General features: G+C 67.9%; 101 protein-coding genes and 3 tRNA genes (1 of these 104 running past the window's edge). 44 read left to right on the forward strand and 60 right to left on the reverse strand.

Annotated features, from left to right (window positions below; genetic code table 11):
• Positions 1-256 precede the first annotated feature (256 nt).
• The 4 genes from G1H10_RS20840 to G1H10_RS20855 form a co-directional block, all read right to left on the reverse strand.
• The gene (locus G1H10_RS20840) at positions 257-1,021 is read right to left on the reverse strand and encodes an LLM class flavin-dependent oxidoreductase (protein WP_163741370.1); all 765 of its coding nucleotides are present in this window, start codon (positions 1,019-1,021) and stop codon (positions 257-259) included.
• Positions 1,022-1,111: 90 nt separating this feature from the next.
• Positions 1,112-2,203 (reverse strand): ABC transporter substrate-binding protein, encoded by a 1,092-nt coding sequence (locus G1H10_RS20845; protein WP_163741372.1) that lies wholly within the window; start codon positions 2,201-2,203, stop codon positions 1,112-1,114.
• A 6-nt stretch (positions 2,204-2,209) separates the two neighbouring features.
• Complete coding sequence (locus G1H10_RS20850; protein WP_163741373.1) at positions 2,210-3,028, reverse strand: ABC transporter ATP-binding protein; 819 nt, start codon at positions 3,026-3,028, stop codon at positions 2,210-2,212.
• Positions 3,025-4,131, reverse strand: a complete 1,107-nt coding sequence (locus tag G1H10_RS20855) for a FecCD family ABC transporter permease (RefSeq protein ID WP_216853501.1) — start codon at positions 4,129-4,131, stop codon at positions 3,025-3,027. The genes G1H10_RS20850 and G1H10_RS20855 overlap by 4 nt, the downstream gene beginning before the upstream one ends.
• Before the next feature lie 219 nt (positions 4,132-4,350).
• Here G1H10_RS20855 and G1H10_RS20860 point away from each other — a divergent pair, with 219 nt between their 5' ends.
• Positions 4,351-4,698 (forward strand): ArsR/SmtB family transcription factor, encoded by a 348-nt coding sequence (locus G1H10_RS20860; protein WP_163741375.1) that lies wholly within the window; start codon positions 4,351-4,353, stop codon positions 4,696-4,698.
• Positions 4,691-5,164 (forward strand): SRPBCC family protein, encoded by a 474-nt coding sequence (locus tag G1H10_RS20865; RefSeq protein WP_163741377.1) that lies wholly within the window; start codon positions 4,691-4,693, stop codon positions 5,162-5,164. The genes G1H10_RS20860 and G1H10_RS20865 overlap by 8 nt, the downstream gene beginning before the upstream one ends.
• Positions 5,165-5,253: 89 nt before the next feature.
• On the opposite strand, the gene G1H10_RS20870 is transcribed toward G1H10_RS20865, so the two are convergent.
• Positions 5,254-5,886 carry a dihydrofolate reductase family protein gene (locus G1H10_RS20870; protein WP_163741383.1) on the reverse strand — a complete coding sequence of 211 codons (633 nt, stop codon included), beginning with the start codon at positions 5,884-5,886 and terminating at the stop codon, positions 5,254-5,256.
• 70 nt (positions 5,887-5,956) lie between these two features.
• Positions 5,957-7,567 (reverse strand): DHA2 family efflux MFS transporter permease subunit, encoded by a 1,611-nt coding sequence (locus G1H10_RS20875; RefSeq protein ID WP_216853502.1) that lies wholly within the window; start codon positions 7,565-7,567, stop codon positions 5,957-5,959.
• Positions 7,568-7,612: 45 nt separating this feature from the next.
• Here G1H10_RS20875 and imuA' point away from each other — a divergent pair, with 45 nt between their 5' ends.
• A complete protein-coding gene (imuA', locus tag G1H10_RS20880; RefSeq protein ID WP_216853503.1) occupies positions 7,613-8,362 on the forward strand; it encodes a DnaE2-dependent mutagenesis accessory factor ImuA' in 750 nt (249 codons plus the stop codon).
• Positions 8,362-9,888, forward strand: coding sequence for a DNA polymerase Y family protein (locus G1H10_RS20885; protein WP_163741385.1), 1,527 nt, complete (start codon positions 8,362-8,364; stop codon positions 9,886-9,888). The genes imuA' and G1H10_RS20885 overlap by 1 nt, the downstream gene beginning before the upstream one ends.
• Here the strand turns inward: G1H10_RS20885 and G1H10_RS20890 are convergent.
• Positions 9,879-11,165 (reverse strand): RNA polymerase sigma factor, encoded by a 1,287-nt coding sequence (locus tag G1H10_RS20890; protein ID WP_216853504.1) that lies wholly within the window; start codon positions 11,163-11,165, stop codon positions 9,879-9,881. The two genes, G1H10_RS20885 and G1H10_RS20890, sit on opposite strands and share 10 nt — an antisense overlap.
• Positions 11,165-11,527 carry a YciI family protein gene (locus G1H10_RS20895; protein ID WP_163741388.1) on the reverse strand — a complete coding sequence of 121 codons (363 nt, stop codon included), beginning with the start codon at positions 11,525-11,527 and terminating at the stop codon, positions 11,165-11,167. Before G1H10_RS20895 ends, G1H10_RS20890 begins: the two co-directional genes overlap by 1 nt.
• A 187-nt stretch (positions 11,528-11,714) precedes the next feature.
• On the opposite strand from G1H10_RS20895, the gene G1H10_RS20900 reads away from it, so the two are divergent.
• Together G1H10_RS20900 and G1H10_RS34660 are read left to right on the forward strand one after the other, a co-directional pair.
• Entirely contained in the window at positions 11,715-13,268 is a 1,554-nt protein-coding gene (locus G1H10_RS20900; protein WP_163741390.1) for an MFS transporter, read from the forward strand.
• A 114-nt stretch (positions 13,269-13,382) separates the two neighbouring features.
• Positions 13,383-13,979: a GNAT family N-acetyltransferase gene (locus G1H10_RS34660; RefSeq protein WP_163741391.1), complete on the forward strand. Its 597-nt coding sequence runs from the start codon at positions 13,383-13,385 to the stop codon at positions 13,977-13,979.
• Here G1H10_RS34660 and G1H10_RS20910 read toward each other — a convergent pair.
• A complete protein-coding gene (locus G1H10_RS20910; protein WP_163741393.1) occupies positions 13,972-15,273 on the reverse strand; it encodes an MFS transporter in 1,302 nt (433 codons plus the stop codon). The genes G1H10_RS34660 and G1H10_RS20910 overlap by 8 nt on opposite strands.
• Complete coding sequence (locus G1H10_RS20915) at positions 15,270-16,433, reverse strand: MalY/PatB family protein (protein ID WP_163741395.1); 1,164 nt, start codon at positions 16,431-16,433, stop codon at positions 15,270-15,272. The genes G1H10_RS20910 and G1H10_RS20915 overlap by 4 nt, the downstream gene beginning before the upstream one ends.
• A 425-nt stretch (positions 16,434-16,858) precedes the next feature.
• On the opposite strand from G1H10_RS20915, the gene G1H10_RS20920 reads away from it, so the two are divergent.
• Positions 16,859-17,200 carry a DUF2200 domain-containing protein gene (locus tag G1H10_RS20920; RefSeq protein ID WP_163741397.1) on the forward strand — a complete coding sequence of 114 codons (342 nt, stop codon included), beginning with the start codon at positions 16,859-16,861 and terminating at the stop codon, positions 17,198-17,200.
• Between the two features lie 182 nt (positions 17,201-17,382).
• On the opposite strand, the gene G1H10_RS20925 is transcribed toward G1H10_RS20920, so the two are convergent.
• The 4 genes from G1H10_RS20925 to G1H10_RS20940 form a co-directional block, all read right to left on the reverse strand.
• Positions 17,383-17,763 (reverse strand): hypothetical protein, encoded by a 381-nt coding sequence (locus G1H10_RS20925; protein ID WP_163741399.1) that lies wholly within the window; start codon positions 17,761-17,763, stop codon positions 17,383-17,385.
• Positions 17,763-18,152 (reverse strand): VOC family protein, encoded by a 390-nt coding sequence (locus tag G1H10_RS20930; protein WP_163741401.1) that lies wholly within the window; start codon positions 18,150-18,152, stop codon positions 17,763-17,765. The genes G1H10_RS20925 and G1H10_RS20930 overlap by 1 nt, the downstream gene beginning before the upstream one ends.
• A 75-nt stretch (positions 18,153-18,227) precedes the next feature.
• Positions 18,228-18,962 (reverse strand): helix-turn-helix transcriptional regulator, encoded by a 735-nt coding sequence (locus G1H10_RS20935; protein ID WP_163741403.1) that lies wholly within the window; start codon positions 18,960-18,962, stop codon positions 18,228-18,230.
• A gap of 102 nt (positions 18,963-19,064) precedes the next feature.
• Complete coding sequence (locus G1H10_RS20940) at positions 19,065-21,266, reverse strand: endo-beta-N-acetylglucosaminidase (protein WP_163741405.1); 2,202 nt, start codon at positions 21,264-21,266, stop codon at positions 19,065-19,067.
• Between the two features lie 159 nt (positions 21,267-21,425).
• Here G1H10_RS20940 and G1H10_RS20945 point away from each other — a divergent pair, with 159 nt between their 5' ends.
• The 7 genes from G1H10_RS20945 to G1H10_RS20975 all read left to right on the forward strand — a co-directional run bounded on the left by G1H10_RS20945 (position 21,426) and on the right by G1H10_RS20975 (position 32,974).
• Positions 21,426-22,475: a LacI family DNA-binding transcriptional regulator gene (locus tag G1H10_RS20945; RefSeq protein WP_216853505.1), complete on the forward strand. Its 1,050-nt coding sequence runs from the start codon at positions 21,426-21,428 to the stop codon at positions 22,473-22,475.
• Positions 22,476-22,750: 275 nt separating this feature from the next.
• The gene (locus G1H10_RS20950; RefSeq protein ID WP_163741407.1) at positions 22,751-25,954 is read left to right on the forward strand and encodes an alpha-mannosidase; all 3,204 of its coding nucleotides are present in this window, start codon (positions 22,751-22,753) and stop codon (positions 25,952-25,954) included.
• A 4-nt stretch (positions 25,955-25,958) separates the two neighbouring features.
• Positions 25,959-27,287, forward strand: a complete 1,329-nt coding sequence (locus G1H10_RS20955) for an ABC transporter substrate-binding protein (protein WP_216853506.1) — start codon at positions 25,959-25,961, stop codon at positions 27,285-27,287.
• 83 nt (positions 27,288-27,370) lie between these two features.
• Entirely contained in the window at positions 27,371-28,297 is a 927-nt protein-coding gene (locus G1H10_RS34665) for a carbohydrate ABC transporter permease (RefSeq protein ID WP_163741589.1), read from the forward strand.
• Complete coding sequence (locus G1H10_RS20965; RefSeq protein WP_163741409.1) at positions 28,294-29,178, forward strand: carbohydrate ABC transporter permease; 885 nt, start codon at positions 28,294-28,296, stop codon at positions 29,176-29,178. Before G1H10_RS34665 ends, G1H10_RS20965 begins: the two co-directional genes overlap by 4 nt.
• A gap of 5 nt (positions 29,179-29,183) precedes the next feature.
• Positions 29,184-30,539 (forward strand): glycoside hydrolase 5 family protein, encoded by a 1,356-nt coding sequence (locus tag G1H10_RS20970; protein WP_163741591.1) that lies wholly within the window; start codon positions 29,184-29,186, stop codon positions 30,537-30,539.
• Between the two features lie 11 nt (positions 30,540-30,550).
• Positions 30,551-32,974, forward strand: a complete 2,424-nt coding sequence (locus G1H10_RS20975; RefSeq protein ID WP_163741411.1) for a glycoside hydrolase family 3 protein — start codon at positions 30,551-30,553, stop codon at positions 32,972-32,974.
• A gap of 120 nt (positions 32,975-33,094) precedes the next feature.
• Here G1H10_RS20975 and G1H10_RS20980 read toward each other — a convergent pair whose 3' ends face one another.
• Together G1H10_RS20980 and G1H10_RS20985 are read right to left on the reverse strand one after the other, a co-directional pair.
• Positions 33,095-33,415 carry an XRE family transcriptional regulator gene (locus G1H10_RS20980; protein WP_216853508.1) on the reverse strand — a complete coding sequence of 107 codons (321 nt, stop codon included), beginning with the start codon at positions 33,413-33,415 and terminating at the stop codon, positions 33,095-33,097.
• Positions 33,412-33,774: a type II toxin-antitoxin system RelE/ParE family toxin gene (locus G1H10_RS20985; protein ID WP_163741413.1), complete on the reverse strand. Its 363-nt coding sequence runs from the start codon at positions 33,772-33,774 to the stop codon at positions 33,412-33,414. The genes G1H10_RS20980 and G1H10_RS20985 overlap by 4 nt, the downstream gene beginning before the upstream one ends.
• Before the next feature lie 201 nt (positions 33,775-33,975).
• On the opposite strand from G1H10_RS20985, the gene G1H10_RS20990 reads away from it, so the two are divergent.
• The 3 genes from G1H10_RS20990 (at position 33,976) to G1H10_RS20995 (ending at position 36,553) form a co-directional block, all read left to right on the forward strand.
• Positions 33,976-34,671 carry a protein kinase family protein gene (locus G1H10_RS20990; protein ID WP_246219765.1) on the forward strand — a complete coding sequence of 232 codons (696 nt, stop codon included), beginning with the start codon at positions 33,976-33,978 and terminating at the stop codon, positions 34,669-34,671.
• 716 nt (positions 34,672-35,387) lie between these two features.
• Positions 35,388-35,513 (forward strand): hypothetical protein, encoded by a 126-nt coding sequence (locus G1H10_RS34050; protein WP_281354332.1) that lies wholly within the window; start codon positions 35,388-35,390, stop codon positions 35,511-35,513.
• Between the two features lie 158 nt (positions 35,514-35,671).
• Positions 35,672-36,553: a diacylglycerol/lipid kinase family protein gene (locus G1H10_RS20995; RefSeq protein ID WP_163741417.1), complete on the forward strand. Its 882-nt coding sequence runs from the start codon at positions 35,672-35,674 to the stop codon at positions 36,551-36,553.
• Positions 36,554-36,589: 36 nt separating this feature from the next.
• Here the strand turns inward: G1H10_RS20995 and G1H10_RS21000 are convergent, their stop codons facing one another.
• Positions 36,590-37,606: a DNA topoisomerase IB gene (locus G1H10_RS21000; RefSeq protein WP_163741419.1), complete on the reverse strand. Its 1,017-nt coding sequence runs from the start codon at positions 37,604-37,606 to the stop codon at positions 36,590-36,592.
• A 74-nt stretch (positions 37,607-37,680) separates the two neighbouring features.
• Between G1H10_RS21000 and G1H10_RS21005 the strand changes: the two genes are divergently transcribed.
• Together G1H10_RS21005 and G1H10_RS21010 are read left to right on the forward strand one after the other, a co-directional pair.
• Positions 37,681-39,876: a prolyl oligopeptidase family serine peptidase gene (locus G1H10_RS21005; protein ID WP_163741421.1), complete on the forward strand. Its 2,196-nt coding sequence runs from the start codon at positions 37,681-37,683 to the stop codon at positions 39,874-39,876.
• 50 nt (positions 39,877-39,926) lie between these two features.
• Positions 39,927-41,063 (forward strand): mechanosensitive ion channel family protein, encoded by a 1,137-nt coding sequence (locus G1H10_RS21010; protein ID WP_163741423.1) that lies wholly within the window; start codon positions 39,927-39,929, stop codon positions 41,061-41,063.
• 625 nt (positions 41,064-41,688) lie between these two features.
• Here the strand turns inward: G1H10_RS21010 and G1H10_RS21015 are convergent.
• A complete protein-coding gene (locus G1H10_RS21015; protein WP_163741425.1) occupies positions 41,689-41,949 on the reverse strand; it encodes a hypothetical protein in 261 nt (86 codons plus the stop codon).
• Between the two features lie 159 nt (positions 41,950-42,108).
• On the opposite strand from G1H10_RS21015, the gene G1H10_RS21020 reads away from it, so the two are divergent.
• Positions 42,109-42,537, forward strand: coding sequence for a hypothetical protein (locus tag G1H10_RS21020; protein ID WP_163741427.1), 429 nt, complete (start codon positions 42,109-42,111; stop codon positions 42,535-42,537).
• 70 nt (positions 42,538-42,607) lie between these two features.
• On the opposite strand, the gene G1H10_RS21025 is transcribed toward G1H10_RS21020, so the two are convergent.
• Positions 42,608-43,033, reverse strand: coding sequence for an OsmC family protein (locus G1H10_RS21025; RefSeq protein ID WP_163741429.1), 426 nt, complete (start codon positions 43,031-43,033; stop codon positions 42,608-42,610).
• 184 nt (positions 43,034-43,217) lie between these two features.
• On the opposite strand from G1H10_RS21025, the gene G1H10_RS21030 reads away from it, so the two are divergent.
• The 5 genes from G1H10_RS21030 (at position 43,218) to G1H10_RS21050 (ending at position 47,692) form a co-directional block, all read left to right on the forward strand.
• Positions 43,218-43,616: a globin gene (locus G1H10_RS21030; RefSeq protein ID WP_163741431.1), complete on the forward strand. Its 399-nt coding sequence runs from the start codon at positions 43,218-43,220 to the stop codon at positions 43,614-43,616.
• A gap of 223 nt (positions 43,617-43,839) precedes the next feature.
• A complete protein-coding gene (locus G1H10_RS34670; protein ID WP_163741433.1) occupies positions 43,840-45,489 on the forward strand; it encodes a glycoside hydrolase family 13 protein in 1,650 nt (549 codons plus the stop codon).
• A 132-nt stretch (positions 45,490-45,621) separates the two neighbouring features.
• Positions 45,622-46,164 (forward strand): RNA polymerase sigma factor, encoded by a 543-nt coding sequence (locus G1H10_RS21040; protein WP_216853509.1) that lies wholly within the window; start codon positions 45,622-45,624, stop codon positions 46,162-46,164.
• Positions 46,154-46,966: a hypothetical protein gene (locus G1H10_RS21045; protein ID WP_163741435.1), complete on the forward strand. Its 813-nt coding sequence runs from the start codon at positions 46,154-46,156 to the stop codon at positions 46,964-46,966. Before G1H10_RS21040 ends, G1H10_RS21045 begins: the two co-directional genes overlap by 11 nt.
• Before the next feature lie 57 nt (positions 46,967-47,023).
• The gene (locus tag G1H10_RS21050) at positions 47,024-47,692 is read left to right on the forward strand and encodes a hypothetical protein (RefSeq protein WP_163741437.1); all 669 of its coding nucleotides are present in this window, start codon (positions 47,024-47,026) and stop codon (positions 47,690-47,692) included.
• 21 nt (positions 47,693-47,713) lie between these two features.
• On the opposite strand, the gene G1H10_RS21055 is transcribed toward G1H10_RS21050, so the two are convergent.
• The 4 genes from G1H10_RS21055 to G1H10_RS21070 all read right to left on the reverse strand — a co-directional run bounded on the left by G1H10_RS21055 (position 47,714) and on the right by G1H10_RS21070 (position 50,728).
• On the reverse strand, positions 47,714-48,286 hold the full coding sequence (locus G1H10_RS21055) for a TetR/AcrR family transcriptional regulator (protein WP_163741439.1): 573 nt from the start codon (positions 48,284-48,286) through the stop codon (positions 47,714-47,716).
• Entirely contained in the window at positions 48,279-49,103 is an 825-nt protein-coding gene (locus G1H10_RS21060; RefSeq protein WP_163741441.1) for an alpha/beta fold hydrolase, read from the reverse strand. The genes G1H10_RS21055 and G1H10_RS21060 overlap by 8 nt, the downstream gene beginning before the upstream one ends.
• 75 nt (positions 49,104-49,178) lie before the next feature.
• Positions 49,179-49,817 (reverse strand): DUF8185 domain-containing protein, encoded by a 639-nt coding sequence (locus G1H10_RS21065; protein WP_163741443.1) that lies wholly within the window; start codon positions 49,815-49,817, stop codon positions 49,179-49,181.
• Positions 49,814-50,728, reverse strand: coding sequence for an acyl-CoA thioesterase (locus tag G1H10_RS21070; protein ID WP_163741445.1), 915 nt, complete (start codon positions 50,726-50,728; stop codon positions 49,814-49,816). Before G1H10_RS21070 ends, G1H10_RS21065 begins: the two co-directional genes overlap by 4 nt.
• 166 nt (positions 50,729-50,894) lie before the next feature.
• On the opposite strand from G1H10_RS21070, the gene G1H10_RS21075 reads away from it, so the two are divergent.
• Positions 50,895-51,773, forward strand: a complete 879-nt coding sequence (locus G1H10_RS21075) for an RpnC/YadD family protein (protein WP_163741446.1) — start codon at positions 50,895-50,897, stop codon at positions 51,771-51,773.
• Between the two features lie 62 nt (positions 51,774-51,835).
• Here the strand turns inward: G1H10_RS21075 and ettA are convergent, their stop codons facing one another.
• The 4 genes from ettA to G1H10_RS21095 all read right to left on the reverse strand — a co-directional run bounded on the left by ettA (position 51,836) and on the right by G1H10_RS21095 (position 56,966).
• Complete coding sequence (gene ettA, locus G1H10_RS21080; protein ID WP_163741449.1) at positions 51,836-53,512, reverse strand: energy-dependent translational throttle protein EttA; 1,677 nt, start codon at positions 53,510-53,512, stop codon at positions 51,836-51,838.
• A 150-nt stretch (positions 53,513-53,662) separates the two neighbouring features.
• Positions 53,663-54,367 carry a single-stranded DNA-binding protein gene (locus G1H10_RS21085; protein ID WP_163741451.1) on the reverse strand — a complete coding sequence of 235 codons (705 nt, stop codon included), beginning with the start codon at positions 54,365-54,367 and terminating at the stop codon, positions 53,663-53,665.
• Between the two features lie 143 nt (positions 54,368-54,510).
• Positions 54,511-56,013, reverse strand: a complete 1,503-nt coding sequence (locus tag G1H10_RS21090; RefSeq protein WP_163741453.1) for a GTP-binding protein — start codon at positions 56,011-56,013, stop codon at positions 54,511-54,513.
• On the reverse strand, positions 56,010-56,966 hold the full coding sequence (locus G1H10_RS21095; protein WP_163741454.1) for a GTPase domain-containing protein: 957 nt from the start codon (positions 56,964-56,966) through the stop codon (positions 56,010-56,012). Before G1H10_RS21095 ends, G1H10_RS21090 begins: the two co-directional genes overlap by 4 nt.
• 56 nt (positions 56,967-57,022) lie before the next feature.
• On the opposite strand from G1H10_RS21095, the gene G1H10_RS21100 reads away from it, so the two are divergent.
• From G1H10_RS21100 to G1H10_RS21110, 3 genes are all read left to right on the forward strand, one after another.
• The gene (locus G1H10_RS21100) at positions 57,023-57,577 is read left to right on the forward strand and encodes a YbhB/YbcL family Raf kinase inhibitor-like protein (protein WP_163741456.1); all 555 of its coding nucleotides are present in this window, start codon (positions 57,023-57,025) and stop codon (positions 57,575-57,577) included.
• Positions 57,578-57,661: 84 nt separating this feature from the next.
• Positions 57,662-58,210, forward strand: coding sequence for a YbaK/EbsC family protein (locus tag G1H10_RS21105; RefSeq protein ID WP_163741458.1), 549 nt, complete (start codon positions 57,662-57,664; stop codon positions 58,208-58,210).
• Between the two features lie 51 nt (positions 58,211-58,261).
• Positions 58,262-58,334: transfer RNA gene (locus G1H10_RS21110), tRNA-Arg, on the forward strand.
• 38 nt (positions 58,335-58,372) lie between these two features.
• Here G1H10_RS21110 and G1H10_RS21115 read toward each other — a convergent pair.
• The 4 genes from G1H10_RS21115 to G1H10_RS21130 form a co-directional block, all read right to left on the reverse strand.
• Positions 58,373-59,215, reverse strand: a complete 843-nt coding sequence (locus G1H10_RS21115) for an alpha/beta fold hydrolase (protein WP_163741460.1) — start codon at positions 59,213-59,215, stop codon at positions 58,373-58,375.
• 368 nt (positions 59,216-59,583) lie between these two features.
• Positions 59,584-60,894 (reverse strand): ABC transporter substrate-binding protein, encoded by a 1,311-nt coding sequence (locus G1H10_RS21120; protein ID WP_163741461.1) that lies wholly within the window; start codon positions 60,892-60,894, stop codon positions 59,584-59,586.
• 42 nt (positions 60,895-60,936) lie between these two features.
• Positions 60,937-61,857: a carbohydrate ABC transporter permease gene (locus tag G1H10_RS21125; protein WP_163741463.1), complete on the reverse strand. Its 921-nt coding sequence runs from the start codon at positions 61,855-61,857 to the stop codon at positions 60,937-60,939.
• Positions 61,850-62,785: a carbohydrate ABC transporter permease gene (locus G1H10_RS21130; protein ID WP_163741465.1), complete on the reverse strand. Its 936-nt coding sequence runs from the start codon at positions 62,783-62,785 to the stop codon at positions 61,850-61,852. Before G1H10_RS21130 ends, G1H10_RS21125 begins: the two co-directional genes overlap by 8 nt.
• 260 nt (positions 62,786-63,045) lie before the next feature.
• On the opposite strand from G1H10_RS21130, the gene G1H10_RS21135 reads away from it, so the two are divergent.
• Positions 63,046-64,080, forward strand: a complete 1,035-nt coding sequence (locus G1H10_RS21135; protein ID WP_163741467.1) for a LacI family DNA-binding transcriptional regulator — start codon at positions 63,046-63,048, stop codon at positions 64,078-64,080.
• A gap of 67 nt (positions 64,081-64,147) precedes the next feature.
• Here the strand turns inward: G1H10_RS21135 and G1H10_RS34675 are convergent, their stop codons facing one another.
• Positions 64,148-65,311: a DUF5005 domain-containing protein gene (locus G1H10_RS34675; protein ID WP_163741469.1), complete on the reverse strand. Its 1,164-nt coding sequence runs from the start codon at positions 65,309-65,311 to the stop codon at positions 64,148-64,150.
• A 712-nt stretch (positions 65,312-66,023) separates the two neighbouring features.
• Here G1H10_RS34675 and orn point away from each other — a divergent pair.
• Both orn and G1H10_RS21150 read left to right on the forward strand, forming a co-directional pair.
• On the forward strand, positions 66,024-66,635 hold the full coding sequence (orn, locus tag G1H10_RS21145) for an oligoribonuclease (protein ID WP_312856617.1): 612 nt from the start codon (positions 66,024-66,026) through the stop codon (positions 66,633-66,635).
• A gap of 60 nt (positions 66,636-66,695) precedes the next feature.
• Positions 66,696-66,771 (forward strand) — tRNA-His (locus G1H10_RS21150).
• A gap of 76 nt (positions 66,772-66,847) precedes the next feature.
• On the opposite strand, the gene G1H10_RS21155 is transcribed toward G1H10_RS21150, so the two are convergent.
• From G1H10_RS21155 to G1H10_RS21165, 3 genes are all read right to left on the reverse strand, one after another.
• Positions 66,848-67,534, reverse strand: a complete 687-nt coding sequence (locus tag G1H10_RS21155) for a DUF1028 domain-containing protein (protein WP_163741470.1) — start codon at positions 67,532-67,534, stop codon at positions 66,848-66,850.
• Positions 67,535-67,621: 87 nt separating this feature from the next.
• The gene (locus G1H10_RS21160; protein WP_163741472.1) at positions 67,622-68,566 is read right to left on the reverse strand and encodes a ring-cleaving dioxygenase; all 945 of its coding nucleotides are present in this window, start codon (positions 68,564-68,566) and stop codon (positions 67,622-67,624) included.
• A 13-nt stretch (positions 68,567-68,579) separates the two neighbouring features.
• Positions 68,580-69,131 (reverse strand): YceI family protein, encoded by a 552-nt coding sequence (locus G1H10_RS21165; protein WP_163741474.1) that lies wholly within the window; start codon positions 69,129-69,131, stop codon positions 68,580-68,582.
• Positions 69,132-69,248: 117 nt separating this feature from the next.
• Here G1H10_RS21165 and G1H10_RS21170 point away from each other — a divergent pair, with 117 nt between their 5' ends.
• Positions 69,249-69,716: a MarR family winged helix-turn-helix transcriptional regulator gene (locus G1H10_RS21170; protein ID WP_216853512.1), complete on the forward strand. Its 468-nt coding sequence runs from the start codon at positions 69,249-69,251 to the stop codon at positions 69,714-69,716.
• A gap of 93 nt (positions 69,717-69,809) precedes the next feature.
• On the opposite strand, the gene G1H10_RS21175 is transcribed toward G1H10_RS21170, so the two are convergent.
• From G1H10_RS21175 to G1H10_RS21190, 4 genes are all read right to left on the reverse strand, one after another.
• Entirely contained in the window at positions 69,810-70,640 is an 831-nt protein-coding gene (locus G1H10_RS21175; protein WP_163741475.1) for a HoxN/HupN/NixA family nickel/cobalt transporter, read from the reverse strand.
• On the reverse strand, positions 70,637-71,371 hold the full coding sequence (locus G1H10_RS21180; RefSeq protein ID WP_163741477.1) for a hypothetical protein: 735 nt from the start codon (positions 71,369-71,371) through the stop codon (positions 70,637-70,639). The genes G1H10_RS21175 and G1H10_RS21180 overlap by 4 nt, the downstream gene beginning before the upstream one ends.
• A gap of 74 nt (positions 71,372-71,445) precedes the next feature.
• Complete coding sequence (locus G1H10_RS21185; RefSeq protein ID WP_163741479.1) at positions 71,446-74,961, reverse strand: lamin tail domain-containing metallophosphoesterase family protein; 3,516 nt, start codon at positions 74,959-74,961, stop codon at positions 71,446-71,448.
• Between the two features lie 156 nt (positions 74,962-75,117).
• Entirely contained in the window at positions 75,118-75,432 is a 315-nt protein-coding gene (locus tag G1H10_RS21190; RefSeq protein WP_163741481.1) for a DUF3467 domain-containing protein, read from the reverse strand.
• A 110-nt stretch (positions 75,433-75,542) separates the two neighbouring features.
• Between G1H10_RS21190 and G1H10_RS21195 the strand changes: the two genes are divergently transcribed.
• A tRNA-Lys gene (locus G1H10_RS21195) sits at positions 75,543-75,618 on the forward strand.
• Between the two features lie 82 nt (positions 75,619-75,700).
• Here the strand turns inward: G1H10_RS21195 and G1H10_RS21200 are convergent.
• Positions 75,701-76,792, reverse strand: coding sequence for a DNA polymerase III subunit beta family protein (locus tag G1H10_RS21200; RefSeq protein ID WP_163741483.1), 1,092 nt, complete (start codon positions 76,790-76,792; stop codon positions 75,701-75,703).
• A gap of 298 nt (positions 76,793-77,090) precedes the next feature.
• On the opposite strand from G1H10_RS21200, the gene G1H10_RS21205 reads away from it, so the two are divergent.
• Both G1H10_RS21205 and G1H10_RS21210 read left to right on the forward strand, forming a co-directional pair.
• On the forward strand, positions 77,091-77,501 hold the full coding sequence (locus G1H10_RS21205; RefSeq protein ID WP_163741599.1) for a type II toxin-antitoxin system RelE/ParE family toxin: 411 nt from the start codon (positions 77,091-77,093) through the stop codon (positions 77,499-77,501).
• A complete protein-coding gene (locus tag G1H10_RS21210) occupies positions 77,498-77,830 on the forward strand; it encodes a helix-turn-helix domain-containing protein (RefSeq protein WP_216853513.1) in 333 nt (110 codons plus the stop codon). The genes G1H10_RS21205 and G1H10_RS21210 overlap by 4 nt, the downstream gene beginning before the upstream one ends.
• 79 nt (positions 77,831-77,909) lie before the next feature.
• Here G1H10_RS21210 and G1H10_RS21215 read toward each other — a convergent pair whose 3' ends face one another.
• The 3 genes from G1H10_RS21215 to G1H10_RS21225 all read right to left on the reverse strand — a co-directional run bounded on the left by G1H10_RS21215 (position 77,910) and on the right by G1H10_RS21225 (position 82,134).
• Positions 77,910-78,827 (reverse strand): NADP-dependent oxidoreductase, encoded by a 918-nt coding sequence (locus tag G1H10_RS21215; protein ID WP_163741485.1) that lies wholly within the window; start codon positions 78,825-78,827, stop codon positions 77,910-77,912.
• A gap of 163 nt (positions 78,828-78,990) precedes the next feature.
• A complete protein-coding gene (locus tag G1H10_RS21220) occupies positions 78,991-79,854 on the reverse strand; it encodes an oxygenase MpaB family protein (RefSeq protein WP_163741486.1) in 864 nt (287 codons plus the stop codon).
• 114 nt (positions 79,855-79,968) lie between these two features.
• On the reverse strand, positions 79,969-82,134 hold the full coding sequence (locus G1H10_RS21225; protein ID WP_216853514.1) for an MMPL family transporter: 2,166 nt from the start codon (positions 82,132-82,134) through the stop codon (positions 79,969-79,971).
• 369 nt (positions 82,135-82,503) lie between these two features.
• On the opposite strand from G1H10_RS21225, the gene G1H10_RS21230 reads away from it, so the two are divergent.
• Together G1H10_RS21230 and G1H10_RS21235 are read left to right on the forward strand one after the other, a co-directional pair.
• Positions 82,504-83,019 (forward strand): SigE family RNA polymerase sigma factor, encoded by a 516-nt coding sequence (locus G1H10_RS21230; protein WP_216853515.1) that lies wholly within the window; start codon positions 82,504-82,506, stop codon positions 83,017-83,019.
• Entirely contained in the window at positions 83,016-84,527 is a 1,512-nt protein-coding gene (locus G1H10_RS21235; RefSeq protein ID WP_163741491.1) for a hypothetical protein, read from the forward strand. Before G1H10_RS21230 ends, G1H10_RS21235 begins: the two co-directional genes overlap by 4 nt.
• Positions 84,528-84,696: 169 nt before the next feature.
• Here the strand turns inward: G1H10_RS21235 and G1H10_RS21240 are convergent, their stop codons facing one another.
• The gene (locus G1H10_RS21240; RefSeq protein ID WP_163741492.1) at positions 84,697-85,725 is read right to left on the reverse strand and encodes a zinc-binding alcohol dehydrogenase family protein; all 1,029 of its coding nucleotides are present in this window, start codon (positions 85,723-85,725) and stop codon (positions 84,697-84,699) included.
• 373 nt (positions 85,726-86,098) lie between these two features.
• Here G1H10_RS21240 and G1H10_RS21245 point away from each other — a divergent pair, with 373 nt between their 5' ends.
• Positions 86,099-87,268 (forward strand): glycoside hydrolase family 3 protein, encoded by a 1,170-nt coding sequence (locus tag G1H10_RS21245; protein ID WP_163741494.1) that lies wholly within the window; start codon positions 86,099-86,101, stop codon positions 87,266-87,268.
• A 121-nt stretch (positions 87,269-87,389) separates the two neighbouring features.
• Here the strand turns inward: G1H10_RS21245 and G1H10_RS21250 are convergent, their stop codons facing one another.
• Complete coding sequence (locus G1H10_RS21250; protein ID WP_163741496.1) at positions 87,390-87,797, reverse strand: hypothetical protein; 408 nt, start codon at positions 87,795-87,797, stop codon at positions 87,390-87,392.
• Positions 87,798-88,119: 322 nt separating this feature from the next.
• Between G1H10_RS21250 and G1H10_RS21255 the strand changes: the two genes are divergently transcribed.
• On the forward strand, positions 88,120-88,728 hold the full coding sequence (locus tag G1H10_RS21255; protein ID WP_163741605.1) for an MBL fold metallo-hydrolase: 609 nt from the start codon (positions 88,120-88,122) through the stop codon (positions 88,726-88,728).
• A 12-nt stretch (positions 88,729-88,740) separates the two neighbouring features.
• Here the strand turns inward: G1H10_RS21255 and G1H10_RS34060 are convergent, their stop codons facing one another.
• From G1H10_RS34060 to G1H10_RS21270, 3 genes are all read right to left on the reverse strand, one after another.
• Positions 88,741-91,692: a helix-turn-helix transcriptional regulator gene (locus G1H10_RS34060; protein WP_163741498.1), complete on the reverse strand. Its 2,952-nt coding sequence runs from the start codon at positions 91,690-91,692 to the stop codon at positions 88,741-88,743.
• Between the two features lie 131 nt (positions 91,693-91,823).
• Complete coding sequence (locus tag G1H10_RS34680; protein WP_163741607.1) at positions 91,824-93,335, reverse strand: alpha-N-arabinofuranosidase; 1,512 nt, start codon at positions 93,333-93,335, stop codon at positions 91,824-91,826.
• A gap of 165 nt (positions 93,336-93,500) precedes the next feature.
• Positions 93,501-94,010 carry an alpha/beta fold hydrolase gene (locus G1H10_RS21270; protein ID WP_163741500.1) on the reverse strand — a complete coding sequence of 170 codons (510 nt, stop codon included), beginning with the start codon at positions 94,008-94,010 and terminating at the stop codon, positions 93,501-93,503.
• A gap of 152 nt (positions 94,011-94,162) precedes the next feature.
• Between G1H10_RS21270 and G1H10_RS21275 the strand changes: the two genes are divergently transcribed.
• Both G1H10_RS21275 and G1H10_RS21280 read left to right on the forward strand, forming a co-directional pair.
• On the forward strand, positions 94,163-94,687 hold the full coding sequence (locus G1H10_RS21275) for a maltokinase N-terminal cap-like domain-containing protein (protein ID WP_163741502.1): 525 nt from the start codon (positions 94,163-94,165) through the stop codon (positions 94,685-94,687).
• Positions 94,688-94,986: 299 nt separating this feature from the next.
• Positions 94,987-95,301 (forward strand): hypothetical protein, encoded by a 315-nt coding sequence (locus G1H10_RS21280; protein WP_163741504.1) that lies wholly within the window; start codon positions 94,987-94,989, stop codon positions 95,299-95,301.
• A gap of 388 nt (positions 95,302-95,689) precedes the next feature.
• Here G1H10_RS21280 and G1H10_RS21285 read toward each other — a convergent pair whose 3' ends face one another.
• The 5 genes from G1H10_RS21285 to G1H10_RS21305 form a co-directional block, all read right to left on the reverse strand.
• Complete coding sequence (locus G1H10_RS21285; RefSeq protein WP_163741506.1) at positions 95,690-97,384, reverse strand: RICIN domain-containing protein; 1,695 nt, start codon at positions 97,382-97,384, stop codon at positions 95,690-95,692.
• A 130-nt stretch (positions 97,385-97,514) separates the two neighbouring features.
• On the reverse strand, positions 97,515-99,074 hold the full coding sequence (locus tag G1H10_RS21290; protein ID WP_163741508.1) for a DUF3502 domain-containing protein: 1,560 nt from the start codon (positions 99,072-99,074) through the stop codon (positions 97,515-97,517).
• An 85-nt stretch (positions 99,075-99,159) separates the two neighbouring features.
• Positions 99,160-100,200, reverse strand: coding sequence for a carbohydrate ABC transporter permease (locus tag G1H10_RS21295; RefSeq protein WP_163741509.1), 1,041 nt, complete (start codon positions 100,198-100,200; stop codon positions 99,160-99,162).
• Between the two features lie 59 nt (positions 100,201-100,259).
• Positions 100,260-101,246 (reverse strand): ABC transporter permease subunit, encoded by a 987-nt coding sequence (locus tag G1H10_RS21300; RefSeq protein ID WP_216853517.1) that lies wholly within the window; start codon positions 101,244-101,246, stop codon positions 100,260-100,262.
• A gap of 279 nt (positions 101,247-101,525) precedes the next feature.
• Positions 101,526-106,307, reverse strand: a complete 4,782-nt coding sequence (locus tag G1H10_RS21305) for a Tat pathway signal protein (RefSeq protein WP_163741511.1) — start codon at positions 106,305-106,307, stop codon at positions 101,526-101,528.
• 305 nt (positions 106,308-106,612) lie between these two features.
• Here G1H10_RS21305 and G1H10_RS21310 point away from each other — a divergent pair, with 305 nt between their 5' ends.
• Both G1H10_RS21310 and G1H10_RS21315 read left to right on the forward strand, forming a co-directional pair.
• On the forward strand, positions 106,613-107,623 hold the full coding sequence (locus G1H10_RS21310) for a hydroxyacid dehydrogenase (RefSeq protein WP_163741513.1): 1,011 nt from the start codon (positions 106,613-106,615) through the stop codon (positions 107,621-107,623).
• A gap of 49 nt (positions 107,624-107,672) precedes the next feature.
• A complete protein-coding gene (locus G1H10_RS21315; RefSeq protein ID WP_163741514.1) occupies positions 107,673-108,734 on the forward strand; it encodes a LacI family DNA-binding transcriptional regulator in 1,062 nt (353 codons plus the stop codon).
• Between the two features lie 69 nt (positions 108,735-108,803).
• On the opposite strand, the gene G1H10_RS21320 is transcribed toward G1H10_RS21315, so the two are convergent.
• The 7 genes from G1H10_RS21320 to G1H10_RS34070 form a co-directional block, all read right to left on the reverse strand.
• Positions 108,804-110,099, reverse strand: coding sequence for a type II toxin-antitoxin system HipA family toxin (locus G1H10_RS21320; RefSeq protein ID WP_163741516.1), 1,296 nt, complete (start codon positions 110,097-110,099; stop codon positions 108,804-108,806).
• On the reverse strand, positions 110,092-110,376 hold the full coding sequence (locus G1H10_RS21325) for a helix-turn-helix domain-containing protein (protein WP_163741518.1): 285 nt from the start codon (positions 110,374-110,376) through the stop codon (positions 110,092-110,094). The genes G1H10_RS21320 and G1H10_RS21325 overlap by 8 nt, the downstream gene beginning before the upstream one ends.
• A gap of 201 nt (positions 110,377-110,577) precedes the next feature.
• The gene (locus G1H10_RS21330; protein WP_163741520.1) at positions 110,578-111,693 is read right to left on the reverse strand and encodes a saccharopine dehydrogenase NADP-binding domain-containing protein; all 1,116 of its coding nucleotides are present in this window, start codon (positions 111,691-111,693) and stop codon (positions 110,578-110,580) included.
• On the reverse strand, positions 111,690-112,403 hold the full coding sequence (locus G1H10_RS21335; RefSeq protein WP_163741522.1) for a class I SAM-dependent methyltransferase: 714 nt from the start codon (positions 112,401-112,403) through the stop codon (positions 111,690-111,692). The genes G1H10_RS21330 and G1H10_RS21335 overlap by 4 nt, the downstream gene beginning before the upstream one ends.
• A gap of 40 nt (positions 112,404-112,443) precedes the next feature.
• Positions 112,444-113,214 carry a thioesterase II family protein gene (locus tag G1H10_RS21340; protein WP_163741524.1) on the reverse strand — a complete coding sequence of 257 codons (771 nt, stop codon included), beginning with the start codon at positions 113,212-113,214 and terminating at the stop codon, positions 112,444-112,446.
• Positions 113,211-114,446 (reverse strand): Gfo/Idh/MocA family oxidoreductase, encoded by a 1,236-nt coding sequence (locus G1H10_RS21345; protein WP_216853519.1) that lies wholly within the window; start codon positions 114,444-114,446, stop codon positions 113,211-113,213. The genes G1H10_RS21340 and G1H10_RS21345 overlap by 4 nt, the downstream gene beginning before the upstream one ends.
• Before the next feature lie 5 nt (positions 114,447-114,451).
• Positions 114,452-115,343, reverse strand: the end of a protein-coding gene (locus G1H10_RS34070) for a non-ribosomal peptide synthetase (protein WP_163741526.1). It continues 4,715 nt past the right edge of the window; 892 of the gene's 5,607 nt are visible here — the last part of the coding sequence; the start codon falls outside the window, past its right edge; it ends in the stop codon at positions 114,452-114,454.

Raw genomic sequence — 115,343 nt, forward strand, 5'->3', positions numbered from 1 at the left:
GAACCGGCCCCGCCCACCAGCAGCCGCCCCACCAGGCATCTCACCCGGCGAGGCAGAGCTACAAGCAGCCGAATCGAACATGTGTCCATGCTATTCGAACACCCGTACCCCCGCAACCAAGATCCACCCCGCCACCCAGACGATCGCGTTCACCCACAGGGAACACCCGCCGAACACCACCCAGACCGCCACCGAAGGGCGCGCCCACGGACGCGTACCCGGAGGCCCACGACGCAACGCCACAGCCAGGCATGCCTCACGCCGACTTCGGCGGACCCTCCTCGATGCGCATCCGCCGCTGATCACGCGTCTCCGTCTCACCCTCCGGGAAATCGAGGGCCCACGTCACTCCGGCCGCCTCCAGCTCCCCCGGCCCCGCCGCATCGGTCAGGACGCCGACCACGTCGAACCCATCCGGCCGATCCAGCTCGGCCACCATCTCCGCCAGCTCCTCCGGCGTCGGGACGCGCGGTCCAGCGGACGGGAACACACCCTCCATCCGGCGAGCCCGGGCCATCGTCCGTGCTCGCCGTATCGTCGCCGCCACCCAGATGGGCGGGCGGGGACGCTGGACCGCCGGCGGATCGAGCTGCGCGTGGACGCTATAGAACTCGCCGTCGTGGTCGACCCGCTCACCGCGCATGAAGGCGTCCAGCAGAGGCAGCGCCTCGTCCAGCCGCGCCCCATGTTCGCGCTGATCGACGCTCTCCCCGAAGGCGCCGTACTCGGCCTCGGCTGGAGCACCGAGCCCCACACCCAGCACCGCGCGACCACCGCTGAGGTGATCCAAGGTGACCACTTCTTTCGCCAGCTTCCACGGTCGCCGCCGCGGCACCGGCGTCACGAGCGTGCCGAGTAGCGTCCGCTCGGTACGCGCCGCAACCGCGCCCAGCACCACCCACGGGTCAAGCATCCGCGGCATCGCGTTGACGTGATCCCACAGGAAGAATCCATCCCAGCCGGCCCGCTCCGCGACGACCGCCAACTCCACCAGCGCACCGGGGTCACCGACGTTGGGCACACTGATTCCATAACGCATGCGCCCATATCTACCGTGCGGCACTGACACCGGCCGGTGGATGTCACCCGCGCTCGTACCGACGGCGCACCGTCATTGGGCCGATGCCTCAGCGAAGGCGTCCGAACGCAGCCACTCGGCCACCTCGCGGATCCCATCGACGACGTCGACCCCGCCGGCCGCCAGCACGGACCGGCTCGGAAGCATCAACACCCGCCCTCCGGCGACGGCGGGCAGCCCGGCCACGGCGTCGTTGCCGAGCAGAGAGCCGAACGACTCCTCGCCCTTGCCCATCACGTCGACCAGCAGAATCGCGTCCGGCGCCAGGCTGACGATCTGCTCCGGGTCGGCCGGCATGGTTCCGCGGATTCCCGCTTCTTCCACCGCCGGTATGCCGCCCGCCCGCCGCACCACATCGGCGGTCATCGACTCCGGCCCGGCGATGAACGGGTTCTCGGCCTGGTTGGTCAGCACGAGAACCGTCGGCGCGTCCGCGGATTCCCCGGCCTGCTCGACCTCGGCGGCGATCTCGGCCAGCTCCTGCTCCATCTCGGTGATCAGCTCATCCGCGCGTTGCTCGGCGTCCGTGCCCAGGGCCCGCGCAATGGTGCGATAGTTCTCCTGCACCTGTGTCACGCTGCCCCAGTTGTTCTCGATGGCGACCAGCGGCACGTCGGTCTGCTGCAGGAGCTCCTCCGCGTCTTCCTCACCGTCGTGCCGGGCGGTCAGTACGACCAGATCCGGCTCCCAGGCGAGCACCTGCTCGGGGTCGAGACCGCTGCTCGGCGGAACCATGTTCGGCACCTGCGCCATCTCGTCCGGGTGATTGCCGAGCGTCTCGTTGGTGGTACTGGCCGGGACGGCGACCAGCCGGTCGACACCGGCAAGCGCGCGTACCGCCTCGGCGGCGTCGCTGGACAGTGCGACGACGCTGCTCGGGCCGTCGCCGTCCGCGGCGGCGTCGTCCCCGGGTCCGTCCGCGGCGTCGTCTCCGGGTTCGTCCGCGGCGTCGCCCGCCGACTCGTTCGTGGATTCGTCCGCGGCAGCCGACCCCGCGTCGCTGCCGCCGTCGTCGCTGCCGCCGCACGCCACCAGGGCGAGCGCGAGGACGGACGCGGCCGCGGCACGCACGAGCGTGGATGACCCGCCGACCATCGGACGCCGCTGGAGGAGGGACCGAGACATGATGCCTCACTTTCTGTGCTGTGGAACGGCGAGATCGTCGACGTCGAGCGCGGTGATGCGCAGCGAGCCGGTCGTGACGTCGTCGTCGACGATCGCCCGGACGCCGTAGATCTCGGCGAGTGTCTGTTCGGTCAGGACCTGTGCCGGAGGGCCGGTCGTCACCAGGCGGCCGGCGTCCATCAGTGCCAATCGGTCACAGAACCGCGCCGCCTGCTCGAGGTCATGCAGCACCGCGACGACCGCGAGCCCGCGCGCAGCCTGGCGGCGCAGCACCTGCAGGACGTGCAGCTGATGCCGCAGATCCAACGCCGCCACCGGCTCGTCGAGCACGAGCACGGCAGTCCGTTGCGCCAGCGCCTTGGCCAGCTGGACCAGCTGACGTTCCCCACCGGAGAGCGTGGTCACCAGCTGCTCGGCCAGCCGGTCCGCGCCGGCCTCGGCCAACGCGTCGTCAGTGATGCGATGGTCGACCGGGCGCAGCGGTTCGAACCGCCCGACGTGTGCGTGCCGGCCCATCAGGACGACGTCACGGGCCGTGAAGTCGAAGTCCATGGCGGTGTCCTGGGGCACGTACGCCAGCCGGCGGGCGCGTTCGGCGGGACGGAATCGGGTGATCGGGGCACCGCCGACGGTCACCGACCCGCGGGATGGCACCGCGACGCCGGCGAGCACCCGGACGAGCGTCGTCTTTCCGGCGCCGTTGGGACCGATCAGACCCAGCACCTCGCCGCCGGGGACGCTCAGGCTCACGTCGTCGACGATGGTCAGCCCATCGATGTCGACCCCGACACGATCCGCGCACAGGCCGGTCTGAGTCTCGTTCACGCCCGGACCACCCGCCGTCTGCGCAGGACGAGAAGCAGGAAGATCGGCGCGCCGAGGAATGCGGTCACGGTCCCGGTCTGCAGCGTGACCGGCGAGAACAGCATCCGAGCCAGCAGATCGGCCAGCACCAGGAAGGCGCCGCCCACCAGCGCGGCGCCAGGCAGCAGCACTCGGTGGTCCGGGCCGAGCAGGAGCCGGATCAGGTGCGGGATCACCAGCCCGACGAATCCGATGATGCCGGCGACGGCGACGGCCGCTCCGGTGAGCACCGCGGCGAGGACCAGCAGGATGCGCCTGATCCGCACCACGTCCACCCCGCTGGCCTGGGCATGCGCTTCACCGAGCAGCATGACGTTCAAGTCGCGAGTGAAGGCGAGCACGGCGGCGACGGCGACGACGGCCGGCGCCGCCACCATCTGCACGTGCGTCCAGGTCCGGGCGACGAGATCACCGTTGAGCCAGAAGACGACGCCGCGCAGCGCCTCGTCGTCGGGCGCGTTCGTGACCATCGCACTGACGACGGCGCCGAACAGGGCGTTGAGGGCGATACCGATGAGCAACAACGTCGCAATGGAACGGTCACGGCGGGCGGCGGCGACCGCATAGACGAGGACGAGGGCGCTGAGCGCACCGACGAAGGCGCCGACGGGCAGCACCCACGAACCGGCCGCCGTGGCACCGGAGACGATGGCAGCGACGGCGGCCACCGCCGCGCCGCTGGATACCCCGAGGACGCCCGGTTCGGCGAGCGGATTGCGGAACAGTGCCTGCATGACGGCGCCGGCCACGCCGAGTGCGGCACCGACGAACAGCGCGACCAGCACCCGGGGCAGGCGGATCGAGTCGATGATCGCCGCGTGCTCGCCGCTGTCGTCGCCGAGCACCGCGCGGACCGTGTCGGCGAACGGGATCCGCACCGGCCCCAGCGAGACCGCGATCACCACGGCCATGACCAGGAGGACGGCGAACACGGCGAACGCGAGGACGACCCGGATGCGCCGACGCCGCCGGTCGCGGCCGGATCCGGGTGGAGCAGGCCCATGATACGGATCGGATGGGCTCCCACCGAGGCGATCACCGTCGGTGACGGCCGGAGAGCTCATCGATCCTCGCATTCAAACGACACTCATTATCATTTTATCTGACGTTAGACGACACCATGGCGACGGCACAAATCCGGCCCGTCGCACGGAGGCAGCCACCGGCGAGATCCTCGACCGGCCCGCGACGCCGATACGACCTCGGACCTGCACCCCCTTGACACTCCGCCGCATCCCATCCATAATCAACCTATTGGTTGATCAACCGAAAGGTTGAATACGATGGAAGACGATCAGCTGAGCGCCACCTTCGCTGCGCTGGCCGACCCGACTCGCCGGGCCATCCTGGCGCGCCTGGCGGACGGTGAGGCGACGGTCAATCAGCTGGCCGAGCCGTTCGAGATGAGCCTCCAGGCGATCTCCAAACACCTCAAGGTGCTCGAGCGGGCCCGGCTGATCACCCGGGGCCGCGATGCGCAGTGGCGGCCATGCCGGCTGCAGACGGCACCACTAGAGACAGCGTCGGAGTGGATCGAGCGTTACCGGCACGTCGCGCGAGACCGGCTCGACCGCCTCGACAAAGAAATCCAGAAACTCAAGCAACAGCAGGAAGGGCAGAACCATGAGTGAGACCGAGATCATCGTCGAGCCGAACCGGCAGGACATCATCCACAAGCACACCTTCGACGCCCCGCGGGACCTTGTCTTCCGCGCCATCACCGAACCCGAGCTCGTCCCCCAGTGGTGGGGACCCCGGGACCTTTCCACCGAGGTGGATGTGATGGACGCGCGGACCGGCGGCCGCTGGCGGTTCATCAACCGCGACGCGGATGGGAACGTGTACGCGTTCAGCGGGGTATTCCACGAGGTCACCGCCTCCGAGCGAGTCGTTCAGACCTTCGAGTTCGAGGGCATGCCGGGTCACGTCGCGCTGGAGACGCTCACCCTGGAGGAGGCCGATGGCAAGACCACATACGTGGCACGCACGCTGTTCCAGTCGGTCGAAGACCGCGACGGAGCGGTGCAGTCCGGCATGACGGAAGGCGCCCAGGACACCATGGACCGGCTCAGCGAGGTCATCGAGAAACTCCGCTGAGACCGCAGCTTCCATGATCATCGAGGCTGAGCGGGACTATCACCCCTGACATCCTCGATGATCATGGAAGGCGTGCGGGGAGGGAAGAGTCAGGTCGCCACCTCGTCCTCAAGGGCGAACGAGCCGGTGACCACCTCTCCGGCAGGGTGGTACGTCGCGATCACGGCTCCCGCCTTGGTCGTCCTGGCGCCGGTGAGCGTGAACGCCGAGCGGGTGCAGCCGTCCGGGAAGAGCTTCTTGCCGGCGCCCAGCACCACCGGGAACGTCAGCACGTGGTGCTCGTCGATGAGGTCATGCTCGCGCAGCGTCTGGATGAGTTCACCGCTGCCCCACACCTGGATCTCCCGCGCGTGCTGCTGCTTCAACGCGGCAACCCGGTCGGCGACGTTCTCGGCGATGAGCGTCGTGTTGTTCCAGTCGGCCGACTTCAGCGTCGTCGAGGCGACGTACTTCGGCAGGCTGTTCAGGGCGCGGGCCACCGGATCGTTCTCGTCGGTGACGCGCGGCCAATGCGCGGCGAAGATGTCGTAGGTCTTCCGCCCCAGGAGGAAGGCGTCGGCCCGGGACATCACCTCGTTCACGAACGCGCCCATATCCTCGTCGACGTGCGGAACCTGCCAGCCGCCGACGTCGAATCCACTGCTGGGATCCTCCTCAGGTGTGCCCGGCGCCTGCAGCACACCGTCCATCGAGACGAACGTCGTCGCCACCACTGTGCCCATCGTTCACTCCTGTCCTGTGATGCGACGCGAGCCCGAGCCGCTCTGGATGGCCCGGCGCTGACCCGCGCCTTCACCCATGCGTCGAACGACGGGCGTCGGATTCGACAGCCGGCGGTGCATTTCTCGCCTTCCGTTTCCGTGGGAAGAAGTAGGCGGGTATCAGAATCAGCGTCAGCAGCCCGAACGAGACCCAGAACGCCTGCCCGAACGCATTCGCCAGCAGTGGCGCGGCCGCCTCCCGCGCGTCGGCCGGTATCGAGCCCATCTGGTCGATCCCACCGTCGGCTCCGGACAGTCCGGCCTCCTCGAACTCCGCCGCGCTCGCCCGGGTGAACACCATCACGAGCAACGCCGACCCGAGCGAGCCGCCCACCTGCTGGATGGCGGAAACGGTGGTCGCACCACGGGAGACGGCCGCCTTGCTCAGCCTCGAGTAGGAGGTGGCGATCGTCGGCATCATCACCGCGCCGAAGCCGAGGCCGCGGACGAACAGCGCCAGCGCCAGCCATACGTACGACGTCTCCGCGCCGACCGCACCGTACGGCGCGGTGCCCAGCAGCGCCAGCACGACGCCCACCGGCACCACGTAACCGGCGCCGGCCCGGTCGGTGATCCGGCCGGCCAGCGGCATCGCCACCATCGCCCCGAGACCCTGTGGAGCCAGCAGCAGACCAGCACCGAAGGCGCCTTCACCGCGGACGTTCTGGTAATACAGCGGCAACAGCAGCATGGCGCCGAACATCCCGACGGCTATCAGTAAGATCGCCACCGATCCGCTGGCGAAGGTCCGGTTGGCGAAGAGCCGGACGTCGACGATCGACGACGGCCCGATCTTCAGGCTGTACATGACGTAGCCGGCGACGAGCGCGGCACCGGCGATCAACCACCCGATGACCCCCCACTCGGCGAAGCCGGCCCGTGCGCTCGCCTCGGAGAGACCGTAGAGCAGGCAGACCAGGCCGCCGGAGAGCAGTACCAAGCCGCGGTAGTCGAGACGCCCCGGCTCGGCAAGCGCTCCGCCCGCAGGCAGCTTGCGTACGGCGAGCCAGACCGCCAAGGCGCCGACAGGCACGTTGATCAGGAAGATCCAGTGCCAGCTGACATGCTGGACGATGAATCCGCCGAGGACGGGGCCGAGGACCGGGCCGAGCAGCATCGGCACGCCGATCAGGCTCATCGCCCGGCCCATCCGTTCCGGTCCGGCCGCCCGGGCGATGATGGTCTGCCCGCCGGGGATCAGCATGCCGCCGCCCAGGCCTTGCAGCAGCCGGAAGGCGATCAAGCTCTGGATCGACCACGCCGATGCGCACAGCACCGAGCCGGTTGTGAAGAGGGTGATGGCGGTGATCCACACGGTCTTGGCGCCGAACCGATCGATCGCCCACCCGGTCACCGGGATGACGACGCCGACGGCGAGCAGGTATCCGGTCACCACCCACTGGGTGGTGACCAGCGGCGTATCCAGTTCTCGCCGCAAGGTGTCCAGGGCGACATTGACGATGGTGGTGTCGAGCAAGACCATGATCGTCCCGGAGATGACCACGAGCCCGGTGACGATCACGCCGCGGTCCAGCTTGTCCGACGGTGTCGAGGGGTCGTCCATCCTGCCCACTCGTACCCACATCCCGATGATCATCAACTGTTCATGCCGGTCTTGGTGCAGCCGACGGTTGACGCTCATGGGGACAGGTTGACGGCGATCGAACATAGGTTCGATAATCGAGGCATGGTGGCAGCACGACGCCAGCGGGCGGCAGCGGCATTGGCCAGCGTAGTCGACGCACAAATCGAGCCGGTCCGGGAGGACCCCGGTCTACCGGTCCTGCCCGCGTTGCATGGGCTGCTTCCTGGACTGCGGCGGGGGCAGGTGGTGGAGGTCGACGGCACCGGCGCGCTCGCCTTGGCGCTGCTCGCGGCTCCGTCCCAGGACGGGTCGTGGTGCGGCGTCGTGCGGATGCCCGAGCTCGGTGTCGCCGCGGCCGCCGAGCTGGGCTGCAACATCGATCGGCTGCTGCTGGTCGACGAGCCGGGCGAGCGGTGGGTCGACGTCACGGCCGCCTTACTGGAGTCCGCCGACGTCGTGCTGCTCCAGCCGCCTGCCCGGCCACCCACCGGCGTCGTCCGACGGCTGGTGGCGCTGGCCCGCAAGTCCGGCTCGGCGTTGGTGGTGGCCGGCGGCTGGGAAGGCTCGTCGCTGCGGCTGAAGGTGGAGTCGTCGTCGTGGTCCGGCATCGACCAGGGGCATGGACGGCTGCGTAGCCGCCGCGTCAAGGTGGTCGCCAGCGGGCGGATGGTCGGCGGACGGCCCCGGACGGCCTGGCTGTGGCTGCCCGGCCCGGACGGGTCGGTGAGCAACGCGGACCTCGCCTCGGTCGCCAGCATGGAGGAGCGGCTCGCCGCCCGGGCCGCGGCCGTCGGCGGCGACGACACAGAACCGACCGGCGACGACGCCACCAGCCCGGCGGAGGTGGCGTGATGACACCGCCCCGCGTACTGGTGCTCTGGTGCCCGGACTGGCCGCTGACCGCCGCCGGAACCGACCCGGCCGTCCCAGCCGTGGTGCTGACGTCCGGCCGAGTGTCGGCCTGTACCGCCGCTGCCCGCGCCACAGGGGTCCGGCGCGGGCAGCGGCTCCGCGATGCGCAGCGGTACTGCCCGGACGTCGAGGTCCTGGACGAGGATCCGGAAGGTGAGGCACGAGCGTTCGAACAGGTCGTGAGTGTCATCGAAGAGACCTGCCCCCGGGTCGAGGTGGTCCGCCCCGGGCTGGCGGCCATCCCGGCTCGCGGACCGAGCAGGTACTACGGCGGTGAAGAAGTCGTGGGCGGCATGATCCGTGATGCCGTGCTCGGCCGGGACTTCGTCTGTGCGGTCGGGGTGGCCGACGGTACGTTCGCGGCCAATCTCGCGGCCCGGGCCGCCTTCGACGACGACGGGCTCCGCCTCATCCCGTCCTCCTCCACCGCCGGGTTCCTGGCCCCGCACCCGGTGTCCGTGCTGGAGATGCCGGAGCTGACCGGTGTCCTGTTCCGGCTCGGCATCCGCACCCTCGGGGACCTGGCGACGCTGCCGCCACGGGACGTGCTGGCCCGATTCGGCGCCGAAGGGGGCGTGGCGCACCGGCTGGCCACCGGACAGGAGGCGCGTCCGCCGGCGCCCCGGGCCACGGACGAGGACCTGTCCGCCCACATCGACTTCGACCAGCCGGTGGAGCAGACCGAGCCGGCCGTCTTCGCCGCGAAGGCGTTGGCCGACCAGATGCACGCCAAGCTCGGCGAACGTGGGCTGGCATGCGTACGGGTCGAGGTGGAGGCCGGCACCGCCGACGGCGAGACCCGATCCCGGCTCTGGCGGCACGACGGTCTGCTGTCCAGCCTTGCCGTAGCCGAGCGCGTCCGCTGGCAACTCGACGCCTGGCGGACCGCCGGGCAGCTGAACGGGCACCTGACCCACCTGCGGCTGGCACCGGATCAGGTGGTCATCGACACCGGACGCCAGCTGTCGCTGTGGGGCCAGGCCGAGAACGACGAGCAGGTGGCCCGGGCCGCCACTCGCATCCAGGTCATGCTCGGACATGCGGCGGTGACCCGTCCCCAGCTGGCCGGCGGGCGCGGGCCGGGTGAGCGGGTGGTCCGGGTGCCGTGGGGCGATTCGGTCGCCCCGACGCTGCCGGCGGATCGCCCCTGGCCGGGGCGGCTCCCGCAGCCGTCGCCGGCGGTGGTCCATCCCGAGCCACCACCCGCCCGGGTGCTCGACGCCGCCGGCACGCCGGTCGCGGTCAGCGGCCGATCCACCGTGTCCGCGCCGCCGGCCCGGCTGACGGTCGGCAAGAAGGAGCACACCATCACCGGGTGGACCGGACCGTGGCCGGTGCGTGAGTACTGGTGGGAGCGGAGCCGGCACCGTCGCTGTGCCCGCTTCCAGGTCACCACCGAGGACGGGCGGGCCTGGCTGCTCGCCATCGAAGACGGCCGGTGGTCCGTGGAAGCGGTCTATGACTGAACGTCGAGCCCGGCATCCGGCGAGGCGTGCGCCAGCCAGGAGACGCGCGCCTGTAGGTAACGCCGCTCCGGCAGGCTCGTGGTGAGCTTCGCCGCCAGCTGGTAGTGCTCCCGTGCCGCCGCCACATCGCCGGCCAGCTCCAGCAGGTGAGCGCGGACCGCGCTGAGCCGGTGGTGCCCGGCCAGCCGGCCGTCGGAGTCGAGCCCGTCGAGCATCTCCAGCCCGGCTTCCGGCCCCTCCACCATCGCCCTGGCCACCGCATGGTTGAGCGTCACCATGGGGTTGTCCGGTGTCGTCCGCTCCAGCAGCCGATACAGTTCGAGGATCTGCGGCCAGTCGGTGTCCTCAGCGCGCGACACCTCGGCATGGACGGCGGCGACAGCGGCCTGGATCTGGTACGGGCCGATCATCGACCGCGGCAACGCCTCCGTCACCAGGGCGACGCCTTCCTGAATCTGATCAGCCTTCCAGAGATCGCGGTTCTGTTCCGCCAGCGGCACCAGCGAGCCGTCCGGCGCGGTGCGGGCCGGACTCCGCGCATCGATCAGCAGCATCAATGCCAGCAGACCGGTCACCTCGCCGTCGTCCGGCAGCAGACGATGCATCTGACGAGTCAGCCGGATCGCCTCGCCGGTCAGCTCGGCACGCTGCAGCGACGCGCCGCTGCTGGCGGTGTATCCCTCATTGAAGATCAGGTACAGCACATGCAGCACCGCCCGAAGCCGCTCGGCGCGTTCGCGTCCGGACAGCGACCCGAAGGTGGCGCCGGCGTCGGCGATGCCGCGTTTGGCCCTGCTGATCCGGCGGGTCATGGTCGCGTCCGGGACGAGGAACGCCCGGGCGATCTGCGCCGTGGTCAGCCCGCCCACCGCGCGCAGGGTCAGCGCCACCTGGGATTCCGGGGTCAACGCCGGATGACAGCACAGGAAGAGCAGCTCCAGCGTGTCATCGGCGGCTGGGGCCTGCTCGTCGTCCGCCGCCGGTGCAGACAGGTTCGCTGACGGTTCCATGGCCGCCGCGGTGGCCTCCCGGCGTCGTCGTGCCGCGTCCCGTCGTAGCTCATCGGTCAATCGTCGGCCGGCGACCGTGACCAGCCAGCCGCGCGGGTTCCGCGGCGTGCCTGCGGCCGGCCACTGCGTGGCGGCGCTCAGCATCGCTTCCTGCAGCGCGTCCTCGGCGGCGTCGAAGTCACCCCACCGGCGCACCAGGGTGCCGAGGACCTGCGGCGCCAGCTCGCGCAGCAGCTCCTCGATCGCCCTTCTCGCCGGGTCGCTCACTACATCTCCGTGCCGCCGAGGTCCATGATCGGCCGGACCTCGACACCGTCCAACCGGGCATGCGGGTTGCGCGCGGCGATCTCCAGCGCGCGTTCCATGCTGTCGCATTCGATGATGTCGTACCCGGCGAGGTGCTCTTTCGCCTCGAGATACGGCCCATCGGTGACCATCGCGGCGCCGTCGCTCACCCGGACCACCCTCGACTGGACTTGGTCCGCCAGCGCGTTGCCGCCCAGGTACTCGCCGGATTCGGCGAGCTCATCGTCCAGCGCGAAGTGCTCCCGCGCGATCCGCTCCCGTTCCTCCTGGGACAGAGCGTTCCAGGTCCGCGGTGAGCTGTAGATCAGCACCATGTATTTCATGTCGTTCCCTTCTCGCATGACGCCCCGGCAGGTGTTCGGCGTCGTCGACAGGTAGTCGAAGCCGCGCGGGCGAACCGGACACGGCCCTCGTGGGAACGGCCATCGACGGACATGTCCGCTTCTGGTTTCCGGCTTCGACCACTGGACGAGAACTCTCCACCAGCCAGCCTCGTCGAAGGGTACGACCGTGAGCGCGAACGTGAACACCATTCCACCAGTGCCGCACCGATGGCGAGTGATGTTCCTGCTCGCCGCCGCCTTCTTCATGACCATTCTGGATTCGACCATCGTGGTGACCGCGCTGCCGAGCATCGGCGCCGACCTTGCGCTGAACGCAACCGGATTGCAGTGGATCGTCACCGGTTACGTCATCGCCTACGGCGGCCTGTTGCTGTTCTGCGGCCGGGCGGCGGATCTGCTCGGGCGCACCCAGCTGTTCATCGCCGGGAACGCGTTATGGGTGCTGTCGTCGATGCTGTGCGGCCTGGCACCCTCCGGTGAGGTGCTCATCGCCGGTCGTGTGCTGCAAGGGCTCGCCGCAGCCGTGATCGCGCCCGCCGCGCTGTCGATCGTCATGATCACCTTCCCGCAGGGTCCGGAACGCAACAAGGCACTCGGCATCTGGGGCGGCTTGGGAGGCGTGGGCGCGACCGCCGGCCTGCTACTCGGCGGTGTGCTCACCGACGGCCTCGGCTGGCCGTGGATCTTCTTCGTCAACGTGCCGGTGGCCGTCGCCGTGCTCGTCCTGTCGCCCAGGCTGCTCCCGCGCGGTCCGCTGGCCGCCCGCAGCAGGCGACGTTTCGACGCGGTCGGCGCTTTCGGCCTCACCGCCGCGCTGGCGCTCGTCGTCTACGCGGTCACGACCGTGCCCGAGCGGGGCTGGTTCGATGCCCGTGTCGCCGGCCCGTTCCTCGCCGCGGCCATCCTCGGTGCGCTGTTCGTCGCCGTGGAGAACCGCTCGCCCGCCCCACTGGTGCCGTTCCGAATCTTGCGGTCGAGAGTGCTCGTCGGCGGCAATCTTCTGATCTTCACCGCCGGGATGGCGGTGGACGGCATGCTGATCACCCTCACCGCACACGTGCAGCGCGTCCTCGGCTGGTCGGCCCTGCAGTTCGGACTGCTCGCCGCCGTCATGACCGTGACGTCGGTACTGGGTGTCATGTACGGCCAGCACGCGGTGAGCCGATCCGGGTTCCGCCCGGTGGGCGCGTGCGGCGGTGCCCTCCTCGCCGCCGCATGCCTGCTGCTGACTCTGGTCAGGGCCGACGACGCGCGGCTCGGGGTCATGGTCGCGGCGCTGCTCGTCTTCGGAGCGGGCATGGGCGCGGCGTTCGTCAGTTCGCAGATCGCGGCGCTCACCGGCGTCGCGGAGGAGAACTCGGGGCTGGCCGCAGGGCTGGTGGACACCTCGTTCAACATCGGCACCGGGTTGGGCGTCGCGATCGCCACCAGTGTCGCGCTGGCCCGGTCCGGGGCCGGTGAGGTCGGCGCGTCGGCAGAGGCGTTGGCCGACGGGTACCGCGCGGCGTTCGGCGCCGCGGCCGCGTTCGCTGCCCTCGGTGTGGTCGTGGCGCTGTACATGTTCCGTCGCACATCGCCCGGACCGGACGACGACGCCAGCCACGCCGACCCCGGCTGCGCCGCCGGCCACGACGACACCAGCCGCGCCGCCGGCCACGACGACACCAGCCGCGCCGCCGGCCACGACGACACCAGCCGCGCCGCCAGTTTGGAAGGATGACCTGATCCCCGTCGTAGCGCGGGCGCGTCGGGCCGCATCGCCTCGCGGTTCGAACGCCCGCCGGTGCGTCACGGTTCTCCCGTCGGCCGGTGCATCGCGAATACAGTCGTTGTCGTGGGTGAGATCGCCGTGCGGGAGGCGCGCCCCTCCGATGTCGGGGCGCTGGCCAGCGCGCTCGCCGAGGCGTTCGACCAGGATCCGGTCATGCGCTTCCTCATCCCGGACGACGGCTTCCGCCGTCGGCTCACCGCCCTGTTCGGGTTCGAAGGCGCGTTGTCCTTGCCGGCGACGTGGGTCGCGGTCGACGACGGCGAGATCGCCGGGGCGGCGCTGTGGGAGCTTCCGGGCAGGACCTCACCGCCGCTGCGGTCCGTGCTGCGGCACAGCCCGGACCTCTTCCGGGCGTTCGGGTGGTCATTGCCGTCCGCGATGCGGCACTTCCGGACCATCGAGAACGCCCGCCCGAAGGGCACTCCGCACTGGTACCTGCAGACGATCGGCGCGGCGCGTCCCGGCCACGGCATCGGTGGTCTGCTGCTGCGCGACGGCTTGGCCCGCATCGACGCCGACCGGAGACCCGCATACCTGGAGTCGTCGGCGCCGGAGAACGTCGCCTTCTACGAGCGCTATGGGTTCCGCGTCACCGGCGAGATCCGCCTCGCCGGCGGCCCCGTGCTGATCCCCATGTGGCGGGACGCCCGGGTCACCTGAGGGCCGGCGAGCGGCGGTGCTGCCGCCACCCGATCAGCAGGAGCAGCGCCGGGCCCGCCACGAGCACCGCCGATATGGCGTTCAGCCCGCCATATCCGACCCATCCGAGTACGACCCCGGACAGCCCGCCGGTAGTCGCCGCCGCCAGATTCATCAGCAGGTCGGAGAAACCCTGTACCGCGGGACGTTTGCCGGCAGGGACCGACTCGGCCAGCAGCGTCGACCCGGCCACAAGCCCTGCCGACCAGCCCAGCCCGAGCAGCACCAAGCCGGCGACGATCTGTTCCGTCCTACCGTCGGCTGTGCCGGCGACGGCAGCCGCCGCGATGAGCAGGGCCTGCCCGATCGCGATCACGGGGCGGCGACCGAGTCGGTCTGCCAACCAGCCGAACACCGGCGACAGCGCGTACATGCCGGCGATGTGCAGACTGATGGTCAACCCGATGATCCGCAACTCCGAGCCGTGGTGGGTGAGGTGGACCGGCGTCATGGTCATGACCGCGACCATCACCCCATGCCCGACCACGACGGCCGCCAGCGCCAGCAGCGCGGCCGGGTTACGGCGGATCGTCGTCCATGCCGATGCGCGGGCTTGCTGCAGCGCCGGCTCGACCGTGACCGACACATCCTGCATACGCTGCGCGACCAGCAGCGGGTCAGGACGCAGCAGGAGCGCGATGAGCAGCGTGGCGGCCACGAATCCGATCGCGGAGAAGACGAACGGCCCGGCGATCTCCGGGATGCCGAGCCATCGCCCGACGGCCGCACCAGGGCCGGTCAGGTTCGGTCCGAGCACCGAGCCGACCGTCGTCGACCAGACCACGATCGACAGGTGCCGGGCGCGTGACCCCGCCGGCGAGAGGTCCGTCGCCGCATAACGGGACTGCAGGTTCGTCGCCGTACCCGAGCCGAAGAGGAGCAGTCCGAGCAGGAAGAGCGGGAACGACGAGATGATGGCGGCGAGCAGCGTGATCAGCGCTCCTCCGGTGGCGATCATCCATCCCACGCTGAGACTCAGACGCCGCCCGCGGCGCGCGGCAAGCCGTGCCAACGGGATCGCCACCAGGCCGGCGCCGAGTGTGATCATCGTGCCGGCGAGCCCCGACCACCTGTCTGATCCGGACAGACGCAGCGCCACGACGGATCCGACGGCGAGCGCCGAGCCGATCCCGAGACCACCGACCACCTGCGCGGCCACCAGCAGCCGAAGCGTGCGCCGCTGCAGCGCATCGATCCCTGCGTCCGGCACCGGCGACGGCTGCCCACCAGGGGCGACCTCCGCGTTCCCGGTCATGTCGCGACACCGGCGATACGGGAGACGATCTCCTCGAGGATCGGCCTCGGCGTGGCGAAGTTCAGCCGCGCGAACCCGCGGCCCGGTTCGCCGCAGTCGATCCCGTCGACGAGCGCGACCCCGGCTCGTTCCCGGATGAGAGCGGCGGGGCGATCCCCGAACCCGGCCTTCCGGAAATCCAGCCAGGCCAGGTATGTGCCTTCCGGCACGGTGCCATCGACGTCCGGCAGCTGGTCGGCGAGCAGAGACGCGAGCAGCCGGCGATTCTCGTCGAGGTAGCCGACCACGTCGTCCAGCCATGGCTCGCCGGATGCGTATGCGGCGGCGTTGGCGACCGCGCCGATGGTGCTCGTGCCGTATCCGGCCATCCTCCCGATCTCCCCCCAGACTTCGGCGTCCTCATCATTCGAGACGATGAACTGAGCGCATTTCAGCCCGGGAAGATTCCATGCCTTCGACGCCGATGTCGCAGTAACGGTGTGACCAGCGGCGGTCGGAGAGATCGAGGCGTACGGGACATGCCAGTGGCCGGGATACACCAGCGGCGAGTGGATCTCGTCGGAGAACACGCGCGCGGCGTGCCGATGCACGACCTCGCTGATGGCGATGAGTTCGTCGCGTTCCATCACCCGTCCCAGCGGGTTGTACGGGTTGCACAACACCAGCAGCCCACCGCCGGCGGCGAACGCGCTGTCAAGGGCATCCAGGTCATAGACCCATCGGCCATCCTGTTGCGCCATCGGCACCTCGATGGTGTCCCGCCCCATCAGCGACGGTACGTCCAGGAAGGGCATGTAGGCCGGCGTGGGCAGCACGACGGGGCTGCCGGGGCGAGAGAAATGCTCGATGGCGATCTGCAGACCCTTGATGACGTCGGAGATCAGGTGGACCTGCGCGGCGTCCACCGGCCAGCCGTAGCGGCGCTCCTGCCAGCTTGCGCACGCCTCCGCCACCTCGGCGGCCAATGGCTGCGGAAGATACCCGAAAGACGCATCGTCGACGGCAGTGTGCAGGGCATGCTGGACCGCCGGGGCGGTGCCGAAGTCCATCTCCGCGACGAACGCACCGATCGCATCCGGGTACGTCGACCACTTGACGCTCCCCCGCTCACGGAGGCTCTCGATGGTGATCGCGTCGAATCCCGCGGCGTGGTTCGGCATGCTTTCGGTTCCCTTCCCCGGCTCAGACCATAGTCCGCCCGCGCTGGCGGTCTCCAGAGTCCAGTGTCTCGTCCGGCATCGGCACCACCGGCACGGCCAGGAGCATGGCGAGCACACTGCAGAGGCGTGGTCAACGCACAGACGCCCAGCGCCGCTGGATCGTGTCAGTCACGTGGTAGCGAGTGACTCTGCCTCGCCGTCCGCGAGTGGACATACGTCGATCTCCAGCGAAGCCGTCCCCTCGCCCGGAAGCTGGTTCTCCTGCCCGGGCGGCCCGTGGAGCAGGGCGATAGGGCCACGTCTTGAAGGGCCAAGGCCGAATACGGTCGTCCATCTTGATCTGGTGTTGACGTAGCGGCCCTTCGTCACCACGCAGCGCGATCGTGGGCTGTATGTGCTGGAAGCGAACCACTATGCTCACGAGCATGAGCCGGATCTTCACAACCAGTTTCGCGTCCGTATACCCCCACTACGTGACGAAGGTTGAGAAGAAGGGGCGCACGAAGGCCGAGCTGAATCAGGTGATCGAGTGGCTGACCGGATTCGACGAGTCAATGTTGAATGACCACCTGACCACAGGCACGACCTTCGAGGAATTCTTTGCAGATGCACGACTCAATCCGCATGCGTCATTCATCACTGGCGTGGTGTGCGGGGTGCGCGTCGAAGACATCGATGATCCGTTGATGCAGAAGATTCGCTACCTAGACAAGTTGGTCGATGAACTGGCCCGGGGCAAGGCGCTGGCCAAGATCCTGCGGGCGTAACGATCAGCGGCGGCGCGCCGGGGGGCGGTGGGCGCTCGGCGCGGAGTCCCGCTCTCAGCCTGCGCCTGCCGCGCTCACGGCGGGGCAGTTCGCGATCCTCATCAACCATGGAGATGTCTACAGCGTCGAGGTAGGCAGCGCGCGGCTAGGTGAAGGGGCCGCGAGCCAAGAGACGCTGCTTCTCATGTGCGGAGCGATTCCCGGGCGAAGTCGACCGCTTCAGCGAGCAGGCTGCGCCACAGCTCGCGCTCGACCGTGGGAATCGACACCCACTCGCGAAAGACCTTGCCGGCCGGGGCGAACGAGTCGCCGGTGCCTTGCTCGACGAGCTCGGCGACCCGCTCGCGCCGCAATTTCACCACCAAACATGCGGCCTTGTCGTCGTAGGACGCGACGAACCGTCCCGCGAGCCGCACGCACGGATAGCCCATCATCGTGGCCCTGCCGATGGCCGGGTCGTAGAGCAGGTCGTCCGTGAGCTCGTCGTAGAGCTCGCGGGCCTCGTAGGCACGGCCCCCGCCGGATGGTTCCGACGGAGGCGTGCCCTGCGTGTGTCGCGTCATCAGTCCGCCGGCGGGCTGAAGACGCCGAACTGGTTGCCAGACGGGTCGCGCAGGTAGGCGAACTTCGGGGCGCCGGGTCCGGGGTCGAGGTGCTTGCTGATGACAGAACCGCCGAGCTGTTCGGCGTCGGCACAGGTGGCCTCGACGTCCGCGACGAGGATGTAGAACACGGCGTGGTCGGGCATCTGCCCGCCGGTGCCGAAGATGCCACCCATGGGGCCGTCGGCGCCGGAGGCCTTGATGTTGCGGTAGTCCATGCCGCCGGACGCCGCGGGGCCGTCCACCTCGAACGTCCAGTCGAAGAGGCTGCCGTAGAACTTCTGGGCGCCATCGGGGTCGCTGGTGGCGACCTCGAACCAGGCCAGGGTGCCGGGAGCGGGGTTGGTCATGGTGTCTCCTCCGTAGGTGCGGATCACTCGCCGGGCGGCGGGCTATACCTACCGTCGCGGACGTCAGCGACAGCCCTATGTCGGTGTTTGGAAGAAATCTTCGGGACGCAGTGAAGACGCCGGCAGTTTCGTCTCGTGACCGTCGACGATCGTTTCCGGCACGACCCGCTGCGGGCGCGGCGGGGACGGTATCCACTCCGCGCGGGTGATGCGATCCATGCGGAATACTCGATCGTCCATCCGCAGGTGGCACCAGGCGGCGAGGTAGGAACCGTAGGGCCCGACGATGACGCGCTGCGGCTCGATTTCGCGCTCGGTCTCGACGCCGCCGACGTCGATGTAGCGGATGCGCACCACATGGTTGTCGCGTACGGCGCGCCAGACGGTCTCGGCGATCTCGGCGTCGGGGTCGGGTGCGTACTGCACAAGCAGCCGCACCTTCTCCGCGATGGTGCGTGCGTCCTCGACGGCTCGCTCAGGCATCGCGGCCATGATCTTCTGCAGGGCGCTACGCGCATCACGTTTGAACAGCACGAGCTCGCTACGGCTCAACGCCACGGCGACGGCCGCGGCCTCACCCGGAGTGAAATTCAGCGGCGGCAAGCTGGCCGAGCGATCGAGGGTGTATCCGCCCCCTCGCCCCTGTCTTGTGGCAATCGGAGCGCCGGCCTGCCCCAGTGCGCTCAGGTCGCGTTCGATCGTGCGGATGCTCACCTCGAAGTGCTCCGCCAGTTGCCGCGCCGTGCGGCCCCTTCGCCCTGCCGCCCTCAGTTCCTCGACCAGGGCGTAGAGGCGGTCGATACGGTTCATACTCGGAGCGTAAGCCTAGGCAGTGACATTGCCCTGAACCGTTCTGGCCTGCCGTCGCGAGTTCGTCGCGGCGACAGGCCAGAAGCGTGATGTGACGTCTCGTTACCAGTCGAGCCAGGTGCGGGTCGGCGAGCTGCGGTGGCCGTCGACCGTCACCGCTTCGACCTCGATCGGGCTGCGGTCCACGTCGGGGACGTCGAGCGCGCTGACGCAGAAGGTCTCGCCGTGAGTACGCCCGACCCACGCGCGGTCGGCTCCGTCGCCGTGGAAGACGTCGTAGTATTCGGCGTTCTTCGCAGCCGACCACTGCAGGTAGACGCTGGCCACGTCGCCGTCCCGCGTTACCTTGTCGACCTCGACGCTCGACGGCGCCCCCGGCTTCGACCGGCGCCGACGGTCGGTGACCGACAGCTGACCCAGCCGGACCGCCACCTCGGACACTGCCGTGTCGCCGGCGCGGACCGCGACGCCGACCGCGGCAACAGTGCGGCCCACGTACGAGGCGAGCGGGCGACTGCTACCTAGCCAGTTGCCCTTCAGACGCCGCGGCGAATCGCCCAGCGAGACCCACTCCCATTGCTCGGGAGCGTCCTCGAAGATCAGGCCGACCTCGACGTCGACACCCTCGCCGATGTCGTGCACCAGCTCCAGCGCCGTCGTACGCTCCACCGGCAGTGCGGTCTTGTACAGCCGGACGATCGCCGTCTCTTGCGCCGCTAGCTCCCCCGAGATCAACAGGCTGCTGCCGCCGTCGTAGGCGTTCGAGTAGTCGTAGTCCACGGTGACGGTGTCAAGCGGCTCGTCGTCGGCGTCGCGGACCCACCACTGCCAGGTCGGCAAGATGTCCTGGATGCCGATGTTGAACCAGCCGTCGTCGCTGACCCGGCGACCGTCGATGAAGAAGCCGGTTCCGGTGCCCGCGCAGAAGCTGGTGACGAACGGCACCGCCCCGATCACCGATTTCTCGACGATGTTGTGCGCGGTTCCGTCCCAGCCCTGCGGGTCGAGCGGGTCACCGGGATCCGGATCGCCCATCCGCCCCGTGCGCGAGGGATCCTGCCGCGGACCGGCCCACAGGTGGCGCTCCCGCTGGTAGACAGCTGCCTGCCCCTCGACGGTGCTCTTGTCGGCGTCGACGGTGTACCAGACCATCTCCGCACCCAGGTACGCCCAGCTGGTGCGCGGCTCCTCCCCGTCCGGGAAGATGTGCCGCGGATCGTACGGCTGCGCGAACCGGTCCTTGCCGATCTCCTGCCCGGTGTAGACGACCTCGTACGGGTCGAGCCCCAGGTCCAGCGCGTGCTGTCGGGAGTTGCGCACCCGCTGGTCGTTCCACCAGTAGTTGAGGAAGATGCTGTCGCATATCCGGTTCCCGTCCTCGTCGACGATCCACGGCGAGTTCACCTCGTTGAACTCGTTCTCGTAGGTGATCCGTCCGTCTACGGTGAGCGAGTCGTACCACTGCAGGTGGAAGCCGTCCGGCGCCTGCTCGGCGAAGTAGGTGAAGAACTCCATGAGCAGCTCGGCCTGCTCAGCGGGGATCTGCGCCTCCTGGTTGATGAAGTAGCCGTCGAACCCGAAGTACCCGGCCATCTCGATCATCTTGTCGACCATCGGGAACGACCCGTCGGTGCGCTGCTCGACGACCTCGCTGAAGTCCTCCGGACGCGGCCAGAACCAGCAGCCCAGGCTCAACACACCGTTGCGGTGTGCGGCCTCGGTATAGCCCGGGTTGGGCAGATTGATGATGCCGTACTGCGGTTCGTCGGCGTCGTGCTGGCCCTCCAGCGGCAGCCCGTGCCAAGACGCGTACAGGTCCGGGTACTGCCAGAACCGGAGCGCGTACGCCTCGAAGCCGGGGCCGTACTTGTATCCCTCGGTGGCGTTCCCGGGCTGGACGTAGTCGTTCGCCAGCGACATCAGCTTGGGTCTGGGGTCCAATCCGCGCCGCGCCTGGGTCGGCTCGAACGCGGGGATACGCGTGGCGAGCGGGACACGCGCCCGTAGGTAAGGCGCGTAAGCATCCGTTTCCGGGCTCCAGGACTTGATGTCCGGTGCCGAGTAGCCGTGCATCAGTGGCGGCTCCGGCCCGAAGGCTCCGCTGGACGCCGCCGCGCGCGATCCGGAAGGCGCATTCCCCGCGTATGCCGGCAGCGTGCCCGCAACGCCCCACGGCAGCAGTGAGGCGGCCGCGCCGCCGCCCACCACCTGCAAAAACTTGCGCCTGCCCAGCCGTGCGGCACTGTCTGCAGGCGACGCCGCCCGCTGCCGTCCACCGCGTGCCGCATCCGGTCTGTGTGTCATCCCGCTGCCTCCTTCTCGACTCCGTCGCGAGCCGCCCATGGCCGGATCCGCACGCCGTCGGCGCGACGACCACATCGGCTCGCTCGTGATCCCATAGGCTAAAGCGCTAAAGTCTGCTTCACAAGACCCAGTTCCGCCGGAGCAGCGAGATACCATGCTGTGCACCGGTCGTTCGACGAGTTCGAGGTTCGGATGCCACTCAAGCGCCAACGTCCCACCCTGCGCGATATCGCGGCACGCGTGGGCGTCTCCGAGACGGCGGCGTCGTTCGCCCTGAACGGCAAGCCCGGCGTCTCCGAGGAGACGCGTCGCCGCGTCCTCGCCGTCGCCGAGGAGCTGCAATGGACGCCGAACCACGCCGCACAGATCCTCTCCGGCGCGCGCTCCTCGATGACCATCGGGCTCGCGGTGGCGCGCAGCGTGCAGGACGTCGGCTCGGAGCTGTTCTTCCTGCGCCTCATCTCCGGCATGCATACCGTGCTCAGCCGGCAGCACTACGGCCTGTTGTTCCAGGTCGTGGGGACGGTCGATGAGGAGCTCGAACTCTACCGCCGGTGGGCGTACGAGAAGCGGGTGGACGGGCTGGTGCTGGTCGACCTCAGAATCGACGATCCGCGACCGCGCGCCGTGGCCGAACTCGACGTACCGGCGATCGTCGCCGGCGGACCCGACCCGGCCGGCACCGTGCCATCCGTGTCGATCGACGACACCGCCGCCATGCAGACCGTGATGGAGTACCTGAGCTCACGCGGGCACCGTCGCGTCGCCTACGTCTCCGGCAGCGCGTCGCTGCTGCACGTGCACCGGCGCGCCGAGGCGTTCCTGAACGCCGGCCGGGAGTATCAGCTGGATGCGGCGGATGTGCTGCAGACCGACTTCTCCGCGGAGGCCTCCACCCGCGCGACGCAGCGGCTTCTCGCCACCGACGGACGGCCGTCGGCGGTGATCTACGACAATGAGGTGCTCGCGGTGGCGGGGATGGGCGAGATCCAGGCGGCCGGACTTCGGGTGCCCGCCGATGTCGCGGTGGTGACCTGCGAAGACACGCCAATCTGTAAGGCTGTCCAGCCCGCGCTGACGGCCCTGCACCGCGACACCTGGGGGTTCGGCGCGGACATCGCCGAGCACCTGCTGAACCTCATCGAGGGCAACCTCGACCCCGGCGCCGTCGAGCAGGTCCCGGAGCTCATCGTCCGCGACAGCACGTAGCAGCCACTCGCGCACGCACCCCGGCGACAAGCGTCGGAGAGTCCTTATCGCTATAGCGACAAAACCCTTCCGACGTTTCCCACTCTCGGGAGCGGCCGCGGCTGAAGCTGCCCCATGAAGACGACTTTGGTGGCAGACAGCGCCCCAAACTCGTCTTCATCTACGACGCCGGGCGACGCCGCGGCTCAGCCAACGCACTCCGGGGCTCGGTTGACGCGGTTACTTAAGCGGATTAGTGTCGAGTGACCGAGCGCATGCACGAGTGAAGGACGACGATGCACAACCATCCCGAGATCACCCTCGAACGGCTGGACCGGGTGCTGCGCGACCGCATCCTGCCGCGGGTGCACACGCCACTCGCCGCGGTGAGCGTGCACGCGTGGGAGGTCGACGGCGACGGTGAGCCGGTTCCGGCCGGGCACGTGCTCGGCACCGCCCCGATCCCCGGGCGCCCCGCACCGGACTGGCAACCGTTCCAGGTCGGCTCGCACTGGGCTCCGGCCTGGCGGACCACCTGGTTCCGCATCGAGGGCACGCTCCCGGCGCAGGCGCCCGACGTCGTCGAACTCGTCCTTGACCTGGGCTGGGAGGACCACTCCGTCGGCGGACACTGCGAAGGGCTCGCCTACCGGCCCGACGGCACGGTCATCAAGGGACTGCATCCGCGCGGCGGCTGGCTCAGGCTGCACGGACCCGGGGCGTCACCCGACATCGTCCGCGATGACGGCTCGTTCACCGTCTACGTCGAGGCCGCCGCGAACCCGCTGGTCCTCGGGTTGCCGCCGTTCGTCGTCGTAGACCTCGGGGAGAAGGACGCCGCCAGCTTCGAGCCGTACCGGCTCAAGCGGGCCGAACTGTGCGGCTTCACGGCGCAGACCTGGGAACTCGCGCGCGACCTCGAGGTCGCCGGCGGCCTCGCCCGGGAGCTCGACACCGACGAGCCACGCTACTGGCGGCTGGTGCGCGCCATCGGACAGGCGCTCGACACCCTCGACCCCGCCGACGTCGACGGCACCGCCGCCAACGCACGCCACGCTCTGGCACCGGTGCTGGCCCAGCCGGCCCACGCCACCGCCCATCGCGCCACCGCCGTCGGACACGCCCACATCGACTCCGCCTGGCTGTGGCCGGTCCGCGAGACCGAACGCAAGGTCGCCCGCACCGTTGCCAACGTGCTGCACCTCATGGACGGCGACCCGGACCTGGTGTACGCGATGTCGTCGGCGCAGCAGTACGCCTGGCTGGAGGAGAACCATCCCGATCTGTTCGACCGGCTGCGCGCCCGGGTCAGGGAGGGGCGGTTCGTCCCGGTCGGCGGCATGTGGGTCGAGTCCGATGCGGTGATGCCGGCCGGCGAATCCATCGTCCGTCAGTTCACGCATGGCCAGCGCTATTTCCGTGACCGATTCGGCATCGAGCCGGACGGAGTGTGGCTGCCGGACAGCTTCGGCTATTCCGGCGCGCTGCCCCAGCTCGCCCGCCGGGCCGGATTCCGCTGGTTCCTCACCCAGAAGATCTCCTGGAACGACACCAACCCCTTCCCACATCACTCGTTCTACTGGGAAGGCATCGACGGCTCCCGCATCTTCACCCACTTCCCCCCGGTCGACACCTACGCCGCGGAGGTGACCGCACGCGAGCTCCACCATGCCGTGGCCAACTTCCGGGACAAGGCGGTCTCCTCGCATTCCCTCGTGCCCTTCGGTTACGGCGACGGCGGAGGCGGGCCGACCCGGGAGATGGTCGCGCGGGTCCGCCGCTTCACCGACCTCGAAGGCGCCGCCCGCGTGGACATGCGCCCACCAGCGGAGTTCTTTCGTGAGGCCGAGGCCGAGATCGCCGCCGCCGGCGATCCCGCCGTCTGGCACGGCGAGCTCTACCTCGAGCTGCACCGTGGCACGCTCACCTCACAGATCGCCATGAAGCAGGGCAACCGCCGGGCCGAGGCGATGCTCCGCACCGCCGAGTACCTCGCCACCGCCGCTACGGTCCTGACCGGTGCGCCCTACCCCGCTGACGAGCTCGACGACATCTGGAAGACCGTCCTTCTGCACCAGTTCCATGACATACTCCCCGGCTCGTCGATCTCCTGGGTGCACCGCGAGGCGCGCGAGACGTACCAACGCGTCGACGCCCGCCTCCGCGCCCTGATCGACACCGCCACCAAGGCGCTTAGCGCAGCGGACGGTACCGCCGAGCCGCCCGCACCGGGCCGCCTGGTCCCCACCATCACTCGCTCCTCCAGCTCCTTCACCATCCGACGGCGCGGAGAAGCCCTGAGCGTGGCCGGGCAAGCCGAGACCGACGAGGCCGTCGTCCTCGACAACGGCGTGATCCGTGCCGTCGTCGATACCAGAGGACACGTGACGTCACTGCGCGACGCCGCGTCCGGACGCGAGATCGTGCCGCCCGGTGAGCGCCTCGGACTGTTTCAGCTCTTCCGGGACGAGCCGGTGCGCTGGGACGCCTGGGACATCGACCGGCACGTTCTCGGCCTCGGTACCGACGTCGACGACGTGGACGCGCTCTCCACCGGGACCGACGACGACGGCACCGCCCACGTGACTGTCGAGCGCGGCGTCGGCGCGTCCCGTATCCGGCTGACCTACCGCCTCGAACCGGGCGCACGCCGGCTCGACATGGACTGCGACATCGACTGGCAGCACCGCGAGCACCTGCTCAAGGTCTGCCTGCCGGTCGCTGTGCGCACCACCGACGCCCGGTTCGAGACCCAGTACGGCTACGTCGAGCGCGCGATCCACCGGAACACGCCGTGGGATGAGGCACGGTTCGAGTCCTGCACACACCGCTACGTGCACCTCGAGGAGCCCGGGTTCGGTGTCGGCGTCGTCAATGACTCCACCTACGGCGCGGATGTCTCGCGGCTCCCCTCCAGCAACAGCTCCAGCGCAGGCGGCACCGGCGCAGGCGCAGGCACCATGGTCCGGCTCTCGCTGTTGCGCGGGCCGCGCTTCCCCGATCCGGACACCGACCGTGGCCGGCATCGGCTGCGGTGGTCCGTGGTGTGCGCACCGGATCAGGCCGAGACCGTCGCCGCGGCGTACCACCTCAACGCGCCACAGCTCGCGGCGCTGTCGGAGGTTCCGCCGCTGGTCGCGCTCGAGATGAGCGACGGGGTCGCCGTCGTCGACTGGGTGAAGCTCGCCGACGACGGTTCGGGCGATGTCATCGTCCGCATCTACGAGGCACTCGGCGGCCGCGCCACCGGTGACCTGCGCATCTGCGACGCACTCGGCGGCGAGCAACACGCCACCGTGGTAGAGACCGACCTTCTCGAACGTCCACTGTCCGACCATGACGCCCGCGGCTCCCGGTCCAGCGGCGACGCCCTCGCTGCCGCAAACGACGACCTGCCGCGTGCCCTGCACGGCCGCACGAGCGTCGCACTCGGCCCCTTCCAGGTGGCCACCCTCCGGATCCAGCACACCAGCTCAGGCAATACCGACACGAAGGAGTGAGTTGATGAGGATGAGAGCCTCCACTCGCAGCTATTCCAGCCGCGCGGCGCTGACCGGCGTCGCGGCCACGGCGCTGCTACTCGGCGCCTGCGGCATCGGCGGCGGGGACGACGATGAGTCCACCGACACCACCGACGCCGGTGACAGCGAGGACGCCGAACTCTCCGGCGAGATCACGTTCCAGACCTGGAACCTGCAAGGCGGATACGAGGACTACTTCAACGGCCTCGTCGCCGACTTCGAGGAGCAGCACCCGGACACCACGATCAACTGGATCGACCAGCCGCCCGAGGGCTACCAGGACAAGCTCTCCGCCGACGCCGCCGCGGGCACGCTGCCCGACGTGATCGACATCGGCCCGGAAGCCGCCTACACGCTGGCCAGCGCCGACATGCTGCTGGACCTGTCGCAGGCGGATCCGGAGGCCGAGCAGCAGTACCTGCCCAAGTCGTGGGAGGCGATGACGTTCGCCGGGCTCGGCGGCGGCACCTACGGCTACCCGTGGTACCTGAACACCGGGCCGTCGTTCTTCAACACCGAGCTGTTCGACGAGTGCGGACTCGACTCCAGCAACCTGCCCACCACGTTCGACGAGCTGTTCGACCAGGCCGCCACGATGGCGGAGGAGTGCCCGAACACCCCGATGATCGGGCGGATGCCGGCGATCGAGACGTTCGGCATGTACGGCGTCGAGTTGATGAACGACGACGGCACCGAGTTCACCTTCAACAACCCGGCCGGCGTGGAGCTCGTGCAGAAGTACAAGGACCTGTACGAGGCCGGCGGACTCACCGAGGACAGCCTGAACGAGCAGCAGACCGGTGAACTGGAGGGCTTCAAGTCCGGCCATCTCGGCTGGCTACCGGGCAGCTCCTACACGCTGCAGGACCTGAAGGAGACCGCGCCGGACGTCTACGAGAACGTCGCCATGGGTCCGCTCATCGCCAACGCCGCGCCGAACATGTACATCCAGTCGATCGCGGTGAACGCGCAGTCGGACAACGAGGACCTGGCGATCGAGTTCGCGCGGTTCGTCACCAACGTCGACAACCAATTCGCGTTCTCGCAGCAGGCGGCGATCTTCCCGTCCGCCGACGGAGCGCTCGACGATCCGTTCTTCACCGAGGCGGACGACACCGACGAATCGCGCGTCCGGGTCGAGGCGGCGCAGCAGGTCGAGCAGGCCGAGGTGTACTGGCCGCCGGCGTTCTCCTCGCAGTCGGCCGACTACATGCGCGAGCAGATCGCACTCGCGATTCAGGGCGACAAGTCGCCGCAGGAAGCTCTCGACGAGTCGGTCGCCTACGCGAACGAGAGGCTCGGCTCCGAGTGAGCGCGGCGCACGGCGGTCCGGTGTCCGGGTTCGGTGCGCCAGAGGTGCGCACCGAGCCCGGCCATCGGGCTGTGGGCAGCCCGATGGCCGGCGCACCGAAGGGCTCCCGGAACACCCGGAAGAGCAGCTTGCGGACCCATCAGCGCTGGTACGTGCCGTGGCTGTTCCTCGCCTTCGGACTCACCATCACGATCACGTTCATCCTGTTCCCGTTCTTCAACACCCTCGGGCTGGCCTTCACGGACGCGACGCTGCTGCGCGACGGGCAGTTCACCGGGCTGGAGAACTTCCGCCGGATGTTCGACGACCCACGGTTCACCACGGCACTGCTCAACTCCACGCTGTACGTGATCTGCGTGGTGCCGTTCATGGTGGTGCTGCCGCTGATTCTGGCGGCACTGGTGGCGGGGAAGGGCCGGCTGCTGGGATTCTTCCGGACGTCGTACTACCTGCCGGTGGTCATGTCGGTGGTGATCATCGGCTTGATCTGGACCAACCTGCTGGACAGCCGCGGCCTGGTGAACTCGCTGCTGCAGTGGATCGGGGCGATCGACAGCCCGATCCCGTTCCTGACCGACCGCTGGCTGCTGCTGTTCAGCGCCATGATGGTCACCGTCTGGTCCGGCCTCGGCTACTACATGGTGATCTACCTGGCCGCGTTGGCCAACATCGACCAGTCGCTCTACGACGCCGCCTCGGTCGACGGGGCCGGCACGGTGCGCACGTTCCTCAGCGTCACCATGCCCGGCGTGCGCTCGACCATGATGCTGATCGCGATGTTCTCATCGATCGCGGCGTTCCGTGTGTTCGGCGAGGTGTACGTCCTCACCGGCGGCACCGGCGGCGTCGGCGGACGCAACGTCACGATGACGATGCTGATCCAGAGCGAAGGCACCGGTCTGCAGGCCGAGACGGGTTACGCCGGTGCGATCAGCCTGGCGATGTTCGTGATCATGGGAGCGCTACTCCTCGCCCAGCTCTGGTACCAGCGCCGTGAGGAGGACGCATGAGTAGTGCCGTCATCACGTCGACGCCGCAGGACCAGCCGGCGGTCAAACCCCGGAGGCGCCGCGTCCGCAAGGGCTCGATCGCCCGGTACGCGATCCTGATCCTGATGTTCCTGCTGCTGGCGGGCCCGCTGGTGTGGCAACTCTCGCTGTCGCTCAAGGGCGCCGGCGACGACATCTACGCCACGCCGCCGGAGGTCATCCCGAACGACCCCACCTTCGAGCACTACACCGCGGTCATCGACCGGCTGCCGCTGCTGCGGTACGTGTTCAACTCGTTCCTCGTCGCCGCGATGGTGGTGGGCGGCAATGTCATCGGTGCCACCTTCGCCGGTTATGCGCTCGCCCGGTTGAAGTTCCGTGGCCGGGGCGTGGCGGCCCTGGTGTTCGTCGCAGCCTTGCTGGTGCCGATCGAGACCGTCATCGTCGCCCAATTCCTGCTGGTGCGCTCGATCGGCGTGAACGACTCCCTGATCGGCGTCGCACTTCCGGGCCTCGTCGCCGCGTTGAACGTGCTGCTGATGCGCAACAGCTTCCGTGCCATCCCGCAGGAGCTGGAGGAGGCGGCCGTCATCGACGGCGCGAACGCCTGGCAGCGCTTCGTCCGGGTCTGTCTACCCCAGGTCAAGGGGATGATCAGCGTCGTCGTGATCTTCGCCTTCATGGGAGCGTGGAACGACTTCCTGTGGCCGCTGATCGTCCTGTCCGATCAGAACAACTACACCCTGACGGTCGGATTGAACCACCTGCGCGGGACGTTCATCGATGACCCCCGGTTGATCGCGGCCGGAACGATCATCGCGCTCATCCCGATCGTCATCTTTTTCGTCGCACTCCAGCGCTTCTTCTTCCGGGGCCTGGAATCAGGAGGAATCAAAGGTTGAGCACACTGCGTTTCGGCGTCAACTACACGCCGTCCGTCGGCTGGTTCTACTCGTGGCTGGAGCCGTCCTGGGACGACGTCCGCCGGGATTTCGACGCGATCGCCGCGCTCGGTCTCGATCACGTACGGATCTTCCCGCTGTGGCCGCTGCTCCAGCCGAACCGGTCGACCATCCGGCAGCAGGCGCTGGAGGACGTGCGCACCACGGTGGAGCTGGCCACCGCGGCCGGGCTGGATTCGGCTGTCGACGCCATCCAGGGCCACCTGTCCAGCTTCGATTTCCTGCCGAGCTGGATGACGACGTGGCACCGGCGGAGCATGTTCACCGACCGGGACGCAGTGGACGCCCAGGCGCGGCTGGTGGGAGCGCTGCACGAAGCGCTCGCCGACGTCCCCGGTTATATGGCGCTGACCATCGGCAACGAGCTCAACCAGTTCGCCGACCGGCCGCACCCCACGCCCATGACGGCGACGCCTGACGACGTGACCGCGTGGCTGGATACCCTGCTGGGCACCGTTCCCGGCGGTTCCGCCGGCTCCCGTGGTTCCGCGGGCTCCCGTGGTTCCGCCGGCTCGCCTGGTTCCGCCGGCCCCGGCGTAGCGGTGCTGCACGCCGAGTACGACGCCGCGTGGTACCTGGACGACCACCCCTTCCTGCCGACGCACGCCAGCCGGTCCGGTGACATGACCGCGATCCACTCCTGGATCTTCAACGGCACCGGGCAGACCTACGGCGGGTTGTCGGAGCAGAGCGTCCGGCATGCGGAGTACCTGGCCGAACTGTCCCGGGCGTTCGCCGTCGACGACAGCCGCCCGGTCTGGCTGCAAGAGGTCGGGGCGCCGCTGAACTGCCTGGCGGAGAGCGAGGTGGCCGACTTCTGTGAGCAGACGGTGCGGCACGCCGCCGATGTCCCGGGCATGTGGGGCGTGACCTGGTGGTGCTCGCACGACGTAGCGCGCAGCTTCGCCGACTTCCCGGAGCTCGAGCACACGCTCGGGCTGTTCGACGAGGAAGGCAAACCGAAGCCGATCGCGCAGCGGTTCGCGTCGGTGGCGGCGGAGCTGACGTCGGCGGCGGCTCCGTCGGCTCCCCCACCGCGGACGACGGCCGTCGTCGTTCCGGTGGACGAGAACGACGTGCCGCTGCGGCGCTCCGACGCGGCTCCGGGCGGCGGCATATTCACCCGGTGGATAGAGCTCGCCGCGGCCGGCGAACGCCCCGCGCTGGTGACGTCGGCAGACGCCGATGACGCCGCCCGGCTGGAGGCACGCGGCATCACCTCCGTGGTCCAGCCCGCGGCGGACGGGCGCAGCGTCTACGCCGCGGTGAGCGAGGACCCGTCGCTGGCGATCGGCGCCTAGTGGAGCCGACGATGACCGACACCTCCAGCACCGCCGTCGACGAGCTCATCACCCGCATGACGCTGCGGGAGAAGATCGGCCAGCTCAATCAGCGACTCTTCGGCTGGGAGTGCGTGCGCCGGGTGGACGGCCGCTGGCGGCTGACCGACACGTTCCGCGCCGAGCTGGACCGGTGGGACGGGATGGGAGCGCTCTACGGGATGTTCCGGGCCGATCCGTGGTCCGGCAGGTCGTGGGCCGACGGCATCCATCCCGACGACCGCGCCGAGGTCGCCGCGATGGTGTCCGATGCGGTGCGGGCCGGCAGCTCGCAAGGGATCCCACCCCTGCTGGTGGAGGAGGCCCCGCACGGCCATCAGGCCCTCGGCGGCACGATCCTCCCGGTGCCGCTCAACCTGGCCGCCACGTGGGATCCGGCTCTGGTCGAGGAGGCCGCCCGGGCGGTGGCGGCCGAGCTCGCCGCGAGCGGCGTTCACATCGCGCTGGTGTCGGCGTTGGACGTGCTTCGCGACCCGCGCTGGGGCCGCTCCGAGGAGTGTCTCGGCGAGTCCCCGATGCTCGCTGCGGAGATGGCGGCGGCGCTGGTCCGTGGCATGCAGGGGCCACAACGTTCGGCGCTCGGTCAGGCGGGCGTCGGCGATGGGACCGGTGTCCGCTCCGGCCTCGGATCGGGTGTCCGCACCGGCGTCGGCGTCGTGCTCAAGCATTTCGCCGCGCAAGGTGAGGCGATGGGTGGCCGCAACGGCCAATCCGCCGTGATCGGACCACGCGACCTGCGTGAGATCCACCTGCCGCCGGCCGAGGCCGGAGTGCGCGCCGGCGCGGTCGGCGTGATGGCCGCGTACAACGACATCGACGGCGTGCCGTGTTGCGCCAACCCGGAGCTGCTGCGGGACATCCTCCGCAGGGAGTGGGGGTTCGACGGGATGGTCATGGCCGACGGGCATGCGATCGACCGATTGGAATCCGTGGCCGGTTCGCTGCCGGCGGCGGCTCGGCTGGCACTGCTCAGCGGTGTGGACATATCCCTGTGGGACGAGGCGTTCACCCGGCTGGAGGAGGTGGCCGACGGCGACGAGAAGGTCCGCGACGCCATCGACGCCGCCTGTCGCCGTGTGCTCCACGTCAAGCAGCTCCTCGGTCTCGTGCCCGACGGCGTGTCGACAGCGCAGGGCGACACAGCGGTGACCGATGAGCCGGTGGCACACCGTCACCCCGGCACGACTCAGAGCCCGGCAGACCTACTGGAGGCGGCGCGCGCGCAGGCGCGGGAACTGTCCGCGGAACTCGCCCGGCGCTCGCTGGTGCTGCTCGGTGACGACGCCGATGTGCTGCCGTTGAGCCTGAATCAGGCGCGCCGCGTGCTGGTCATCGGGCCGCACGCCGGCCAGGTCACAGCCCTGCTCGGAGACTACGTCGCACCGCTCGAGCCAGACAGCCGACCAACGAGACAACATTACGGTCACGATAGCGACCACAATGCATGCTCGTGCCGGGCCGCCGACCGGGAAACGCCCAGTGTTCTTCAGGCTCTGCGGAAGCGGCTTGCCCCGGGGGCGCGACTCGACCACGTACCGTCGCTGCAGCCCGACGTCGACCTCGATGCGCTCGCCGCTGCGGCGGACGTCGTCATCGCCGTTCTCGGCGGTACCAGCCACCGGTCCTACGACGACGAGTTCACCGACGTCGGGGCCGTCGACGTGACCGCTGGCGGCGGACCTGCGAGGGCCACGTCAGGAGAAGGCGTCGACCTGGCCGACCTGGGACTTCCGGGCGACCAGGACACGCTGCTCGCACGCGTACGCGGAGCCACGGACGCTCCCGTCGTCGCCGTCGTCGTGGCCGGGCGGGCGCATGTGCTGACATCGGTTCTGGCTCACGGGGACGCCACATTGTGGGCCGGTTACCCCGGTCCGTACGGCGCCGATGCGGTGCTCGATGTGCTGACGGGTGTGCGTGCCGCCACGGGTCGGCTGCCGATGACGTTGCCCGGCCATCCCGGCGTCGTCCCGATCCACCACGACGACCGGCACGAGCCCGCAGGTGTCTACGCCGACGCGACCGATCCAGTGCTGCGCCCCTTCGGATACGGCACGTCAACCGGGCCGATCCACATCCAGGACGCCGAGGTGATTCCCGCGGCCGAAGCGGACGCCGACGTCGACGGTGCTGGCGACCACGCCGGCTGTGACACCCCGTCCGTCCGTCTCCGGGTCACACTGGAGAACACCGGTAGCGACGACGCCGACGACGTGGTCCAGGTGTACGCCCACCGTCCCGACGGCGTCGCGGTGCCGCGGCTACGCGAGCTGGTCGCGTTCACGCACGTCACCGTCCCGGCGTGCGGAACCCAGATCGTCGAAATCGACGTCCCCTCGACCCTCACGTTCGTCGTCCGCGCAGGCACATCCGACGAGATAGAACTGCGCCACTAGGCTCGTGGCTCTTCATTGGCAAGGCACTGCTCCTGGACACGCGCACCACCAAGAGCCGGTCGTAGACCGCCGTGCCCGAGAGATTCTCGACAACCTGTGAGAGCAAGCAGTGAGTGTCCGTCATGCAACCCTGAACCGCTCGTCGCCGAACTTCGCGACGATCTCGATCTCACCGCCAAGTGCCTCTACATAGGAACGCAGCGTACCGATCTCCGACCTATTCAGATCCCCTCGTTCGATCCGGGAAACCCTCGGCTGCGTCAGGCCGACCCGCCTGGCTACCTCAGTCTGGTTCAATCCGTATGCCTCACGGATCTCCGCAAGGCGGTGTGCCCGGGCCTCCGCCAGCATCTCCTCCCGGATCTCCCGAACACGCGCCTTGCGCTCCGGCGTGCTCGGCAGTGCCTCCTTAACGTGCTTCCACGTCCGCGCCATCGTCATTGCTTCCTCTCGATCTCGTAGCCGCCATCTAGCCACTTCTGGTAACGCTGCTCAGCCACAGGAATGTTCTCTCGGTACCACTGCTTCCACTGTCCGGCCTGGTCCCCCGCGATCAGCAGTACGGCTTGCTTCTGCGGATCGAACACGAACAGGATCCGAATGTTGGATGGCCTCAACTCCTTGAGGTTCTTGATCCGAGAGCCGTGGATCGTGTCTACGTAGGGACGTCCGAGCGCCGGGCCTCCTTGCGCGAGTAGATCGATCGCCGCCTCGACATGAGCTGCAGCCTCCTTGTCATGGTGGACAAGGTTCATGAACCACTCGTCCACCTCATCAACGAGGATCATTTCCCAGGCCATCTCTCCGATTATGACGAGTATGGCATATGATGTCAATAACATAATGCCTGGCAGGCGGCCAGCTTCTAGCGCGCACAGGACGCCGGGCCTGGAAGCGCCCCGGGCTAAACTGAGCTGGCGTCTGCCATCGATGGAGCCGAGCTGAGATCTATGACGGCCTCGCGCCTTTCCCCCATGTCCACCCATGACCTCGTTCGCCGAATGGGTCGCCTGTTCGCGATCTTCGACGAACGCAGCCAGGACTCCGGGCACGTTTCGTACGGCGTCGATACCGGCTCGGCACGCTACTTCGTCAAGACTGCCGGCGGCCCCGCGCCCAGTGCCGCCGGAACGAGTCGCGACGAGCGGGTCAGCGTCCTGCGCCGTGCGGCCGAAATCCACCACATCGACCACCCGGCGCTGGTGGCACTTCATGATGTGATCACGACATCCGACGGCATCGCGGTGGTATATGACTGGTTCGACGGAGAGCTCTTGCACTGCCCGCGCGAACGGCGACAGAATCCGGCCGAGGCACACCACCGGTTCAAGACCCTGCCCGCCGAGATCATCGCCAGCGCCGTAGACGAGGTGATCGACCTTCATGTCGCGCTTGAATCGGCCGGGTGGGTCAACGGCGACTTCTACGACGGATGCCTGATGTACGACTTCCGCTCAGGCGACATCCGGGTGATCGATTTCGAGTGTTATCGGCAAGGCCCTTACCTGAACGACAAAGGTCGGCTACCGGGTTCAACGCGGTTCATGGCACCCGAGGAGTTCGAACTCGGAGCAACGATCGACTCGCGGACATCGGTGTTCAACCTGGCCCGAATGGTCGAGATCTTCTACCTCGCCGAACACGAATCGCCCGCCGCGCGCGCTCGTCGCGTCGGCCACCGCCCCCTTGCCGGATGATCGTCCACAACGCGTAGCCGATCTTCAAACGGAGTGGAGAGCAGCCTATTCACCCTCCGGCTCGAAGTACGAGTCCGTTTCAGGCAAGTACGCCCTGTAGGTGCCCCCCGCCTCTGACGCTCCTCTGTTGCCGGTTTGCCGAGCGTGTTGCACACCCTTAGCCGTAAGGATCAACTCTCCGGCCTGAGCATTTCCACTAAGAATCATCTCGTCAAGATGCACCAACAGAAGGTTGATGCCACCGGTGTACCGATCGGAATCTGGCCAGAGCGACGATCGAGTCTCTTCATCCAATCGGACATCTTGATCGAATGTGTCGGGGTTCAGTTGCAAGGACACACTTGGCTCGAGCTTTCGCCCTTCCCAGCTTCGAATCATTACACGACACTCATCCACGACATAGGTCGCGTCGGCACCATGCTCTCGCAGTCGCTCGACGAAGGTATCGAGCAAGGAGTTAACCATGACACAGCATTCTTAGCTCGCCGGACTCATAACCATCATCTCTTGCAAACACCCCAGCATTCCCGGGGATTAAAGACGCGAGACGTGCCGTACAAATGATCACAAACACAATAATGCCACGAAAGATCCCCTTGCGACCCACCACGGATCCCCACATCCCTGCCGCTGAATAAACTACAATCCGACAATTGGATCTAACCGCATGAACACCACACATTCAAGGATTCTAGACAGGTCTGATCGTCAGCAACGTGGTAGCAGCGACCCTGGTCGAGCGCGATACCGCTTTGGGCATCGACGATCTGCTGACGACGCTTGCGGGCATCGGCTTGGCTCTTCTCGTCGAGTTCGGGGTGTTCCGCCGCGACGGCTCGTGAAAGCCGTTGAACTTCTGCCGCCACGTCGACGAACACTCCGTGATCCTGGTCCAGACCCGCGCCCGCCGTGCCGTGCGAGAGACTGGGTGATGCTCATCCAGGCGCCGTGTGCTGCCGCTTGGATGCAGCGGGTGAACTCGATTGCAATCGGAGGAGCTGTGCGTACGTTCACCGCCGTCGTGAACCCTCATGCGGGTACCGCGGGCTGGTCCCGACGGACCGTCGCGGCACGGCTGCATCCGGTGCTTCGGGCGCTGAGCGATGTCGGCGCCAAGGTGACCCTGGAACACAGCAGCAGCCTCCAGCACGCCGTCGACCTCGCCACCGTCGCGGCGGAGCGCGGCGACGTGGTGCTGGCGGTCGGCGGCGACGGGACGGTCGGGGCGCTCGCCGGGGCTATGGTCCGTACCGGCGGGACGCTGGGCATCGTTCCGGTCGGCCGCGGCAATGATTTCGCTCGTCAGCTGAACATACCGGCCGACACGGCGGCGCTGGCCCGGTCCCTCCACGACGCTGAACCGAGGATCGTCGACGTCATCGACGTCGACGGGCGCGTCGTCGTCGGAAGCGTGTACGCGGGGATCGACGCGGTGGCGAACGGCTACTTCAACCGGGCACGAATCCTTGGCGGAGTCGCCTATCACTACGCGGCGGCGCGAGCGCTGGCCGGCTGGCGAGCGGTCTCGTACCGCGTGGCCATCGATGGCACGCCGCATGATCTCCGCGGCTACACGGTGGTCGCAGCGAACTCCGGCTACTTCGGCAACGGACGGCACGCCGCGCCGGACGCACGGGTGGACGACGGACTGCTCGACGTGGTCGCGCTGACGGACGTTCCGAAGCGGACGTTCGTCTCCATCGCCATGCGCGAGCTCTACACCGGTGCACACGTGAACCGGCCCGAGGTGCTGGTCTTCCGCGGCCGCGACGTCCGGGTGGAGGCCGACCGGCCGTTGCCCGTCGGCGGAGACGGCGAGTTGATCGGCACGCTGCCGGTGACGGTGCGGGTGAGGCCCGCGGCGCTGCGCGTGCTGGCGTGAGCCGACCGCCATGACCGTGCCGTGCCCGTTGCGTGGTCACTCGTCACCGGTCAGCAATTCGAGCACGGCACGCTCGATGGACGGGTTCATCGCCAGACCGCCGATCTCATCCGTGTCGACTCCGGCGACGGCCGCCTTGATGGTCTGCCCGCGTTCGAACGCGTCCACCACCGCGGGATCCACATACGACGACCGGCACACCGCCGGCGTATTGCCGAGACACGCTCCGACCTCGCGCATGGCCTGAGTACGTGCCCGCTTGCGCGCCGTCGGGGTGTCAGTGCGCTCCGCCACGGCGAGGGCGGCCGCGGCCAGCACCGTGCCGTGCCAGGTGCGGAAATCCTTGGCGCTGATGTCGTCGCCGAACAGCTCGTGCAGGTAGCCGTTGATGTCCGCCGAGTTCACGTTGTGCCAGCCGCGATCCTGGTAGTAGGCAAGCAGCGTGTCGTCCGGGTCGCGGCGGCGCAGCAGGGCCCGGATCACCGCCACCACCTGTTCGTCCGCCACCGACTGCACACGTTCCTGGCCGGACTTGGCCGGATAGTCGAAGACCAACGTGTGCCCGCGCCGCACCTCTACATGTCTGGCCAGCAGCGTCGCCAACCCGTATGAGCCGTTCTCCTCCGCGTACTGCTCGCCGCCCACCCGGAAGAACCCGAGGTCGAGCAGGCGCGCGGCCGCGCCGAGCACTCTCCTGCGGTTCAGCCCGCGGCTGCGCAGATCCTCGGCGATCTGCTTGCGCGCATCCGGCAGCCGCCACCCGAACTCGAGGATCCGGGCGAACTTCTCTCGATCCTTCCGGGCTCGCCATTGCGGGTGGTACAGATACTGACGCCGTCCGGCGTCGTCGGTCCCCACCGCCTGCAGGTGCCCGTTCGGCCACGGGCAGATCCGCACGTCCCGCCACGCCGGCGGGATGGCCAGCGCGCGGATGCGTCGCAGCGTCTCGTCGTCGATCAGCCGCCGGCCGTCGACGTCTTCATAGCTGAACCCGCGCCCGCGGCGGCGCCGTCGCAACGCCGGCCCGGCCGGATCCCATCGGCGCAGCCGCACCGTCACCTCCGTCGCTCAACCCGTCGTCGCCCTCCCGCCTGCCCGGCGGTGACCGGTATGTACCCGGACATTCCATGATCACCGGGAAGCGGGAACGCGCACCCGTCATTGCGGGCCACCGGGGCCGACCTCGTAAAGTCACTCAGGTGACACATGACAGCTCGACCTCGCCGTACCCGGCCGCGCCGAAGGGCGACGACGCCGACGTCCTGCACGGAGTCACCGTGCCTGACCCGTTCCGTGCGCTGGAAGACCCGGACGCCGACGCCACGCGTGCGTGGGCGGACGCCCAGGACCGGCTGCTGGAGCGGCACCGTGAACGGTGGACATCCCGAGAAGGGTTCCGGCAGCGGCTGACCGAGCTGCTGCGCTCCGGCTCCGTCGGAGCCCCGGTGTGGCGCGGCGAGCGACGCTTCCACAGCCGGCGGCTGCCGGACCAGGAGCATGCCGTACTGCTCACCACCGACCCGGACGGCACCGAACGGACGCTGATCGATCCGGTCGTCGTCGACCCGTCCGGCACCACCACGCTCGACGCCTGGCAGCCGTCGAAGGAGGGTGACCTGCTCGCCTACCAGCTCTCCGAGGGCGGCCGCGAGGAGTCGGTGGTGCGGGTGCTGGACGTGCGCACCGGCGACGTCGTCGACGGACCGATCGACCGGGCCCGCTACTCGCCGATCGCCTGGCTGCCCGGCGGCAAGGCGTACTACTACGTGCGCCGGCTCGCGCCGGATGCCGTGCCGGAAGGCGAGGAGCAGTACCACCGGCGGGTGTACCTGCACCGGCTCGGCACCGATCCGTCCACCGACGTGGAGGTCTTCGGCGCCGGCAAGGACAAGACCAACTACTACGGCGTCTCGGTCAGCCGGGACGGCCGTTGGCTCGTCGTCACCGCCCGGCAGGGCACCGCACCCAGGCACGACGTGTGGCTGGCCGACCTGGAGGCCGCCGACCCAGCGGTGCCCGAACTGCGGCCGGTCATGGTCGGTGTCGACGCGCTGGCCGGACTGCACGTCGCACGCGACGGACGGCTCTACGCGCTCACCAACCTGGACGCACCGCGCGGGCGGCTGACCGTCGCGGATCCCCGAACGCCGGAACCCGAGCACTGGCGCGACCTGGTAGCGGAGGACCCCTCGGCGGTGCTGGAAGACTTCGCGATCCTGGACGGGGCCGAACTCGACCGGCCGTTGCTCCTGGTGACGTGGACCCGGCACGCGATCTCCGAGATCACCGTGCACGAGCTGGAGACGGGCCGCCGGCTGAACAGTCTCCCCCTGCCCGGCCTCGGCAGCGTCGGCGGGCTGGTGGAGCGGCCCGAGGGCGGCCACGAGTCGTGGTTCGTCTACACCGATCACGGCACGCCTGCACGTGTGCTGCACTACGACGCGCGCACGCACGAGGTATCCGTGTGGGAGGACAGTCCCGGCGACGTCGACCTGCCTCAGGTCCGCTCCAAGCAGGTCACCTACCGGTCCAAAGACGGCACCGAGGTCCGGATGATCATCCTGTCGTCCGCCGCCGGTGCCGGCGCCGATTCCGACGGACCGGACCGGCCGCGCCCGGCTGTGCTGTACGGGTACGGCGGGTTCAACATCTCCCTCACGCCGGCTTACAGCGCCAACGCGCTCGCGTGGGTGGAAGCCGGCGGCGTCTGGGCGGTCGCGAACCTGCGCGGCGGATCCGAGGAAGGCGAAGAGTGGCATCGCGCCGGCATGCGCGCGAACAAGCAGAACGTCTTCGACGACTTCCATGCGGCCGCCGAGTACCTCGTCGAGCACGGTTGGACGACGCACCAGCAGCTGGGTATCTCCGGCGGATCCAACGGCGGCCTGCTGGTCGGGGCTGCGCTGACCCAGCATCCGGAGTCGTTCGGGGCCGTCGTCTGCTCGGCTCCGCTCCTGGACATGATCAGGTACGAGCAGTTCGGCCTCGGTGCGACCTGGAACGACGAATACGGCACGGTCGAGGATGCCGAGGAGTTCCGGTGGCTGCTCGGGTATTCGCCGTACCACCATGTCCGGCCGGGTGTCGCCTACCCGGCGGTGCTGTTCACCGTGTTCGACGGCGACACCCGGGTAGACCCGATGCACGCCAGGAAGCTGGCCGCCGCATTGCAGGACGCGACGTCGGCCGGCCCGGAGCACCGGCCGATTCTGATCCGAGCGGAGCGAGAGGTCGGCCACGGTGCACGCGCGGTCTCCCGGACCGTCGACCTTGCCGCCGATCAGCTCGGCTTCCTGGCCGAGCAGCTGCGCGTCATCGAGTGAGGAACGCCGTCCACGGCTTCATCTGAGAAACGCAAGGACGTGACGACACCATGACCTACTTCGCCCAAAACCAGGAGGACGACCCGGAACGGTTCAGCGGCGACTGGTGGACCGATGTCCTGCTGGACAGGCCGATCCAGCTGCTCGTCCTGGTCGCGCTCGCGGTGATTCTCCGCTACATGCTGCACAAGGTGATCGCCAGGGTGGTCAGGCGGACCGTCGATCGGGAGCCGCCGAAGTCCGTGCTGGGCTCGGAGACGGCGGCCCGGATCGTCTTCGGCAGTGCCGGGGCTTACTCGGAGCGACGTGCGTTGCGGGTGGAGACGCTCGGATCGCTGCTGAAGAGCGTGACGACCTTCGTCATCGGCGTGATCGCCGTCGTGATGGCATTGGACATCCTCGGGTACCCGATCGGGCCGTTGCTCGCGTCGGCGGGTATCGCCGGGGTCGCGCTCGGGTTCGGCGCGCAGAACCTGGTCAAGGACTTCCTCGCCGGTATCTCGATGCTGCTCGAGGACCAGTACGGTGTCGGCGACGTGATCGACATGGGTGAGGCGTCCGGCGTTGTCGAGGCGGTCGCGCTACGGGTGACGCGACTGCGTTCGGTGGACGGCACGGTCTGGTATGTCCGCAACGGCGAAGTCATCCGGATCGGGAACTCCAGTCAGGACTGGGCCCGTGCGGTGATCGACGTCGGCGTCTCCTACGACTCGGACACCGCCACCGTCCGTCGGCTCCTGGAGGAGGTTGGGCACGAACTCGCCACCGAGGAGGTGTGGAGCGACCTGATTCTGGACGAGCCCGAGGTGTGGGGTGTGGAGGCGCTCGGTGCCGATAGCATCGTCGTCCGGCTCGTCGTGCAGACCAGGCCGTTGGAGCAGTGGAAGGTCGCTCGGGAACTGCGGGAACGGATCAAGCGACGGTTCGACGCCGAAGGTATCGAGATCCCGTTCCCGCAGCGGACGCTGTGGGTGCGGCAGGGCGAGGCAGTCGAGCCCGAGACGGCCGGCGCCGCCCCGACGACCACCGGCGAGGAGCATGCCGGTGCGGCACCGGCGCCGTCCACCGCCAGGTCGACACCTACGGTCAGGGAGGCGGAGACCGACGAGGAGCAGCCGGTGCCGACCGCGGACACTCCGGAGGAACAGCAGCAGAAGGCGGAGCGTCCGCCCGCTCCAGAGGTCTGATCCGGCCGAACGGGCGCAACCGGACAAGTCGTCTATGTAGCAGCGGTATAGGGACGTCTGCTTAGGATGCTCGGGCCCATGATGACCAGCATGTCAGCCGTTCCACGGCGCTGCGCCGCACCAGCGGTCGCCGAGAATCGTGACGAACACGCTGACTGACGAAGCGACTGTAGGCTAACGTTCCGCCGTGACATCTCACCCAGAAGAACACCCCGAAGAGCCAGGGCTGGCGCCTGACCCGCCCTCGGATACGCAGGACACGCATATTCTCTATCCGCAGCGTATGGAGAATGCGCTGTCGTACGACGAGCCGCAGCAGATGGCGCCTGCGCCGTCGTACGACGAGCCCTCGCAGCCGCCCATGGGCTCGGACGCACCACAGCCGCCGACCGGCCTGGAGCCGCCTTCACCGCCCGCTGGCGAGTCCGCTGGACCGTATCAGCCGGACGGCCGGGCTTCGCATCAGGAGAATTCTCCGCCCCAGCCACCGCACGGACCGCCACCCCGCCAGGGACCCCCACCCCACCAGGGACCCCCACCCCACCAGGCACCACCACCCCACCAGGCACCACCACCCCACCAGGCACCACCACCCCACCAGGCACCACCACCCCACCAGGGACCGCTACCCGGCCAAGCGCCGCAGCAGCCACACGCCCCCGGCCAGCCCTACGGTGCGGAACAACCGCCTTATCCGCCCGGACCGCAAGCGCACCCCAACGCCGGCTCCCACGGTCCGGCTGGGAATCCTCAGTACGGTCCACCGCCGGGTCTTGCGCATCCGCAGGCGCAGCAGCCGTTCCCGCCCGGCCAGCAGCCTCCGCCGGGCCCGCAGCACCCGCCGGGCCAGCAGTTTCCACCCGGCGCCCAGCACCCGCCGGGCCATCAGCTACCACCGGGCCCGCAGTACCCGCCGGGCCAGCAGTTTCCACCGGGCCCGCAGTACCCGCCAGGCCAGCATTTCCCTCCCGGCCAGCAGTACCCGCCCCCGTACGGACCAGCGAACCACGGACGGCAACGGCCAACGTCACCGGCGGCGTTGTATGTGTCGGGCTTACTCTTCGTGGCCTGCTCGGTGCTGTCGTTCATTCTCGCCATCGCCGGCTGGGACGGCCCCAACCAGGCAGAACCCGAAGTCACCATCGCACTGGTCGGTTTCGCGTTCGCAGACCTGGCCGATCCGACGACCAACCTCGACTACACGATCGTCACCACCATGATCGTGGCCGGAACCACGCTGCTGCTTGCCGTGTTGCAGATGGTTCGGCTGCCGTTCGCAAGGTTCGTTCTGGCCATAATCGGCACGCTGCTGAGCATCTACTACGTGTTCGCCCTGATCGACGCGTTGACCAGTGACTTCCCGATGGAGGACTTCATCGCCCTGGTGATCGTCGCGCTGGTGCTCTGGGTGGCGGCGACGGTCGTCGTCGTCCTACCCGCCACCGCGAACGCGATGAACCAGCACAAGCGCTGAACACCCACAACGGCCTGCAGAGTGAGGGTTGTCAGCCACACTCTGCAGGCCGTTGTCGTCAGGCGAGATCTCAGGCGAGGGCGGCGTCGAGCGTGATGGTCGTACCGGTCAGCGCCTGGCTCACCGGGCAGCCTTCCTTCGCGGCCTCCGCGGCGGCGACGAAGTCCTCCTCCGAGATGCCCGGCACCACACCACGGACCGTGATCTTGATGCCGGTGATCCCCTCACCCGGCTGGAACGTCACGTCGGCGCTGGTGTCCAGCGACGTCGCCGGCGTGCCTGCCTTGGCCAGCCCGTTGGAGAACGCCATGGAGAAGCACGCCGAGTGCGCGGCAGCGATCAGCTCCTCCGGAGACGTCTTGCCGCCCGGCTCCTCGGCCCGAGCCGGCCACGAGACGTCGTACGTACCCAGTCCAGAGGACTGGAAGGTCACCTTGCCGGCGCCCTCGAACAGGGTTCCTTCCCAGCGGGTGGAAGCAGTGCGTGTGGTGGCCATGCGTGTCCTTTCGCGAATCTGACGTGTGGTGAACGATTCCCATCCTGCCCTGCTGAAGCGCGCCGGCGACAACAGGGCCACCCACATCCCGAAGCGAACGACACTTCGGTCGTGATCACGACCGAGATGCATGCCCGTTCCGATGCCCCGGCCACATTTCGCCAGACGCGGGCGGATGGGGACAATGGGGAGCGTGACTTCGCGAGTGGACAACTTCTATGACGCCGTGGGCGGGGCGGACACCTTCGCCCGCCTGGTCCGCCGGTTCTACCAGGGCGTGGCCGAAGACCCCGAGTTGCGGGCCCTGTACCCGGAGGAGGATCTCGGCCCGGCGGAAGAGCGTCTGCGGATGTTCCTCGAGCAGTACTGGGGCGGCCCCACCACGTACTCGGACCAGCGCGGTCACCCGCGGTTGCGGATGCGCCACGCCCCGTTCAAGGTCAATCCCGCCGCCCGGGACCGGTGGTTGCACCATATGAAGGTCGCCGTCGACGAACTCGACCTTCCCCCGACCTACCGCGAGACGCTCTGGGACTATCTCGAGCGGGCGGCCTTCTCCTTGGTCAACACGTTCGAGGACTGAACACGCGTCGTCCCCCACCGGACCAGCCGCCACGACTCGGCAAAGCCGGTGTGAAGACGACTTCGGTGGGTTCCAGCGCCTCAAACTCGTCTTCACGGGCGGCGCTGGCCGGCCGATGGTCAGACCGTTCACCCAGCGGGTCCGGGGGCGGTCTTCGCTGTGAGGCAGTCCACATTGCGGTAGGGATCGCATCGGCGCGGTCACCGTCATAGGCTGGCGGCTCGTGACAGAGTCTCGTAGCGATTGGTGGCGGCACGCCACTATCTACCAGGTTTACATCCGTTCCTTCGCCGATGGAAACGGCGACGGCGAGGGCGACATCGGCGGCCTGAAGAGCAAACTGGCCTACCTGCACAACCTCGGGATCGACGCGATCTGGATCAACCCCTGGTATCCGTCGCCGCTCAACGACGGTGGCTACGACGTGGCCGACTATCGTGACATCGATCCGCGGTTCGGCGACCTGACCCAGGCCAAGGAACTGGTGTCGGAGGCACACGACCTCGGGCTCAAGGTGATCCTGGACATCGTTCCGAACCACAGCTCCTGGCAGCACGAATGGTTCAAGGCGGCGCTCGAAGCAGGCCCAGATTCACCGGAGCGGGCGCGCTACATCTTCCGGGACGGCAAGGGTCCCGGCGGCGACCTCCCGCCGAACAACTGGCGCAGCGTGTTCGGCGGCCCGGCCTGGGAGCGGATCACCGAACCCGACGGCACCCCCGGCCAGTGGTACTTCCACATCTTCGACGTGAGCCAGCCGGACCTCGACTGGAGCAACCCGGAGGTCCGCGACGAGTTCCTGGACGTGCTCCGGTTCTGGTTCGACATGGGTGTCGACGGCTTCCGCATCGACGTCGCACACGGGATGGTCAAGGACATGACCAAGCCGGACCTCCCGTACGACGAGTCCAACCTGCTCGCGTCCCCCAAGATCGCCGATCACCCGTTCTTCGACCGAGACGGCGTGCACGAGATCTACCGCGGCTGGCGCGAGGTGGCCGACGCGTACGATCCGCCGCGGCTCTTCGTCGCCGAGGCGTGGGTGGAGCCGCCGGAGCGGCTGGCCCGGTACGTCCGCGACGACGAGTTGCACAGCGCCTTCAACTTCGACTACCTGAAGTCGCCCTGGTCCGCGGCCGAGCTGCGGGAGTCGATCGAGCAGTCGATGTCCGTGCTCGGAGCCGTGGGCGCGCCGGCCACGTGGGTGCTCGAGAACCACGACGTCGAACGGGTCGTCACCCGGTACGGACGCCTCGACTCGACCGGTGGCACGGTGCGCGACCGCCCGGAGGTCCGCGAGTATGACCAGGAGCTCGGCTACCGGCGGGCACGGGCGGCAGCGCTGCTCATGCTCTCGCTGCCCGGCGGGGCGTATATCTACCAGGGCCAGGAGCTGGGTCTTCCCGAGGTGCTCGACCTGCCGGAGGAGGCGCTGCAGGATCCGGTATGGGAACGGTCCGGCCACACGGAGCGCGGCCGGGACGGATGCCGCGTGCCGCTGCCGTGGAGCGCGGGCGGACCGTCGTGTGGTTTCGGCTCCAACGGTTCCTGGCTGCCACAGCCGGACGGCTGGGGCGAGATGTCCGTCGAGAAACAGGACGGCGTCGACGGCTCGATGCTCGAGCTCTACCGGGCGGCGCTGCGGACCCGCCGCGACCATCCGGCGTTCCGCTCACCGACGATGGTCTGGGACGACAGCCTGGGCGCCGACGTCCTGGCCTTCCGGCGAGAGCCGGGCTTCACCTGCGTGGCGAATCTCGGCGCCGAGCCGGTCGCTCTGCCGGCACACGACGAGGTGATCCTCGCCAGCGCACCGCTGAACCACGACGGTACGTTGCCCGTCGACGCGGCGGTGTGGCTGCGCACCGGCTGACGTCGCGGGGCACCCTTGGGAACCGGACCGGTGGCTGCGGTGTAGAAAGACTGACACCTGCCGACGCCGAGACGGAGAAGAGGGAGCGTCACGGAGCGGAACGACCTGAGCGATCAGGCGATCATCGAACGTGTGCGGGGCGGCGACACCGACACCTACGCCGTGTTGGTGCGCCGCTACGCCGCTGACGCCCGCCGCGCCGCCGTCGTCGCGGGCGTCGGCGCGGACGCCGAGGACATCACCCAGGCCGCGTTCGTCAAGGCGTACCAGAACCTGACCCGGTTCCGCGACGGCGCGGCGTTCCGTCCGTGGCTGCTGCGGATCGTCGTCAATGAAGCCAGGAACGCCATCCGTGCCGACCGGCGACGACGCGCCGCCGCCGAACGACTCGCCTGGCTCGGCGGGGTTCCTGCCGACGACGGCGACCCCGCCGACGTGGCCGTGCACGACGACACGCGCTCCGTGTTGCGTGCGGCCTTGCGGGAGCTGCCGGAAACGCAGCGGCAGGTGGTGGTGTGCCGATACATCCTCGACCTGGATGAGCAGGAGTCGGCCACCGTGCTCGGGTGGCCGCGAGGCACCGTGAAATCCCGCCTGCATCGAGCGCTGCGGCAGCTGCGGGCCCGCCTGGACGGGGAGGAGCCCGCGGAACGGGAGGCCGAACATGGACGATGACCGATTCGAGACCGAGCTGCGGGCCCTCGGCGAAGAACTGGCGGTTCCCGAGGTCGACGCGGAGGTCACGGCAACGGCCGTGCTGGAACGGATCGCGGCGACCGAGGCGGCGACTGGCAGAGTCGCCGCAGCCGGAACGGCCCCCACGACCGGGACCGCCCCCGCAGCCGGGCGCGTGCGCCGATTTCCGGCCTGGGCTCAGACCATCGCGGGGAAGATCCGCACGCGGTGGCGGACCGTCATCGCGGCCGTGGTCGCCGTCCTTGTCGCAGGTGCCCTGACCCCGCCGGTCCGGGCGACGGTGGCGGACTGGCTCGGCCTGGGTGGGCTCGACGTGCGGCCCGGGCCAGCGGTCCCATCCGCTCCCCCGCCACCCGCCGTCGACGGTGACCTGGACGTCGATGGCGCGGCTGAGCTGGTCGACTTCGCACCGGCCGTCCCGGACCTCCTCGGAGATCCGGACGCCGTTGAGGTGAGCCCCAGCCGACAGCGGCTGTCGATGAGCTGGTCGCGACCGCACGGGACCATCCGGCTGGATCAGTTCACGGGTTCGCTCGCCGTGAAGTTCGCACCGGATCCAGGCCACCCCGTCGACCTAGGCCCAGCGCGTGGGCTGTGGTTCGCTGATCCGCACGACCTGCATCTGTACGACGCGGAAGGCACCGAGGCACCGATCGTCGATCGAGCATCAGGCCCCAGCCTGGTGTGGCAGGTCGGCGCGACGACGGTACGGCTGGAGGGGATCGCGGACGCCGAACGGGCGGCCGAGATCGCGCGATCGACGCTGGACGCCGGAACCTGAACCGGCCGGGCGGTGTAGTCACAGCACAACGATGCTGTGATTGGAGGAATCGACGACATGCCACATCTCGTCCGTTCCAGCGCGCGGGCGGCCGGCACGCTCGTCCTGGTGCTCGGCGCCGCGATGCTGACGTCCATGCCGGCCGAAGCGGGCGGACCGACCAGCGTGCTGATCTCGTCCCCGTCGACGCAGACCACTGCGTCGCTCTACGCGAACAGCACGCAGTACGAACAGCTACTCGATGCACTCGGCGGAACGACGCCGGATGCTGATCCGCAGGCGTCCGAGATGGCCGACGCGCCGGTCGGCCCGGGCAGCGATCAGATCAACGTCACCTGGCTCGTCCACGACGTCAGCGTCTGGCGGGTGGACCGGATCGTCCTGGTCGACTCGGGCGACATCTGGATTCACACCGAGGAGTCGCTGTCCGAGCGGCTCGACGTCACCGGGACAGACGGCGTGTGGCACCGGTCGACAGATCCGGACGCGTTGCGCGCCCTCCTGGACGAGCTCGGCATCCCCACCTCGACACACGACACCGGGCTCCCGCCCCGGCCGGATCCGTTGACGGATGCGGCCGATGAGCGCAACGACGCCCGCGTCGCATCGTTCACCTCAGAGAACACGTCGCCTTTGGTGTGGGTGCTGCCGAGCGCGGCTGCCGGCGTGGCTCTGGGCGTCGTCATCGACCGTCGGTTACGCGGGCGGCACCTCCGGAGCCCGTGACGGGGCTCGTTCCGCCGCGCACTAAGCCCATGAGCTCAGGGCTCGGTCCAGGCCATCCACCATGGCGTCGAAGCTCCGGTCGATGTCACGGGGCAGTCCGAAGCCGCCGGTGCTCTCGATCGCCGCGAAGCCGTGCAGGGCACTGCGCAACGCGCGGGCGGCGTCCACCAGGTGATCGCCGGTGATGCCGTACCCGGCCAGGACCGCGAAGAGCACCTGCGCGGCGTCATCGGCCGCCGCGCGCCGCTCGGCGGCGAGCTCGTCCGCTGAACCCGCGACGCGCACGGTCGCGGCATAGCGCCCCGGGTGCTCCAGCACGTACGCCCGGTAGGCGGCCGCGACGGCGCGCAGTGCATCGCCCCGGGAGCGTCCGACGGCGGCGCGCTGCATCGCCTCAGCGAGTTCTCCGATGGCCTGCAGGGACAGCTCGGCTTTCAATGCGTCCAGGCCGGCGACGTGCTTATACAGGCTGGGCAAGGCGACGCCGACACGTTTGGCGAGCGCGGCCAGGGTGAGCTGGTCGTAGCCGTGCTCGTCGGCCAGCTGAGCGGCTTGCTCAACGACGATCGGCCTGGTCAGGCCGGCCCTAGGCATCCGCCGCCTCGCCGAGTTTGCTCAGGAACGAGGTGATCGCGGGGTTGACCAGGTCGGGGCGCTGCGCCTGCGGGTAGTGACCGGCGTCCGGGACCATCAGCACGTCGGCGTCGCCGCCGATGGCATCGGCGGTGAACCGGGCCTCGGCCGCCGGGTCCGAGAAGTCGGGGTCGATCTCCCCCATCACCACCAGTGTGGGCGCCTGAACTGAGCCGAGTCGCGGCGTGACCGGCGCGTGTGACGTCTTGCTGGTGGCGAGGAACGCCGACCAGGCGCCCGGCCGGCGCAACGCGGACGTGATCCGCGCGATGTGATCGTCGAGATCGGCCGGGCGCTGGCCGGCGTTGAAGGATCGGTACGCCGCCCCGGTCGCCGGCACTCCCCACGGCCGCCGCAGCAGCACGGCGGTGAGCGCCTTCTTGTACCAGGGCGCGAAGGGTCCGCGGACGAAGGCGCCAAGCAGGACCAGCCCACGCACCGACTCCGGCCGTTCCGCGGCCGCCCAGACCGCTGCCGCGCCACCCATCGAGTTGCCGACCAGTACCGCCGGACCACCGCCCAGATGCTCGACGAGTGCCAGCAGGTCCGCGCCGGCCGCCGGATCGTCGTAGGCGGCGAACGTGGCGTCACTGTCACCGTGCCCCCGCAGATCCATGGTGGCGACGCGGTATCCGGCCGCCACGAGCGCCGGCACCGTGTTGCGGTACACCCCGCGTAGATCCATCATGCCTGGTGCGCAGAGCACGAGCGGCCCATCGCCTTGGACGTCGTACGCGAGCCGCCCCTCGGGCCGCTGGAGGAACTGAGTATCTGCCATAGCCAATATGCTAATGCCATTAGCCAATGGTGTCGATATCTCAGCGTTCGGTATCGAAGAGACGTCGCGCGCCGACTAGAGGGCGAAGAGTGCCAGACCGCTACGCGCGACAATGGTGCCGTTCGGCGCGTCCAGGCGCTGCCAGGAGGCGACCGACCGGAGTACCACCTCGCCAGATCCGCTGAGGAAGCCGTACGACGAGGCAGCGTGCGCCAAACGCAACGACACCCCTTCGGCGAGTTCCTTGTCCCAGATCTCCGCGGCCAGGCCCTCGAGCGCCGCCCGGCCGGCCCGCAGGTCACGTCCGCCCGCCGCCTCCGGTGCGCGCCGCTTGAACTGCTCGATGCCCACCTCGACGCGAGAGACGACCTCGGGCAGCGGCAGCCGGGCCAGCTCCGACCATCCCGACCGTGGCGGAAGGCTGCTCGTCCATCGCAATGCCGGCAGCGCCGGCGGTAGCTCCAACTCGCCCTCGGCCCCGACCGCTCGAGCCGCCAGCGTCGACGCCTCGACCACGACGTCCGCCTCCACCGGATCCGCCAGCGCCATGGCACGCAGCGCCAGCGCGTCGAACGGCGTCTCGGCGAAACACCCCGCCACCGAGCCATTGGCGACGATGCGCGCGACCGCCTCCGGCTCGTATCGGGCCACCCGCTGTGCGAACGTCGCCAAGTCAGCGGCGGCTCCCGGCTGCGCCGGCACCAGCACCGTCATTCCACACCGTCTCCGTCAGCCATAAAACCTTCCAACGCCGCCCTCTCCTCGGGCACGAGAGTCCTGCTGCGACGGGCACGGACGTCGTACGCGACCAGTGTCGTGGACGCGCGGGCATAGACTGTGTCCGCGTCACGCACGTCGTAGCCGAGGTCGAACGACGACCCGCCGATCCGCGTCACCCAGACACGCACGTCGAGCGGCTCCGTCCGGAACGGCACCGGGGCGAGATAGTCGACACTGAGACCCGCCACCACCGAGCCCTCATGCGCCTCGAGCGCATCGAAGAGATAGCGATGCGCGAAGTCGATCCGTGCTTCCTGCAAGTACTCGATGAACCTCACGTTATTGACGTGTCCGTACGAGTCGAGGTCGTCGAAGCGGACCATGCAGGGGTAACTGAACGGCTTGGCATTGCCCGGGTCGACCGCAACGGATGCCGCCCGATGGTCGGTGCGGGCGGCGTCACCGTCAGAAGACGGAACGGGGCCGTCCAGGTCACGGTAACCGTCGAGGACCGCTCGCTCTGTCGGGGCCACGCGGCGCGGACGGCCGCTACCGAGGTCGTACGGGACGAGCGTGGTGGTGGCCACCGCATAGACCTGGCGCTCACCGCCGTCTTCCACGTCGACCAACTCATAGCCCAGAGTGAACGTCGAGTTCCGGATATCGCGCACCCAGGTCTCGACCCGGAGCGGTCGCTGCCGGTACGTCAGCGGCGCGAGGTAATCGATGGCATGCCGCGCGACGACCGTGCCGCCGGCCAGGCCTTCCGCGCCCTGCCTATGAGCGTGCACGAACAGCATGTCGACGCGCGCCTCCTGCAGGTAGCGGAGGTAGACCATATTGTTGACGTGACCGTACGCATCCATATCGGCCCAGCGCAGCGGCACGTTTGTGACGTGTCTCATTGGTGCGGGCATCGTCTCTCGTCGTCGGTGGATCGGCTCTCATCCTAACCGGACAAGCGCAGCCTGCCGGCCGCGGTCTAGGCGCCGGCGCGCTGCTCCGTGCGCTCCATTGCGCATGCTTGACTCGGCTCTTGCTCACTTACCTTGGGTAGAATACATTTGCGTTGTGGTTAAGGCGGCCCACGAGGCACTCCACCGGATATTTCAGGATGACTCTGTCCTTTTCACCCGAGCCTTACGGAAGGCGCTCGGCGTCACACTGCCTACGCCGCGCGCGATCTCCGTGATCAACACCGACCTCACCGAGATCGAACCCATGGAACGCCGCGCCGACACCATCCTCTACGTCGAGTCCGCCGAGACCGATCACATCGTCATCATCGAGTCTCAAACCACGACCGACGACGCGAAGCGCCGTTCGTGGCCGTACTACGTCGCATACCTGCATTCGAAGTACGACGTACCCGTCACGCTCCTGGTGGTGTGCCCGAACGCCACCACCGCAGCATGGGCCCGCAGCCCTATCCACATCGGCTTGGACAGTCATGCCTCGATCATGTGCCGGCCGCTTGTACTCGGGCCGGACAACGTCCCTGCCATCGTGAGCATCGACGACGCCGCCGATGATGTAGTCCTGACGGTGTTCTCCGCGCTCACCCACAAAGACGGAGCCAACGCCGATCGGATACTGCGCACCCTCGCCGACGCGCTCGACACGATCGATCCGCCCTCAGCCGCCTACCTCGCTGAGTTCACGGAGGTAGGATTGGCCCAGACGACCGCGGCACAGACATGGAGGTCGCTCTTGTCCACGATGACCTACCCGTACCAGTCCCTCCTGCGGTCTCAATGGCGTGCTGAGGGACGCGCTGAAGGACGCGCGGAAGGCGAGGCGCTCTCCGTGTTGCGAGTGCTCGACCGTCGCGGGGTCCACGTCCCCGAGGATGCCCGCCAACGCATCATGGCCTGCACCGACACCGCGACATTGGAGTCCTGGCTCGATCGCGCGCTCACGGCCGGCACCATCGACGACGTCTTCGCGTAAGCACACGACACACAACGCGGCGGCACATCCATGATGTGCCGCCGCGCTTGCGTGGCGATCGATCAGTCTCGGGTCAGTTTGCGGTACGTCACGCGATGCGGACGTGCCGCCTCCAGGCCGAGCCGCTCGATCTTGTTCTTCTCGTACGACTCGAAGTTCCCCTCGAACCAGAACCACTTCGCCTGGTCCTCATCGTCGCCTTCCCAGGCCAAGATGTGGGTTGCGACCCGGTCGAGGAACCACCGGTCGTGCGAGGTGATCACGGCGCAGCCGGGGAACTCCAGCAGCGCGTTCTCCAAGGACTGCAATGTCTCGACGTCCAGATCGTTGGTCGGCTCGTCGAGCAGGATCAAGTTTCCACCCTGTTTGAGGGTCAGCGCCAAGTTCAGCCGGTTACGCTCGCCACCGGACAGCACGCCGGCCGGCTTCTGCTGGTCCGGCCCCTTGAATCCGAAGGCGGCGATGTACGCGCGGCTCGGCATCTCCACGTGCCCGACCTTGATGTGGTCGAGCCCTTCGGAGACGACCTCCCAGACGTTCTTCGAGCCGTCGATACCCGCCCTGGTCTGGTCGACGTACGACAGCTTGACCGTGTCGCCGACCCGGAGGTCACCGGAGTCCGGCGCCTCGTCTCCGACGATCATCTTGAACAGCGTCGTCTTTCCGACACCGTTCGGACCGATCACACCGACGATGCCGTTACGCGGAAGCGAGAACGACAGGTCGCGGATCAGTTGGTGATCGCCGAACCCCTTGCTCAGGCGTTCAGCCTCGACCACGACGTTGCCCAGCCGCGGGCCCGGCGGTATCTGGATCTCGTCGAAGTCGAGCTTGCGCGCCTTCTCCGCCTCGGTCGCCATCTCTTCGTAACGGTTGAGTCGCGCCCGCTGCTTGGTCTGACGTCCCTTGGCGTTGGAGCGTACCCACTCCAGCTCTTCCTTCATCCGCCGCTGACGCTTGGCGTCCTTCTGCCCCTCGACCTTCAGCCTGGCCTGCTTGTTCTCCAGATAGGTCGTGTAGTTGCCCTCGTAGCCATGCACCCGGCCACGGTCCACCTCGGCGATCCACTCCGCCACGTGATCGAGGAAGTAGCGGTCGTGGGTGACGGCTACGACGGTGCCCGGGTATTTCTCCAGGTGTTGCTCCAGCCACTGCACGCTCTCCGCGTCGAGGTGGTTGGTCGGCTCGTCGAGAAGTAGCAGATCCGGCTGCTCGAGGAGCAGCTTGCACAGCGCCACCCGGCGACGCTCGCCACCGGAGAGGACCGAGATGTCGGCGTCTGGCGGCGGGCAGCGCAACGCGTCCATCGCCTGCTCGAGCTGCGAATCAAGATCCCAAGCGTTGCGGTGATCGAGCTGCTCCTGGAGCTTCCCCATTTCTTCGAGGAGCTGGTCGGAGTAGTCGGTCGCCATCTTCTCGGCGATCTCGTTGAATCGGTCGAGCATCTGCTTGGTCTCGGCAACACCCTCCTCGACGTTGCCGAGCACCGTCTTATCCGGGTTCAGCTCCGGCTCCTGCGAGAGGAACCCCACCGAATAACCGGGCGTCAGATAGGCCTCGCCGTTGGAGGGCTGATCCCAGCCGGCCATGATCTTGAGCACACTGGACTTACCGGCGCCGTTCGGCCCGACGACACCGATCTTGGCACCTGGAAGGAAGGCCAAGGTGACGTCGTCGAGGATCACCTTGTCGCCGTGCGCCTTGCGCGCCTTGCGCATCACATAAATGAATTCCGCCATAGCGCCTCCAAGCCTACGACCTCGGCACCCGTTTGCCGTAAACGGCAGCGCCGGTAACGCGGCACGGGGTGGATATCGACAGTTTCGTGAGGTGTTGCCGCGCACCCCGGCCGAGCGGCAACACCTCACCGGCTCCGGTTGACCTGGCCGTCAGCCCTCGAGGGCAGCCCCGACCAACTCCTTCTCCCCGTCGACATCGTCGTCGTCCTCGGAGAGGTCATCGCCGTCCGCGGGTCCAGGCGCGGCGCCGGCACCAGCACTCCCGCTATCGGAGAAGGACACCGACCAGTCGCCGCCGTTGCCCGCCTCGACGTTCGCCGGATCGTGCGTGCGCTCTTCGGTCGCCACGTCGGCCGCCGACGTGCGTGCCGGATCCACGGCCATCGACGGCACCTCACCGGTGGCCTGGTCCACTCCGTCGTCACCCGCCGTGTAGACGGCGACCGCGTTCTTGACCTCGTCGCTCTCGGCCTCGATGGACGCCTGGCGGTGCGCCCGGCGGAACGCGCTGATCCCGCGGTAGAGGTCGTGGCCGATCGATGACGCCGTGATCTCCATCGAGTAGCGCTGCACGTTTCTCTCATCCCGCCAGTCACGGACCCGCATGCGCCCGTGCACCACGATGGGCTCGCCCTTCTTCAGCGAAGCCAGCGCGTTTCGCGCCAGCAGCGGATGCCAGCAGACCACGGTATAGAAGGATGGTTCCCCGTCCACCCACCGGTTGCTGCGGTTGTCGAAGTAGCGCTCGTTGCAGGCGATCCTGAAATGGCACCACGGCTCGCCTGTCTCAGTCTTTTCCTCCTTTTTGACGTTGGTCGCCACGTTTCCCGACACGGTGACGGTTGCTGCGGTCATTTCGCGCCTCCTGCGCTCGTTACGGTCGACTTGACGGCACCAACACTGGTACACCGACACGTCATTGCGGAAGCGACGATGTCCGAATGTGGATAACGACGGCAGCTAAGCGCCTGACCAGCTGTGGATAGCGTGTACTCCGGCTACGACGACGCCTCTCGCAGCGCGGTCCGGAACGTGTCGTACCGTTCCAGTTCGACGCGCAGCGGCGTGACGATGACGTCGTCCGCCGTCCGTTCAACCGCCGCCATCAGCCGCTCATGCACGTCGGCCGTCCACGCCTGGCGCGCACGGCGTGCCGACGCCGCGCGTGCCACCGCCACGATCAGACCCACCGCGGTGCCGGCCAGCAGCAGCGCCAGCGGCAGCGAGCTTCCGGCGATCTCCGGCTTCGGAATATCCTGCCGATCCAGCCAGCCGATATCGAGCTGTTCCTCCGCCTGGATCGTTAGCGCCCAGAGCCCACCGACCATGCCCACCAGTAGTGCGAGCCACTCAAGTGCGCCGGCCAGCCGCCACCACACGCCACGCCGTTCTCCGACCAGGTCGATCGAGCCGAGCGCCGCCTCCAGCTCTTCCGGTGCCTTGCGGGCCGCCTCGTCCGCGACCGACCGGATGGAGCCGCCCCAACCGCGGGTCAGCGACCCGGCGGCCGTTGCACCCAGATCACGGACGGCGGACTCAACCCGCTCACGGTGCACGTGTATCTGCGGCTGCGGCACCCGCTTCGACGGCCGCAGATACGCGTGTCCCGCCTGCGCCGCCACGGACCCGACGTCGGCCGCCGCGGCCATGGCGTCGACCAGCCGCCCGCGGTCGTCGTCGGTGACCGCTCCGGGCTCCGCACTGCCGGCGGCCTCGATCATGCGCCCGGCCGCGCGTGTGGCGTCCGCATCCACACGCTGCACGCTCGCTCGCCGCGTCTCCGCCGTCCGTCGGAGCAGATCCATGAGCGCGTCCAGGCCCTCGCCCGTCGCCGCGGACAGCGGCACGATCGGAGCGTCGCCGAGCCCGTCGTCGTCGAGGAGACGCCGCAGATCCGCCACGCATGCCTCGGCGTCGTCCTTCGTCAGCCGATCGATCTGGTTCAGCGCGACGACCACCACGTCGCTGTGTTCGGCGAGTGGCTGCAGGTAACGCTCGTGGACGGTGGCGTCGGCATACTTCTGCGGGTCCATCACCCAGACGAAGAGATCGACCTGTTCGACCATGCGATCCACAGTCTTGCGGTGCTGGACCTCCGTGGAATCGTGATCGGGCAGGTCGAGCAAGATCAACCCGTCCAAACCGTCTTTGGCGTCCGGGTCGAGCTCGCTCTCCCGGGAGATCCGATTCAGCGCGGGTATTCCCAGCCAGTCCAGCAGCGGCTGGGCCCCTTCGGCTCCCCAGACGCACGCCAGCGGCTGTGACGTCGTCGGTCGTCGCACGCCGACCCGTGCGATGTCCAGACCCGAGATGGCGTTGAACAGCGACGATTTACCGCCACCCGTCGAGCCGGCGAGGGCCACCACGGTGTGCTCGGTCGACAGGTCCATCCGGGCATCCGCGCGCTCCAGTACCTTCCGGGCCTCGGCCGTCGACGGATCGAAGAATCTGCCGGACCCGGCGTCAAGCGCCCGCGACAACGCCGCCGTCCGTGCGGTCATGCGGCGTCCTCCCAGGCACGTCTGACATCACTCGCCGCGCTGAGCAGGCTGTCCCGCGTCGGCTGATCGAACACGTCCTCCCCGGCGCCGGCCAAGACAGCGTCGAGGCGACCGAGCACAGCCTCGACCGCGCCGTGGAGCGTCCGGCGTATGATGACCGTCCGCGCCTGCTCGTCGCCGGCCAGATCGGTGAACCACCTCATCACCTGCTCAGCCGCTTCGGACGGCAGCACACCGGCGCTGGTCAGCTCGGTCTCGATGACGTCCAGCAGTGTCGCGTTCGGCAGGCCGCGGCCTGCTAGCAGCTCGGCGAGGTGCGATCGGACCTCATTCATCGCCACGGCGGGCACCCGGTTGAGCACGACCGCGACCGACATCCGGCGCTGAGCGGCCGCCCCCAGCAGATCCCACTGCAGGGCATCGGCATACCGGGCGGCGGTGGTGATGAACAGCCACAGATCGGCGGCGACGATCGCCTCCAAAGCAGGTCTGCGGATCGACGCCGCGACCGAATCCAATGGCGGCGCGTCGAGCAGGGCGACACCTGCCGGCACACGCTCGCTGGCGATCCGCTCCACCAGGGCGGGCTCGCCGCCATACCAACCGGGGCGATCACTCGTCGTGAACCACGCCGTGTCATTGGGGTGGTGGACAAGCACCGGTATCCGGGTCGTCGGGCGCAGCACCCCGGGCATCGTCACGATCTCGCCGACGAGTGTGTTCACGATGGTCGATGCGCCGGACCCGGTGGGTCCACCCACTGTCATCAGCAACGGTGCATCCGGATGCTCCAGGCGAGGGAGGATATACAGGTCGAGCAGCGCCAGAAGCTCATCGCGCTCACGACGGGCCGCCGCCGCGCTGGCGAACTCGAACGGAAACTCCAGCTCATCCAGCAGCCGGCGGACAGCGCTCAGCGCGTCGTACACGCCCGGGCCAGATGGTTGTACCACACAGTCATAGTTGCACTAACGTCGCTACGGACCATGACAACACTCTGGAGGATCTTATGTCCCTGGAACGTCCCCCCGCCCCCAATCCGTACGAATTGCTGCCGGCAGTGCCCAGTTTCCAGGTCAGCAGTGACGATGTCCACGACGGTGCGCAGCTGGACAACAAGTTCCTCTTCAACGACTGGGGGATGCCCGGCGACAACCTCTCGCCCCACCTGCGATGGGATGGCGCGCCCGAGCGTACGCAGAGTTACGTCGTCACCTGTTTCGACCCGGACGCCCCGACGCCCAGCGGGTTCTGGCACTGGATCGTCGTCGACATCCCGGCGCACATCAGGGAGATGCCACGCGGCGCGGGTGCGGCGGACGGACTCGGGCTTCCGGACGGCGCGTTCTCGGTGCGGAACGACACGGGGTCCGTCGGCTACGCCGGTGCCGCCCCGCCGCAAGGAGACATCGCGCACCGGTACTTCTTCGTGGTGCACGCGGTCGACGTCCCGTCGCTGCAGGCGGAAGGGGTGAGCCCGGAGGCGACACCGGCCGTCGTCTCGTTCAATCTCGCATTCCACACCCTGGCTCGTGGCATGATCGTTCCGGTCTATTCGCACTGATCGCGCCCCGCCACCTTCAACGACGATGGTCCTCGCGTCTCCCGGCGCCGCGACGGGAGACGCGGTGGCCGAAAGGACCCCCGCATGACGACACCGCAAATCGGCAAGCTGACTACCGAGCCCGCGCGGCAACGCTCTGACCTGCTCGCCGAGCCGGTCGACGCCGCCCTGACCAGGCATCCGGAGATCGAGGCGTTCGTCGCGGAGATCGATCCGGCGCTGGCGGACACCGCCGAGTTCTGCCGCGAGTACGATGTGGCCCTGGAGGTCTCGGCCAACTGCGTCGTCGTTGCCGGGAAGCGCGGCGGTGAGCAGCGCATCGCCGCGTGCATGGTGCTGGCGACGATGCGCGCCGACGTCAACAACGTGGTGCGGCGCCGGCTCGACGCACGCAAGGCCTCGTTCCTCCCGATGGACGACGCCGTCGCGCACACCGGCATGGAATACGGCGGGATCACGCCGCTCGGTCTGCCGAGCGACTGGCCCGTACTGGTGGACCCCGCGGTCGCCGCGTTACCGTACGCTGTGATCGGCAGCGGAGTCCGCCGATCGAAGCTGGCGGTGCCTGGTGAGCAGCTGGCCGCCTGGCCCGGGGCGGAGATCGTGGACGGACTCGGCCGACCTGTGCAGTAGGGTGCCTGATCGGTCACAATAGGACGGCACTGCACTGCCGCAACGCACCCAGCGCCTGTAGCTCAGTGGATAGAGCAGGAGCCTTCTAAGCTCTTGGTCGGGGGTTCGAATCCCTCCAGGCGCGCTGACCAGCAAGGATACGATACCGCACCTGGATCGGACCTAGCGCAAGAGCGGCACAGCGAGAAAGTCCCTTACCTCGCGTGTGACGCGTTCTGGGGCGTCTTCCATGACGAAATGGCCGGCCCGGGGTACGACGACGAGATCCGCACCGGGAATGTCATTGCTGAGCCGTTGCGCGTAGCCCAGGGGCTGCCACCGATCATTCTCGCCCCAGAGAATACGGACGGGCATGGTGAGAGCGCTGAGCTTGTCGCTGATCTCCTCGGTATACGTGGAATCGTAGTGCCGTACTTGGTGCTCGAAGAACGACGTGCGGCCCAACATCGACCGGTGAGGAGCCAGATAGGCGTCAAGCACATCGCCGGCCATCGCACCTTCGGTCTCGACAGTCATCTCGAGCTGTCGGGTGAGCAACGCGTCGAACGCGTCTTGTGACAGGTTCATGTACCCATCCAGCTGTTCGTCGATGAACTTCCGCCAGGTCGACGACGGCCACGAGTCGTAGCTGACGGTATCGATGAGCATCAGACGTCGCACGCGTTCGGGATGTGCGACGGCGAACCGTAGGCCGATAGCGCCTCCGATGTCGTGAGCGACGATGTTGACGCTGTCGACGCCCAACTCCGCGAGGGTGCATTCGAGCAGTTCCGTCTGTGCTGCCACCGAGGTGTCACGGTGCACTGGCCGCTCGGACAACCCGTACCCCAGCAGATCGTAGGTGACGGCTCGATAGCCCGCCGCCTCGATGTGCGGCACGACATCTCTCCATTCGTAGGAATGCGACGGCGTGCCGTGGATGAAGATCACGGCCTCGCCTTGGCCGCGGTCCCGATAGGCGAGACGCACCCCGTCGACAACGAGATGATCCGTCAAGAGGGTCATATCGGCTCTCCCTTCACGTTGCGTCGCCATGGCCGGAAGTATCTAGGCGTTGACCCCGCCCGCAGCGACTGAGGTGCCGTCCGGTGCCTCAGGCTCGAGTGCCGCGTTGGGACGCGACCGCGTGGTGACGATCGCCCAGGGAGGTCGACCGGCATCGGCGCGAGCCCGCCCGAGCGCGAGGTATACCGAACTGTCTACCCCCTACTATACAGATCGGTTTACCCCCGGCGCTCGCCTGGAGGCCATGACAGACGGGCGTGCGGCACATCCGATGTCGACGGTGCCGATCCGGAAGCCGCGCCTCCGGCCGGCACGGCGATGACCCGCGCCCGGTTTACGGCCGCCGGAGAATCGTCGGCATGCCTACCCTATCGAGCAGCGTCGATGCCGCTCTGGATCTCATCGAGGAACTGCTTGGCACCCTCCTCCGGAGTGAGCTCGCCGAAGAGCACGCGCTCGAAGTAGCGGCTCTGGATCGTCTCGATGTCGCTCGCGCCGTTGGGGGTGATGGCTGGAGCATCCCCGATGCGCTCGGTGATACTCGCGGTGAAGTCGAGGGTGGTCCGATCGGCTGGAGAGAGATCGTCGGCGATCGCCTCCTGGGCCGCCGGGTTCCCAGGCACGCCACGATCCGTGCCGAAGATCCGCGCCACTCGCTCGTCGTTGATCAGGAAGTCGATGAGTGCACCGGCCTCGGCAGGGTGTTCGGTCCCCGACGACACCGCCCAGTACATCGTCGGTTTGAGGTATTGGAAGCCCTCGTCGGTAGCCGAGTCGGTCGGCCAGTCAGCGATCAGCAGCTCGCTGTCCGGCATGGCGGCGGCGTGTACCGTGTACATCGCGCCGGGACTGAATCCCATGGCGATTCCTCCGGTCGCCATGCTCCCCTGCTCGAGTGGTACCCCAGTCTCCTCACTAAGCTGTTCGGCCGACAGCCCGGCGCCGCTGTCGATCCAATCCAGTGCCTTCTGCCAATAGGACGCGACCACAGAAGGGTCGATAACCACGTCGCCGGTCTCGTCGAAAAGCTCCTCGCCGTGCTGCCGCGCCCAGACGGTGAGCGTGAACGAGTCGCCTCCGAACGGGCCTACTCCTCGCACCTCCCCGTCCGACGCTTCAGAGATCCGCTGTGCGGCGGTGTCGAAGTCTTCCCAGGTCCAGGTGTCCAGGTCCGGTACTTCCACGCCATATTCGTCGAAGATCGACTTGTTGATCAGCACTCCGTTGGGTGTGCCGCCCACCGGTACGGCGTACAGGGTTCCGTCGACCTCTCCCGAACCGCGCAGCCCGTCCGGAAGGGCGCTCGTGTCGAGGAATTCCGACAGCGTATCGAGGTCGAGCAACGAACCGCGATTCGCGTAGGACGCCAGGTAGAGCTGGTCGAACTGTGAAACGTCAGGGGCGTCGCCGGACGCCGTCGTCGTGGCCAGCCGGTCCCAGTAGCCGGACCAGTCCGAGTGCTGCGCCTCGACCGTGATGTCCGGGTGTTCGCTCTCGAACAACTCGATGGCCTCCAGGGTGCGCTGTGTGCGGCTGTCCGCGCCCCACCAATTCAGGGTGATCGTCACCGGCTCGTCGCTCAGTTCGATATCGCCCGAGTCGGACGGAGACACACCGCAGCCGATCAGGGCTGCCGCCGCGAGAGCGGCAGAGCCCGCGTACATTCGTCGGTTCATCATGATCCCAACTTTCTGTCGAGTTCCGGCAGGAGAGTTGACGGCCTACTTTCCGCCCGTCGTGGCGATACCGCGCAGCAGGAAACGTTGCCCGAAGAGGAAGATAAGGAAGAGAGGTACCAGTGATACGACGCTCATCGCGAACATCGCCCCGAAATCCGACTCTGACTGGGCGTCGATGAATTGCCGCAGCGCGACCGGAACGGTGTACAGCGAGGGGTCGGTCAGGAAGATGAGCTGAGAGAAGAAATCATTCCACGTCCAGATGAACGTGAAGATGGCGGTCGTCGCGAGCGCTGGAATCATCAAGGGCAGAATGACTTGCCCGAAGATGCGGATATGGCCGGCACCATCGATCCGCGCGGCGTCGTCGAGTTCTTGCGGAAGCCCGCGGATGAACTGAACCATCAGAAAGATGAAGAACGCATCGGTGGCGAGCAGCTTGGGCACGATGAGCGGTAGGAAGGTGTTGACCCAGCCCAGCTGCGAATACAGCACGTACTGGGGAATGATCAGCACATGAAACGGCAGCATGATGGTGATCAGCATGATCGCGAATGCCGCCTTGCGATACTTGAATCTCAGCCGGGCGAATGCGTACGCCGCCATCGAGCAGGCAACCAGGTTGCCGATGATCGTGCCGAGAACGACGATCGCCGAGTTCACCAGATACGTGCTGAACGGGTGGCTGAGCGCATTCCAGCCTTCGGGGTAGTGGCTGAAGTCGAACGTATCGACGAAGATCCCGGCATGCTGGAAGATCTCGCTGTTGGGACGGACAGACGAGGCGACCATCCACAGTAGCGGATACAACATGACGAAGGTGACGACCATGAGCGCGATATGCCGGAGAACCTGGGCCCGGTGGACGCCACGCCGTACATGCAGCCGCCGACCACCCAGGCGCTCGGCCGGCGGAACAATCGTCTCCGTCGCTTCGGGCGCCTTCTGGAAGAGGTCACTCATTGTAGAAAACCCACCACTTCGAGGTCCAGAACATGATTGCCGTCGAGGCGCCGATGATCAGCAGGAGAAGCCACGCCAGCGCAGAGGCGTATCCCATCCGGAAGCTCGCGAACGCCTCTTGGTAGAGATACAGCGAGAAGAAGAGCGTCGAGTCAGCCGGACCGCCCGTGCCACCAGAGACAATGAATGCCTGGGTGAAAGACTGGAAGGACCCGATAACCCCGAGGACGAGGTTGAAGAAGATGATGGGGCTCAGCAGCGGCAGGGTGATCGACCGGAATTGCCGCCATTTTCCAGCTCCGTCGGTCGCGGATGCTTCGTAGTATTGACGCGGGATCTGCCGGAGGCCGGCAAGGAAGATCACCATCGGCGCGCCGAATGTCCACACGTTGAGCGCCATGATCGTCCCAAGAGCGGTGTCAGGCGACGCAACCCAACTCGGCCCCTCGATCCCGAAGATGCCGAGAAAGGCATTGAAGAGGCCTTCTTTGCCGAATACCAGGCGCCAGAGCACGGCGATCGCCACGCTACTGCCCAGCAGCGAGGGCAAGTAGAGCGCTGAGCGGTAGAAAGCGAGACCACGTAGCCCGCGGTCGAGCACAACCGCGAGCGCGAGCGCCACGGCCAGTTGAATGGGCAACGAGACCAGCACATACGTGAACGTGACCCCGAGCGATGAAGCCAGCCGCTCGTCGGAGAGCATCTGGGTGATGTTGTCGGTGCCGATGAAACGCGGGTTCTCCAGAAGGTTGTAGTCAGTGAACGCGAGGTAGAGCGACGCGATCATCGGACCGATCGTGATGAGCAGCAGCCCGATCAACCAAGGCGCGAGAAACCCAGCGGCAGCCCTATTGTCACGCGTGTCCGAGTCGATGGCGTGTCGCCGTTGACCTGTACCGAGAGCGCGGAGTTCTCCGAGTGCCGTCATCTCTCGGTCCTCACGGATCCGCAAGTACCGTACTCACCGTCCGCTGTCCCTCGGATCACCACGAGGGCGACCTGGACCGAATGACTTCGCTGTCGCACGCGATGCTCCCCTGCATCAGAGTGATCGATCACTTGGGAGCCGCACTGTAGCATGTGATCGATCACTCGGAACCCACTCCATCGACGGGTCAGTCTTGGGCGATGTGTCAGAATGACGCTCACCCAGCGTCGACATCGGTCGATTACCAGCGAGGACGCGGCATGACGACGGACCAGACACCGAATCGCACCCGGCGAGCGACGATCTGGGAGGTGGCCAAAGCGGCCGGCGTCTCCCACCAGACGGTGTCTCGCTACCTACGTCACGACAAACGGATGCGCCCAGAGACGATCGCCCGCATCAGCAAAGCGGTACAGCAGCTTGATTACCGGCCGAATCTGACGGCCCGGTCCATGCGGACCCGCCGAAGCGGACGAGTCGCGGTATTCCTGCCGTCCGTGACGTCCTACGGCCCGTCCCGCATCCTCAGCGGGGCGATGGATGTGGCGCATGAGGCCGGATATGCGGTCGAGGTGCTCAGCGTCGAGGGGACGCCGACCGACCGGTTCGACCGGGTGCTGCAGCTCGCCGATTCCGGTCAGGTGGAGGGTGTGCTCGCGCTGGCTCCGCTGCCTCCGGAGAGTGAGAATCGCTATCCCGATCGGGCGGCGATCGTCGTATCAGCCGACTACGACGACAATCTCCGCGGTGTCGGCGAACTCGCCGACGGCTCTCCGGTGGCCACTCTCGTCGAGCATCTCGCCGAACTCGGTCACCGTCGCTTCCTGCACGTCACAGGCGCGCTCGACTTCGCCTCCGCGCGCGGTCGCCGGGACGTCTTCGTCGAGACGGTGGAAACTCTCGGCCTCGGCCCTGCGCTTGTGCACGTCGGCGACTGGACACCGGAGGCAGGACGCGACGCGGTGCTCGCGCTTTCAGACGAGGAACCGCCGACGGCCGTCATCGCCGGCAGCGATGTCATCGCCGCAGGCGTGGTCGAGGGCGCCCGGATGAGGGGCTGGAGCGTACCCGACGATCTCAGCGTCACCGGATGGGACAACCACCTCCTGGGCGCCTACCTTCAACCAACGCTCACAACCGTGGACGTCGACCACCGCAAGCTGGGGAGCGCAGCCATGGCACGACTCGTCGCCATGCTGAAGTCGGCTCCACCGCCCGCGTTCACACAGCGGCCGCTGAACACGATCATCTGGCGGGAGTCGACGGCACCTCCGCGATCCGCGAGCCGACGGTGAGACGCTCAGAAGAAGGCATCCGCGCCACTGGAAACGTGCTGCACCGCAGCCAGACACCCGCCGCTGTTCACCCGGCAGCGGGAACGAGTTCGACCTCGACGAACCGCGGCCGGTAGATCGTGACGTCGTCGTAGAGGTCATCCGAGTCGAGGCTGTTCACGTTGTAGGTGATCAGGAGCCGGTCGCCGCGCCGCTGCCCCGGGTGCTCGTGCGCGTTGTACGTGATGATGTTCCCGCCGACCTCGGGCATGTCATGCAGGGTGGTCGCCGACGTGAACGGTCCCCAGGGTGAGCACCCCACATACCCGGCGATGGTGCTGCTGAACAACTCATGAGTGTCCTGGGTGACCAGGAGGTACCCGTCGCGGAACCGGGTCACGCTGTATTCGTTGGCGACGCCGTCCATGATCGGTGCGGAGTCGGTCTCCTCGGACGACCAACCATCGCCGGTCCAATACTCCCACGCGTCGGCGAGGTCGCGGCCGGTCACACGGGCGAGGTGCATGTACTTCGTCGCGCCCTGGTCGTCGACGCCATAGATGTACGTGTGCGGACCGACGCGTTCGATCCACGACGCCCACTGCACCCCCGATTCGGACGGCATCGGGACGACGTCGCGGACCGCGTAGGTCCGCGGGTCGAACCGCACGAGCTTGTTGGCGCTCCAGCCGAAGTCCCACATGCCGGGGCCGAATTTCTCGAACTCCAGGAACATCACGTCCAGGCTCCGCGGCGTGGCCATGCCAGCGCCGAGCCAGTTCCACGTGTCCGGCTTGTCCGGTGGTACCAGCGACTCCGGTTCGTCCGCCGTGCCGCCGGTGATGGTCCGCAGGGAGTCACCGCGCTGTTCGATGAACGAGTTGTTCAGGAACGGCGTATCGGCCGGCCGGGTGAGGTCGTCGTCGACCGGCCCGAGAAAGGTGTCCGAGAACAGCCACAGAGTCCGGCCGCGATCCAGCTCAACCGAGTACGTGCTGTCCCCGCCCGTCCAACCGACCCCGGAGTTCCCATACGCCTCGAAGAGCTCGGTACGGCCGGTCTCGGCCCGCGACGTGGCCTCCCAGCCGGTTTCCGTCAGGCTGCACGTGGCCTCCACGCCTGGTTCCGCGCGGCCTGTCACATTCCCGGCGGAAGGACTGTCGGCCGCGCCCGCGGACGCGGACAGCGAACCCACCAGTCCGGCTGCGGCAAGGATGGCAATCGCTGGACGAAACGGACGAGGACGGCGCATGGAACCTCCCACGACAATGTGGCCAGTTGAATAGGTGATTAGATCACTTAACGACTATCGTGTCGAGTCAAAGACTTTCGCGTGGCCGCACCGGCCTTCCCCGTAACGGTGATCCACATCCGGCTGACCTCGGCATCCCCATCTCCGCGCGGCACGCTCCCCAGCACGGTCGGTGTACCGCGCCGGCGGCGCCTCTGATAGGAATCCACCATGGTGCCGAGACGCCGCCCCGCAGGACGGGGACGCCGGAACGTTCGACGCACCCCGCAACCGGCCCTCCCATCCGCGACTGAGGTCGCGGTCTACGGCATCCTCGCCGCCCTCGTCGCCGCGGGATTGGTCGTCGCCGCCGGCCGTCCGCTCTGGCACGCTGCCGCGGTCCTGGCCGGCGCAGTGGGGTTGATCGGCATCCTCAGCGCCGCCATCGCACGAACCAGACAGCATCCGTACCACGACGGCCGCGGACCCCGCCCACCTGATCAGCACCCGCGCCACGACAGCCCCGCACCCCGCCCACCTGATCAGCACCCGCGCCACGACAGCCCCGCATACGACCCAACCGCGCCGCACCCGCCCATCCAGCACCCACCGCACGGACACGCGTCGCCAGAGCCGGACGAGCAGCCGGGATCCGGTCGCGCGAGACACGCAGGCGGGCGAGGACGCAGGCGCAAGCGGTGACCCTCACCCGGTTCGACGTATCGTTGGCGCCGTGAACAACGACCGGCTTGTATGGATCGACTGTGAGATGACCGGCCTGGATCTCAAGCGCGACGCGTTGATCGAGATCGCCGTCCTGGTCACCGACGGCGAGCTCAACGTGCTCGGCGACGGCGTCGACGTCGTGATCCGCCCACCCAACGAGGCGATCGAGCAGATGCAAGGTCTCGTCCGCGACATGCACACGGAGAGCGGCCTCCTCGACGAGCTACACGAGGGCGTGACCCTCGACGAGGCGCGAGACCAGGCGCTCGGGTACATCAAGGAATACGTGCCCGAACCGGTGAAGGCACCGCTGGCCGGTAACACGGTGCACATGGACCGGCTGTTCCTTGCGCGCGACCTGCCCGAACTGGAGGGCTGGCTGCACTACCGGAACGTGGACGTCTCCTCCATCAAGGAGCTGGTCCGACGGTGGTATCCCCGGGTCTATTTCGCCAGCCCGGACAAGACCGGCAACCACCGCGCCCTCGGCGACATCCAGGATTCGATCAACGAGTTGCGTTACTACCGTCAGACCGTATTCGTGCCGCTCCCCGGCCCGGACAGTGACACCGCACGGGACGCCGCGGCCAGTGTGGCGGGTGGCACACAAACCCCGTGACGATCCACCCGCTCGAGGCCGTATACTTGTCGAGCCGTACCTTTGCGAAGGTGCGCCATGGTGGCCGTAGCTCAGCAGGTAGAGCACCTGGTTGTGGTCCAGGATGTCGCGGGTTCAAATCCCGTCGGTCACCCCATGAGCGGCCCGGTGGAGACACCAGGGCCGCTCGCCATGTGTGGACCCGCTCGCCGCGAGGTTCAGCTGCGGCGTCGTCAGACGGTGTCGCCGGTTCCTCGGTAGTCGACCTCACCGAGCGGATCGGTGCGCTTGGGCAGCATCTCAATCTCGGGAAGGAGCTCCTGAGCAAAGGTCTCCTTCTGCTTGTGCAGGTGGGCGAGCGGGTCATCCGCATCGTCGATGCGGAGATCCCAGAGCGGGTAAAGCTCACTTCCCATGATCAAGACGGTGGCAGACCGGTGGCCCTGGGTATCGCCCCCGGCGTCCTCGCCTGCGTCAAGCGCAGCGACGAGACGGTCCACGAGTTGATCGCCCGCACGTGCTTCATAAGCGTCGACGGCGGCGTCCAGCACCTGCGAACCGGCGAGCCGGTTTCCCTGGCACGCGTAATGCGGACCGGTGCGGTGCCCCTTCCAGTCCGCCGGAAGCGAGCCGGTATGGCCGGCAGAACGGCCCGCAAGGTCCACGATCCCGACCTGACGCCCCTCCCGTCCGGGGTCTTGATCGACAAGGTAGGCCAGCGCCTCGTCGGCGGGGACGCCCTGCCCGATCAGCGCCAACCCGTCGAACGCTAGGTAGGGATTCATGATCGCCTGGGAGGCTGCGGCACCGCAGCGGGTACGGGCGTGCGCCACGATCTTTCCGACGCCGGGCATCGCCGTCATCGCGGCCACCCCCACCTGACCGGTCCCGGGATCGGCTACTGCCAGCGAGAATGTCATCGGGAGCTCCAAACCGACGGCTCACGTCATCTGACGCTCGCCGATGTCCTTACCCGGCTGCCTCCCATTGATCCCTGCCGCGAGTCGTCACGGCACGAGGTGCAGCGGCGGCAGATTGGCCTGTATGTCCTCCCGGCTGGGCTCCAGCCATGGAGGCAGCTTCAGCGAACGGCCGAGCTCGAGCAGCGGCTCGTCGATGTCGAAACCCGGTGTGTCGGTCGCGATCTCGAACAGCACGCCGCCGGGCTCGCGGAAGTAGATGGACATGAAATACTGCCGGTCCATGATCTCGGTGACGTGGATACCGGCTTCGACGAGCTCGTCCCGCCACCGGGTCATCGTGGCGAGGTCAGGGGCGCGGAACGCGACATGGTGCACCGTGCCGCCGGCCTGCAGACCACGGTCGGCCTCACTGGCGGCCACGTCGACCAGAGCACCCGAGTTCCCTTGCGCCATGGAGAACCGGGCGCGGCTGCTCGCCTCGCCTCCCAATTCCATGCCGAGCTTGGCGGTCAGCATCTCCGCGGTCGGATCCAGTAGCCGCTCGCTCATGGTCACCGAGTGCAGCCCGCGCACGGCGTGGTCGGACGGGATACTGGCGACGCCGTCCCAACCGGAACGGCGATCGCCTGGCGCCGCGACGAGGTCCACCACCAGCCCGTCCGGGTCCCGGAACGTCACGACGTCCTCGCCGTCGCGGCTACGCGGCGCGTCGACCGGCACCCCGTACGCCTTCAGGCGCTCGTGCCACCAGCCGGTCGAACCTTCGGGCACGCTGAACGCCGTCGCCGTCGTCAGGCCCGTGCCCTGCCGCCCCGCCGGTACCCCACGCCACGGGAAGAACGTCAGCACGCTGGACGGCCGGCCCACCTCATCGCCGTAATAGAGGTGGTAGGTGTCCGGTGCGTCGAAGTTCACCGTCTGCTTGACCAGCCGTAGCCCCAGCACCTGCGTGTAGAAGTCCACGTTGCGCTGCGGGTCGTCGGCGATGGCCGTGACGTGATGGAGCCCGTGCGGGGCGACCGTGCTCATCAGATCCTCCCGTTCAGGAAGCCTTCTTGATGGCGGACACCTCGAATTCGAGGGTGACCTTCTCACCGACCAGCACGCCACCGGTCTCCAGCGGAGCATTCCAGGTGACGTTGAAGTCCTTGCGGTTGATCTCGAGCTTTCCCTCGAACCCGACGCGGAAGTTGCCGAACGGGTCGGTGGCGGCGCCGCCGAACTCGAACGGGATGGTGACGGACTTGGTGACGTCCTTGATGGTGAGGTCGCCGGTCACCTCGAACTCCTCGTCACCGGCCTCACGGATGCCGGTAGTGGAGAAGGTGATCTCCGGGTACTTCTCGATGTCCAGGAAGTCATTGGTGCGCAGGTGCCCGTCGCGCTGCTCGTTACGGGTGTCGATGCTGGCGGTCTTGATGACCACCGTGGCACTGGACTTGCTCGGGTCCTCGCCGTCGATCTTCACAGTGCCTTCGAACTCGTTGAACGAGCCCCGCACCTTGGTCACCATCGCGTGCCGCGCGACGAAGCCCAGCCGCGAGTGCTCCGGGTCGATGGTGTACTCACCGGTGAGATCGGTGTAGTCAGCCATTGTCTTCACTCCTTCTACTCTCCTTGTGCCTGGTAGTACCCCAGCACGATTTGGTTGACACATCACACAATACACACTTTAGATGACGTGTCAACCAAATCTGGTAGACTAGGCCGCGTGAACGAGACACGGTGGCTTGACGACGAGGAACAGCGTGCCTGGCGCAGCTTCGTCCGGATGACGGAGAAGCTCAACGCGCGGCTGCATCGACAGCTGCAGACGGACTCTGAACTGTCGCTGTCCGACTTCGCCGTCCTCGTCGGCCTTACCGATGTGCCGACGGAGAGCCTGCGCGTCTCCGAACTCGCAGCCGCCCTGGAATGGGAGAAGAGCCGAGTCTCGCATCAAATCACCCGGATGGAACGCCGTGGCCTCGTCGAACGCGTGGACTGCCCGAACGACGGACGGAGTGCCTTCGTCAACCTCACCGCCTGCGGCCGCAAGGCGATCGAGGCGGCCGCTCCGCAGCACGTCGAGACCGTCCGCACCTTGTTCTTGGACCACCTGACCCGGGCCCAGTTGAAGGCTCTGGGGACGATCGCGGATCAGGTCCTGGAGTATCTCGACTCCGCCGACGCGTCGTAGTGTCCGGTCATCCGGTTCCATCCGCGCAAAGAACCAGGACCACACGACGCTAGCGGCACGCCGGCCGGCTGCCCGGGGCGGCACGGACCGGCATCAGCTGTCCGCCAGCATCGGAATCAGATCGGCCAGAGCGACGGCCACCAGGACGCCACCACCGACCAGCACGGCGCATGCGCCGGCCAGCGGGACATAATGTGCGAACCGCCCCAGCCACCGATACCGCCCGGCGCGCTCATTCAGCCAGTCCCGGCCGGCCAGTACGACGAGGCCGGTGGCCAGCACCGTGGTGCCGAGCCCCAGCCCGAACACCGCCACCATGACGACGGCGAGCTCGGCTCGGCCGGTGAGCAGACCACTGATCAACACGAGGAAGGCCGCCGGCGACGGCACCAATGCACCCACCGAGGCGATACCCGCCAAGCCCGCTCTGGACCACGGATCAGCGCCGGCGGGTGGCCCGTGGTGGTGCGGGCTCACGTGATGAGGCGAGCTCCCGCGATGAGGCGGGCCGCCGTGGTGGTGTGACCCGTGTGATACATCGGCAGCGACCGGTACCCGGTCGCGACGGAAGGCCCTCCAGCGACGACGGCTGACGGCGACGCCGAGCGTCAGCACCACGACAGCGACGAGCATCTGCCCCCACGTCGTCACCGTCTCGATCGAGACGGTTTCGTTGCCGGTGGTGACCCACCACAGCAGGCCGAGAGCCAGCACCGATGCCGTGTGCATCCCGGCGACGATGCCGGCCAGCGCCACCGCATGCCGCCGTCGGCCCTGCTCGCCCAGCAGGTACGCCGCCACCATCGTCTTGCCGTGACCTGGCCGGAGCGCATGCGCCGCACCGACGCCGGCCGCGATCAGCACCGCGACCGGCGCCAGGACCGTGTCGAACGCCCGGACCATCGCGGCGTCCAGCCCGTTCACGGCAGCTCTCCGCCACCGGACGCGCCCGGCGCTACCGCCCGGTCCTTCCGCCGGCCCTTCGCACGCGCCGTCCACGCTGCGCCCGCAAGCGCCGCGATCGCGGCGCCGATCCACGCCGCCGCGGTGATCGACGGTCCGGTACCCGTGGCGGCGACCCCGAACTCCCACGTCTGGACGTCGTCGTCGACTGTGTACAGCGCACGGCCGGGCGACGTCGAGCCGTCACCGATGGCCGCCGTCCGGTACGCCTCGTGAACATCAGTCAGCGTGGCGACCTCGATGTCCACCACGGTGACCGGCTCAGGACAAGAAAAGGTGAGCTCAGCGCCGTCCCCGACCAGCTCATCGAGACGCACCTTCCCGGCACACGGCTCGCCCGATTGCCGCACTGAGATCCGCTCCGCGAGGTAGGCGGCCACCTGGCGCGAGGACGTGAGGCGTTCGGCGTCGGTCTCGCCGACCGGCTCGGGCGCGGCTGTGGGGCCGACGTCGAAGACGATCTCGCGCCGGTCTGGCAAGGCGCCTGACACCCCGCCGAGGACCAGCAGGTCGTCGGCGGGTGCGGACCAGCGCACGGTCACGACCTCGGCGTCCGCTGAAAGCTGCACGGTCTGGGGTTCCCCGAACGGGTGTGCCTGTGCCGGTTGAGCGGCCACCCCGACGCCGAGCGCCGCGGTGATGGTGAGGGCGGCCACCCGCGCCCACGCATGGTGCGCCGGTTTCTCGTCCATGGTGCGCTGAGCGCTCACTGTTGAGCCCGAAATGTCCGCTCCGGGCGAGCGCTCAGCGCACCATGCCCGCGGCACTACGACGCCTCCGCGGCCACATCCATCGACCAGACCGGCGAGAGAGCCCGGCGGCCGCCGTCGTCCTCGGAACGCACGTACCAGGCGTAGGAGGCGCCCGGCTCCAGGTCTTCCCAGACGATCGCCGCCTCGGCTCCCGCGGCCACGCGCTCGGCACCCAGTTCCGCCGACGGCGACTGCCACACCACCCGGTCGGCCTCGACACGCTTGTCGTACACGTTGTTGAGGTCGACGTCGACGGTGAACTCGTCATCGGCGTCGTCGTACCGGTCCTCCGGGTCGTACTCCCACGCGTTGTGCTCGTCCAGGCGGGGCGAGTAGGTGTTCACCGCCATCTTCTTGGCGTCCAGATCCACCTGCAGCAGCCGCAGGAACCCGGTGTCCCGATGGCCGTCGCGCACGTAGCCCTGATAGTTCGCCATCATCTCGACGACGACCCGGCCCTCGACGCCGCCGACATCCCGCTTGATGTTCAGCGCCACGCCGTGGAAGTGGCCGGACAGCACCATGAAGACGTTCTCGTTCGGCAGGATCAGTTCGTCCCAGAAACGCTGCCCGAGCGAGGTCCACCGGTACGTGTCCGGGCTGGACAGCGTGCCGTCGGCGTGGATGTACTCGTGGGTGGCGAAGACCACGTTGTGGTCGGGATGCGCCTTGACCACCTCGTCGGCCCATTCGATCGCCTCGTCGCCGGCGAAGTATCCGAGGTAGACCATGAGGAACTTCGCGCCGCCGATCTCCATCACGTCGTAGTGGTTCTGGCTGTCGCCCTCACGCCAGGCGGCACCGAAGGAGTCCTGGCTCTCGAACCGCTCAACCGGGAAGTACTCGTTGAACAGCGTCTTGTCCCGGCCCCATTTGTCGTCGTGGTTGCCCGGCGTAACGCCGTACGGGTGCCCGCCACGTTCCAGGATGCCCATCACGTCGGAGGCGAACGCGTACTCGTTGCGCGCCCGGGCCTCGCTGTGCGTACCGTTCAACCAGCGCTGGATGAGGTCGCCGGTGTGGAACGTGTAGGCGATGTCGCGCGCATCCTGGTTGGTGACCAGCCAGCGGTTGATGTCGACGAACGACGGCCGGTAGCCCTCGCTGAGGAACTGCGTGTCCGTGACGTAGCCGAGCGCGAAGTCGTACTCGGCCGGATCCTTGAAGCCGAGGTTCGGCTCGTCGGCGTCGTCGGCGAACGCCGCCTGCGTCGCCGGGCCGTCCTGAACCAGGATGTCCATCCGGCGCCCACGCACGTGTACGCCGTACTCCACCTCGCCGATCAGCGTGATGCCCTCGTCCGAGTAGCCACCCGCGGCGTCGACCAGGTCCCACGTTTCCCGCTTGTGGTTCCACGCGTACATCTGCAGCTCGTTGCCGCCCGTGGAGCGGCCGCTCCAGGCGATCTCGGCCGTGCCGCCGACGCCTTCGGACGCGGTCAGCTCGTAACGCTGGAACGGAAAGCCGTCGCTCGACTCCACGACGACCGGCTCGCCGCCCGCACCGGCGCCGTCGTCGGCACCGTTGCCGTTGCCGTCGCCGTGACCCGGCAGGGTCGTGCCGCGGCGCAGCCGCTCCCCCTCGATCCGGCGGCTCTCCGGCGGCGCCTGATCCGTGACACCGGTGTAGACGCGGGCGGCCCGCTCGTTCACCGCGATCTGCCGGGATCCGTGGAAGCTGAGCTCGGCGTCGTCGCCGGTCGTGTGGCCGGCGACGACGCTCAGCGTCGCATCCGTACCGTCGACCGCGTCCGGCGTGGCATCGTCTCGCTCGGCGGGCAACGGCCGCGGCGCCGGCTCCACATCCACCGGGGCCAGCTCGTCGTCGTCGAGATCCGTTGGGGCACGCAGATCCTCCGGCAGCCCGCCCGGAGTCCGGTCCGCGACGACGAAGTCCGCGGCGTTCTCGCCCGTGCCCTGGAACCGCTGGAATGTCTCTCCGGCGGCCGTGTCGGCGATGTTCATCACCGACATGGTCTGAGTGCAGGGGCTGAACGACTCGTCGTAGACGCCGACACTGTCCGCGACCCGTCCATCCGCGTCGTAGACGACCAGGCCGAACCCGTCGGCGGCCATCCCGACGCCGTAGGACGCGTCGAAGTCGCCGTCGCGATACATCGGAGAGCTCTCGTGAACAGCCACGTAGGTTTCCCCCGGGGCGAGCACGACCCCGTCGTCGACGACGATCTGCGGGTTCGCGTTGCGTCGGCCGTCACCCTGACAACGGTGGACCGCCCAGCCTCCGATCGAGACCGGCTCGTCGCCCATGTTCGCCAGCTCGAAGAACTCGTCGGCGCCGCCGGCGGGTCCTTCGTTGACCAGTTCGCTGACCTGGACACCGGTCTCCACCCGCTCCGGGTCCACGTCCGTGTTCGGATCGGGGTCCACCAGCTCACCGATCGACCGAGGCGCCTTGGTGAAATCGGAGGCGTTGTCGCCGGTGTTCTGGAATCGCTGATACGTCTGGTCGAAGCCGTAGTCGAGCCGGTTCGGCAGCGCACTGCCCTGCGTGCATGGGCTGCCGACGGGTGCCTGATGGAATCCGTCCGCCTCGTAGACACCTGCCGCGTCCATGATGTTGCCGTCGGCATCCTCGAGCATCGCGCCGAAACCGGCATTGGCCAGGCTCACGCTGTACCGGGCGTGCGGTACGCCGTCGGGCACATCGACGACGGTGTGCGCGGCGACGAACACCTGTCCCGGCTGCAGGACCGTCCCGTCCGGGACCTCCGACTGCAGGCTGTCCGGAGTCCGGCGGCCGGAAGCCCAGCAGCGGTAGAACTTCCAGCCGCTGATGTCGACGGCCGCGTCGCCGTAGTTGGCGAACTCCACGAAGTTGTCCGAGCTTCCGGCTGGACCGCCGTTGGTGAGCTCGCTGATCAGCACGTCACTGGGTTGCACGCCCTGATCGGGTTCGGTGGCGTTCGGCTCGCCCGGCGTACGGCCTGCCTTGATGAAGTCGACGGCCGTGTCCCCCGTGGTGTCCACCCGCTGGTAGGTCTGCGCGCGGCCGCCGTCCAGGTCGTTCGGCAACGGAGTGCCATTCAGCGCACACTCGCTGTCCACGGGCGCGGCGTAGACGGCCACAGAGTCGACGAGCCGTCGATCCGCGTCCTCGATCCATGCGCCGAAACCGGCGTTGGCGAGGCTGACGCTGTAATGAGCATCGACGTTCTCACCGGTGAAACTGTCGTGTGCGATGACGAAGGTCTCTCCCGGCTCGAGTTTGACGCCCTCGAGCGTAGGCACCTGCGGGTCGTAGACCCTGCTGCCGGTCGCGGCGCACCGGTAGATGCTCCAGCCGTCCAGATCCGCTGTCTCGTCACCGAAGTTGGCGATCTCGATGAAGTTGTCCGGGCTGCCACCCGGACCGTAGTTCGTCAACTCGCTGATCCGCACGTCCGGGCCATGGGCGGCCTGTGCCGACGAACTCGACACGACGAACAATCCGGAGGCGGTCAACGCGAGGATCACCAGGGCCGACACCACGTGCGGCGAGAACCGATTTCTACCCGCAGACGAAATGACCATGGCGGGCAGACTGTCGGAGCACGGTGAACCTCAGGTGTCCGGAACCTCACTAACGCCCGACGTCGTCCTCAATGTTCTGTCTGCGCCGTTGGTCCGACTGCCACGCCCCGGCGCGCCGGTAAACCCGTCGGCGCCGGCACGGATCGCGGCGGCGAGTCAGGAGTCCTCGCTGCGTTTCTCCTTCTTGCTATACGAGCGCTCCCACATCGACAGCTGCTTCTCCAGGCCCTTCATGATCTCGAAGACCTGACTCGGTGGGATGCGCACGCGGGACACCACACGGGTGGGAACCTTCGTCACTCTCTCCCCGTCGTCGCTGACGACCGATTTGGGCGGCCGCTTGACCACAGCGAAGTCGAGAACGAACGCGTCGGGCGTATGCCATATCGAGGCGAAGTCGGCGTACGTGCCCGGCTCCACCTCGCTAGGGATGTCGATGTCGTACTCACGCCGGCCGGACTGGTTTGCCATGGTTGTTACGATCTCACAACCCTTCCCGGCCCGTGCCCGCGGCTGGCACACGGCGGTGTCCATATCGATTTCACCGTGCGGGCAAGCAGGTGCTAAGCTTCAGCGTCGTTGCGCCGTTAGCTCAATTGGCAGAGCAGCTGACTCTTAATCAGCGGGTTCGGGGTTCGAGTCCCTGACGGCGCACCACTCGACTTCTGACCATAGGCGATACAGGCGGCATATCGTCTCGGGGACGCGATCCCCCAAACGTCTCTTTTCCGGTTCGCCCTCATAGCCGCACCGGCATGAGCAGCGAGACGAAGTGCTCGTTGTCGGGCACGCTGATCGCGAGCGCCGATGTCGGTCCGCCGAGTTCGAATTCGAGCTGCTCCGCGCCCGGAGCGTCCAGTGCGTCGAGAAGAAACGCCCGGTTGACCGCGACCGACCCTGGACCTGGAGCCTCATCGCCGTTCGCGACGGCAATCTCTCCCCCAGGCCGGGCGACGAGAACGACGACATCGGTCATCATGCCGTCCTGCTCTCGGTACATCTCCTTCGTCGGCCCCTCCGCGAGGCGCTCCTTCAGCTGTCCGGCGTCGACCAGGTGCCGCGAGCCGGCCACACGCTGCTGCAGCAGCCGGCGGTGGTCCGGGAACTCGCCCTTGACGTCGCAACCACTGATCTGACCTGCGGTGGCTGTGATGGTGATCTGGTCACCTTCGAGATCCACAGTCGCTTCGCCGTCGTCGTGGTCGAGCAGCATGCGCGCGTGGTCGAGCACGGCGACCGGCGCGACGACGCTCGCCGGACCTCCCGTCCGCACGCGGGCGGGCACGTCACATACGGCGAGGCGGTACCGGTCTGTGGCGACCAACCGCAGGCACGACTCGCGCACCTCGACGAAGACGCCGCACAGCGCTGGCCACGCGGGGTCGTCGCTGACGGCGAAGCGCACACCGTCCACCGCGCGAACGAAGTCACTGGGGTCGAGATCTGCACTCGCGGTCGCCACCGGCCACGTCGCCGACGTCGGCTGTCCATCGGCGAGCAAACCGCGAAGCCGCTGCACCTCGCGACGGGCGTCCTTCAGGCCGTCCTCGAGCCGCCGCAGGTGCACGTCGAGGATATCCCCGGCCGCGGAACCACCTGCGTGCTCGTCCAGCACGGTGACGATCTCATCCAGCGGCATGCCCACCCGGCGCATGCCGGCGACAAGGCGGGCGAGGCGGACCTGCCCCGCGGCATATCGGCGATACCCGGTCGCGGGGTCAACAGCGGCAGGGACCAGGACCCCAGCACGGTCGTAGAAGCGCAGCGCGCTGACACTCAGGCCGCTGACCCTGGCCATATCACCGATGCCGCGGAGCTCGTCGTCGTTCATGAACGAGACCCTGGCACCTCAACCAGGTCGAGAGTCAAGCGCAATCCGTTGATGCCCGACACAAGGCCGCGCATCACGGTGACCAGTTCCCGCGCCCTCTGATGTCGCCGATTACGCGTTCCTGTGGATAGACGAGTGCTCGCCGGAGAGTTGTCCACACAGACAGCAACCAAGTAGATCTCATTCAGAAAAACGGAAACTATAGGTGGCATGCACAGCTTTACTGGCTCAAACATCATCTTAGTGCTGCCATCGTTCTCAATCACCGCCCCCTGCGTGGCCATGCCCGTACATGAGCATGGAAGCGGTGGTAGTCTTGCAATCTAGAACGTCAGGCTTCTATGGCTCCGACGGCCTATGGGCCGTGTATGAGCATCCGGAGGTACACGAATGGTTGTTGTCTCTCAAGGGGACTGATGCGGCTACGCGGGTTCAAGCTGCGATCGACCTACTCAGCGAACACGGCCCGGGGCTAGGGCGACCGGTGGCAGACGTCGTCCGGACCTCGCGCCACACGAACATGAAGGAACTGCGGACAGGCAGTACCCGCATACTCTTCGCGTTCGGCCCCAGGCGGCAGGCAGTTCTGCTGGTGGCGGGCGATAAGAGGGATAAGTGGCAGAGGTGGTATCGGACAGCGATTCCACTTACCGACGACCGGTTCGACGAATGGCTCGTCAACCTATCAGCGGACAGGAGCGAGCGGTGACAGAAGCACAGAGGATGAACGACATGTGGCCTCGCTGGGATGAAACGAGAGATCACCTCGGCAACGATCCTGGACGAGTTACAGACGCCCGCGCCGAGCTCGAGGCGGAGATCGCCGCCTACCGCCTAGCGGAGATCCGAAAAGGGCAGCACCGGACACAGGCAGAGCTTGCAGACGAGATCGGCGTAAGCCAGCGGCGCGTGTCCGAGATCGAGTCGGCTGACATAAGCCGAGCCGAGGTCCGAACGGTGAGTAGATACATTGAGGCGCTCGGCGGCACGATGCGACTGGTTGCCGAGTTCCCTGGTCGAAGCGTCGAGCTCCGCTGAACGAGCCGTCACCCGTAGCGTCAGTTCGGCGGGCAGCGCTCGTCAGCCCCGTCCACGGTAGCCCCGTCATGCCGCGACACTAGTCGAGGGTCAGGACGACCTTGCCCTGGACGTGACCGGTCTCCACCTCGCCATGCGCGACGGCGGCCTGGTCGAGCGGATATGTGGCCTCGACACGTAGCCGCAGCTCACCGGCCATATACAGCTCGACGAGCTCGGCGAGGCGTGCGGCCGAGTTCTTCAGGCCGAGGATGCGGATACCGTAGTCGCCCGCGTACTCCTGCCCGGCCAGGGTGCCGATCCGCTCCTTGTCGCTCACCAGCTCCGTCGACGCCCGGATCGCCTCCTCGGTGCCGACCGCGTCTAGCGCGGCATCGACGCCGTCCGGCGTCGCCTCGCGGACCCGCTGCACAAGGTCGCCATCGTACGTCACCGGCGTCGCACCCAGCTCCCTCAGGTAGTCATGGTTGGGTTCGCTCGCCGTCCCGACGACGGCGGCGCCCCAGGCACGAGCGATCTGGACCGCCATCGTCCCGACACCGCCGGCCGCCGCATGGATGAGGACCGTCTCGCCGGCGCCCACACGCAGCGCCTGCAGCGCGGTGTGCGCCGTCTGCCCGGACGCCGAGAGCGCGCCGGCCTCCGCCCACGACATGCCGGCGGGTTTGGCGACCAGCTGGTCCGCCTTGGCCAGGGCGAACTCGGCATGCGCAGCACCGACCGTAGGCCCGAGCACCTCGTCGCCCACCGCGATGCCGGCCACCTCGTCGCCCAAAGCGTCCACGACACCGGCGGCTTCGCCCCCGCTCCCCTGCGGGAACCTCGCGGGCGCCCAGGCCGCCGTCTCCCCGCGACGCTGCTTGACGTCGAACGGTTGAACCCCCGCGGCCTTCACCCTCACCCGCACCTGACCGGGACCCGGTTGCGGCGGCTCGACCTCGACGATCTTGAGCACGCCGGGATCGCCGTACTCCTCGTACACCACTGCTCGGCTCATCGACGGCTCATCCTCCTCGCTGCCTCGCCCACTGATGACACCGTCTCACGTCGTGGCCGCGCCTCACGACAGGCAGGCTCGCCGGGCGGAAGTCGAGTCGGCCGCCGGGCCGCCGGGCCGTCGAGTCTGCCGTCGAGGGAGTCGCTACACGGTCCAGCCGTGGCTAGCCCTGGTCCGCGACGGACGCCTCAGCGCGGCGCAGGGCATCCCGGTAAATCGGGCCTTCCCGGATCGGCAATACGCCGATCACGCTTCGCAGTCCACGGACGGCAAAGGTCGCCGAGATATCCGTCGTCACGATTCCGGGTGCCCGGTACAGGCGGCGTGCCCAGCGCGGGAGCAGGGCGAACGCCGTGCTGGAGACAGCCAACCAGGCTGGCCGCCCGATGGTCCAGGAGAGCCGGCGGGGCATCGGCGGCACGGCCAGGAATCTAGCGACGTCCCGCGCGGCCGGCGTCAGTGCGAGCTCCGGACGGACCGTCCGGTAGTACTCGGCGATGTCCGCCGCGGATGCCGGGACGATGGCCGGGTCCAGCCCGACCAGCTCAGCGGCGCGCAGCTGCTCGGCGTAGTAGCGGTCGACCTCATCGGCGGTCAGCCGGACACCGGCGCGCGTGGCCGTGGAGAGGAACGACTCGACCTCGGTGACGTGCACCCAGCGGAGCAGATGCGGCTCGTCGATGCGGTATTCCTCGCCGGTGTCCGGGTCGTGCGCACGCAACGGTTCGTGGATGCGGCGGATACGCTCTCCGGCGCGGCACGCGTCGTCGGTGGTGCCGTAGACGACCGTCGTCACATACTCAGCGGTGCGCATGAGTCGGGCCCAGCAGTCCCGGCGGAAGTCGGAGTTCTGCACTACACCGGCAACGGCCCGAGGATGCAGCGCCTGCAGGTACAGCGCCCGCAGGCCGGCGAGCCAGAGGATCGGCTCGGCGTGGACCCGCCAGCTCACGCTCTGCGGTCCGAACAGCCCGAGGTCGGGCCTCTCCGCCGCCTGGGAGCGCCCGACGTCAGACGTGACCGACATGCTCATATCGTGACATATCGGACACGAGTGCCCGCGCATCGCCATGATTGCCGGGGATCGCTGGTGTGATCACCCCAGCAATCCCCGGCAATACGGCGTACGACGAGCCGTGATCTACCCGATGGGTTCGAGAACGCGCGTGTCCTCACGCGTCGGATCCTCCCGGCGGCCGCGCAGGAACCTCGGCGCCCACCAGTTGGCGCGGCCGAGCAGCACCATCAGCGACGGCAGCACGACGGCCCGAATCACGACCGCATCGATGAGCACGGCGACCGCCAGACCGACGCCCATCTGCTTCATCTCCACCACACGCATCGCGCCGAACAATGCGAAGATCGCCACCATGACCAGCGCCGCACTGGTGACCACGCCGGCCGAACGGGTGATCCCCTCACGGACGGCGTCCGGTGTGGACAGACCGTTCCGCACAGCCTCCCGGATCCGGCTGACCACGAAGACGTGGTAGTCCATGGACAGTCCGAACAGGATCACGAACAGGAACAGCGGAATCCACACCACCACCGAGCCGGTCGAGGTGAAGTCGAGCAGGCCTTCGGCCCAGCTGTTCTGGAAGACGAGCGCGAGCACCCCGAACGCGGCCGCTGTCGACAGCAGGTTCACCGCCACCGTGGTCAGGCCGACGACGACGGAGCGGAACGTCAGCGTCATCATGATGAACGCCAGACCCAGCACGAACGCGATGATCCACGGCAGCTTGGAGGACAGGTTGTCGGTGTAGTCGAAGTTGCCGGCGATCTCGCCACCGACGGCGTGCTCGGCGTCGACACCGTCGAATGCCTGCGGGATCAGCTCCGCCCGTAGCACCTCCAGCGACCGCTCGGCCTCGTCGGAGTCCGCCGAGAACGGCACGCCCACGGTCAGCATGGCGGCCGAGCCGTCCTCGGCGACGTCGATCTCCGGCGCCTGGTCGTGGGCGAAGCTCTCGTCGCGCTCGACCAGCGTCGACAGCTCGTCCAGCGCGGACGAGACCGCGCCGATGTCCTCGCCGGTGGCCTCGACGGCCACCACGTGCGTCGCGCCGGTGCTAGGGAATGACTCGACGAGGCGGTCGTAGGACTGCATGACGGGCAGGCTGCGCGGGAAATTCTCCTCGTCCGGATTGCTCAGGTTCATTCCGAGCGCAGGAATCGCCAGCGCGATGAGCGCGGCCACCGAGGCCATCAACGTGGTCCCCGGGTGTCGCAGCGCGGGGCGCAGCACCGTCGGCCAGAACCACGCCGGGCGCGACTGCGCCGTGAGCCGCCACACCAGCGGTACCCGCGGACGGTCGACGAACCGGCCGAGCTTGGCCAGCAAGGCGGGCAGGACGGTCAGCGAGCCCGCCACGGCGACGGCCACCACCAGGATCGCCCCGGTGGCCATCGAGGCGAAGTTCATGTCGCCGGCCAAGTACAGACCGGCCATCGAGACCGCCACTGCCACGCCCGAGACCACCACCGAATGCCCGGAGGTCGCCGCCGCGATCTCCACCGCCTCGATCGTGCCCCGTCCCTTCGCCCGTTCCTCGCGCTCCCGGCGCAGGTAGAACAACGAATAGTCGACCCCGACGGCCAGCCCGATCAGCAGCACCAGGTGCGTCACCGTGCCGCCGTCCGGAACCGCGTGCGACGCCAGCGCGTACAGCCCGATCGCCGAGCCGACGGCGGAGATGCCCAGCAACACCGGGACGCCGGCCGCCAGCAGCGCACCGAACGCGAGCAGCAGTACCCCCAACGTCACCGGCACGCTGAGCATGGCGACAGTACCGAGGTCTTCCTCGAGCATCTCGAAGAAGCTGTCCGTGACCGACGCACCACCCGCCTGCTCCACCAGCACGTCCGGATACGCCTGGTTCACCTCGGCCGTCACGTCGAGCAGCGGCTGCACCCGCTCGTCGGCGGTCTCCGGGTCACCGTTCATGGTGACCGGAACCAGCAGCGCGTCGCCGTCCGGGGACGGCACGGCCTCACCCACGCCAGCGACCTCGTCCAGCGCAGACATGCGCTCAGCGACGTCCGTTGCCGCCGCGTCCGCGGCACCGGAGTCGAACGCGCCGGCCTCCGCGGTGATCAGGACGTTCTCGGTCATCGGGCGTTCGAGTCCGGCGTCGGCGATGATCTCATCTGCTCGACCCGCCTCACCGACGCCCAACTCCACGTCCGTGGCTTGTTTGATCCCGGAGAAGCTCATGGCGCCGATGCACAGCGCGAGGAAGACGAACCATCCCGCGATGGCTCGCCATGGATGGGTCGCGCTCCAGCGCGCGACCCGGACGGTCACGGGTTGACGGGTTGATCGTGTTGATCGTGTCGTGGACACCGCACGGCCCTCCTGGGCGTTCGAGAACGGTCAAGATCATGAGTCGGCTTGTCGGTTCCGCGGGTCCGACGCATCGAGAATCGGGCAGATCCCCGACGCCACCTCCAGGACCGCGGTGGTGGATCGATCCGGTGTCTCACATACTTGTCGCCGGCGAGCACGTGCCGCGCTGGTGCCATCCGCCGAGCCTTAGTGGGGGTAGCCCCAGGGCTCTCGATTCGCCGACGTCCCGGCGGACCGGCAGAATTTCTTCCGTCCGGCCGACAACCGATCTCCCGCGCGCTCCGTTTAGTGGTCGACAGGGAAATGACGCCAGGGAGGAAGGTCTTCGTGAGTAGACATCAGACACGAGCTGACGAGTTCGTGGAATATGTCAATGCCCGACGGGGATATCTCCGCCGCGCCGCATACCTGGTGTGCGGTGATTGGCATCTCGCCGAGGACCTGGTGCAGACGGCGCTGGTCAAGCTGTACGCCGCGTGGCCGCGCATCCACACCGACGGCGCGGAGGACGCCTACGCGCGTCGCATCATCGTCCGGGCCTACCTGGACGAGAAGCGGCGCCCCTGGCGTCGAGAGAAGGTCGGCCTCGATGGCTTCGACGAGGCCGCACCGGAAGCCCTCTCGCTGGAGGACAACGACGCCCTCCTGACCGCGCTGAAGGCGTTGCCTCAGCGCCAGCGAGCGACGATCGTGCTGCGCTACTGGTTCGAGCTGTCCGTCGAAGAGACGGCCAGCGACCTGAACTGCTCCACGGGAACGGTGAAGAGCCAGACCGCTCGCGCGATCGCCAGCCTGCGCACCACCCTGTCGGCGGATGACATGACGATGGAGAGGCGACCATGATGAACGACGACGACCAGATGCGACGGTTGTTCCGGGGCGTCAAGTTCCCCGATGAGCCGGCCGCGACCTCGACGGCCGCCGATGACCTCAAGCGCGGCGAGCGGTACGTGCGACGCCGGCGGGTGGCGTCGTGGAGTGCCGGTGTCGCGGGCGTCGCGGCCGTGGCGACTGCCGCGGCCTTCACGTTCCCGGGCGACGACCCGGCGAACGGCCCCGAGCTCGACGTCGCCGGCAACGAGACGTTGACCCAACAGGACAACACAAGCCCGGCCCCCGAACCGGAGCCCGAGCCGGATGAGCAGCCGGCGGGTGCCGAGCTGAGTTTCGACTCCACCAGACAACTCCTGCTCGACACGGCGGTGGAACACCTCGACCCCGCGCACGAACACCTTCCGGGAGAGAGCGCTAACGCCGGCACCGGCAACGACGGGGATGGCAACTGGCGCATCTCCACCAAGCTCGATTGGACCGTCCCCGGGGAGAGTGGCCTGGGCATGATCCAGGCCGGAGTGACGACCCCCGGCTACGTGTCCTCCGATGAGCATGCGCTGGACGACTTCGCGGTGACCATGGGTTGCGAGATCGGCACCGATGCGTGTACCGAACAGACCATCCCGGGAACCGACGAGACAGTGTGGGTCAGCGACGGCGACCCCGCGAGGGACCTGGTGTTCAGCGTCGTCTACGAGCGCGCGGACGGATCGCTGACCGGGATCGGCGTGCACACGTTGTTCGGCAACAACAGCACCGAGCCGGTCTCGGAGGTCGATGTCGACCTCGAGCAGGCGTTCGCATTCGTCACCGACGAGGACCTCAGCGTCGATCCACGAGAGACCGAACGGGCCGAGGTGATCGAAGCCGAGGAGTACGAGCAGCGCCGGATGGAGGAGTCACAGCAGGAGGGTGACTTCTCCAGCACCGAGCAGGTACCGGCGCCGGAAGCCGTCGACATGACCGACGACGAGGTCCAGGCCGCGTTCGCCGCCTGCACCGAGAGCGTCGAGGAGTGGAGTGAATACGAGCCGCTCTTCGGTATCCGAGCGGAGGTCGATGCCGAACCGACGACCCCCGCGGCCTGGCTCATCGCGGAGCAGGGCGACACTAAGCTCCACTGCTCGCTGAACGGCTCCGGCCGGTTCGCCGGTGCCGGTCTCTTCGGCAGCGCGGCGGCCAAGGACCTGCCCTACCTCCGCGGTCCGGTCGAGGCGAAGCAGGCCGACTACGGGCTGTACACCAGCACCATCGACCGCGTCACGGTGCAGGTCTCCGGCGGACCGGAGCAGGATGCGATCATGCGGGACGGCTACTGGTTCTTCCCGACCGACGAGGTCGACACCAGGATGATCGCGCTGCGCGGCTACGACGCCGCCGGCGAGCTCGTGTACGACTCCACCGAGGACGACGCCGAGTGCTACGCCGACCCGGACCGCACCGAGGTGCTCATCCCCGGCGAGGACGAGGACGTCGCACCCGAGGCCTGTAAGCCGATGGTGGAGTGGGACCACTGAGATCCGGGTGACCGGGACGAGGTTCCGCTGGGCCACGTCGTCAGCAGCGAGGGTCATGGAGCTGATGCAGCGCAGCTCCATGACCCTCGCATGCTGCTGCGCACCCGGCATGACCAGGGCCGGCAACGAAGGCGCGAGGCGACGGCCCGAGACGACGGACGGCCCCGGTTCAGGGCACGAGGACGGCGGCGCCGCGCACGGCACCGCCGGCCAGGTCGCGTACTGCCTGGTCGGCCCGGTCCAGTGGATACGCCACGGTGGCGACATGCAGCCGGTGTTCGGCGGCGAACCGCAGGAATGCTCGGGCGTCGGCGCGCGTGTTGGCCGTCACGGTCCGCAGCTGGCGCTCGAGGAATAAGTGTTGCTGGTAGTTCAGTGCCGGAACGTCCGTGAGATGGATACCGGCGACGGCGAGCGTCCCGCCACGGTCCAGCGCGGCGAGTGCCACCGGTACCAGATCGCCGGACGGTGCGAACAGAATCGCGGAGTCCAGCGCCTCCGGCGGCCCGTCGGCGGGGTCCGCGGCGGACGCCGCGCCGAGGTCGAGCGCCAACTCGCGCGCCAGCGGATTGCGTGTCAATACATGGACGACGGCACCCTGGGCGATCGCCACCTGTGCCGCGAGGTGCGCGCTGCCCCCGAATCCGTACACTCCGAGCCGGCCGCCCGGGGGGAGTTCTGCGCGTTGCAGCGCACGGTATCCGATGATGCCGGCGCACAACAGCGGCGCCAGCTCGACGTCGGAATAGCCTTCCGGCAGCACCAGGGCGTAATCTTCCGGCACCGTGGCGAATTCGGCGTACCCGCCGTCCTCGTCCCACCCGGTGTAGACGGAGCGCGGGCACAGATTCTCCGCTCCGCGCAGGCAGTAGCGGCACCGTCCACAGGTGCCACGGAGCCAGGCGATGCCGACGCGATCACCCACCCGCACCGCCCCGCCGGCCCGGTCCGCAGCGGCGACCGCCACCACCTCACCGACCACCTCATGCCCCGGGATCACCGCCGGGCGATGCACCGGCAGATCACCCTCGGCGACATGCAGGTCGGTCCGGCACACGCCGCACGCCAGCACCCGGACCAGAAGCTCGCCCGCCGCCGGTTCCGGTCGAGGCTCCACCACGAACCGCAACGGCCCGGCGGCCACAGGCCCTGGTTCAAAGGCCCGCCAGGCACGGTGCCGATCCGCATGTGCGCTCATCCGCAACACCTCCACGCACCCAGTTTCGCCCGAGCGCCGTCCCGCACAGCCGGCGAAACCCGCACCCGTCGCTACTTCTGGGCGAAATGCCCGACTTGGACCTCTGACCAGCGACAGTACGTCCGTGTCGGCCTAAGCTGCTCTATCACAGTGGCCGTCGGCTCAAGACCGGCACCCACCGCCCCCTCCACCGCAGCACAGGGAGAAGATAGTCTCACGCGAAGGCGACATCCATCACATTGCGACCATGAAAGGGATTATCGGGAGCGCTCCCGGGAGAAGATCATAGCGGTATGATCCACTTCTGTCGGAGACAGCGGTAGGTCGCTCTCGATAGTGGGCTTAGGGCGGACGACATGGAAACGTTAGGGCAATGATGCAACTCCCCACGATGACGCTCGACGAGAAGATTGCTCAGCTGTTCGTGCTCCGCGTGTACGGCGCCACCGCCGATGCGACAGACGAGGAATCCGTCCGGCGCAACCAGCAAGCGTACGGCGTCGACAACGCAGCCGAACTCGTCGCGGAGTACCAGCCGGGGGGTGTCGTCCTCTTTCGTAACGCCGGGAACATCCGCAACCCTGCACAGATCGCCAAGCTGTCCAACGGCATACAGCAGGCGGCCATGGACCGTCCGGCGACCGACCCGGTTCCGCTGCTGATCGGCGCGGATCAGGAGGGCGGCAAGGTGGCCCGGCTGTCTCCGCCGGCTACCTGGCTCCCCAGCGCCAGAGCGCTTGCCGGTCTGGGCCCGCACGCCGCGGAAGAGGGGGCGACACTGTTCGCCCGGGAGATGCGCGCCATGGGCATCATCCAGGACTACGCACCGGTCGCCGACGTCAACATCAACCCCGAGAACCCGGTGATCGGCGACCGTTCGTTCGGGACGAACCCGGAGACCGTGTGCACGTTCGTCAAGGCACAGATCCAGGGCTTCCACCAAGGCGGTGTGGCCGCGACGGTCAAGCACTTCCCGGGACATGGAGACACCACGGCCGACACGCACACCAGCCGGGCGGTGATCACGCACAGCCGGAGCCAGTGGCGTGAAATCGACCTCCCGCCGTTCGAAGTCGCGATCAATGCGGACGTGGATGCGATCATGACCGGACACCTCGTGTTTCCCGCGCTCGATCCCTCCGAGTCGATCGCTACCACCTCCCGGCCGATCATCACCGACATCCTCCGCGGTGAGCTCGGCTTCGACGGTGTCGTGATCACCGACGGCCTGGAGATGTCCGCCGCCCGCATCGCCTACAACGACGAGGAGACGCCGCTGCGTGCCCTGCAGGCCGGTGTCGATCAGCTCCTGCTGCCCACCGAGGGTTCCTTCGCCGCGGCCGCGAAGACCATCCGCCGGGCCGTCGAGGACGGAGACCTCAGCGAGGACCGGATCGACCAGTCCATCGAGCGCATCGTGCGACTCAAGCGGCGGTACGGGCTATTCGACAACCCGTTGGTGGACGCGGGGCACGTGGGACACACGGTCGGCTCGCGCGACCACCTGGAGATCGCCCGCCGCCTGGCCAACGCGGCCGCATAGCACTACCGCCACGCGACGGCGACCCGCCGCCATGTCGGAACGGTGGCCCCGAGCGGAACAGCCTAGAACGACTCGATCTGCCTCTTCGCCCACCAAGCTGCTCAACACCGACCGGCGGCAGTTACGGTTGCGTCCCCGATTCGCTCTGCAGCGGAGCCCGTACCGCGGCCGCCGCACGTATCACCCGGCCATGCTGCTCCGCGTACGGGGCGTATTCGGGGGGTGGCTCGCCGGGGCCATACAGCGGGCGTACCTCGGCCGCGATATCGTGCAACGCCGCCCGGTCGAACCCCTCGTGAGCGAGCCGACCCGCCTCATTGGCGGCAAAACGGAGGTCCTCCACTCGACCGCGCCACCCCGGATTCGACATGCGTTCCTCATCGCCGGCCATCGCTCGCGCGAGATCACGCAGTGCGTTCTCCAGCTCGTCGAGCTGGGCGCGACGCGTGTCGACGTCGAGCGGCAGGTCCGGCGGCGTCTCCCCGCTGTCCCCGCTGAACAGGTCCTTGACTCGGTCGAACAGTCCCATCAGGCAACCTCCTCCCACGTACCCTAGCTGCCGTCGTCGCTCCCGCTGCGCGGCCGGTCCGGTCAGACATGCTCATCCACGAACTGGTGCGATACCCGGCAGATCGAGAGCAACGGTCGGCGGAGACGCGTCGGGCTCATTCGACAATGGACATCGGCAGTAAGTGTTGTGCTTAGTCGTCAACCCGGGCCGGCACGCGTTAATCAGCATCAGTCCTGGACACACGGTCATGCAGGAGAGAAAGGGACCGGGCCGCGTCAGCCGAACGGATGATCCGTATCCTGGTCGAATGGACTATCACCGCGTATCACGGGAGCGGTTCATGACTTTAAACATCGACCACGTGGTCACGTCCGGTACTTTCAACCTTGACGGGCAGACAGTCGATGTTGACAACAACGCCTGGGTACTCGGGGATGAACACGAGTGCATGCTCATCGACGCTCCCCACAATGCCCACGCTATTCTCGAAGCGGTGGGGGCCCGCACCGCCACCGCTATCGTGCTCACCCATGGACACGACGACCATCTCAGCGCCATCGGAGCGCTGTTCGATGCCACCGGGGCTGCGATCCACCTGCACCCCGCCGACCGGATGCTCTGGGATCGTGTCTACCCCGATGTCAGCCCCGACCACGATCTGGCACACGGCGATGTCCTCCGCGTCGGCGGAACCGAGGTCCGGGTGATCCACACACCAGGGCACTCGCCCGGGTCCGTCTGCTTACACGTCCCGTCGATCGGCGCGCTGTTCAGCGGAGACACGCTGCTGCACGGTGGGCCGGGCGGCACCGGGCGTTCGTTCAGCGACTCGCATGCGCTCCTCAGCTCGATCCACGACCGCCTGTTCACGCTGCCTGGCGAGACCGTGGTACATCCGGGCCACGGCGACACCACGACGATCGGGGCCGAGGCGAGCAGGATCGGCTGATGCGTCGTCCGGCTACGGCGCCGGAGCCGGCACGTCCCCGGCCAGCCCTTCCCGGTACGCGACGGCCGCGGCCTCTCCGCGACCCGACACGCCCAGCTTGGCGAGGATGTTCGACACATGCACGCTTGCGGTCTTGGTGCTGATGAACAACGCCTCCCCGATCTCGCGGTTGCTCTTGCCGGCCGCGATCAGCGTGAGCACCTCACGTTCTCGTGCCGTCAGTCCGAACGTCCGCTCGGTCTCGGCTTTCCCCCAGGCGCCGTCGGCTCCAGGTCCGTCGAGTCCCAGCCCCGATCGGGCGCACAGCTCCTCGATCGACGACAGGGTCAAGGTCGCACCCAGAGCGCGCGCCTCGGCGGCGGCCTCATGCAGAACAACCTTGGCCGCCGCCCGCTCGCCGTTCGCCAGCAACGCTGCGCCCTTGCGGTGCTTGGCGTAGGAGATCAGGTTCACCGGACCCTCGATCGTCGACAGCTCGGCCAAGACCACGTCCCACGCCGCCGGGTCGTCGCCCGCACAGCCGAGCCCGCCGAGCTCCGCCTCGACGAGCAATCGCCACAGCGGCATCGGAGAACTCTCCGAAAGCCGCGCCGCGGCGCCACGGAGCCATTCGACATCGGCACGGTTCTCCGCGTCATCGAGCCCGCGCGCACGGATCCGCTCCGCCAGCGCCCGAGCGCCGGCGAACGCCAGCGGCAGATCGAACCCCGGAGCATCGGCCTTGCCCGGCTCGCGCAGCACCTCGGTCACCGCGGACCAGGCCCCGTCCACGTCGCCACGGGCGAGCAGCAGCTCCGCATAGGTCCGAGCGATGTATCTGCTGTGCTGCGGGTACGTCGCGTTTCGGGCGACGCCACGGCGCAACTCGGCCACGATCTGCTCCGCCGTGTCCAGCTCGCCCCGCCATAGCGCGAGCCGGCCGCGCAGGTTGTGCAGGTGACCCACATGGTCCGTCGCCGGCCGCAGCTCAAGGCCGCGGGTGATGAGGCGCTCGGCGCGGTCCCATTCGCCGAGCGCCAACAACGGCTCGGCCGCGTTGCCGGACAGCATCGACCCCTGGGTGCGTTTGCGACCGACCGCCGCGGCGCGCGTCTTGCCCTCGGTGGCGACCTCCACCGCCTCGCTGTACCGGCCGAACAGGTTCAGCGCATGCGAGACATTGACGTGGTAGCGGATCTGGGTGCCTGGAACATCGGTCTGCACAGCGCGTGCCCGCGCGAACTCGGCCATCGCCTCGTCGGCGCGCCCTTGCTCTGCCCAGACGGATGCCCGGGTGATCCGCACCGACGCGACCAGGTGCTCGGCCTCCGCGCTGGCGGCAGCCTGCTCTGCCTCGTCACACGCGGCGAGCGCCTCGTCGTACCGCCATTCGAGCATGAGCATCATGGCCACGGACTCCAGTACCTGGGCGCGGGTGACCGACGGTGGGGACGCCGGGATCAGCTCCGCCGCGCGCACCAGGGTGTCCACCGCACCATGCATACCGGTCCGGCACATCATCCGGCCGATCCAGCCCATCACCTCTCCGGCCAGCACCGGTTCGGACTCGACATCGACGTGTTCGAGCGCTGCCCGCGCCAACGCCGTCGCACGCTCGTCCTCACCGGCCTGACCAGCCTCCTTACAGGCACGCAGCATCAGATCGACCCTGGTGCCGCCCGACGCCTTCTCCGGATCCTCCACCTGATCCCACAGTTCCAGGGCCCGTTCGAGCATCAGCAGCGCGGATGCGTGTGCATACTCGCCGACGAGTTCGTCGGCCGCGCGCAGCGACCATTGGAAGGCACGCTCGACGTCATGTGCGAAGTACCAGTGGTGCGCGATCGACGCGGCTACCCGTCCGTCGCGCACCAGCGCCGGACGTTCCTCCAGCGTGCGCGCGTAACGTGCGTGGACCCGGGCGTGTTCGCCGGGCAGGACGTCGTCATGGACGGCCTCGCGCAGCAGCGCATGCCGGAAGCTGTAGCCATCGCCGTCGACGACGATGACGCCGGCGGAGATGGCGTCGCGCAGCGCCGACTCCAATGACCCAACGTCGTATTCGGCCACTGCCTCGAGCATGGAGTGGTCCACATACTGACCGGCCAGGGACATCAGCCGGATCAGCCTCTGGGTCGGCTCCGGCATCGACTCGAACCGCACCAGCAGCAGATCCCGCAGCGACTCCGGGAGCTGGCCGTTGTCACCATCCTGATCCACCAGCGCGAGTTCTTCCACGTAGAACGGGACGCCCTCGCTGCGTACCCAGACCCGCTCGATGTGGTCTTGATCCACCTCGCGTCCGGCGATGCTCTTCAGCTGCGCCGCGACGTGTTCCCGGCTGAGCCGGCGCACGTCCAGCCGCGCCCCACGCCGGCTCCGTTCCAACTCCGCCAGCAGCGATCGGACAGGATGACCACGCCCGACCTCGTCCGCACGGATCGTCATCACCAGCATCACTCGGGTGCCGATCATGCTCCGCACGAAGAAGCGCAACAGGTCGCGGCTGGGCCCGTCCGCCCATTGCAGATCTTCCACGACAGCGACCAGCGGTTTCTCGGCGGCGACGCGCTCGAGCAGGGTGGTGAACACCTCGTACAGCCGCCCGCGCCCTTCTGCGCCGCGGTCCGGTGCGCCACCGAGCTCGGGCAGCAGTGCCGTGAGAGCCTGGCCACCCGGACCGGCGAGTTCCACGAGCTTCTCCGGCCCGAGCTGAGTGAGCAGGCCGTTCAGCAGCCCGATGATCGGGACGAAGGCCATCTCCTCGCCGTCGAGTTCGACCGCCTGCCCGACGACGACCCGCGTCCCCTCGGCAGCGACCTCGGCCGTGAACTCTTCGACCAAGCGGGTCTTGCCGATGCCGGCCTCGCCGCTGACCAGGACGGCCGCCGGCTCACCGGCGGACACGCCCTTGTAGACGGCGCGCAGATCCGCCAGCTCAGCCTCTCGCCCGATCAGAGTCGAGCGAGTCACCCAGGTGTTCACGTATCCATGGTGCCACCAGCCACCGACAACTCTCCCGCGATTATTCGCCTGATGTGCTCGACTATGGACCGTTTCCGCAGGCGATGGTCACCACAGCGCGACGAGCGTCACATCGGCCCCCTGAAGTCCGGTCACGGCTGGAGGCCAAGCTGTACGGTGACGAACGAGTGAGCTGGCACATCGACGACGAGCGCGTCCCCGTCGCGGTCCGCGCCGTCGAACTTCTGCGGCGACACCGCCGACGGATCGTCGAACGTGTTGTGCGACCGCACCGCCGGAGCCGTCAAGATCCGCGCCTCGCCCAGCGTCCAGGGGCCACCGCGCAGGTCCAGCCGCAGCCGGGCGTCGTCGTGCAGATCCAGATTGGTCGCCGAGACGAGCACCCGCCCATCCTTGACGCTGGCGGAGGCGGAGACGGCGTCGAACTCGAGGCCGTCCGCCTCACGCCGCGCACTGTCCTGGATGACATGGAGCGGCAGCAGGGTCGCGTCCTGGTGACCCTTGTTCATCTCGAACACGTGGTAGGTCGGCGTCAGCAGGAAGCGGTCACCCTCGGTGAGGATCATCGCCTGCAGCACGTTCACCGTCTGCGCGATGTTCGCCATGGTCAACCGGCGTGCGTGCCGGTGGAAGATGTCGAAGTGCAGGCTGGCTACCAGCGCGTCGCGCAGCGTGTTCTGTTGGAAGAGGAACCTCGGGTTCGTATTCTTCTCCGCCTTCCACCAGGTGCCCCACTCGTCGCACACCAGACCGATGCGAGCCTGCGGGTCGTAGCAGTCCATCACGCGAGAGTGCCCGGTGATGATCTCGTCGATCCGCCAGGCTTTGGCCATCGTGAGGTCGTATTCCTCATCGGTGAACGACGTGGCCCTGCCCTTGTTCTCCCACGTCGGCGCGGACGTGTAGTAGTGGAAGGAGGTAGCTTGGTAGAGGTCGCGCGGACCCGGCGAACCGCCGAGTGAACCGATCGACTTCATCAGGGTCTCGGTCCACGAGTAGTCGTCGTCACGGGCACCGGAGGCCACCCGGTAGAGCACGTTGTCGTCGTGGTTCTTGCAGTAAGTGGCGTACTGACGGGCGAGGTCGGCGAAGTACTCGGCACGCATGTTGCCGCCGCAACCCCAGGTCTCGTTGCCGATCCCCCAGAATTTCACCTTCCACGGCTGCTCGCGTCCGTTCTCCTTGCGTAGCCGCGACATCGGCGAGTCGCCCGAGCGGGTCAGATACTCCACCCACTCGCTCATCTCCTGCACGGTGCCACTGCCGACGTTGCCGGAGATGTACGGCTCGGCACCGAGCATCTCGCACAGCTGCATGAACTCGTGGGTGCCGAAGTGGTTATTCTCCACGACATTGCCCCAGTGGGTGTTCACCATGCTCGGCCGCGACTCCTTCGGGCCGATGCCATCGCGCCAGTGGTACTCATCCGCGAAGCAGCCACCCGGCCAGCGCAGGTTCGGGATGTCCAGCGCCCGCAGCGCCTGCACGAGGTCGGTCCGGATCCCGCCGATGTTGGAGAGCGCCGAGTCCTCCCCGACGTAGAACCCGTCGTAGATGCACCTCCCCAGGTGTTCGGCGAAGTGGCCATAAAGGTGCCGGCTGATCGTGGGTCCGGGGACATCGAGGTTGACGACGGCGGTCATGGTGGAGTTCGCCACGCGGGTCCTTCCATCAACGAGTGTTAACGCTCACAACGTAAACATGTCACTCACGTGTGTCAATGGAGCCCAGCCGCTGCCACTCCACGAGCTCATGCGATGGTCTTCCCGTGTCTCACACACCATGTGGGCTTCGAAGCCGGATGGTTGTCAGCTGAATGCCTGCGCGATGAACGGCTCCGCCAGTGCCATGAACTGCTCCGGCGCGTCGCGCCGCACGAAATGCGAAGCACCGTCGATGACCTCGACTCGGCCGCCGCGGTCGGTGATCATCCGCTGGTGTTCGGCCGTCATGCCAGTCTTTCGGGCTCCGGTGACGACGAGAAGCGGGACACCGGCGGCGGTGATCTTCTCTACCGCCTCCGGCCAAGGAGGACTGGGGATCGTGTCGCGGCTGCGGGCGATCGCCGGGTCGACGGCACGACGGGCCGCCACGACGGCCGCGGCGACACCTCCGCCGGCCGAGTGACCGTAGATCACGGCGGGCAACGCGTCCAACTCGGACTCCAGGTCCGCCAACAGTTCTCGCACGTCGTCGACCAACACATCACCGTGGTGCAGTCCAAGCTGCTCGCTTGCCAGCGCGGTGACCGGCCATGCCCACGCAGGTCGCAGGCGACTACCGACTGTGACCGCCGTCTCCGCGCGCCGTCCGACCATGTGCAATAGGCGCATCCGGGAAGATGCGTTACTTCGCCCCCTATGACGGCTTGTTCGCGCCAAGTGCGCAGGTGCAACCCCCTCATGCCAATGAGCGGGCTGTCGGGGCTGGTCGCCAGTCCGGCAACCTTCCACCTGTATGGTCTTGCGACATGGCCATTCTGCACTCCGCGACGATCCGGCCAACCAAGCCCGAGTTGCTAGAGGCGGTGCTCGGCGGGCCGGTCGAGGTGCTCTGCAGTTACAGGTTTGAGGACCCCGCGGGCGAGGTCGGCGTCGAGGCGTTCGTGGTACGGCACGAAGTGCAGCTGCAGCACGTGGTGTTCACCTACCGCGGCGCGCCACTCGTGGATGACGAGGCGCGGCTGGTGAGCACGGTGGAGCACTCCGAGCTGGGGCCACGTTGGGTGTACGACGGCACCACCGACCCGGTCGCGCTCGATTGCTTCCGCCGGGCCGTCCTGGGCGAGCAGGACCAGGCGGTCCTCGAGCTGTGGGAGGACGGCCGGCTGGTCGGGATCCGGGAGCCGACGGTGCGGCTGAGCGCAAGGGCGGGCGCATCGGCGGACGGCGCGACGGTGCGGATCGCCCGCAACCTAGGCGACGCAGTTACTGGTCCGGCGCTCGTGGCGAGCTGGGCCGGCGGCGAGTCGGTCGTCGCCGTGCTCATCGACTGACCAGGGCACGCTGTGGCGTGCCCTCGCCCTGCGTCGCCTCAAGGTAACCCCGATCTAGCGTCCGATCATGCCGCGATCCGGTCGCGCCCGACGTGCGTCATTTCGCCGCATATTTACCAGAACCAGCGCCGCTAGGGACCCTCGTCGAAGTACTCGATCACAAGAGAGTTGCCGCGGAACCAGGAGCATGCGAGCGCTGGGCGAACGCCAGGGCGGCCGTACCCGGGTGTGGGCCGAGCACACCGCCTGGGGAGCTGATTGCACTCCTGAGCGGGAACACCGCCTCCTGGTTTGGACTTGTGCAGGCCTCGCGCCTGCGGAGCGCGCTGCGTGAGATCACCGATCCTGCCGATCTCATCGCCTGTACCCGGGGCCGGGCCAAGGTCCACCCGTTCACCGGGCACCCAGCCGCGGTGACCCGGCTGGTGGACATGATGGCCGTCGCCGACTATGCCACGCTCGGGCTCGCAAGCAGTCCGATCGGGCCCGACGCCGCCAAGGGTTACCTCCCGGCCGGCCCACTCGATGCCACCGTCTGGCCCTCGGCCTGCGTCACGACGCACCGGCAACGTCGTCGTGCGCGCCACGGGGTTCGACTTCACATCGTCGCCTAAATCGCTTCACGTACTGTGCCCCTCGCTGCCCTAGACGCTGCCACGTCCCCGATCCCCGCGTCCGCGGCGTCGGGGAGCGTGCAAGGCCCTCGACGACGATGCCACCTCGGCCGCCGCGGGAAACGCGGTGCTTGCCGGTATTCATGCAGCGGATTGCGTGTCGGGATCCCTGCAGGGCAACCGATGCCCACCACGAGACCATGCCCATTGGGTCTGGGGAGGCTGGGTAGCTCATCCAGGCTGCGGAACGTGCGCTTGCCGCTACTCGTCGGGCGTGCGGACGACTACCTAGGGACTAACGATCCGGACTGTGCAGGGAGGCGGGTCCCGTGTCTCTTGGTCGCGAGACCCGCCGTCAATCGGATATCGGACAATGCCGACCGCAGGATCAGCCGACTCTAGTCAGGCGCCAGCGCTGCTGCGGCCCACCGTGATCGGTCCACTGGATCACCGATGCGCCATCCGTGGTGACGTTGCCGTTGTCCAACGCCTTCCCGCTGCGCTCACAGACCAGCTTGTGATAGCCGCCGCCAACGTCGATGACCTGCCACCGTTGCGGTGCGCCACCGTTGTCCGTCCATTGGATCGCCGACGCGCCGTTGTCCGGCACGTTGCCGTTGTCCAACGCCATTCCGCTGCGCTCACAGACCAGCTTGTAGTAGCCATCGCCGACGTCGGTGATCCGCCAGCGCTGTTGCGGCTCACCGTGGACCGTCCACTGGATCACCGACGCACCCTCGGTGGTCACGTTGCCGTTGTCCAACGCCATCCCGCTGCGCTCGCACACCAGCGTGTAGGTCGCGCCGGAGACGATATCCAGGCCATCACCACCTGAGAGCCTGGTACACGTGAGCGTGCCGAAGCCGAGTTGGTCAAAGCCACCGCTGGTGCTGCCGTAATCGCCGCCCCCACCCTCGGGCCGAACATCGGTGGCGAACTGCTCCGTGTAGGGCACGCTCAAGCCACGGCGAACGGCGTAGTGGTTGTAGACCCGCTCCCACACAGGACGGAACTGGCCCCGGCTGTGGTCGGAGATCTGGGTATGCCAGTTCGGATCACAGTTGTGGCCCGATTCCCAGTAGTAGTCGGTGAACGGCACCGAGTTCCCCAGGTTGTACCTGGCGATGTACTCGCAAGCCTTCATGAACCTGTTGTCGTGGGCCCCGTACAGGTCATAACCCTGGTTCCAGGCCATCTCACAGAACGCGCCCATCTGGCCGACACCCATCAAGGTGTGGCCCTGGTCGCGGCCGCTTTCCTGCCACTGCCCCAACGTGTCGTCCTCGTGCAGGTGCGGGATCGCGTTCAGGATGGAGCCTTGCCCCACACCGTTGTAGAAATAGTCGACCACCCAATCGATCTTGGACTGGTCATCGGTCAGTATCCCGATCGCCAGGATCGAGTTCATGTTGCACAGGTCCCAATTCGCCCAGTAGTGCGAATCGCAGGTCCCGTGGCGCCGGACGAGGAAGTCGAGATTCAGCGTATAGAAGATATCGTTCATCATCTGCTGGAAGCGGCCCAGATTGAAACCTGGGTAGTCGCGCATGATCTCGCCGACATTCGCGAATTGGTATCCGTAGATCCCCGCTGCTAAAGACGCGTTCGTGTCCCCGGTGATCTCCTGTAGTGTCGCCGACCAGGCATTGCAGATGTCCCTGGCAGTATCGCCATGATCCGTGTTGTTCTGAATCTTCCACCGCAGGGCGTTCTGATACGCGGCGTGGATGTCGTTGTACAGGATCGAATAGTTCTGGCCGGAGCCGCCTCCGCGCTTGATGGTCTCCTGCGGATTCGGTGTCCAGCCCGGATGCGAGTGCGAGTTGGCGATCAGCCGTTCCCAGCCCGCCTGCCACGGCTGGTCGCCGGCCATGACCCGGGCCCGCATCCGGTCGAAGTCGGCCTGGGTGTGCAGCATCCCGGGATGCGTCACCGCCGCCGACGCGGGTGTGGCCACGCCGAGCAGCCCTGTGCCTGCTCCGGCCACACCGACGCCGGTCGCCAAGGCGGTCTTCAATACGGTTCGTCGGCTGATCATGGAGTTGTGGCCGTGCACCGGTTGCTTGTTGTCGTGTGTCGGCATCGTTGCCTCCCCTTGAGGGTCGAGTCCCCCGTGCGGACGGGTCCCCCGCATGCACGCGAATCGCCGCACCACCTCCTCGGGCGTACTCCCACGTCGCCAGGTCCCGCGAGCGGTCAATCGGGTAGCCTCGTCACGCGTTGTTCGAGAGATACGCGTCGGCCTGTTTCTCCATCTCCGCCTGGAGCTTCTCGAGGCCGGCTCCCTCGGCGGCCTTCTTCAGCTTGTCGAGCTGGTCGTCGACGTCGACGATGCCGTAGTAGAGCGGGTTGGCGAACTCGGTGATCACCGATTCCATCGCCGACAGCTCCTTTTCCACCGGTTCGGTGTCGGGGATGAACGACGCGAACGGGTCGACGGTGAAGTTGTCGAAGTCCTGTGCCCAGGCGAAGACCCGGTCCTCCGACTCGGTCATGTACGACGCCTTGCGCTGCAGGCTCGCCCGCCAGCACAGCGAGTAGCCGGGGAACTCGTAGTCGCCCAGCGCCTCGAACTTGTCGTCACCGACCGGTTCCCAGTGGGTCCCCTCGATGCCGTACTCGACGAGGTCGTGGTTCTCCTTGATCGAGAGCCAGTCCTGCAAGGTCAGGGCGTTCTCCACGCTCCCGCCGTTGGCGTTGACCACAACCAGGTTGTCGGCCTGGAACGTCTGGTTCGGCTTGGCGTCGAACCCACCGGAATACGGAAGGACGTTGGCCAGCATCGCACCCGGGACGGCCTTGGTGAGGGCGGGCATGGCGTTGCTCGTCAGGCCATCGGTCATGGCCCAGTTCGCCGCGTACTTGCCGGCGGTCCATTGGTCGCCGATCGTATCGGAGTCGGTGTTGATGGCGTCCTTGTTGATGATGCCGTCCTGGTAGTACTGCCGGATCCGGTGCATGGCATCGATGGCGCCCTCGTCCTCCCAGAACGGCACGGGGCGGCTGGAACCGGTGTCGACGGCGTCGCGGGCGAAGATGAAGAACAGGCCGCGACCGGAGAACGCCTTGGCGATGGTATGCGGGTCCTCCCACGACGCGGCATTGAGCATGCCGGCGGGAACAGGCATCACGTTGAGATAGCCGCTGCCCGAGCCGACGCCGAAGGGGATGGTGCCGTCGTCCTTCTCCTTGACCGCGTAGAAGAATCGCTCCAGGGTCTCGAAGTCGGTGATCTCGGAGAAGCCCAGCTCGTCGGCGAGGTCCTGGCGCACCGCGAAGTGCTGGCACCGGCCCGCACTATTGACCTGCGGAATCCCCCAGAGCTTGCCGTCCCAGGAGTTGGATTCGATCAGCCTGCTATCGAGCGTCGCACTCAGGTTCTCGTACGTGCCCCACTCGTCGGTGAGATCAGCCAGCGCGCCGTCCTGCTGCAGCTGGGCCATGTTGAGCCAGAGCGCCTGCAGGGCGTTGTCGAACTTCTCGCCGGCGGTGAACTTCAGCAGCGCCTGTTCCTGGTAATTCGACCAGTTGATGAACTCGGCCCGGAGGGTGAGCCCGGTGTCGGCCTCGAGCTTCTCATTCACCTGCTCCAGGACGGCGTCCCAGCCGGTCGGCACCGTACCGGGCATGATCGCGGTCACCGTACCGCCGCCGCCCGAGGAACCGGAGCCGGAGTCATTGCCGCAGCTGGACAGGCCGAACGCCGCCGCGAGGCCGAGGCTGCCGGTCATACCGAGGAAGCCTCGGCGGGAGAGTGTATGAGAGCTGGTCATGAGAGCTCCTTCGTGCTCGATACGGGTGGGTTGGTCTGCGGTGGGATGGAAGATCAGCGGTGCACCTGTCGGCCGTGCACGATGGTCAGCCCTTGGTGGCGCCGAGGGTCAGGCCCTTGACGAAGAACCTCTGGGCGAAGGGATACGCGAGGATGATGGGTCCGATGGTGACGGCGGTGAGCGCCAGCCGGAGCTGGTAGACCGGAACCGTCGGCGCGTTGCCGCCGGGCAGCATCGCGGCGTTCGTGACATTCGCGATCATGTTCTGCAGCAGCTGCTGCAGCGGGTATTTGTCGGGATCGGAAAGGAACAGGATCGCCCAGAACCACTCGTTCCAGTACGCCACCGCATAGAACAGGGCGATCACGGCGATGACCGCCTTGGACAGCGGCAGCACGATCCGGAAGAAGACCCGCAGCTCGCTGGCGCCGTCGACGCGCGCGGAGTCCAGGATCTCCTGCGGGATCTGGCGGAAGAACGCCACCGTGATGAACACCAGGAACGGCATCAGCATGTGCGGCAGGATCACCGCGAACCAGCTGTTACGCAGCTGCAGCACCTGGGTGATCAGCAGATACATCGGCACCAGCCCTACGTTGAACAGCAGGGGCAGGTAGGCGAAGACCGTCAACGGGCGGCTGATCACCCGCATCCGGCGCGCGATCACCCACGCCAGGCCCGCGGTACACGAGACGGACAACGCCGTCCCGACGACGGTGATGAACAGGGTCGCCTGGTACGCCCTGCCGATCGCCTGGCCGGAGAACAGCGCCTTATACGCGTCCAGCGAGAACGGGTCGGGGAACAGGCTGTACCCGTCGAGCGACAGCTTGGTCTCGTCCGTGAACGAGCCCGCCACAATCATCCACAGCGGGATCAGGCAGAACAGCGCGAACAGCGTGACCACGATGTAGCTGACCACGGTGAACGGCTCGGTCGTCCTGACCCGGGCGCGCTTCTGCGCGCGCTGACGCCCGGCCGGCGGCGTTCTCGGCCGGGTCGGTCCGTCCTGTCCCGGCTGGGTCGTCGAGTCTCCCGGCGGGGTCGTCGACGACGCCCGATGGGCGCCCGCCCGAGCCGTCGCGTCCGCCGGCGCAGTGGCGCTGCCATCGTTCGTGTACGCCATTGCGTCCTCCCGTCCTTCTTCGCTGTCGCCACCGGTCAGGTGGCGACTGGTCCAGGCGCTCATAGGATGCTGCTGTCTCGGGCGTAGCGGCGCTGAATCAGGACCGCGATGGTGACGAAGATGAAGCCGAGCACCGCCTGGAATAGACCGACGGCGGCCGTGGTCCCGAAGTCACCCAGGCTGCGCAGCGCTCGGAAGACATAGGTGTCGATGACGTCCGTCGTGGAGAACAGGACGCCGTTGTCGCCGATGATCGCGTAGATGACGGCGAAGTCACCGTAGAAGATCCGCCCGATTCCGAGCACCACCAGGATGGCCGCCGTCGGGCGCAACAGCGGCACCGTGATCGACCACGCCATGCGAGCCCGGCTGGCGCCATCGATCACGCCCGCCTCGTACACGTCCGGCGGGATCGCCGTGATCGCGGCCAGGAAGATCACGGACATGTACCCGCCGAGCTGCCAGACCTTGACGACGGTGAGGATCCACGGCCACGCCCCTGGCTCGGTGTACCAGGTCAGGGTGGGGAGGTTGAAGACATTGAGCATGTCGTTCACAGCTCCGCCCTCGCCGCCGACGCCCGCCAGCAGCACTTGGAGCATCACGCTGATCACGATGGGCGAGACGAAATACGGGAAGAACACCACCGACTGCGTGACCCGCTTGTACATATGCAGCCGGATCTCGTTCAGCATGATCGCCAGGAGCAGCCCCCACGCCAGCGTCGCCGTGAGAAACAACGCGTTGAGGAAGACCGTGTTCAGAATGATGCGCGCAGCGCTTCCGGTGGAGATGAAATATTCGAAGTTATCCAGACCATTCCACGGGCTGCCGAATATGCCGTCGGAGACATTGAAATCCTTGAATGCGACGACCAGGCCGGCCATAGGCAGGTACGCGAAGACCAGGAAGTAGACCACACCCGGAACGGCCAGCAGGGCCAGCGACCACGACACCCGCTCGGTCGGTGCTGCGGGACGCCTCTTCTTGCCCTTCGAACCGCCGGAGGCGTCAGTTTCCGGCCGTGCGCTCAACATCTCGGCCATTCCGGCTCACCCCCTTCGGTTCTTTCTATGGTGGTTATGCATGTGATCTCTATCTCCATCCGGAGCGGCTATGCGCATTCCGCATCCGCGAGCTCGGAACATTATGGGCGCGTGCCACAGCGACAAGACACATGAGGGCGACGCAACTGTTTTCGACATTTGTCGATCGGCAGCACGGCGACCACGCGGCCCCTCCTGTTCCACACACGTCGCACCTCCTTCTCAGTTCTTGATCATGTGCCGATTGAGGCCCCTCACGGGGCGCAAAGTGGTACATGATCAGGTGGCGGTCAGACCGTCGAGTGCCTGCAGGAGCCGCTCGGCCGCGTCGTCGATCTGTTGCTCAGTCGCCTGCTGGTCAGCCAGAACGGAGTCGCCGTGTTCGACGGCCTCATCCAGCGCGGCCAGGCTCGCTTCCGTGTACTGCGTTCGGTCGACGGCGGCCGCCTCGTCGAGCAGCAGGGTCAGCAACGTGGTGTCGTGCACCCGGGTCAGCAGCTCCACCTCGGCGAGGTTGCAGCGGCCGTCGTGGTCGTCCCAGATCCGTAGCCGCTCATAGACGTCGGTGCGTTCCTCCAGGTCGAACTGGTACCAGCGAGCCTCGTCGACGCCGCCGACGGTCAGCAGGTCGTCCCAGGTCGTGCCGTCGTCATCGGAACCCTGGAAGACCGTGCCGTTGGCGCGAGAGATGTGGCTCTCCCGCGGGTAGATCCGGATCGCGTCCAGGGCGACGGCGTTCTCCGCACCAAGCCGGACGTCGATCCAGCTGGTCGGCTGCAGCGTGTCCGGGTAACTGGCGGTGTCGTCGTCGAACGCCTTCCAGCCGTTCTCCTGCTTGGTGCCCTCACCCGGCCACACGATCGTCGACGCCTCCACCATGGACGGGTCGAGCTGCACCTCCTGCAGCAGCGTGTCGACGGAGACCAGCGCGTCGACGGCGTCGTAGATCGCATCGATCAGCGCGCGCTCGTCGTGCCCCGGCTCCTCCAGCTGTGCCTTCACGTCTTCCAGCACCTGGCTGAGCCGGTAATGACTGCCCTTCGTGTAGTCCTCTGCAGGCACGCTCTCCGCATAGGCGATGACGTCGGCGATCGGCTCACCGGCCGTGGTGACCTCCCCGGAATCGAGCTCCGAACCGTCCGCGCCGAAGGCGACCACACGGTAGTGCCGGCTACCGTGGCGCAGGCTTTCGCCGTCGTAGGAGAAGGTCAACACGTGGTCAGCGATCTGCTCCCATTGGTCGCCGTCGTCGGAGCGGTACACGTCGAAGCGAACCGCCCGGTCGGGCTTGTTCCAGCGCACGGTCACCAGTTCGCGTTCGCGCTCGACGTACGGCGTCAGCTCGCCGTCCGCGTGCGGCGCGACGACGGCGTCCCCGAACGACGCAGCCGTATCCGCGACGACGCCGGCGTGCACGGCGTCCGGCATCGGGGTGAACAGCTCGCCGACGTGTTCCCATGCCGAGCCGTCCGCCGAGACGTACGCGTGCACGATGTGCGAGTCGGTGTCCCGGTCCAGCTTGACGTGCGGGTAGTCGTCGACGTGGTAGCCGTCCAGCTCGACGGTGAGCGGGCTGCGCTGCTCGTCCTGCCAGTCGTGGAAGCTGTCCCGGGACCGGTTCCGCAGGACGAGATCGCCGTCGGCGTCGGCCCCGAGGTAGATGTACCGGCCCTTCTCCGCCTCCAGGTGATCGCGGAGCATGACACCGTTCAGGTCGCCGCGCACCTGGTCGATCCGGGCGCGGACCGAACCGCTGCCGGTGAGGACCTGGTGGACGAAGTGGAACGAATCCTCGATGTCCCGCTCGTAGATGATGTGGTCGTTGCCGTCGCCCAGGCCTGAGCCGTTCGCGCCGGCGATCCGGATGCCTTGCTCGGATGCGCTGGCCCGGCCCCGGTCGACGTCGCCGACCCGGTCGTCCCGCCAATCGGTGCGGTGCAGTCCCTGGGAGACCGCTTCGCTCGCCTCCACCCCGGTCGCGTACGACGCCCAACCCGAGCCGCTCTCGTTCTCCCCGGCGACGGTGTAGTAGTAGGTCCGCCCGTTCTGCACCGATTCGTCCACGTAGGACGTGCCCTCGACCCCGGTGGCGATCACCTCGAACGGCCCGTCGGCGTCCTGCGAACGCCGGATGGTGTACGACGACGCGCCGCCGGCCGCCTTCCAGCTCACGACGGTCTCGCCCGCATCGGGTAGCGCGGTCACGAAGTCGACGCTGCCCGGCGTGGGCTCCGGGTCGGCAGTGCCGTCGAGCTTGAGGACGACGGCGGTCTCCGGCGCGACGCTGACCGTCCCACCGTCGCCGACGGGGAGCTCCTCGCCGGAGACCAGGTCAAGCACCGTCGAGCCGTCGTGATCGGACGGCACGTCGACCTCGAACGTCTGGGCGTTGCCGTACTCGTCGCGGGTGGTGTTGAACGCGAAGAAGTAGTGGCCGTAGCGGGCGGTGAGGAAGTCGGCGTAGCCGGAGTACGGTGTGTCCGGCTCCAGCCCGTCGCGGTTCACCGTGCCGACGCCGGGCTGGTAGGCGATCGGCGCGATCTCACCGGCCAGCGCCTGCGGCAGGTTCCCGTCCCGGGTCTGCTGGTCCTCCATGAAGTCGACGTCGATGTTGTCGATGCGGGCGTAGTAGTCCTGCGCCTGTAGCCGCGCATCCGTGTCGATCTGCACGATGGTGTCGTGCGTGGGGTTCATGACGTGCAGCCGCCCGTTGCCGGCGTAGCCGCGGTTGCGCTCGAAGAGTGAGCCGAAGATGCGGGTATCACCGTCGCGCAGGGAGACGAACATGTTGTCGATGTCCACCCAGGCGAACCGCTCGTAGTCGGCCGGATCCACGCCCAGCTCGGCGATCTCCTGCTCGGTGTAGTAGTCGAAGTCGGTCTGCGGGTGCACGGCACCGGCGGCGACGCCGTCGAAGCGCTCGTACTCCGCTCGGCCCTCGGTGATGTACGCGTAGGTGTCGGCCAGCTGGTAGTCGACCTTGTTCTTCGACATCACGTTGCCGAAGTGGTTGAAGTACTGGTGATCGGCCAGCTGTTGCTGGGCGAAGGCCACGGCTTCGCGGGCGTAGTCCCAGTACTCGTCCCACTCCTCGCCTGAGTATCGTTCGGCGTTCTCGGCCATGTGTTTCTCCAGTGACGCCCACAGCAGCGCCTTGCCCTCCGCGACCCGGACCGCGTAGCCGTCCCAGCCGGGGTACGACGCGTTGCGCTCGTCCACCACCTGCTGCATCCGCATGACCCGATGGCCGTCGCCGTCGACGCCGGTGTAGCGCGCATAGCCGCGGGCATGGATGTTCTTCAGAGCGCTCTTCAGGATCTGGTCGCCCAGCTCCTCGTCGCCGGCGTGGTCGAGCGTGCGGAACACCCACTCCGGGAGGTAGTTGACCGTCTCGCCGTAGTTGGCGACGTAGGTGTTCTCCCTGGTCAGGCCCGCCTTGGTGAAACCGGTGTAGTGCTCGCCGTAAGGTAGCCGCCGCACCACGTCGCCGTTGTCGTCCAGCTTCGACTGGGCGAGCCCCTTGCCGATGATCTGGACGTAGTCGTCGGTGAACCGGGCGTTCTGGTCGTGCCAGAACAGCGAGTGATACACATCCAGTTCCTCGCCCTCCGGACCGACGAGGACCTCCTCGCCGAGATACGGCTCCCAGCCGAGGGCCTCCCCCAGGATCTGGTGGCTGCGCTCCTTGCCCTCGTAGAACTCCGAGCCGATGACCCGCAGCCCTTCGTGCGCCTCCCAGGCGCCCTCGTAGGTGTAGAGGACCTGGTTGTAGATGTAGGAGTGCCGCGACCGGGCGAAGTCGAAGTTGGCCTTGAGCACCCGTTCGTACGCCTCCCGGCGGGTCAGCTCGCCGCCGTCCCAATCCTCGCTGGGCAGGGAGGTCTCCCCTTCCTCGGTGCCGGTCGCGAACGGCTGGTCGAGGAACGCCTCGAACTCGTCCGTGCCGTAGATGTCCTCGTCGGCCAGGAGGTTCTCGATGATGTAGAGCGCCTCACCGAGCGCGCCGTAGTAGCCGCCCCAATCGCCCTGGTGGCCGCCGCGCAGCAGCAGCCTGGTGTTGCCGTAGTAGTCGAGGACGTGGTTGTCGATGGTCTTGAGGATCCGGTCGACGGCCGTGCGCTTCTCGGCCTCGCTCTGGGCCGGACACCAGTCGTAGAACAGACACTGCGCGTAGAAGCGGAGTTCGTCCTGGTAGCGGACGATGGACAGCTTTCCGCCATCGCCGGCGTCGACCTTGGCCGAGTAGTCGTTGAACAGCTTGACCTGGCTCGCGGTGTAGCCGTCGATGAGATCCTGCTTCTCCGCCTCGGAATGGTCCGGCCGAGGGTCGGCCGGCGGATCGAACCCTCCCTGCTCCTCGCCGGAGACGTCCAGATGCGCCGTGGTGTGCGTATAGGCGCGGTAATAGCCGCGCGAGTCCTCGGTCACGTCGCCGGAGAACCCGCCGTGGTAGGTGCGCACGGTGATCTCGACGAGTTCCTCCCCGCGGGTGTGCTCCAGCGGGAGCATGATCGTGTTGTAGTAGAACCGCCCGGGCAACGGGTTACTGGAGCCGATGTTGCTCGCCTCATAGTCACCGGAGCGCCGGTAGCCGATCTGCTCACCGTTGATGTAGGCGATGGTCTTGTAGCCGGACTCGTCGCCGCCCCAGAACTTCAGCGTGAAGTAGTTCTGGGCGACCGGGTCCACCCGCATGGTGAAGCGGAGTTCGCCGCCCTTGATGTCGACCGGGTCCAGCGGCTGCGCCACCCGCGCCGGTTGACCGAGGCCGCCCTCGACGACGGCCGTCGACTCCGCCGCCAGCCCGTGCGCCGTTTCGGAGTCCGGATCCCCGAAGACGATCACGTCCTGGTAGCCGTCCGGCAGGCCGTGATCCTCCGCCGGCTCGCCGACGTCCTGCCCGGCCACGCCGCCGAGCGTGGGCGCGGCCGCGCCCACGACGCCTGACGCCGCCGTTCCGGCGACCGGCACGAACACCGACAGCACCAGGCTCAGCAGCGCGGTCACGGCGACCGTGCATGCCGAACGCCATGCGGGTCGACGACTGTCGCCACGGGTCATGGCGTGAACCTTCCCGAGTTCCGAACTCACAGATCATCACCGTCCGATGTCCGATCCGGCCATAGATAGCGGTTTCGATGAAGTTACGGGTGGCGACGCTATCCGTCAAGAGTGAGTTACCAGAACGATGCACGCCGACATGCCTGAAACGTCGCCTACTGCATCTAAACGCCCACGTTAATTGAGGTAGGCGGGAGCAACGAGAGCCCTTCTCCGGGTCCGGCGGCGCCCGGCACTTGTCGTCGACGAGCCGGGCATCTACGGTAGATAGCGTTTTCTATGTAATCGTGAAGGGATCAACTCACGTGGCCGATCGCCCTCCAGCGCTCTTCGTCATGCGCCCGGACCTCCCGCCCCTGCTGTTTCCGCGCGACACGACGATGCAGAGGCTGCGGGAGCTGGTCAGCATCGGCGAACCCGCCGTCGGCGCACGCTTCGACGACCCCGGCCTCGCCGGCGTGCTGTCCTCGGTCGAGATCCTGATCACCGGCTGGGAGTGCCCGCCCCTCGACACCGACGCGCTACGGGCCATGCCGCGGCTGCGCGCCGTGCTGCACGCGGCCGGCTCGGTGAAGGGGCACCTGACGCGGGAGTTCTGGGAACGCGGCATTCCGGTCTCGTCCGCGGCGTCCGCCAACGCGATGCCGGTCGCCGAATACACGCTCGCCGCCATCCTGTGGGCCGGCAAGGGCCTGTTCGGTCTGCGTGAGCGGTACCGCGCGGAACGCCGTTTCACCATCGGCGAGCTGGTCGACGGTGTGGGAAACTTCCGCCGGAAGGTCGGCATCGTCGGCGCCTCCCGCATCGGGCGGCGGGTGATCGAACTACTGCGCAGGTTCGACGTCGAGATCTACCTGACCGATCCGTACCTGGACGCGGACTCGGCCGACGCCCTCGGCGCGACACTGGTGGATCTCGAGACCATGCTCGCGGAGTGCGATATCGTCAGCTTGCATGCTCCCGAGACCCCGGAGACCCGGCACCTGCTCGATGACAAGCGCCTCAAGTTGCTCCGCGACGGCGCCACCGTCATCAACACCGCCCGGGGCGCGCTGATCGACACCGATGCGCTGATTCCGCATCTCGTCGACGGCCGGATCTCCGCGGTTCTCGACGTCACCGATCCGGAACCGTTACCCGCGGACTCGATCCTGTTCGTCCTTCCGAACGTCGTGCTGACGCCCCACGTCGCCGGCTCGCACGGCAATGAGCTCGTCCGGCTCGGGGAGACCGTCGTCGCGGAACTGGACCGGCTGATCAGCGGCCGCCCGTTCCACCATGAGGTGCACCTGTCCCAGCTCGACCGGCAGGCGTGACTCCGTAAGATGAGCATCGGTCGAGATCAGTCCGCAAGGAGGCGTTGACGTGGCAGGGCGGGCTGCTCCGCGTGGTCGCAAGCGGACCACCATCACCGACGTCGCGGAACGCGCCGGGGTCTCCGTGCCCACCGTCTCGCGCGTGCTCTCCGGCAACTACCCGGTGGCGACGGCGACGCGGGCCAAGGTTCTGCGGGCCGTGCGGGAGCTGGATTACGTGGCCAACGCGCACGCACGGGCGCTGGCCGGAGCCACCACCAAGACGGTCGCCTTCGTCGTGCACGACATCACCTGGCCGTTCTTCGCCCACATCGCGCAGGGCGTCGAGGAGCAGGCCCGCCAGGAGGGCCGGATGTGCCTGGTCTGCACGACGCAAGGGGACCCGGAGCGCGAGCTCGAGGCCGTCGAGCAGATGCGGGAACAGCACGCCGACGCCGTGATCCTCGTCGGGGGCGGTTTCGAGGCGGAGGAGAACCGCCAACGGTTGGTCCATTTCGCTCGGCTGCTCGACGAAGCAGGATCCCGGCTCGTGCTGTGCGGTCGCCCGTCACCGGGCGACGACGTTCCGGCGACGATCGTCGAGTACGACAACGCCGGCGGCGCCTTCGCGATGACCAGCCACCTGCTCTCCCTCGGCCATCGACGCATCGCCTTCCTCGGTGTCCGACCCGGGTTCACCACCGTCGTCGAACGCGTGGAAGGCTACCGGCGCGCGCACGAGACGTTCCGGGTCACGCCCGACCCGACGCTGCTCAGGGAGGGCGACTTCCTGCGTTCGTACGGCTACGAAGCCACTCGGGAACTGCTCGCCGAGCGGACCGACGTCACGGCGATCTTCGCCGTCACCGACGTCGTCGCGGCCGGCGTGCTGCACGCGCTGCGGGACAGCGGCGTGCGGGTTCCGGAGGAGATGTCCGTGGTCGGCTACGACGACATCCCGATGACGATGGAGCTCACGCCGGCGCTGACCACCGTGCACATTCCACACGAGGAGCTCGGGCGGACCGCCGTGCGGCTGGCCCTGCACCGGCACGAGTCGACGGTGCCGCAGCACGTGGTCCTCGGCACGCACATCGCGGTCCGCGACTCCGTCGCGCCACCTCCCATGTAATGCGAACCCTCATCTCTTCCGGTGCCGCCTTGACCTTGTGCCGCGGCTGGAACCGACCACGGCGGGGCATCACGCTACGGTTCGAGGACGCCGAAAGCTCCTCGCCGGCCCCTCCACGTGGGCACCTACAAGGTCGGCTATCCAGGTGGCGTGGTCCCGTAGCGAGTCGGGTACCACCACCTCATTAGCAGCGCGATGAAATGCGTCCGGAATCGCAGCGCGAAGCTCACGCGTACGTTCGCGAGCTTCTTCTGCGGGTATGCCTAGACTGCGCGCCACGATCATCCAATCCTTCTCAGACACTCGACGCATCTCCCACGAATCGCCGATCTTCATCGCGGACCTGTGATCCGCTCCCTGGTCATAGGGGAGAACGGTAGCGACGTCATAGAGCGGGCCCAGTTGAGCGCGGGATCCTGCGCCGATGAGCATCGAGTAGTTCTTGGCGTGGGCATCGGTGGCGCCGATGGCAACGTTGAAGAACAAGGCATCGAAGAAGCGTTTCGCGCTCACCTGTCGGTCCGGAGCAGCAAGCCCGCTGAAGAGATGAGCGATCTCCCGGATCCCAGGACCCCCGTCGGATTGGTACTTCATGCTGGGATGCACGGAGAGTGCCTGACAGAGATCCTCTTGGTGTGCTCTTCTCCAGCGGCCGTCTTTAAACGTGCGATCGTACCTCTGGCAAATGAGGACCTCGACGTCACCGGTGGTGATTATCTCCGTTCTCGCCGCCGCAAGTCCGATCAGCTGGGCAGCTCGAAGGCAGAGATGCTCGTTGACATGATGGTGCTCGAGCCCAGGTATAGATGGCTTCAAGATGTGTGTCGTGGGCGTCGAGTCCCGAGGAACGCCCCAGTGCCCGTCGTCGCTACGGAAGAGAGCTACCTTGCTCTGAGCTCCCGCCAGGCTCCACCGACCAGTATCGCGGCCGGGATTCCAGTCCGCCGGGTGACTGGCCACATCGCGCAAGACCGCGGTTATGTCGTCATCTGTGAGCCACTCGATATCACCCTGCCGCGTCGCGGCGTCCAGGGATGGCTCACCTTCGGGAAGGATCTGAACCGCGCCGGCAGCGTCATGACCGACGTGAGCGAGTAGGGCAAAAGGATTACGGGGCGACACACCAAACTGGCGTCCCCATCGTTCAAGCGTCGGTTCGCTATCAGGCAGCAAGCCGGCTATGAACGCGTTCACAGCCTTGGGAGGGTGACTGGAGCGCCCGAGAGGGAGCGACAGCGAAAGCGGGACTGCGCCGGGTGGACGGTAGTCGTCGTAGTAGGTGAAGCCGACCTTGCCGGCGCTGTTCTGCGTCAATGTCCCTGCAGGAATGCCATCCAAGTAGACCGCCAGCCTTCGCTCAGCCATGGGATCCTCCATCAGTGAGGTCGTCGAACAGCTCGTCGAAGGCCTCCACGTCAGCCTGACTTCCGCCTTCGTCGATCTCAACCGTGACAGTCACACGCACCGCGGAGAGCGCGTCCAGGAGAAGCTGGGCTTCCACGCGTGGGTGTCCGCCTTCGAGCCGAACCACCCACTCTCGGGAGACACCGACGGACCCGGCCAACTGAGCCTGCGTCATGCCTCGGCGCGTACGTGCTTCCCGTAGGACGGCCACAAGATCACGAACTGTACGAGCTTGCATCGCGCCTCCAATGTGATCGAATGACCACTTTATCAAAAGTTGCCGTTCGATCACATTCTTGGAAGTGATCGAACGATCACACGGGCCTGTCAGGGCGATGACGAGCTACCTGCTCTCCCTCGGCCATCGGCGCATCCGCCGCCGGCCCGCTGAGGCGGTCCACCCGCGTTCACGGCCGGCACGTGGAACCACCGACGAGCGTCACACCGTCCCGTCCTCCATGCCCTCGTGGGTCTCAGCGTGGTCGACGAGCTCGAACGCGGTGACGGCCGGTGAGTGACGCACCTCCGCGACGACCTGCCCCGGGTCGAGTACGTCGGCGGCATAGCCGACACCTCGCCCGACGCCGCCTTCCACGACGGCCTGCACGGCCAGCGCACCGACCGTGGCGATCAGCCGGTAGGCGTCACCGGTGCGCAACGCCGCGGTGCGGACTACAGACCGCCCGCCGACGACGCCGGTCATCCGGAACACCAGGGCGTAGTAGGGCTCACGGCCGAACAGGTCGAGCTCCGCCGCGCGGGTGAGCTCGGCGACGGCACGGTCCATCTCCTCCCCCGCGACCGGCCGGCTGCGCATCCGGGTGAAGGTCGTGACCAGCCGGTCGCCGACGAAGACGTTCCAGAAATCCATGGTGTCGGCGCCGATCGCGGTGGCCAGCCGCGCGGACTCTCCGCTGAAGAACGGATGCGCGCTGACCCGATCCGGGAAGAACGGCACCTCGACATCCTTCTGCGGACGGAGCACCTTCTCCGCCAGCCGGCCGTTCCGCCAGCCCGCAAGCGCGTGCCCGTAGTCGTCTCCGTCGTCGGTATGCATGCTCAAGATCATGTCGGTGGCGCTGGACGGGCTGCACCGTTCGAGCCCGCCGATATAGGTGGACAGCGAGTCGACCTTGTCCATCTCCGTGGCCATCCAGCGCGGGATCAGGCTGGACAACCCCGGCAACATGCCGGCGGAGAGCACGACCGTTCCGGCGCAGTCGGCCGAGGTCAGCCGCCGGTGCACCGGCTCGTCACCGGAGACGTCGACGTAGGCGGCGCCGGCCGCGATCGCCGCGCGGGCAAGCGTGTCCAGGATCAGGTACGACGGACCGGCGCAGTTGAGCACCGCCGTGCAGCCGTCGCAGAAGCGCGCCACGCTCTCAGGATCGTCGAGGTCGAACGGGAACGGCTGCGCCTCCGGTGTCTCGTCGGCGATCTGCCGCAGCGCATCCACCCGCCGGCCGCCCAGCCGCACCGGACCGATGCCCATGCGGGTCAGCTCGCCGACGGCCCAACGGCCGACGCTGCCGCTCGCGCCGGCGACGGCGATCATGTGGACGCCCGGAGCACTCCGGCCTGCATGGTGAGCTGCTCGGCGACCATGCCGGTCTCGCGCGCCAGGTCTTCCAGGCCGAACGTGTGCCACTGGCTGGTGCCGTGCACGGTCCGGTCGGCGCCCGGTCCGCCGGTGATGTGCCAGGTCGAGTTGAGCACCATCAGGTCGTCGTCGCCGGGTTCGCCCTGCAACGTCGCCTCGTAGAGGTGGTCGCCGATGCGCTCCTTGGCGTACGGCATCGGCGGCAGCTGCTGGGGCTTGCTGATCGGGAGCAGTTCCACCGCGACCGGCGCGCCGGGTGCGAGCCGGGGCAGCAGCCGGTCCCACAGCTGCATGCGCTCCTCCCGGTCGAGCATGCCGATCACACCGAAGAGCACGACAGCGGAGAGCCGGTCCGGCAGCGGCATCGTCTGGGCCGGCTCGGGGAGGATGGTGACCCGCCGGCGCAGGTCGTCGTCGCCGGCCACCTGGTGGGTGAGCACGGTGCGCATCACCAGGTCCGGTTCGGTGGCGATGATGCGGGCTCCGGGCAGTGCGTCGGCGATGATCCGCACCGTCCGTCCGGTGCCGGCGCCCACGTCGAGTACGGGACCGGCCGTCGCGTCGACGTCGCCGAGCACGGAGCGCAGCGCGTCGCCGCCCTCGGAGTGGGTGCGGGTGACCAGGTCGTAGAACTCGACCGCCGGAGAGGGATTCAGCTTGCTCATGTCGATGCCTTTCAGGATGGGGACCTCGGTGATGGGACGTCTACGGTGTGGACAGCGGAGGGACGGATGCCGCGCCGAGCGTGGCCGCGACCAGGTCGGTGACGGCGCGGCGTCGATCCACCAGGTAGAAGTGGTCGCCGGGGAACTCGTGCAGCCGGAAGGCACGGTCGGTGTAGGACGCCCAGTCCCCCGCCTCGGCCACGGTCAGCTCACCGTCGTCGCTCCCGATCAGCGCGGTGATCGGCACCGGAAGCACGGTCCGCTCGCCCGGCCGGTAGCGCTCGATCAGCCGGTAATCGTTACGCACGATCGGCAGCACCAGCGCGGCCAATTCGGGTTCGGAGAGCAGGTCGGCGTTGGCCGGGCTGAGCCGCAGCAGTTCCGTGCCCAGCCGGTCATCATCCCAGGTATGGACGGTGCCGCCGCGGTGGTGAACCGGCGGCTGACGCCCGGAGACGAACAGGTGTGCCGGCGCGGGCAGCCCTCTCCGGTCCAGGAGCGCCGCCACCTCGTAGGCGATAGCGCCGCCCATGCTGTGTCCGAACAGCGCGTACCGGCGCCGGGTCAGCGGCGCGATCTCCGCGGCGATCCGGTCCACCGCCGTCGCCATGTCGTCGACGAACGGTTCGCCGAACCGGTCCTCCCGGCCGGGGTACTGCACGGTGTGTACCTCGATCCGCTCGCCGACCAGCTGCGGCCATGCCCGGTACGCGCTGGCCGAACCGCCGGCGTGCGGCAGGCAGATCAGCCGGGTGGCGGCGTCGGGACGCGGCTGCAGGCAGCGCAGCCAGCGTGTGGTCGGTGTCTTCATCGCAACAGCTCCAGTAGGGGCACGGGTTCCGGCTCGGGCGGGTCGATCAACGTCACCGGACCGAGCCGGTCGGACAGCTCCTGCCACAGGGTGGCGATGCTCAGCGCCCACTGCGACGCCTGCGCCGCCGCCGACGACGCCGGCCCCGGCCCTGGCGCTCGCGCGGGCGCGGCGTCGGCCGGCCCGGCGACGTCCGCGCGACGCTCGTCGATGTCCCGGTGCAACTCGACCAGCGCCGCAGCCACGGCGTCCGGCCAGATCCGGTCGAAGACCTCCCGGAACGTCGGCGCCGCGTGAGTACCGACGTGCTCGGTCGCGGCGACGTCCAGCCGTTCGGTGCCGGGCCCGTCGAGGACGAGCCGGCCGTCGCCGTCCCGGGTGCTGTGCAGGCGCGGACTCCACAGCACCGGGCCGTGGGTGTCCACCAGCGCCAGCACACCCGCTTCGAAGCCGATGCTGATCCGGTGCAGCAGCAGGGCGTGGTTGTCCGGGTCGGACGGGTTGAGCTGGTTCTGCACCCGCAGCGTCAGCGGCACCCCGCCGATCACGCCGTGCAGGCTCGTGTACGGCGCCGGCGCCGCCGCCAGGGCGGCCAGATCGGGCGGCAGCGATGCCGGCTCGCCGAACCGCCACGGCCGGACCCCGCCGACGGTGCGGGCGACGACGTCCAGCAGCGAGTACAGCACCTGGACGCCGCAGGCCGCGTCGATGAAGAGCGGCGGCTGCCGGCGGCGCAGGATCTCGGCGGCGGAGGTGAACCGGCGGATCGGCTCGACGTGCGGGTAGAGGGTGTTCACCCGGTACCGCACGCCGTGTTCGCGGGCGGTGCGCAGGCAGTCGGCCAGCTCCTCCGGGTGCAGCGGATGCTCGTGCAGGACGTGGATGCCGCGTTCCAGCAGCCGTTGCGCCAGCTGCGCACCGTCGCCGGCCCCGGTCCCCGACGGCACGGCGACGCACGCGATGTCGATGTCGCCGGGCAGCTCCTCGACGGAGGTGTAGCAGGGCACCCCGTAACGCGCGGCGACCTTCCGGGAGGCGTCGCTGCCGCGGGACAGGACGCCGGCCAAGTCCAGGTCCGCGGAAGCGTGCACCGCGCGCAGGTGGATGCGGCCGAAGCCGGTTCCACAGACCAGCACTCGCAGGCGCCGCCGCCCGGTCGCGCCGTCGTCTTCGCGCATCCCGTTGTCTTCGCTCGCCCCGTTCTCTTCGTTCACTCCGCTGTCTTCGCCCACCCCGCTCACCGCCGGACCCCGGTGAGTGCGGCGGCGATCGTGGGCGCGTTCGCCGCGGCCATGCAGCTGAAGTGATCGCCGGGAAGGTCGTGCACGCTCAGCTCGCCCACGCAGATCCGCTCCCAGAACCGGGCGACGTCGGCCCGGCTCCCCGGCAGCAGGGTCGACGATCCGCTGTTGCGCAGCAGCGTCGTCGGCCCGGCATACGGGTCGGGGCGATGCCGGGCGACGGCGAGCATGCTCTGGCGGAACACGTCGAAGTAGCGGGTGAACTCGTCGAGGGTGTAACTGCCGGAGTTGTACGCGCCGTCGGCCGTCGCCACCCGGTGGATGGCCGCCAGTCGCTCGGGCCGCTCGGCGCCGGCGAACTCTCGGAACGCCGCACCGACGGACGCGTCTTCGCCATCCAGCCCGGTCAAGCAGCCGGGAGGGAGCCGCCCCGGGGAGCGCTGGAGAATGGACCGCACCGCGCGGCCGATCTGGTCGGCGTCCGCCGGCAGGCCCAGCGCGTCCAGGGCGGCGCCCATCGACTGCGCGAACAGGTACTCCACCATGAGCTCGTCCTCGACCGCCGGCGGCTGATAGGAGCTGATCACGGTCAGTCCGTCGACGGTGGCCCCGGCCTCGGTCAGCGCCCGGGCCACCTCGGTGGCGAGCAGGCCACCCAGGCAGTATCCGACCACGGTGAACCTCGTGCCGTGCTCGAGCAGGTCGCGTGCATAGCCGGCGGCGAGCCGGTCGATCACCGCCTCCGGCGGCAGCGCGAGGTAGTGGTCGAGGTCGGTCATCTCGACGCCGAGAAGTCCGTGACCGCGATCGGCCCGCAGCCGGGACAGCAGCGGCTGGTATGGCTGCAGCGTCCCCGTCCCGGCGTGCACCAGCACGAACGTCGGCGCG

The organism is Phytoactinopolyspora halotolerans (genome assembly GCF_010550675.1).
GTDB classification, from domain to species: Bacteria; Actinomycetota; Actinomycetes; order Jiangellales; family Jiangellaceae; genus Phytoactinopolyspora; species Phytoactinopolyspora halotolerans.

Coding starts and splice junctions, on each gene's coding strand:
- G1H10_RS21340 (WP_163741524.1), bottom strand. CDS start 113,214: ATGAAGACACCGACCACACGCTGGCTGCGCTGCCTGCAGCCGCGTCCC.
- G1H10_RS20895 (WP_163741388.1), bottom strand. CDS start 11,527: ATGAAATACATGGTGCTGATCTACAGCTCACCGCGGACCTGGAACGCT.
- G1H10_RS21070 (WP_163741445.1), bottom strand. CDS start 50,728: ATGAGACACGTCACAAACGTGCCGCTGCGCTGGGCCGATATGGATGCG.
- ettA (WP_163741449.1), bottom strand. CDS start 53,512: ATGGCGGAATTCATTTATGTGATGCGCAAGGCGCGCAAGGCGCACGGC.
- G1H10_RS21180 (WP_163741477.1), bottom strand. CDS start 71,371: ATGGACGAGAAACCGGCGCACCATGCGTGGGCGCGGGTGGCCGCCCTC.
- G1H10_RS21270 (WP_163741500.1), bottom strand. CDS start 94,010: ATGGTCGGACGGCGCGCGGAGACGGCGGTCACAGTCGGTAGTCGCCTG.
- G1H10_RS21090 (WP_163741453.1), bottom strand. CDS start 56,013: ATGACCGCACGGACGGCGGCGTTGTCGCGGGCGCTTGACGCCGGGTCC.
- G1H10_RS21160 (WP_163741472.1), bottom strand. CDS start 68,566: ATGAGCACGGTCGCCCCGCACGGGCTCCATCACGTCACGGCCATCGCC.
- G1H10_RS21185 (WP_163741479.1), bottom strand. CDS start 74,961: ATGGTCATTTCGTCTGCGGGTAGAAATCGGTTCTCGCCGCACGTGGTG.
- G1H10_RS34680 (WP_163741607.1), bottom strand. CDS start 93,335: ATGACCGCCGTCGTCAACCTCGATGTCCCCGGACCCACGATCAGCCGG.
- G1H10_RS21165 (WP_163741474.1), bottom strand. CDS start 69,131: ATGGCTGACTACACCGATCTCACCGGTGAGTACACCATCGACCCGGAG.
- G1H10_RS21050 (WP_163741437.1), top strand. CDS start 47,024: ATGCCACATCTCGTCCGTTCCAGCGCGCGGGCGGCCGGCACGCTCGTC.
- G1H10_RS21010 (WP_163741423.1), top strand. CDS start 39,927: ATGACCTACTTCGCCCAAAACCAGGAGGACGACCCGGAACGGTTCAGC.
- G1H10_RS20885 (WP_163741385.1), top strand. CDS start 8,362: ATGACACCGCCCCGCGTACTGGTGCTCTGGTGCCCGGACTGGCCGCTG.
- G1H10_RS21285 (WP_163741506.1), bottom strand. CDS start 97,384: ATGCCGACACACGACAACAAGCAACCGGTGCACGGCCACAACTCCATG.
- G1H10_RS20940 (WP_163741405.1), bottom strand. CDS start 21,266: ATGACACACAGACCGGATGCGGCACGCGGTGGACGGCAGCGGGCGGCG.
- G1H10_RS34665 (WP_163741589.1), top strand. CDS start 27,371: ATGGCCGGCGCACCGAAGGGCTCCCGGAACACCCGGAAGAGCAGCTTG.
- G1H10_RS21100 (WP_163741456.1), top strand. CDS start 57,023: ATGTCCCTGGAACGTCCCCCCGCCCCCAATCCGTACGAATTGCTGCCG.
- G1H10_RS21130 (WP_163741465.1), bottom strand. CDS start 62,785: ATGACGGCACTCGGAGAACTCCGCGCTCTCGGTACAGGTCAACGGCGA.
- G1H10_RS21125 (WP_163741463.1), bottom strand. CDS start 61,857: ATGAGTGACCTCTTCCAGAAGGCGCCCGAAGCGACGGAGACGATTGTT.
- G1H10_RS20915 (WP_163741395.1), bottom strand. CDS start 16,433: ATGCCGAACCACGCCGCGGGATTCGACGCGATCACCATCGAGAGCCTC.
- G1H10_RS20955 (WP_216853506.1), top strand. CDS start 25,959: ATGAGGATGAGAGCCTCCACTCGCAGCTATTCCAGCCGCGCGGCGCTG.
- G1H10_RS21120 (WP_163741461.1), bottom strand. CDS start 60,894: ATGATGAACCGACGAATGTACGCGGGCTCTGCCGCTCTCGCGGCGGCA.
- G1H10_RS20860 (WP_163741375.1), top strand. CDS start 4,351: ATGGAAGACGATCAGCTGAGCGCCACCTTCGCTGCGCTGGCCGACCCG.
- G1H10_RS20930 (WP_163741401.1), bottom strand. CDS start 18,152: ATGACCAACCCCGCTCCCGGCACCCTGGCCTGGTTCGAGGTCGCCACC.
- G1H10_RS21290 (WP_163741508.1), bottom strand. CDS start 99,074: ATGACCAGCTCTCATACACTCTCCCGCCGAGGCTTCCTCGGTATGACC.
- G1H10_RS21320 (WP_163741516.1), bottom strand. CDS start 110,099: ATGGCTGAGCGAAGGCTGGCGGTCTACTTGGATGGCATTCCTGCAGGG.
- G1H10_RS21030 (WP_163741431.1), top strand. CDS start 43,218: ATGGGGAGCGTGACTTCGCGAGTGGACAACTTCTATGACGCCGTGGGC.
- G1H10_RS21330 (WP_163741520.1), bottom strand. CDS start 111,693: ATGATCGCCGTCGCCGGCGCGAGCGGCAGCGTCGGCCGTTGGGCCGTC.
- G1H10_RS21240 (WP_163741492.1), bottom strand. CDS start 85,725: ATGAGCGCACATGCGGATCGGCACCGTGCCTGGCGGGCCTTTGAACCA.
- G1H10_RS20865 (WP_163741377.1), top strand. CDS start 4,691: ATGAGTGAGACCGAGATCATCGTCGAGCCGAACCGGCAGGACATCATC.
- G1H10_RS20985 (WP_163741413.1), bottom strand. CDS start 33,774: ATGGCCTGGGAAATGATCCTCGTTGATGAGGTGGACGAGTGGTTCATG.
- G1H10_RS34675 (WP_163741469.1), bottom strand. CDS start 65,311: ATGCGCCGTCCTCGTCCGTTTCGTCCAGCGATTGCCATCCTTGCCGCA.
- G1H10_RS21190 (WP_163741481.1), bottom strand. CDS start 75,432: ATGGCAAACCAGTCCGGCCGGCGTGAGTACGACATCGACATCCCTAGC.
- G1H10_RS21295 (WP_163741509.1), bottom strand. CDS start 100,200: ATGGCGTACACGAACGATGGCAGCGCCACTGCGCCGGCGGACGCGACG.
- G1H10_RS21245 (WP_163741494.1), top strand. CDS start 86,099: ATGATGCAACTCCCCACGATGACGCTCGACGAGAAGATTGCTCAGCTG.
- G1H10_RS20980 (WP_216853508.1), bottom strand. CDS start 33,415: ATGACGATGGCGCGGACGTGGAAGCACGTTAAGGAGGCACTGCCGAGC.
- G1H10_RS21235 (WP_163741491.1), top strand. CDS start 83,016: ATGATGAACGACGACGACCAGATGCGACGGTTGTTCCGGGGCGTCAAG.
- G1H10_RS21045 (WP_163741435.1), top strand. CDS start 46,154: ATGGACGATGACCGATTCGAGACCGAGCTGCGGGCCCTCGGCGAAGAA.
- G1H10_RS21250 (WP_163741496.1), bottom strand. CDS start 87,797: ATGGGACTGTTCGACCGAGTCAAGGACCTGTTCAGCGGGGACAGCGGG.
- G1H10_RS21060 (WP_163741441.1), bottom strand. CDS start 49,103: ATGGCAGATACTCAGTTCCTCCAGCGGCCCGAGGGGCGGCTCGCGTAC.
- G1H10_RS21155 (WP_163741470.1), bottom strand. CDS start 67,534: ATGACATTCTCGCTGGCAGTAGCCGATCCCGGGACCGGTCAGGTGGGG.
- G1H10_RS21220 (WP_163741486.1), bottom strand. CDS start 79,854: ATGTCGGTCACGTCTGACGTCGGGCGCTCCCAGGCGGCGGAGAGGCCC.
- G1H10_RS21200 (WP_163741483.1), bottom strand. CDS start 76,792: ATGAACGACGACGAGCTCCGCGGCATCGGTGATATGGCCAGGGTCAGC.
- G1H10_RS21015 (WP_163741425.1), bottom strand. CDS start 41,949: ATGGCCCGGCGGGTGCTGGGCGCCGGGTGGAAACTGCTGGCCCGGCGG.
- G1H10_RS20855 (WP_216853501.1), bottom strand. CDS start 4,131: ATGAGCTCTCCGGCCGTCACCGACGGTGATCGCCTCGGTGGGAGCCCA.
- G1H10_RS21335 (WP_163741522.1), bottom strand. CDS start 112,403: ATGAGCAAGCTGAATCCCTCTCCGGCGGTCGAGTTCTACGACCTGGTC.
- G1H10_RS21215 (WP_163741485.1), bottom strand. CDS start 78,827: ATGAGCCGAGCAGTGGTGTACGAGGAGTACGGCGATCCCGGCGTGCTC.
- G1H10_RS21065 (WP_163741443.1), bottom strand. CDS start 49,817: ATGACGGTGCTGGTGCCGGCGCAGCCGGGAGCCGCCGCTGACTTGGCG.
- G1H10_RS21115 (WP_163741460.1), bottom strand. CDS start 59,215: ATGACCCTCTTGACGGATCATCTCGTTGTCGACGGGGTGCGTCTCGCC.
- G1H10_RS20875 (WP_216853502.1), bottom strand. CDS start 7,567: ATGAGCGTCAACCGTCGGCTGCACCAAGACCGGCATGAACAGTTGATG.
- G1H10_RS20910 (WP_163741393.1), bottom strand. CDS start 15,273: ATGACCGGGAACGCGGAGGTCGCCCCTGGTGGGCAGCCGTCGCCGGTG.
- G1H10_RS21325 (WP_163741518.1), bottom strand. CDS start 110,376: ATGCAAGCTCGTACAGTTCGTGATCTTGTGGCCGTCCTACGGGAAGCA.
- G1H10_RS20975 (WP_163741411.1), top strand. CDS start 30,551: ATGACCGACACCTCCAGCACCGCCGTCGACGAGCTCATCACCCGCATG.
- G1H10_RS20925 (WP_163741399.1), bottom strand. CDS start 17,763: ATGACGCGACACACGCAGGGCACGCCTCCGTCGGAACCATCCGGCGGG.
- G1H10_RS20870 (WP_163741383.1), bottom strand. CDS start 5,886: ATGGGCACAGTGGTGGCGACGACGTTCGTCTCGATGGACGGTGTGCTG.
- G1H10_RS21005 (WP_163741421.1), top strand. CDS start 37,681: ATGATCACCGGGAAGCGGGAACGCGCACCCGTCATTGCGGGCCACCGG.
- G1H10_RS21135 (WP_163741467.1), top strand. CDS start 63,046: ATGACGACGGACCAGACACCGAATCGCACCCGGCGAGCGACGATCTGG.
- G1H10_RS20920 (WP_163741397.1), top strand. CDS start 16,859: ATGAGCCGGATCTTCACAACCAGTTTCGCGTCCGTATACCCCCACTAC.
- G1H10_RS21300 (WP_216853517.1), bottom strand. CDS start 101,246: ATGGCCGAGATGTTGAGCGCACGGCCGGAAACTGACGCCTCCGGCGGT.
- G1H10_RS20965 (WP_163741409.1), top strand. CDS start 28,294: ATGAGTAGTGCCGTCATCACGTCGACGCCGCAGGACCAGCCGGCGGTC.
- G1H10_RS21025 (WP_163741429.1), bottom strand. CDS start 43,033: ATGGCCACCACACGCACTGCTTCCACCCGCTGGGAAGGAACCCTGTTC.
- G1H10_RS21275 (WP_163741502.1), top strand. CDS start 94,163: ATGGCCATTCTGCACTCCGCGACGATCCGGCCAACCAAGCCCGAGTTG.
- G1H10_RS21085 (WP_163741451.1), bottom strand. CDS start 54,367: ATGACCGCAGCAACCGTCACCGTGTCGGGAAACGTGGCGACCAACGTC.
- G1H10_RS21305 (WP_163741511.1), bottom strand. CDS start 106,307: ATGACCCGTGGCGACAGTCGTCGACCCGCATGGCGTTCGGCATGCACG.
- G1H10_RS21205 (WP_163741599.1), top strand. CDS start 77,091: ATGGAAGCGGTGGTAGTCTTGCAATCTAGAACGTCAGGCTTCTATGGC.
- G1H10_RS20990 (WP_246219765.1), top strand. CDS start 33,976: ATGGGTCGCCTGTTCGCGATCTTCGACGAACGCAGCCAGGACTCCGGG.
- imuA' (WP_216853503.1), top strand. CDS start 7,613: ATGGTGGCAGCACGACGCCAGCGGGCGGCAGCGGCATTGGCCAGCGTA.
- G1H10_RS20935 (WP_163741403.1), bottom strand. CDS start 18,962: ATGAACCGTATCGACCGCCTCTACGCCCTGGTCGAGGAACTGAGGGCG.
- G1H10_RS21105 (WP_163741458.1), top strand. CDS start 57,662: ATGACGACACCGCAAATCGGCAAGCTGACTACCGAGCCCGCGCGGCAA.
- G1H10_RS21055 (WP_163741439.1), bottom strand. CDS start 48,286: ATGCCTAGGGCCGGCCTGACCAGGCCGATCGTCGTTGAGCAAGCCGCT.
- G1H10_RS21255 (WP_163741605.1), top strand. CDS start 88,120: ATGACTTTAAACATCGACCACGTGGTCACGTCCGGTACTTTCAACCTT.
- G1H10_RS20845 (WP_163741372.1), bottom strand. CDS start 2,203: ATGTCTCGGTCCCTCCTCCAGCGGCGTCCGATGGTCGGCGGGTCATCC.
- G1H10_RS20950 (WP_163741407.1), top strand. CDS start 22,751: ATGCACAACCATCCCGAGATCACCCTCGAACGGCTGGACCGGGTGCTG.